Raw genomic sequence first — 111,133 nt, 5'->3', positions numbered from 1 at the left:
GCCATGAAAACCTGATACTTCCTAATTGGCGAGTGCTGCCAAAGGTTGCGCGAGGTTTACGAATTCTTCACGAACGCACGACCGAGAAATCCTTCGCGCTCGCAACCAAGCCATCGCATCGACGTTGACAGGCGGCGACCCGAACCTCCGGGTCACAAGAGTTTCGTATGGCGGTCGCCGCGTGCGCATCGCCCCGAGCGATTTTGAGGAGAACGAGATGTTTCGCGACAAGCCTACGGCCTATGGGCGTCTGACCGACGCCATCAGCGATATCGGCGATCGGATCGCAGAACTGGAGTCGCAGGTCGTTGCGCGTATCAATCCGCGGCCCTCGAAGGCCGAGCGCCTGCGCCGGGCCGTCGAGCACGAGGTCAACCGCCTCTACGGCGCGACCGACAGCGGTTATTCGCGCTACCTCCCGAGCTTCCTGACCGGCCTGTCGCTTCCGAGCGCCGATGACGCCAAGGCTTCGCTCTACGACGCCAAGTCCTCCCTCTCGAAGGCCGGCCACTCGCTCGGCGACCGCGCCAGCGACCTGCGCGACCACCTGCCGGCCCTTTCGTCGTTCTCGTTCCCCGCGTTCGGCCACCGCAGCAGCTTCAAGGGCGGGCGCGGCTATCAGCGTAGCGTCGACTACCTGCGCGAGCGCCCGAACGTCTCGACCGCGCTGATCGCAGGCGGCGCGATTCTCGCGATCGGTACGGCGTTCTACGTCACCAAGAAGATCGCCGATCACGCCGAGGAGCCGGAATACGACGTCGTTCGCCGCGACGGCGAGATCGAGATCCGCGACTATGACGCGATGATCGTCGCCGAGACGGTGAAGACCGGCTACCACGAGAAGGCTCGCCGTCGTGGCTTCGAGACCCTTTACGACTTCATCGCCGCCAACAATCGGTCCGGCAAGAAGATCGCGATGACGGTCCCGGTGCTGCAGCAGCTTTCCGAGAGCGAAGGCCGCACGAAGGGTTGGGCGATCCGCTTCGTCATGCCGAAGAAGTTCACGAAGGCCAGCCTGCCGACGCCGAACTCGAACGATGTGGCGATCCGCGAAGTCTCGGCCAAGCGCCTCGTTGCGATCCGCTTCAGCGGCAACTTCTCGGCTTCGCTTGCCTCGAAGAAGCTGATGGCGCTCTACAACTACGTCGCCGACGAGAACCTGAAGCAGAAGGGTGATCCGATCTATGCGTTCTACAACGCGCCATGGACGCCCGGCTTCATGCGCCGCAACGAGATCCTGATCGAGGTCGAGCGCTGAGCCTCGCCTGAACTCAGATTGAACGAAGCGCCCGCCCTTCCGGCGGGCGTTTTCGTCTCCGCCGTCGGTTGCCTCATGGCGGCGACAACGGCAAAAGTCGAGACATGGACCTTCCGACCCGCTCTCTCGCTGCGCTCCCGCCGAGCTTCGTTCTCGCGCCGGATGGGCGCTCGTTCCGCCTCGACCCACGCGATCCCGTCTTCTTCGCCGATCCCTACCCCGTCTACGCATATCTGCGCGCCCATGCGCCGGTCGCCCGCTGGGATGATGCCAGTTGCCTGGCGATCGCCGCCCATGGCGACGTCTCGCGCATTCTGAAAAGTCGCGACTTCGGGCGCGTCGTCTCGCCGGACGGATCGGGCCGCCCGGCGGCGTCTGACGTTCCTTCGCACCTTCGCCATTTCGCGGCTCTCGAAGCGCATTCGCTGCTGGATCTCGAAGCGCCGACGCATACGCGCCTGCGCTCGCTACTGACGCGCGCGTTCGTCTCCCGCCGGATCGAGGCGCTGGCACCGGAGATCGAGCACGTCGCACAGGAACTCGTGGCCGCGTTCGCGGAGGACGGACTGGTCGAACTGGTCTCACAGTTCGCCGAGCCGCTCCCCGTCGCTGTCATCGCCGGCCTGATCGGCGTACCCCGCGAGGACGCGCACCTCCTGCTGCGCTGGTCGCATGCGATGGTGGCCATGTACCAGTTCGGCCGCGACCGCACGGTGGAAGTTCGCGCCGATGCCGCGTCTCGCGATTTCGCCGACTATCTGCGGTCGCTCCTCGCGATCAAGCGGGCGAAGCCGGGTGACGATCTCCTCTCGGCCCTTCTCGTCGCGCAGACCGAGGGCGGCCGCCTCAGCGAGCCCGAACTCGTCTCGCTCGTGGTGCTGTTGCTGAATGCCGGTCACGAGGCGACCGTCCACCAGATCGGCAACGGCCTCGCCGCGGCCCTCGACGCTGGCGTCGATCTGGCAGCGGCGACATGCGACGAGGGATCGACCGCCTCGCTCGTTGAGGAGGCCCTGCGCTTCGACACGCCGCTGCATCTGTTCCGCCGCTTTGCCCTCGTCGATACGCATGTGGGATCGCAGCCACTGCGGCGCGGCGAAGAGGTGGCGCTGCTCCTGGCCTCCGCCAACCACGACGAACGCGTCTTCACCGACGCCGACCGGTTCGATCCCGCGCGATGCGGCAACCCGCATCTCGCCTTCGGCGGCGGCATTCACTTCTGCATCGGCGCGCCGTTGGCGCGCCTTGAGCTCGGACTGGCGTTTCGCGCCCTGGCCGGGCTCGGAGCCCTTCGCCCGAAGGAGCCGCCGCGCTTTCGCGACAGCTATCATTTCCGCGGCGTCGAACGCCTCGATCTCACCTTCGAGGCGCGACGCCTCAGAGCTTGATGACGTAACGCTTGCGCGTCGTTTCCTCGACCCGCCACGTTCCCTGAAAGCCGCGACGGATCGCGAAGGCGTCGCCGGCAACATATCGTCGGCTCTCGCCTTCCTCGTCGGTCAGCACCGAAACGCCCGAGAGGATCTCGCAGTACTCCCACTCGGCGTAGGCGACTCGCCACTCGCCGGGCGTCGATTCCCAAACGCCGGCATAGAGCCCGTCGCCGTCGTCCTCGCAGTTCCAGGTCCGGTGGATGGGGTCGCCCGCGATCACCTTGTCCGGTGCCGGGCGGCTGACCTCCGGCTCGAGCCCGTCGGTGGAGATGGAGAGCAACAGCGTCATTGCGAAGTCCTGTTGTTGGGCATCGAAGGCGGATGGGTTAGCAGGAAACACGGGGAATGCCATCGTGTGGACGATCCTCGTAGGGAGACAAGGAACCGCCGATGCAGCTGGCCATGACCTTCGACGCAGTCGCCGATTTTCTCGATCGCGAGTTTCCGCAGGCAGGGGTCGCCGGCATGGGCGCGCGTCTGGACGCGCTGGCGCCGGGCCGCCTGACGCTCGCGCTCGACGCGGGCGAGCGGCACCTGCGGCCGGGCGGCACCGTGTCGGGCCCGAGCCTCTTCGCCCTCGCCGACGTCGCGGCCTATCTCTGCATCCTCGCCCATATCGGGCCGGTGATGCATGTCGTCACCACGAACATGTCGATCAACTTCCTGACCAAGCCGTCGCCCGGCCTGTTGCGGGCGGAAGCCAGCCTCCTGAAGCTCGGCCGCAGGCTTGCGGTGGTCGAGATCGCCATCCGCGGCGCTGCGGACGAACTGCCTGCGGCTCATGCGGTCGGGACGTACTCCATTCCGCCGAAGCAACCGACTCCATCGCGGATTGTTGCGGTATCCTGATACCATACATGACAAGACATTGTTTTTGTTCGGGTTCGATCAAAATGCGACGAGTGAAATGCGAGCGGATACGCTTGCATTCCCCCGCTGACCTCCGTATGGAAGGCGCATCAAGTGCGGCGTCTGCCGCCTTTTTCGTATGGCCGGGGGTTTCGTCCGCGGTCGACGCACGAGTGACCCAAGGATTCCCGTATGAAGACCTTCTCGCAGAAGACCGAGACGGTGGTGAAGAAGTGGATCGTCATCGATGCCGAAGGGCTCGTTGTCGGCCGTCTCGCCTCCCTCGTCGCGCTTCGCCTCCGTGGCAAGCACAAGCCGACCTTCACGCCCCATGTCGATGACGGCGACAACGTCATCATCGTGAACGCCGACAAGGTCGTCTTCACGGGCAAGAAGTTCCAGGACAAGACCTACTACTGGCACACCGGCTATGCCGGCGGCATCAAGCAGCGCAAGGCGCGCGAGATCCTCGAAGGCCGCTTCCCCGAGCGCGTCGTCGAGAAGGCCGTCGAGCGCATGCTCCCCGAGGGCCCGCTCGGCCGTCGCCAGCTCAAGAATCTTCGCGTCTATGCCGGCGCCGCGCATCCGCACGAGGCCCAGGCTCCCGAGACGTTCGACGTCAAGGCGCTGAACTCCAAGAACGCGAGGGCTGCATAATGGCCGACATGAACTCCCTGCAGAGCCTGGCGTCCGTGAACGCGACGGAAACCGTCGCCGCTCCGGTCCACGTCCAGAAGCTCGACGCTCAGGGTCGCGCCTATGCGACCGGCAAGCGCAAGGACGCGGTCGCCCGCGTCTGGATCAAGCCCGGCTCGGGCAAGATCGTCGTCAACGAGAAGGACTTCGCCGAATATTTCGCGCGTCCCGTTCTCCAGATGGTGCTCCGCCAGCCGATCGTCGCGGCCTCGCGCTCCGACCAGTTCGACATCATGGTGACGGTCGCCGGCGGCGGTCTCTCCGGTCAGGCCGGCGCCGTTCGTCACGGCATCTCGCGCGCTCTCACCTACTACGAGCCGGGCCTTCGCGCCGTGCTCAAGAAGGGCGGCTTCCTGACGCGCGATTCGCGTACGGTCGAGCGCAAGAAGTACGGCCGCGCCAAGGCTCGTCGTTCGTTCCAGTTCTCGAAGCGCTAAGCTTCGAAGCCATTCGGTTTCATCCATCGAGGGCCGCGGCATATGCCGCGGCCTTTTTCGTTTCGGCGTTGCCGGTGCGGCGAATCGCGGTACAGCTTGGGAGTGCGTCTTTGCTGGCGTACCGCTTGGGGAACACGATGCCGGATCCGTTGGGTTCACCTCTGCCGAACGAACCGGGCCGGCGGCCCATCGCCAGCCGCTCGTCGCGCGTCATGATCGCGCTGGCGTCGAAGCTCGCCGCCGGCCGCGTGACGCCGAACCAGATCTCGACCCTATCGATCCTTTTCGCCGGCCTCGGGGCGCTGGCGCTGGTTCGATGGAACCATCCCATCACCTTCCTCGTCGCGGCGCTCGCGATCCAGCTGCGCCTGCTCTGCAATCTTCTCGACGGCATGGTGGCGATCGAGGGCGGCAAGAAATCGCTCGTCGGCGCGCTCTACAACGAATTCCCGGACCGGGTCGCCGATACGTTTCTGCTCGCCGCCGCCGGCTATGCGGCAGGCTGGCCCGATCTCGGATGGGCTGCGGCGCTTCTGGCTGCCCTTACCGCCTATGTCCGCGTCTTCGGCGGCGCACTCGGCCTGCCGCAGGATTTTTCCGGCATCATGGCCAAGCAGCGACGGATGGCGCTCCTGACCGCGGGCCTGCTCGCGCAGTTCGTCTGGCGCCTCGCGGTCGGACCCGGCTGGGACGTTCTCGTGTGGACGCTCGCGCTGATCGCGCTCGGCAGCCTCCTCACCTGCATCACGCGCACCCGCACGATCGCCCGGATGCTCGGCGCATGATCCCCCTCGTCCGTGCCCTTCTGATGGGTCTCGTGCGTCTCCTCATCGGCGCGCGCGGCGCCTATGCGGCGTGCGAGCCCTCGTTGCGCCAGACCATCTACTTCGCCAACCATGCCAGCCATTTCGACACGCTGGCGGTTCTGGCCGCGATGCCGCCCGCGATCCGGGCGCAGACCCATCCCGTCGCCGCGCGCGACTATTGGGGCCGCACGCCGCTGCGCCGCTTCGTCTCGCAAGCGTGCCTGCGCTCGGTGCTGATCGACCGGACGCGCAGCGCGCAAGGCGATCCGCTGGCGCCGGTTCATGCCTGCCTGGCCGACGGCGGATCGGTGCTGATCTTTCCCGAGGGCACGCGCGCCGACGAGAACGGCATCGCTCCGTTCAAGAGCGGGCTCTTCCATCTGGCTCAGGCCTTTCCCGCCGTCGATCTCGTGCCCGTCCACCTCGACAACCTCGCCCGCGTCATGCCGAAGGGCAGCTACCTCATCGTGCCGATCACCTGCACCGCCCGCTTCGGCCCGGCGCTGACCGTGGTCCCCGGCGAAGAGAAGGCCGCGTTTCTCGCCCGCGCGCGCGCCGCCGTCGAAACCCTGGGAGAGCGCGCCCGATGACCACGGCTCTCGGATGGGTCTTCGCCGGCGTTCTTCTGGTTCTGTCCGCGGGCTCCCTCGCGGGCGCTATCCTGGCGCGACGCGCGACCACCGAGGAGGGCCGCCGCACCATCGACAATCTGAACGCGCGCACCCGGTCCTGGTGGATCATGGCGATCGTCTTCGGCGGCGCGCTGATCGTCGGCGACACGGCGACGGCGCTGCTCTTCGCCTTCCTGTCCTTCGTGGCGCTGCGCGAATTCTGGACCCTGACGCCCTCGCGCCGGGGCGATCACCGCGCACTGTTCCTGTCGTTCTTCGCGCTGCTGCCGCTGCAATACGTGCTGCTGTGGACGCAATGGTACGGTCTCTTCTCAGTGTTGATTCCCGTCTACGCCTTCCTGGGTCTTGCGGCCGTCGCGACGCTGACGGGCGACACGCGGGACTTCCTCACGCGCAGCGCGCGGGTGCAGTGGGGCTTGATGCTCTGCGTCTACTGCATCAGCCATGCGCCGGCTCTCACCATGCTCGACACCGGCGCGGACCCGGTGCTGCTCCTCGTCTATCTCGTGCTCGTGGTGCAGCTCAGCGACGTCCTGCAATATGTCGTCGGCAAGCTCATCGGCCGCCGCCGCTTCTCCCCCAACATCAGCCCCTCGAAGACGCTGGAGGGTCTCGTCGGCGGCGGTCTGCTGGCGATCGGCATCGGCACGCTCCTCTATCCGCTGACACCCTTCACGCCGCTACAGTCGGCCGGCATGTCCGCGGTGATCGTCGTCGCCGGCTTCTTCGGCGGCTTCGTCCTATCGGCGGTGAAGCGCGATCTCGCCGCGAAGGATTGGGGGACGTTGATCGAGGGACATGGCGGCGTCCTCGACCGGCTGGATTCGATCACCTTTTCCGCCCCGCTCCTCTTCCACATGACGCGCTATTGGTTCACGCCCTGATAGTGGCCGGCCTACCGGCGGCCGATGAAGCGCCTCGCTAGGCAGGCGACGAGACAAGGGAGTTCCCAATGGCCGGCCAGTCGATCGATCACGCCTTCACGGCGACGCAGGCGCTCGGCGCAGCGTCGGACCCGACCTACGCGGGCGCGCCCTCCTTCATGCGGCGGCGCTTCACGAAGGACCCGGCGGGCTCGGACGTGACGGTCTGGGGCATTCCGTTCGACGCGTCCGTCTCCAACCGGCCGGGCACCCGCTTCGGGCCGCAGGCGCTGCGCCGGGCGTCGATGATCTTCGACAACGATCCGCAATATCCCTTCCATGCCGATCTCTTCGAAGCCTTGAGCGTCGTGGACTACGGCGACTGCCTGCTCGACTACCGCCTGCCGGAAACCGCGCACGAGACGATGCGCGTGGAAGCCGCTGGCCTTCTGGCGCGTACCGGCTTTCTCCTGACCCTCGGCGGCGATCATTCGATCACCTATCCGCTGCTGCAGGCGCATGCGGAGCGCCACGGGCCGCTCGCTCTCGTCCATTTCGACGCGCACCAGGACACTTGGCCTCTGGCCACCGCGCCGGACGGCCGCACCCGCGTCGATCACGGGTCCTTCGTCACGGCAGCGGTCAGGGACGGGCTGATCGATCCCGCGACCTCGATCCAGGTCGGCATCCGCACGCATGCGCCGGAGACTTGCGGCATCGAGATCCTGCACGGCAACGAGGTGGAGGATCTGACCTCCGCCGAGATCGCCCAACGCATCTTCTCGCGAACCGACGGTGCGAACTGCTATCTCAGCTTCGACATCGACTGCCTCGACGTCGCCTTCGCGCCGGGCACCGGCACGCCGGTCGCGGGCGGCCCGTCGAGCGCCAAGATGCTGGCGGTGCTGCACCACCTGAAGACCCTTCCGATCGTCGGCGCGGACGTGGTGGAGGTCTCCCCGCCCTACGACCATTCCGACATCACGGCGATCGCCGGGTCGACGGTGGCGATGTATGTGCTGGGGATCCTCGCCGAGCGGAAAGCGACGCGTGCCAGGTCGTAGCCGCCCCCATGGTTGAATGCGACGGCGGCTCCGTGCGAAGGAAGCCGCCGAGAGGACGATTTCCCGCTCCTCCTCGCACGGGTGACGCTTCATGAAACCGCGTATCTTCATCGACGGCGAACACGGCACCACCGGCCTGCAGATCCGCAGCCGGATGGCGGGCCGCGCCGATGTCGACCTCCTGTCGATCCCCGAAGCGGAGCGCCGCAACGCCGCGATGCGCGAGGATCTCCTCAACGAGGCGGATATCGCGATCCTCTGCCTGCCGGACGACGCCTCGCGCGAGGCCGTCGCCTTCCTGGCCGGCAACGGTTCGACGCGCATCATCGACACCAGCACCGCGCACCGCGTCGATCCCGCCTGGGCCTACGGCTTCGCCGAGATGGACGAGGCGCAGGGCGCCAAGATCGCGGGCGCGCGGCTCGTCGCCAATCCCGGTTGCTATCCGACCGGCGCCATCGCGCTGCTGCGCCCTTTGCGCATGGCTGGGCTTCTGTCCGAAGATTATCCGGTCACCGTCAACGCGGTGTCCGGCTATACGGGCGGCGGCAAGCAGATGATCGCGCAGATGGAGGACGCGTCGCGCGAGGATCACATCGCCTCGCCGCATTTCCTCTACGGCCTCGACCTCGCGCACAAGCACCTGCCGGAAATGCGCACCTTCGGACTCCTCGGCGACGATCCGATCTTCGCGCCCTCGGTCGGAAAGTTCGCGCAGGGCATGATCGTGCAGGTGCCGCTGCATCTGCCGAGCGGCGTCTCGCCCGCCGATCTACACGGTGCCCTTGAGGCGCACTATGCGGGGCAGAATGTCGTCACGGTGGCATCGACGGCCGAGACGGCCGCGCTGAAGCGCATCGATCCGACGGAGCTCGCCGGCACCGATGCGATGAAGCTTTTCGTCTTCGGCTCGAAGGATGGCGGCCGGGCCAATCTCGTGGCCCTCCTCGACAATCTCGGCAAGGGCGCCTCCGGCGCCGCCGTCCAGAACATGGACCTGATGCTGCGCGGTTGAGCGCGACTGCCGACGCCGCAGGTCGGCGGCGTCGGCAATCTTATCAGATCGCGATGGCGGGCGCGGGATAGGCGCCCGTGAGGCCCCGCGCATGGATTACCGCGCCGGCCAGCACGACGAGCGCGCCGGCCTGATGCAGCAGCGCCCAGCTGATGGGAACATGCAGGAGCAGCGTGGTGATACCGAGCATGGCCTGCACGGTGACGAGCCCCGCCAGGAGCAGTGCGCCGGTCGCATGCCGGGTACCGGCCGCGATGCGCCATGCGGCGATCGCATGGACGACCACCACCGTGAACAGGAGATAGGCTCCGCAGCGGTGCACGAACTGCACGGTCATCACGTTCTCGAAGAAGTTACGCCAAGCCGGCGTCATCACGAGGAGATTGCCGGGAACGAGGCTGCCGTCCATGAGCGGCCAGGTGTTGAAGGCAAGGCCCGCATTCAGGCCCGCGACGAGACCGCCGAAATAGATCTGCAGGAGCGACAGGAAGACGATCAGCCCACCGACGATGATCGAATGGCGCGTCGGAGGCGCTTCGCGCTCGCGCGTTACGAGTCCCCTTGCGATCCAGAGCGTCGCGGCGAAGATGACGCAGGCGGTCGTCAGATGGATGGCGAGCCGGTACTGGCTGACATCGGTGCGCACGCTGAGGCCGGATGCCACCATCCACCAGCCGATGCCGCCCTGCACGCCGCCGAGCGCCAGCAACCCGACGAGGCGGGGCTTGAGCCAGCCCTCGACGCGCCCGCTGATCCAGAAGAAGGCCAGCGGCACCGCGAAGGCGAAGCCGACGGCGCGGGCCAGAAAGCGATGCGCCCATTCCCACCAGAAGATGGTCTTGAACTCACCGAGCGACATGCCGCGGTTGAGCTCCTGATACTGCGGAATGCGCTGGTAGAGCTGGAATTCCTCGATCCACTCGGCTTCCGACAGGGGCGGCACGATGCCGTGGATCGGCTTCCACTCGGTGATCGACAGGCCGGATTCGGTGAGACGCGTGGCCCCGCCAACCACGACGAGCGCCAGGATCAGACCTGCGATGGCGTAGAGCCAGAAGCGGATCGCGGCGCGGTCGGCGAGGATCTTGCGCGGCAGCGCCCTCGCATCGGTTCGGTCGGCGAGAGAGATCGTGTTCATCGGCATCTTCGGCGGCGCCGCCTGTCGGCAGGCCCTCCGATCCTTGTGTCCTATCGGGCCTCGGGAGACCACGATCACGTCCGAAGACCGGGCGGGCGTCGCCTCGGCCGTAGATGGTCGGTTTGAAGCCCCACGACCGCCTTGGCAAGAGCGTCGGGGCCGCCGGGCGCTCTCGTCGCAGGTTGATCTCGAAGGACGGCGGCGTCATACCCGGTCGGCGGCGCCCATGCCGTGTTGATCGAAGGCGCGACCCCATGCCCGTCAGACTGAAGAAGCTCCTCGGCGTCGTGATCCTTCTGGCGCTCGTCATCGTCTACGCAGTCTTCGCGACGGCCTACGCCTCGCTTTATCTCGGCGACGCACCGGGTTACGTGCATCTCCTCTACTTCCTGGTGACCGGCCTTCTCTGGATCGTCCCTGCGATGTTCGTCATCCGGTGGATGGAACGCGAACCCCGCCGTCGCTGACGGGAAGGCCGATCAGGCGGGCACCGAGCGTGTGTCGCCAACGAGGATGACATCGTCGAGCCCCGCCTCGCGGAGATCACGAACCGCCGCCGTCACCTCGTCCGCACTCGCACCCTGAACTGCCATGAGCAAAGCCGCATCGGTGTCGCTCAACGCCTTCACGCCGGCCGGGGACATGCGGCCGCAATCGATGAGCAGTGTCTCGTAACTGCGCTCGATGAAATCGAGGACATTGCGACGCTCGGCGATTGTGTCCAGCTTCGAGGTCGGCGGATGGCGGCCGCCGGGCACGATATCGGCGCGCGTCGCGAAATCCCGCCGGGCGATCCCAGCGAAGGTCGCATCGCCCTCGATGAGGTCGGTGATTCCAGGCGCGTCGTCGCCGGCACCCATCGCGCGCGCGGCGGTCTGGTCTTCTGATAGATCGACGATGGCGGCGGACTGGCCCCGCAGGGCGAGACGCCGGACGATATCGACACCGACAGGGCGCGGCGATGCCATGGGCACCATCAGCAGCGCCCGCGAGATCCCGCTGGTGATGAGCGCGTCGATCACGTCGTCCACCGTCGCGATGTCGAGGCCCGCGGTGTCGCCGGGTTCGCCCGCCACCGTCTTCGGCACGGGTCGCCGGAGCGGCAGGGGCTCAACTACGGGATCGGCCGCACCGAGGGGCGGACGGGTCCCACGGCGCAGGCCGGTTGCCGCCACGCCGAGCAGCGCGAGCGCCAGCCCGGCCAAGGCCGACCCCGCCACTGTCGGCCAGCGCGAGGGATGCAAGGTCTCCATCGGCAGCAGCGTCCGGGTCAGCTCGACGGCGGGCGCCGCACGGGCAAGCTCGGGCTCCGGCGGAGCGATCGCTGCAGGGGTCGGCAGCGGTTCCGGCGCAGCGTCCGTCGGTTCCGAGGCGGCAAGGGCCGCTTCCAGCTTGCCCGCCACGTCGGCATCGAGCGTCATCTGGCGTTCGAGGGCGGCGCGGCGAAGCGCGATATCGGCCAGTTCATTGCGGCGCGCCCGCAAGCGGTCAGCCTCGCGGTCGGCCGTGGCGGCCTGATCAGCGCGTGCATCGGCCCCCTCGTCCAGCGTGCGGGCGACGGCAGTGCCGGTCGTGCGCAGGGAGCCGTCGAGATCGGCGAGGCGCAGGCGCGCCATGGCCATGCGGGGATGGCCGTCGAGCAGCGTGCGGCCGAGTTCGTCGACGCTGGCGCCGAGATCGCGGCGCTGACGTGCCAGCCGTTCGAGATCGGCCCAACCGGCCACGGCCTCGACCGGAGGTCCCGCATCGGGCTGGACTGACCCCGTCCGCGCCTCACGCGCCGCTGCGCGCAACCGCAGGCCCTCGGTGCGCAGTCGCTCGCTGCGGGCCTGCGCGTCGGACAACCGCTCCCCGATCGCAGCGTCGCCGTCCTGCATCCCGTTGGCGGGATCGGCAAGGAACGCGTCGAGAGCGGCCATCGAGGCAGCGGCGGCCGTTCGGGCGCCCCGCGCCTGCTCCTGCACCGCACTCCAGGCTGGCAAGGCGGCGGGAACTGCCGCCACCGGCTCGATCACCGGAAGGGGGGTGGGCTCGATGTCCGGTGCCGGTGCCGCGGCCGGCCCCGGCGCCATAGCCTCCGACCGGGCGACGAGATCCGCGATCGCATCGGCCTGTTCGCCAGCCGCGCGGGCGGACCCGGCCTCGACCCAAACGACGATCCGGTCGGGCGCTTCGGTTCGGATCCCACGATCGGTGGTGGAGACGATCTGCGACAGGGTCGCATCGCCATCGATCCAGTCGGACACCTGCCGAAGGGCGGACAGATTGGGCCGCGCCCCCGCCGATCCCGTTCCCTCGTCCTGCATCGAGGCCGGCGCATCCGCCTGCCAGCGTTCGGCGAGCCCGGCGTCGCCCCGAAGCTCGATCGACACGCGGTAGACGGGGGGCACGAGCGAGACGGCAAAGAAGGCCGCCAGCGCAAAGGTGGCGGGCACTGCGAGGACCAGCCGCCCATGGCGGCGCAACGCCTGCCGGATGGTGGATCCTGTGCGGTCGTCCGCCTTCGGTGGCTTCATGCTCTTGCCCTTCGCGACAAGACGTTCCGGGACCTCATGCTTGCCCGAGTCCATCCTCTGTCAGGATAAAGACTGCGGACCGGGCAGCAAGAAGGCGGACGATTTACGGAGGATTAACCTTAACCCACGATAACCATGACGTCGAAGCCCCACCTTCCCGTGGGGAACCGCCGGAACACGGAGAACGTCATGCGCGCGAGCATGCTCACCTTTGCGAGCTTCTGCATCGCGGCCCTTTCGGGTTGCGTGAGCGCGCCGCCCCCCTCGCCCGCCTTCCACGCCGCTCTCAACCAGCCCTATCGCCTCGATGCCGGCGACCGGGTTCGCATCACCGTGTTCGAGCAGGACAGCCTCACCAACGTCTATGCGGTGGACAAGGCCGGCTATCTCGCCCTCCCCCTCGTCGGATCCGTTCCCGCCCGGGGCAAGACCACCGAGGCCGTGCAGACCGCCATCGCGGCGGCGCTCAGCAACGGCTACCTGCGCAACCCCGACGTTTCCGTGCAGGTCGATCAATACCGGCCGTTCTTCATCATGGGCGAGGTCACCACGGGCGGCCAGTATTCCTACGTTCCGGGCATGACCGCGCAGAACGCGGTGGCCATCGCCGGCGGCTTCACGCCGCGTGCCGATCACCGCACGGTCGACATCACCCGGCAGGTCAACGGGCAGGTCATCACGGGCAGGGTCCTCGTTTCCGACCCGGTTCTGCCCGGCGACACCGTCAGCGTGCGCGAGCGCCTTTTCTAAGGACGCCTTGCAACATCAGTCGTTCGCGCCGCATCGTTCAAATACCGCACGTCGCCCTCAGCATGTTTTAGCCTTTCTTCGGTATCGCTCGAAGCCGGGACCGAGCCGGCGCGCGCAGCGCCGGCCAGCGGCCAGGCGACAGGATCGGCGATGGCGACGACACAGCAGGATTTGGCCCTCTTCGGGCGGGAAGCCGTTCGCACCTTCCAGCACGACGGGGGGCCGCGGCCGCAGTCGCCGATCGTCCTCGGGGCGCATGCGCAGCGGGCGGCCGAGCAGCTGTCGCACGAAGCCCTCTCGCCGCGCCTCGTCTCGAGTCTCTACCGCATCGCCGAGTTCGCTCTCCTGACGGGCGCCGGCCTCGCGACACTGCTCTGGGCCGATCACCTGCAGGGCCGGCTGTCCGTCGCGCTTGCGCTCGCCGCGGTGGTCGCCGGGCTCTGCATCATCTCGATCGAGCTGTTCCAGGGCTACGATCTCGTGCAGCTTCGTTCGCGGCGCACCCAGATCGCGCGCATGGCGACGGGGCTCCTCCTGACGGCCAGCGTCTTCGCCGGCGGCGCCCTGTCGATCGGCGCACCGCTCGACCTCACCGCGCGATGGGCAGCGATCTGGCTTGGCCTTTCCGCCGGCGTTCTCGCCCTCGCGCGCACGGTCCTCGGACAGCGCATCCGCGTCTGGGCCCGCAACGGCGTGATGGAGCGGCGCGCCGTGCTCGTCGGTGGCGGCACGGCGGCGGAAGCCTTCATTCGCAGCCTCGAAAAGCAGGCCGACAGCGACATCCGCATCTGCGGCATCTTCGACGACCGCGACGACGACCGCTCGCCGCCGATCGTCGCCGGTTATCCCAAGCTCGGCAGCGTCGCCGAACTGACCGAGTTCGCCCGCCTTGCCCGAATCGAGATGCTGATCGTCACGCTGCCGCTCTCGGCCGAAAAGCGCATCCTGGCGATCCTGAAAGAACTCTGGGTTCTGCCGCTCGACATCCGCGTCTCCGCGCTGTCGGCGAACCTCCGCTTCCGCCCCCGCTCCTACAGCTATGTCGGCTCGGTGCCGCTCGTCGACGTGTTCGACCGGCCGCTGGCCGACTGGGACCTGATCGCCAAGCGCGTCCTCGACGTGACCGTCGGCAGCGTCGCGCTGCTTCTTCTGTCGCCGATCATGCTGGCGACCGCGCTGGCGATCAAGGTGGATACGCCCGGCCCGGTCTTCTTCCGGCAGAAGCGGCACGGCTTCAACAATCAGGTCATCAACGTCTGGAAGTTCCGCTCGCTGCGCCACGACATGGCCGACCCGACCGCGCGCAAGCTGGTGACGAAGGACGATCCGCGCGTGACGAAGGTGGGGCGGTTCATCCGCCGCACGTCGATCGACGAGCTGCCGCAGCTGTTCAACGTCATCACCGGCGAACTGGCGCTGGTCGGCCCCCGCCCCCACGCGGTCCACGCGCGCTCCAGCGCCGACGCCACCTTCACGGAAATCGTCGACGGCTATTTCGGCCGTCACAAGGTGAAGCCCGGCATCACCGGGTGGGCGCAGATCAAGGGCTGGCGCGGCGAGATCGACAACGACCTGAAGCTGCAGAAGCGGTTCGAACACGATCTCTACTACATCGAGAACTGGTCGATCCTCATGGACGTCGCGATCCTCGCGAAGACGCCGATGAGCCTCCTGAAAAGCGACGGCGCCTACTGACGACGCCCTATCGGCATCGACGGAACGAGGGTGCGGATCCGGTCGGGTCCGCACCCTCGTTCCGTTTCAGATGCGAACGAGCGTGCCGTCCTGCGCGCTCTTCGTCGCGGCATCGGCCAGAATGCCCGCGCGAAGACCGTCCTCGCCGCTCGGCTGCATCGCGTTGCCCCTGGCCAGACAGTCGATGAAGTGGTTCAGCTCGTGCTCGTAGGCGCGAGCGTAGCGCTCGAGGAAGAAGTTCTGGACGGGATCGGCGGAAACGCCGGCCTCGCTGGCGAAGACCACGGTCGTCTGCGGCACGTTCTCGGCCTTCAGCAGACCCTTGGACCCGTGGACCTCGATGCGCTGGTCGTAGCCGTAAGTCGCGCGGCGCGAGCACGAGATCTGGCAGATCTTGCCGCTCGCGGTCTTCAGGAGAACCGCCGCCGTGTCGACGTCGCCCGCCGTGCCGATGGCGGGATCGACGAGCGCCGAACCGGTGGCCTGCACCTCGGTGAACTCCTCGCCGACGAGGAAGCGCGCCATGTCGAAGTCATGGATCATCATGTCGCGGAACAGACCGCCCGAGCGCTCGATGTAGGAGACCGGCGGCGGCGACGGATCGCGCGACAGGATCGTCACCAGCTCGACCTCGCCGACCACGCCGTCCTGGATGCGATGGCGCAGCGAGGCGAAGTTGGGGTCGAAGCGGCGGTTGAAGCCGATCATCAGAGGCGCATCGCCGATCTTGCCGAGCGTGGCGCGGATGCGATCGGACGAGAGATCCACCGGCTTCTCGCAGAACACCGCCTTGCCGGCCGCCACGGCCCGCTCGATCAGCTCGGCATGCGTATCGGTGGGCGTGCAGATGATCACGGCGTCGACTTCGTCGGAGGCGACGACCTCGTCCAGCCCCGCGATGCGCGCGTGGGTCGCCGATGCCAGACGCTGAGCGGCTTCCCCCATCGGATCGGAGACGAAGACCAGTTGCGCGGCCTGCGAGGCCGCGATGTTGCGTCCGTGAATCTGGCCGATGCGTCCCGCACCCAAGAGCCCAAATCTGATCATCGCCATCTCCCTCGTTCCAGCGTCCCAGATCCGTAGCCGCGATGTTTGGAACATTCAATCCGCTGGCGCGGACGGAACCGTTTTCATTTCATTCGTACGAACCGCACGGGGCCGGTGGGCGAGGCGGCGCATGGCGGAGTATAAACGCAGGATCGGGCCGACTCGGTGGGGAGAACACGCCGACCGCCCAGAGGGAGGAACAGAGCGATGACGAATGTGAGCGGGTTCGGGGTCCACACGGCGATGTGGGCGATGGAGTGGAACAGGGAGGCGGCCGAGTTCGCCATTCCCGAAGCCGTCAAATACGACATCGACTTCCTCGAGATCACCATGCTCGACCCCGAAGGCGTGGATGCCGCGCACACCCGCGCCCTTCTGGAAGCGAACGAAGTGGAGTGCGTCTGCTCGCTCGGACTGCCGCTCGACAAGCTGCCGACCGACAACCCGGACGGGGCGCTGGAATTTCTCAAGATGGCGCTCGACAAGTCGCACGCGATCGGTGCGAAGGCCATGAGCGGCGTCATCTACGGCGCGATCGGCCAGCGGACCGGCGTTGCGCCGACCGAGGCGGAGATTTCATCCACCGCCCGCGTCGTCGAGAAGGCGGCAGCCTACGCCAGGACGCTCGGCATGGATTACGGGCTGGAAGCGGTGAACCGCTACGAGAACCATATCCTCAACACGGCGCGCCAAGCCGTGGACATGGTGGAGCGCGTCGGCGCGTCGAACGTCTTCGTCCACCTCGACACCTATCACATGAACATCGAGGAAAAGGGCATCGCCAACGGCATTCTGACCGCACGCGAGCACCTGAAGTACATCCACCTCTCGGCCAGCGATCGAGGCACGCCAGGGGCCGACACGGTGGCCTGGGACGAGGTATTCTCTGCGCTCGCGGCCATCGGCTTTAAGGGCGGCATGGCGATGGAAAGCTTCATCACCGTCCCGCCGCAGATCGCGGCGGCTCTCTCCGTCTGGCGCCCCGTGGCGCCGGCACGCGAGGAGGTCCTCGGCGAAGGACTGCCCTTCCTGCGCAACAAGGCCAAGCAATACGGCCTGATCTGAGCGAACTGGGCTGAACGGCCTGCGCCCGACCGAGAGTCGAGCGCAGGCCAAAGACCGGTCTGAAATCAGACGGCGGCGATCACGATGATCTCGACGAGATACTCCGGCCCGGCCAGCTTCGATTCGCCGGTAGCGCGGGCCGGAGGGTTGGCCGGATCGACCCAGGAATCCCACACCGCGTTCATCGCGCCGAAGTCCTTCATGTCGGCGAGCCAGATGGTCGCCTGAAGGAGCTTGGACTTGTCGGTTCCCGCTTCCGCCAGAAGCCGGTCGATATGGGCAAGAACCGTCTTCGTCTGAGCCGAGACATCGTCGCCGGGTTCGCCGACCTGACCGGCGAGATAGGCGGTCCCGCCATGGACGACGGCGGCGCTCATGCGGCGGCCCGGCTCGATGCGGCGAATGCTCATGGATGACTCCTCGAATGCTGAACACGGTTCAATTGCCGTGCTGTCATACGAGGATGCCATCCATGCGTCGAGATACGGCGACCGCTCAAGCGTGTTGCACGAGCGCGCCGACAAGCGATTGGGTTTGCGACCAAAAAGAGTCAGCGCTTCGGCTGACCTGAGCGTCGGGCCTACTTCAGCCCACGTCCCACATGCATGAAGGAATCGCCTCTCGACCACTGGCGAGCATTGGCGGCACGCTCGTAGAGCGCATCGACCGTGTCGACCTGCGCCTGCTCCAAGGCCTCGTAAGCCGTGATCAGCCCATTTTCGAGAGCTTTTACGATATCCGACGCGTTCATCTGGGTCCCCGCTCATCATCGGTCGCGAGCGGGGTAAACATCTTCGATTCATTGAGGTTCCAGAAACTTTTAAGGTTCCATGAACTTTTCAACGACGGACGATGAGGACCTTGGATGCTGGACAGGTTGCGGTTTGGCCAGCGCGCTCCAGTTTCGTCGCTGGAAACTTGAGTGTTCGGCGGGGTTTCATGGGGAAGCATCCGCGGCATGAAAACAGAGCGGAGTGACCTCGTGCGACCCATCCTGATTGCGGCGGCCTGCGTCGCTGCCCTCGCCTCCACGTCCGCCCTCGCAGCTCCGGTGGTCGTCTCGTCGAAAATCGACACGGAAGGCGGCGTCCTCGGCAACGTCATCCTGCTGGCGCTGCAGAATGCCGGCATCGAGACCACCGACCGCATCCAGCTCGGCGGCACGCCGGTGGTCCGCAAGGCCATCACGGCCGGCGAGATCGACATCTATCCCGAGTACACCGGCAACGCGGCCTTCTTCTTCAACAAGGCCGAGGATCCGCTCTGGAAGGATGCGGCCAAGGCCTACGAGGCCGCCAAATCGCTGGACATGGAAGCCAACAAGATCGTCTGGCTGACGCCTTCGCCCGCCAACAATACGTGGGGCATCGCGGTGCGCAAGGATGCGGCCGATGCGGGAAAACTCGCGACGCTGTCCGACTTCGGCCAGTGGGTCGCCAAGGGCGGTGACGTGAAGCTTGCGGCCTCGTCGGAGTTCGTCAACTCGGCTTCCGCCCTGCCCTCGTTCCAAAGCACCTACGGCTTCACGCTCAAGCCGGAGCAGCTGCTGACGCTCTCGGGCGGCGACACGGCGGCGACGATCGCCGCGGCGGCGCAGAACACCAACGGCGTAAACGCGGCCATGGTCTACGGCACTGATGGCGGCATCGCGCCGTCCGGCCTCGTCGTCATGGACGACGACAAGGGCGTGCAGCCGGTCTATCAGCCGGCACCGATCATCCGCGAGGCGGTGCTGACCGAGAACCCGAAGATCGCGGAGGTCCTCAAGCCGATCTTCGAGTCCTTCGATCTCGAGACGCTGCAGACGCTCAACGGGCGTGTGCAGCTCGGCGGCGAGCCGGCCAAGGCGGTCGCCGAGGACTATCTGAAGTCGAAGTCCTTCATCAAGTAGCGCTTGAGGCGGCGGCCGGAGCCGAGCCGGCCGCCGCCGCTCTCAAAAGCGAGCTGCAAGCGTCACCGGAGGGCGGCGACGGCACCCGTTGCAAATGCATCTGGAAGGGGTGGCGCTCACAGGCGGGCGGTGAGTAGAAGAGAGGATCGGTCGTGCCGGAGACTTGCCGACACGCCGCCTCTCGGGGCTTCAAGCCCAGCCGTTTCCGGAAGGACCAGACGCATGTCGGCGCTCCCGAACTCCATCCAGGCGCGTGACGTGCGCTATCTCCTCCACCCCGCCACGAATGCCCGCAAGCACGAGACCGCCGGCCCGATCGTGATCGATCGCGGCGAGGGAATCCGGGTCTTCGACACCGACGGCAAGGAATACATCGAGGCGATGGCGGGCCTCTGGAGCGTCGCGGTCGGTTTCGGCGAGCCGCGACTGGCCGATGCCGCGCACCGGCAGATGTCCAAGCTGCCCTACTACCACTCGTTTTCGTCCAAATCGAACGAGCCGGCGATCGAACTGGCGGAACGCCTCGTGCAGATGAGTCCCGAGCGTCTGCAGCGGGTCTTCTTCACCAACTCGGGGTCGGAAGCCAACGACACCGTCGTCAAGATGGTCTGGTATCGCAACAACGCGCGCGGCAAGCCCGAGAAGAAGACCTTCCTCGCCCGGCAGGGCGGCTATCACGGCATCACCATCGCATCCGGCTCGCTGACGGGCCTCGCGACCAATCACCGCGACTTCGACCTCCCGGCCATTCCGGTCAAGCACCTGACCTGCCCGCACTACTGGCGGCAGGGCCTTGAGGGCGAGAGCGAGGCGGCCTTCGTCGACCGGCTGGTGCAGGAACTGGAAGACACGATCGAGGCCGCTGGTGCCGACACGATCGCCGCCTTCATCGGCGAGCCGCTGATGGGGGCTGGCGGTGTGATGCCGCCGCCGGAGGGCTACTGGGCGCGCGTGCAGGAGGTCTGCCGCCGCCATGACATCCTCATCGTCGCCGACGAGGTGATCAACGGCTTCGGACGCCTCGGCACCACCTTCGCCTGCGACTACTACGGCATCGATCCCGACGTCATGGTGGTCTCCAAGCAAATCACCTCGTCCTACCAGCCGCTGGCCGCGATCCTCTTCTCGGATGCGATCTACCAGGATATCGCCGACAACACGGCGAAGATCGGCACGTTCGGCCACGGGTTCACGGCATCGGGACACCCGGTCGCCTGCGCCGTCGGCAACGAGAACCTCGCCATCATCGAGGAGCGCGGTCTCGTGGCGAATGCCAAGGCGTCGGGCGAAGTCCTCCAGCGCGAGCTCGCCCGCTTTCGCGACCACCCGCTCGTCGGCGAAGTGCGCGGCGTCGGCCTGATCGCGGCGGTGGAGCTGGTGGCCGACAAGGCGACGAAGGCGCGCTTCGATCCCGTCGGCAAGGCGGGCGCCGCGCTGTTCGGCTTCGGACACGAGCACGGCGTCATCCTGCGCGCGATCGGCGACCAGATCGCCTTCTGCCCGCCGCTGATCATCACGCCGGAAGAGGTCGTCGAGACCGTCGCGCGCTTCGAGCGTGCGCTGGCCGATACGCAGGCCTATCTCGCCGCGAACTGAGACCGCGCCTTTCCTGCAAACGAAGAAGGCCGGCGTCCGCGAGGGCGCCGGCCTTCTATCTGGATGGTGGCGCGGGCGAGCCGCGAACGCCGTGCTACTGCTTCGGCGCCGTCTTTTCGGCCTGCGCCTCGCAGACCTCGACATGCGTCTTCAACGCCTCGGTCGAGAGGATCGACGCGATGCTGCGGATGTTGCGCCCCTGCATCTGGGGCATGCTCTGCACGTGCTGAAGGCGCACGAGGAGTTCGGCTCGGCTCATGGCTTGTCTCCTGTTTCCATAAGCTCGGCGGCTTGGCGCATAGGCGAAGCAGCCGAGGCAGTCGTCAGTGGGCGGTTGCCAGTCCCGCCGTCTGCGGCAGCTCGATATCGACTTCGAGCGTCGAGATCTGTTCGCCGCGCCCCATCTTCACCTTCACCTTGTCCCGGTTGATGGGAACGTGGCGCGCGATGACGGCGAGGATCTCCTCACGCAGCACGGCGACGAGATCGGACTGGCCGATCTCCGCCCGCTCGTGGGCGAGAAGGATCTGCAGGCGCTCGCGGGCCGCGGGCGCCGTGTTCGGCGGTCGCTTGTTGAAGAAGTTGAAAAGGCTCATGCCGCCCTCCGGCCGAAGAACTTGCCGAGGAGACCCTTCTTGTCGGTCGGCACGGACATCGGCACGGTCTGGCCCATGAGCCGGCGTGCCGCATCCGCATAAGCGCGGGCGGGCGCGCTCTGCGCGTCGCTCAAGGTTACCGGAGTTCCGAGGTTCGAGGCCCGCAGCACTTCCGGGCTTTCCGGCACGATGCCGAGAAGCGGGATCGAGAGGATCTCGAGAACGTCCTCGACCTTCAGCATGTCGCCGCGCTCGGCGCGGGCGACGTCGTAGCGGGTGAGCAGCAGATGCTTCTCGATGCGCCCGCCGTTCTCGGCGCGAAGTGTCTTGGAATCCAGAAGGCCGATGATCCGGTCGCTGTCGCGAACGGACGAGACTTCCGGGTTGGTCACGACCACCGCGAGGTCGGCGTGGCGCATGGCGAGCGTGGCGCCGCGCTCGATGCCGGCCGGGCTGTCGCAGATGACCCAGTCGAACATCTCGCGCAGCTGGTCCATCACCCGGTCGACGCCGGCCTCGGTGAGGTTGTCCTTGTCGCGGGTCTGGGAGGCCGGCAGCAGGCAGAGCGTGTCCACCCGCTTGTCGCGGATCAGCGCCTGATTCAGGTTGGCGTCGCCCTGCACCACGTTGATGAGGTCGTAGACCACGCGGCGCTCGGCGCCCATCACCAGGTCGAGATTGCGCAGTCCGACGTCGAAATCGACGACCACGACCTTCTGGCCGGCCTGGGCCAGCGCAGCCCCGAGGGCGGCCGTCGACGTCGTCTTGCCGACGCCTCCCTTGCCCGATGTCACGACCATCACCTCAGCCATGTGCGGCCTTCCTCTCTCGTTGCAATCATTGCGCCCGCGCGTCCCGTCGTCATGACGGGATCAGGATGCGAGGACGACGGTCCTTAGTACGGTATCGTCGAGCCAGACGTGGACCGGTTGGCCCCGCATCTTGGGATCGAGATCCTCGGCGGTCTTGTAGAGACCGTCGATGGCGATGAGTTCCGCCTCGAGCTTGCGGCAGAAGATGCGGGCGTTGGCATTGCCTGCCGACCCCGCGAGCGCCCGGCCGCGCAAAGCGCCGTAGACGTGGATGGAGCCGCCGGCGATGACCTCGGCGCCGGAGGAGACCGAGCCGAGGACGGTGACGTCCCCTTCCGGGAAGATGATCGACTGGCCCGAACGCACCGGCGTGTCGATGAGCAGCGACGGCGTGACCGCCGGCGCCACGAAGCGCGGCGCGGCCGGCGCGGTGGTCGCGGTCGGCGCCTCGCCGGGCTTCGGCGCGTCCGCAGTGTCGGGTGCCTCGATGTCGGCGGCGTTGCGCCCCCCGCGCATCTCCGGCGGCATGCCGGGCGACATGATCGACGGCAGCGCGCCCTCGATGCCCATCACCCGCACGTTGCGCTTGCCCAGTTCCGCCAGAAGGTCGGCGAGCTGCTCGCGGGTGATCGGCAGCCCCGCGACGTCGAGCACGATCGGCCGGCCGAGGAAGAAGCCGGTGGACCGCTTCGCTAGGTCGTCGAGCTGCTTCAGCCAGTCGCCGAAGGGAAGTTCGGGCGACAGGACGAGAGCGAGAAAGGATCGGCCGCGCAGACGGACCGCTTTGCGAATGGGTAAGGTCTCGGTCATCTTCGTTAATGCTTCGTTTCAAATTGATCTAAGACCCTCAGGCTTAACCGAGGGTTAATTCTTCGTTCGACGGATGGAACTGATACGCGAAGTCGGCCGCAACGCCACCGAAGCGGGCGAATTTTTCGAGGCGACGATGGTCGACGCGCGCGGCTCTCGCCTGTCAGGCGGACTGGCGCATGATCAGCTGGGCCGGCAGGATGACGTTGCCGACGGGCTGGCGGATACGGTCCGGATGCTCGTCGCCGATCATGCCGAGCAGCATGGAGACGCTGCGCTCGGCCATGCCGTCGAGATCCTGCGCCATGGTGGTCAGCGGCGGACAGGTGTAGCGGGCCAGAGGCTGGTCGTCATGGCCGGCGATGCGCAACGTGTTACCCTTGCGGCGCCCGACTGAGACGCGCCGCTTGAACGCGGCCGCCAGGACGCCCATCGCCGTCCGGTCGTTGTTGCAGAGGATCGTCTGGTACGGAAGGCTGCTCGCGTCGAGTGCCGCGAGCATGGCCTCGTAGGCGCTCTGCTCGAGGTCCCAGTCGTTCAGGCGGACCGCGCCGATGAACCGGGGCTCCTCCCCGAAGCGCTCCATGGCGTCGATATAGGCGGCGCGGCGCTCGCGCGAATTGCTGTTGACGTCGGGAACCTCAAAATAGGCGGGTGGCGCGCCGGTGCGGCAGAGATAGTCCACCATCACGTCGATGCTCTGGACGTTGTCGGTGCGCACGACCGGATGCTCGTCGTCCGCGGCCACATCGCAATAGACGATCGGAATGTCTCCGCGCAGCCCAGCGACGATCTCGCCCAGACGACCGTGGCCGAGCGGCGCCAGGATGAGACCCGCCGCCTTCGCCGACTGGAGCAGCGCCATCGCCCGCTCCTCCGATTCGGGCGAACCGTGCGAGGAGATGACGATTGGCCAGTAGCCCTCTGCCGCGCACTGGCGTTCCAGGCGGGCTACGAGCGCGGCATAGAACGGGTCGGTCATGTGCGGAACGAGGATACCGATGTTGCGTGTGCGCTTGCGGTTGAGGTTCCGGGCGTAGACGTTCGGCTGGTAGTCCGACAATTCGAGCGCGGCCTCGATCCGCTGCCGCGTGGAGACCCGCACGCTGCGCGGATCCTCGAAATACTTGGAGAGCGTCGGACGAGAAATGCCACTGGCCTTGGCCAGTTCCTCCATCGTGCGATGACGTAGTCGGTCCATGTCTCACTTTCGACCGCTCAGGCTCTGAACGATCGTTCGACGACGCGCTACTCAGAGCGTCGAGAAGTTCAGGAGACCGTTGAAACCGGCTGTGCCGCGTGCGAAGCCGAATCGAATGCCTGCTTTGTGACAAGACGTTACCACGGAATGCTGACGTGGTCGCGGCGGTCGTTCGGCTGACTTAGCGAGACGGCAAAGAAGCGCGAGAGGGCCACGAGAGTGACCGCTTTCCGCCCGAAACGACCAAGTTCGAAGACGCTGGAGAGCTGCGTTGGATGGCCGTTCAATCGGCACGGCGATGTCGAGCGCTCGGGTCAGCCGAGGGCATCGGATACCGAAAGCCCTACTTTCAGCGATCGAGACGGTTCGGCGCCACTGCGCGCATCGGACGACACCAAGGCCAGCCGGGCTCGACCGGCGCTTGGCCGTCTGTGCCCCGCAAGGCGGCTCGGACGTTGGGGCTTGGGCCGCCAAGGCTTGCGGCGAAGACAGCGGGCCGAGCTTTGACAGCCATCGCCGGCCGCAGGCGAGCGCGGCCGGTGCGACGCCTGTCCAATGGTCATCAATCGCGGAAGGTGACCGTCTTGTGCTCGTTCAGGAGGACGCGGTTGTCGAGATGCCAGGCGATGGCACGCGACAGGACGCGGCGCTCGATGTCGCGGCCCTTGCGCACGAGATCGTCCGGGCTGTCCTGATGCGAGATGCGCTCGACGTCCTGCTCGATGATCGGCCCCTCGTCGAGGTCGGCGGTCACGTAATGCGCGGTGGCGCCGATCAGCTTCACGCCGCGCTTGTGAGCCTGATGATAGGGCTTGGCGCCCTTGAAGCCGGGCAGGAAGGAATGGTGGATGTTGATGCAGCGGCCCGACAGCGACGTCGACATCTCGTCGGACAGGATCTGCATGTAGCGGGCGAGCACCACGAGATCGGTGCCGGTCTCCTCGACGATCGAGAGAATTTGCCCCTCCTGCTCGCGCTTCGTCTCCTTCGTCACCGGCAGGTAGTGGAAGGGGATGCCGTCGAGATCGTGATGGGCGTAGGTCTCGCGTGGATAGTTCGCGACGATGCCGACGATGTCCATGCGCAGTTCGCCGATCCGCCAGCGGTAGAGGAGATCGGCGAGACAATGGTCGAAGCGCGAGACGAGGATCAGCACCTTCTGGCGCCCAGCGGTGCCGAGGATGCGCCAGTCCATCGAGAAGCGCTCGGCGATGGTGCCGAAGCCCGCCGTCAGGCTACCGATCGTCACCACTGTCTCGACGATGGCGAACCGCACCCGCATGAAGAACTTGCCGGTCTCGGGATCGTCGAACTGATGCGCTTCGCGAATGTCCGCGCCGTTGTCGAAGAGATGGCGCGAGACGGCGGCGACGATGCCCGGGCGGTTCGGGCAGGACAGCGACAGGATGAACTCTTCGGCGGGCACGATTCGCATCTCCGGCAGGACGGGTCGGCCGAGCGAATAGCCGATACGGCATCCTGCCGATAGCGACGCAAGCGACGCGAACGAGGGCGCACGCGACGCTCTCTCGTTCGCGTTACCCGATACGCTCAGATCGAGCCGGCTTCGACCATGTAGTTGTTCGCCGTGCACATCGCCGCGTCGTCCGAGGCGAGGAACAGGACCATGCGGGCGAGATAGACCGGCTCCAGCGGCACCGGAATGCACTGGCGCTCGAGATTGGCATTCAGCGCCTCCTCGGTGACCCAGAGTTCCTTCTGGCGCTCCGTCATCACCCAGCCGGGCACCACCGTGTTGACGCGGATCCGGTGCTTGCCGAGGTCGCGCGCGAAGGAGCGCGTCATGCCGTGAACCGCGGACTTCGCGGTCGTATACACCGGCATGTTGCCGGTCGCCTGCCACCAGGAGTTGGAGCCGAAATTGATGATCGAGCCGCCGCCGGCCGCGATCATGCCGGGCGCGACGGCCTGGGTCGCAAAGAACATGTGGCGAAGGTTCGTGGCGATGCGCTCGTCGTAATAGTCCGGCGTCACGTCTTCCCAGCCATGGCGGTCGTCGCGCGCCGCGTTGTTGACGAGCACCTCGGCCGGGCCGACCGCCGCTTCCAGCCGGTGGAAGGCCGCCTTCAGCGCATCAATATCCTTGAGGTCGCAGGCCTCGAAGGCGACCTCGCCCTCGCTGCCCTTCAACTCGGCGGCGAGAGATGCACCGCGGGCCCCGTCGACGTCGACGAAGCCGACCTTCGACCCCTGCGCCGCGAAGGCTCGCACGACGTCGGCGCCGATGCCGGATGCTCCGCCGGTCACGAAGACGGGCTTGCCGCGAAGGCTCGGATAGGTGGCAAAGTTCATCGAAACAGTCCCATGTCAGGCGCGGACCTCGCCGCTTCGCATCGGCGATTGGCCCGAGGCGCGCCGGTCCGTCAAGCCGGACAGCGTCATTCCTCCGACAATTGATCGCTTAGGCGAAGACGCCTCGGCCGCGATTGAGGTTCCAGACCGAGAGGTTGAGGGCCGAAGCGATCGTGACCCAGAGGAGATAGGGCACGAGCAGGAACGCCGCCGTCGGGCTGGTCGGCCAAAACGCGACGATGGTCACCGCGATCGCCAGCCAGAGGAGAACGATGTCGATGAAAGCGAGATCGGGTCGTCGCCAGCCGAAGAAGAACATCGACCAAAGAAAATTCAGGATCATCTGGATGGCGAAGATCGAGAAGGGAATGAGCGTCAAGCCGGCCTCGCGCCAGACCAGCCAGCCGCTGACGGCCATCAGCACGTAGAGCACGCTCCAGACGATCGGGAACGCGAGATTGGGCGGCGTCCAGCCGGGCTTGCGCAAGCCCTCGTACCACGCGCCGGGCTTGAACAGGATGCCGCTCGTGGCGACGAGCAGCGAGAGAAGCAGGAAGCCGCCGAGGGCGACGAGCGAGGATCCGGTCATGGCATCTCCTCCCTTGAATTCGTTGGGGCTCGCCACCCGTCGGGCGCCGCGATCCGGAATGGCTGCCGGCGCCGGCAGCCATTCCGTCAAGTTGCTACGCCACCCCGGCCCATCCCGCCAGACCGCGAATGGACAAGGCGCCGTTGCGTCGCATCGACCACGACAATCGTCCGTGCGCCGCCAACCTGCCGGCCGCGAGGCACCGCGCCCTTTCACTGAGCGTAGCGACGGGCTAATCGCTGGGGATCGCTTCCAGCGCCTCGGTCCCCTTGTCCAAACTTGCCTTCATCGTCACCGAAGACTGGTTCTTCGCATCGCACTTCCTGCCGATGGCCCGCGCCGCCGTGGCGATGGGGCTCGATGTCGTGGTGATTGCTCGCGTGCGCGAGCATGCCGCACCGATCCTGGCGACCGGCGCGCGGCTCGAGCCGCTCGAAGCCGAGCGACGCAGCCTCAATCCCCTGGCGGCCGCCGGCACGGTGACGCGGCTGGCCGCGATCCTGCGTCGCGAAAAGCCCGACATCGTCCACTGCATTTCCCTGAAGCCCATCCTCGTCGGCGGCGCAGCCTCTGCGCTCGCCCGCATTCCGCGCCGAATCTACGCGCTGACCGGCCTCGGCTTCCTCGGCGCGCGGCAGGACGGCGGCGCGCGGCGCGCGCGCGCGCTCATCAGCCACCTTCTGCGTGGGCCCTTGCGCACGTCCCGGACCCGCTTCGTCTTCGAGAACCGCGACGATCCCGTGCTGCTCGGGCTGGACCCGGAGGGATCGGACGTCCTCATCCTCGGCGGTGCCGGCATCGACCCCCTCGCCTATCCTTCGATGCCCCTGCCGGACGGCGCCACGTTGCGGGTCGCCGTGATCGCGCGGATGCTGTGGTCGAAGGGCGTCGACGTCATCGTGGAGGCCGTCGATCAGGCGCGGCGCGGCGGCGCCGACGTGACGTTGTCGCTCTACGGCGAGCCCGACCCGTCGAACCCCAAGGCCATCCCGCCCGAGACGCTGGAGGCGTGGTCGCGCCGCCCGGGCATCCGCTGGCACGGGCGCACCGACGACGCGGCGGGCGTCTGGCGCGATCACCACGTCGCCGGCCTCGCCTCACGCGGCGGCGAGGGCCTGCCGCGCACGCTCCTCGAATCGGCGGCGAGCGGGCGCCTGTCGCTGACGACGGACGTTCCCGGCTGCCGCAGCTTCGTGCGTGAGGGCATCGACGGGCTCATCCTGCCGGTGGACGACGTGCCGGCCTTCGCGCGCGCTCTGGTGGCGCTGGCGGGCGATCGCGCCCGCGTCGCCCGGATGGGGGCCGCCGCAGCCGAGCGGGTCCGCGACGGCTACACGGAGGACAACGTGCAGGCGGCCGTCACCGGGCTCTATCGCTCGATGCTCGCCAGCTGATCTGCCGGCTCCAAGACCCGCGCAGGGATCACGATGCTGCGGGCGCGAGCGCCAAACGTGATGCTGCGATGACGGCGCAGGGGTTTGAATCCAAGGCCGGAAACCGGTAGCCGTTCGAAAAACGGGGACCACGCCGCCGCCCACACGAGGATGGCGCCTCCCTTGCCAAGGATCCATGCCATGACCCAGCCGATTGCGTTCATCGATCTCGCCACGCAGCGCGACCGCATCCGCTCGCGGGTCGAGGCGCGGCTCGGCCGCATCATGGACCAGGGTTCCTTCATCATGGGGCCTGACGTCGCCGAGCTGGAAGCCGGGCTCTCCGCTTTCGGCGGCATGAGCGAAACCATCACCTGCGGCTCGGGTACAGATGCCCTGCTGATGCCACTCATGGCCTGGGGCGTCGGTGCGGGCGACGCGGTGTTCTGCCCGAGCTTCACGTTCGCCGCCACGGCCGAGGTCGTGGGTCTGGCCGGTGCGACGCCGGTCTTCGTCGAGGTACTGCCCGGCACGTTCAATATCGACCCCGCCCATCTGCGCCGCACCGTCGCCGAAACGATCGCGCAAGGGCGATTCACGCCGCGCGCGATCATCGCCGTCGATCTCTTTGGCCAGATCGCCGACTATCCGGCGATCCGCGCGGTCGCCGACGAGTTCGGCCTGAAGATCATCTCGGATGCCGCGCAAGGCTTTGGCTCGACGCTCGGCGGCAAGATGGCCGGCGAATGGGCGGACGTCGTCGCAACAAGCTTCTACCCGGCCAAGCCCCTGGGCTGTTACGGCGACGGCGGCGCGATCCAGACGAACGATAGCGAGCTTGCCGCGATCCTGCGCTCGATCCGCATCCACGGCATGGGCTCCGACAAGTACGACAACGTGCGCCTCGGCCTCACCGCCCGGCTCGACACGTTCCAGGCGGCCGTGCTCGTCGAGAAACTCGCGATCTTCCCCGAGGAGATCGAGGCCCGCATGCGCGTCGCCCGTCGCTACGGCGAACGCCTCGCAGGCACGGTCGCGCCGCAGACGATTGCCGACGACGTGGTCTCGACCTGGGCGCAGTACACGATCCGCGTTTCCGGCGGGCGGCGCGACGCCTTCATGGCGCAGATGAAGGAACGCGGCGTTCCCACCGTGATCTATTACGGAAAAGGCCTTCACCAGCAGACCGCCTACCGCCACTGGCCCGTCGGCGGCAACGGCTTGCCCGTCACCGACCAGCTGTGCACCGAGGTCGTCAGCCTGCCGATGCACGCCTATCTCGACGAGACCACGCAGGACCGCATCATCGCGGCGGTCGAGGAGTCGCTGAAGGCGCTCGGCCGCATGGCGGTCTGAGCCTCGCTACCGGTCGACCGTGAACCGCTTCAGGAGGCTGCGGGCCAGCTTCCAGACGGGCTTCGGCGCGTAGTTGTAGGCGTGATGGGCCACGACGAGCGCGTGGCGGTGCTGGCGCCAGAACTTCGCCATCGGCAGGATGAACGGGTTGCGCGCCTCGTTCATCGCCGCGTCCGAGATGGCCGCAAGCTGCGCGCGCTCCACCGGCCCGGCGTCCAGCACCGCCAGGATCGGGCCGACCGCCTCGGTCGCCGTCGCCAGCGTTCCCTCGAGTTCGGCCACGGCCGCAAACAGCCGCTCGGCGCCATGCGCAGCCGTGCCGTCCAGCTGTCCGCGCTCGGCCTTGAAGAATTTCGGCAGGTCGGGGTTGGCGAAGGGCATCACCGCCTCGCGCCGGAACCAGAACATCGAGCCCGCGGTGAAGCGTCGCGTCTCGAGATCGTCGAGTGTGAGCGGCAGCCGCATCGTGGCGATCATCTTGCGGGTGATCCGGCCGTTCAGCACGATCCGCCCGGCCAGCGGCAGGAGATGGGCATGCGGCGCCACAAGTCCGATCCGCGGCTCGCGCTCCATGAGATCGAGCGCCTCCGGTCCCGTCCCGGATCCGCGGCGCAGCAGCGATTGCGTCAGATACCGCCGCCAGTCCTCGCCGTCGTCGCGGTGCATCGAGCGCTTGGTGTGGAGCTTCAGGCCAAAGGCGAAGGATGGGCCGAGATCGCGCAGGGCCGCCATGAAGGGCAGAACGTCACGTCCCCGGTTCTCGACCGTCAGCCGGCGCGTGAAAGTCAGATGCGGGCTCTTCACCTCGGCAAGATCCATCGAAGCGTCCCGGCAGGTCAGCACGAGGCCAAAGGGGCGATCGAAGGCGGCCGCGATGTCCCCGGCCATTTCGGCCCACACATCGGGATAGTGGACATGGACGAAGACGACGGGAACGGTCGGGCTCATGCTGCGGCGTTCGCCCTCAGGGCCGCGAGGCAGCGCTCGACGCCGGACTGCCACGTCGGCAACTCATGGCCGAAGGCCCGTCGAAACCGCGCGGTGTCGAGGCGCGAGTTGGCGGGCCGCCTGGCGGGGGTCGGATACTCGGCCGTCGTGATCGGCTCGACGAGCGCGCTCGGGCCGCCGTCGAGGGCGGAGTGCGCGAAGATCTCGGCGGCGAACCCCGCCCAGGTCGTCTCGCCGCCGGCGACCATGTGGAACACGCCGTGCGACGCCGCCTCGTCCGGCCCTGCGACCATCCGCTCCGCAACCGCCACGATGCCCGCGGCGATGTCGGGCGCATAGGTCGGCGTGCCCTGCTGGTCTCCGACCACCTTCAACACATCTCGCGTCTCGGCGAGGCGCAGCATCGTCTTGAGGAAATTGTTGCCATAGGGCCCGAAGACCCAGGCCGTGCGCAGGATCGCATGGCGTGGATTGGCCGCCGCGACCGCCGCCTCGCCCGCAAGCTTCGACCGGCCGTAAACGCCCTGGGGCCCCGTCGCATCGTCTTCAAGATAAGCCTGGGGCTTTTCGCCGGAAAAGACGTAATCGGTGGAGACGTGAATCACCGGCAGGCCTGCCGCCGCGGCCGCGGCCGCGACATGACCCGCGCCGTCGCGGTTGGCCGCGAACGCGGCGGCCTCGTCGCTCTCCGCCTTGTCCACCGCCGTGTAGGCGGCGGCGCTCACCACGACGTCGGGCCGATGCTCGGCGATGGCGCGGTCGATCGAGGCGCGGTCGGTGATGTCGAGCACCGGGCGGCCGAGCGCGACGACCTCGAGACCGGCCGACGCCAGACCCAGAAGGGCCTGTGCGACCTGGCCCTTGCGGCCGGTGACGAGAAGGCGCATCGCGTCAGCCCTTCACGGCCGCGCCGAGGCGCTCGCCGGAATAGCGACCCTCGCGAATCGGCTGCCACCAGTCGCGATTGTCGAGATACCAGCGGATGGTCTTCTCCAGCCCCGTCTCGAATGTCTCCTCAGCCTGCCAGCCGAGTTCGATCTCGATCCGCGTTGCGTCGATGGCATAGCGCAGGTCGTGGCCCGGCCGGTCGGTGACGAACGAGATAAGGTCGCGCCGCGAGGAACCGTCCGGCATCGGTGCCAGACGATCGAGCGTGTCGCAGATCGTCTCGACGACCGCGAGGTTCGAGCGTTCGTTTCGCCCGCCGATATTGTAGGAGCGCCCCGCCTCGCCCGTCGTCGCCACCAGCGCCAGGGCCCGTGCGTGATCGTCGACATAGAGCCAGTCGCGCACGTTCTCGCCGCGCCCGTAGACGGGCAGCTTCTTGCCCTCAAGCCCGTTGAGGATCATCAGCGGGATGAGCTTTTCCGGGAAGTGGTAGGGGCCGTAATTGTTCGAGCAGTTCGAAAGCACCACCGGCATGTGGTAAGTGTGGTGCCACGCCATCACGAGATGGTCGGACGCCGCCTTCGAGGCCGAATAGGGCGAGGACGGCGCGTAGGGCGTCTCTTCGGTGAAGAGGCTGTCGTCGAGCGGCAGGTCGCCATAGACCTCGTCGGTCGAGATATGATGGAAGCGGAACCCGCTCTTCTTCTCGCCCGTCAGGCCCGACCAGTAGGTGCGCGCGGCCTCCAGGAGTTCGTACGTGCCGACGATGTTGGTCTGGATGAAGTCGCCGGGCCCGTCGATCGAGCGGTCCACGTGACTTTCCGCCGCCAGATGCATGATCGCGTCTGGCTGCTCGGCCTTCAACAGGTCGGCGACGAAGGCGCGATCGAGAATGTCGCCCTGCACGAAGCGGTAGCGGGGGTCGGCTTCGATCGAGGCGACCGAGCCGAGGCTCGCAGCATAGGTCAGCTTGTCGAGATTGACGACCGAATGGTCGGTGTCGTTGATCAGGTGACGGCAAACCGCCGAACCGATGAAGCCGGCGCCGCCGGTGACCAGGATCTTCACTGCGAGGCGTCCTTTAATACGAATGGGTTCTGAACCTCGGCGAGACGCGGCGCGGCTTCATCCTTGGCGGAGAGAATGGGCGTACGGCCGCCGAGCGTCCAGTCGATGGCCAGCGCCGGATCGTCGTAGCGGATCGAGCGGTCATGAGCGCCGCTGTAGGGCGCCGAAACCTTGTAGAAGACCTCGGTGTCGGGAACGAGCGTCAGGAAGCCGTGCGCGAAGCCGGCGGGCACGAGGATCTGGTTGAAGTCCTCGGCCGACACTTCGAGCGAGACCCAACGGCCGAAGGTCGGCGAGCCCGTCCGGATGTCCACGGCGACGTCGAGGATCCGCCCGCGCAGCACGCGCACCAGCTTGTCCTGCGCGAAGGGTGGTTCCTGGTAGTGCAAGCCCCGCAGCGTGAACGCCTCGGCCGAATAGGACTGGTTGTCCTGCATCCAGTCCGCCGCGACGCCGCCGGCCTTCAGCCGGTCCCGCTGGAAGGTTTCTGAAAAGAAGCCGCGATCGTCGCCGAACTTCCTCGGCTTGATCTCCAGCACGTCCTGGATATCCAAGGGTCGGATATCGAGCATGGCGTTCGCTTTCTCTCGCATTGTGTCGGCGTGCGTTTTGCGACAAACCCCGGCCAGCCGCAAGGAAAAGCGGCATCGAACGCGCTCGAACGTCGCCGGACTGGCCAGCGCCAGACGAGACCGCTAAGACGCGCGAAGCCAAGACGATTGTATGACGAGAGCGGAGGAACGGACATGAAGGGGATTATTCTGGCCGGCGGCAGCGGCACACGGCTCCACCCGATGACCCTGACCGCCTCGAAGCAGCTCCTGCCGGTCTACGACAAGCCGATGATCTACTATCCGCTGTCGACCCTGATGCTGACCGGCATCCGCGACATCCTGATCATCTCGACGCCGCACGACCTGCCCCGCTTCCGCGCACTTCTGGGCACGGGCGAGCGCTGGGGCGTCAAGTTCACCTATGCCGAGCAGCCGAGCCCGGACGGTCTGGCGCAGGCCTACCTGATCGGTGAGGAGTTCGTCGCCGGCGAGAAGTCGGCGCTCGTGCTGGGCGACAACCTGTTCTACGGCCACGGCCTGCCCGAGCTTCTCGGCAGCGCCATGCGGCGCGACCATGGCGCCAGCGTCTTCGCCTACCACGTCAACGATCCCGAGCGGTACGGCGTCGTCTCCTTCGGCGCCGACGGTCGCGCCACGACGATCGAGGAAAAGCCGGCCAATCCCGCCTCCAACTGGGCGGTGACGGGTCTCTACTTCTACGACGGGCGCGCTTCCGAACTGGCGCGCACGCTCAAGCCCTCGCCGCGCGGCGAATTGGAGATCACCGATCTCAACCGGCTCTATCTGGAAGAGGGCACGCTCAGCGTCGAGAGCATGGGCCGCGGCTTCGCCTGGCTCGATACGGGTACGCCGGACTCGCTGCTCGAGGCCGCCGAATTCGTGCGCACCCTAGAGCACCGCCAAGGCTTCAAGATCTCCTGCCCCGAGGAGATCGCCTTCAATCTGGGCTTCATCGACGCCGACCATCTGATGACGCTCGGCAAAGAACTCGGCAAGAGCCAGTACGGGCTCTACCTTCAGCGGCTGGCGCGACAGCCACGCTGACGCGAGCGGCAGGCTCCCGCCGCCTTGTGCCGCCGGGGGGCCTGCGCTATCCACCGCCGACGAGGACGCGGCTTGCGGCAAACGGGACTGCCGGCCCCATCCGTCTGTGCGACCGCAGGGTCAGCCGGTTCGCGAGGCGGACCCGGGCCGGAGGACACGAATGAGCGCGACCCTCGAAACGAGTGGCCACGAATGGGCGTCGGACGGGGCAAAGAGCCATGCGACGCGCCGCCGCGAGGCGATGGAGGACTTCCGCCAGGGGTTCGCGATGCGCGAACTCTGGCTCTTCCTCGGCTGGCGCGACGTGCGCAAGCATTACAGTCGATCGGTGCTCGGACCGTTCTGGCTCACGCTGTCGATGGGCGTGATGGTCGGCGGCCTGGGCGTCCTCTACTCCGAGATCTTCGGGCAGGACATCCACGAGTACCTCCCGTTCCTGGCGATCGGCTTCATCATGTGGGGTCTGATCGGCACCACCATCACCGGAAGCTGCGACGTGTTCTCGGGAGCCGCCAGCTCCGTGCGGCAGGTCCGCATGCCGCTCAGCGTCTACATCTTCCAGTTCATGTGGAAGCAGTTGATCACCTTCGGGCATAACTTCGTCATCTACATCCTCGTCGCAGCGATCTTCGGCATTTGGCCCGGCATCAACGGGCTTCTCTTCGTGCCGGCGCTGGCGCTGATCACGCTGAACGGCATCTTCATCACGATGATCCTCGGGCCGCTCTGCGCGCGTTTCCGCGACATTCCGATGATCGTCGCCAGCGTCATCCAGGTCGTGTTCTTCATGACGCCGATCCTCTGGAGCGCGGCCATGGTTCCGAACCGGGCCTTCTTCCTCGGCGTCAATCCCTTCTACCACTTCATCGAAATCACCCGCGACCCGCTGCTCGGTCAGACGGCGCTGCTCTCGAACTGGCTCGCCTGCATCGGCATGACGATCGTCATGGGCCTCTGCGGCTTCCTGTTCTTCGCGCGCTATCGCAGCCGCATCGCCTACTGGGCCTGACGCGACATGGCATCCATCCGCTTCGACGACGTGTCGGTCGAGATCCCCATCTTCAACGCCAGCAACCGCTCGCTGAAGAACAACGTCATTTCGGCGGCGACCGGCGGCCAGATTCGCCCACGCGACAGCGGACGACTCTCGGTTCGCGCCATCGACGGGCTGTCGCTGCATCTGGAGCACGGGGCGCGGGTCGGGCTGATCGGCCATAACGGCGCCGGCAAGTCGACGATCCTGCGCGTCATGGCGGGAATCTACGCGCCGACGGCCGGGCGCGTCGCCGTCAGTGGTGATGTCGCTTCGATGTTCGATCTTTCCTTCGGCATGGATCCCGACGCGACGGGCTGGGACAACATCGTTCTACGCGGCATGCTGCTCGGCTACTCGAAACGCGAGATCTCGGCCAAGCTGGACGAGATCGGGGCGATCAGCGAGCTCGGCGAGTTCCTCGACATGCCGATGCGCACCTATTCCTCGGGCATGGCGACCCGCCTCGCCTTCGCGGTCTCGACCTCGATCCGGCCGGAAATCCTGCTCATCGACGAGGGCATCGGCGCCGGCGACGCAGCCTTCCTGCAGCAGGCGAAGGAGCGCATGCGCACGTTTATCGGCGAGGCCGGCCTCCTCGTCCTCGCCTCCCATTCCGACGACCTGATCCGGCAATGGTGCACGTCGGCGATCTGGATGGAGCACGGGCGCATGCGCCTGCAGGGCGGGGTGGAAGAGGTTCTGGCCGCCTATCACGGCTCGCTCGCGGCCTGATCCGCCATAGGGCTCGGCGATGGCGGCGCCTGGGATTCGGCGATCATTGCCGATCCCGGGCGTCGTTGGTCGTCGCTAGCGCGAGATGCGTCCGGCGATGCGGCGCGCCGTGCGCAGGACCGTCAGGATGCCGATCGAACGCAGGAAACGGGCGCGCCTGTACGAGCTCATCATCGTCATCCAGACGTTGTTGAAGACCCCGCCTCGACGCGGCATGTAGGGCAGGACCAACCGCGCATCGCGAACGGATTGTTCGTAGAGCGGCGGGCTCTGGATCTGCTCCGCGCGGTACATCTCGCCGCGCATCAGTCCGAAGAAGCGGGGTGCGATCAGCGTCGCGACGGGATCGTAGGACCAGTTCTCGGAATAGGCGAAGCTCTCGCGCAGCTTCTCGAAATAGATCATCCGCGACTTGGCCATGCGCGGCGAGAACGAGGTCGAGCCCGGATAGATGCACCAGTAGGACAGCGCCTTGTCGAGAAAGACGTTGTCGTAGCCGGCATGGAACAGTCGAACGAAGAGATCGTCGTCCTCGTAGCCGCTAAGCCGGTCGTCGAAGCCGCCCACGGACTCGAACGCCTGCCTCGAAATCAGTGATGCGGAGGGCAGGATGAACATGTCGTCGGCCAAGCACTTCGAGAGCTGCGTCTTGGGATGCTCCTGCCGCATCAGCCGGAGAATGCGGCGATTGCGCATACGTGCGAACCGATCGCATTCGTCGAGGTTGCTGTAGACCCAGCCGAGACGAAAGTGCGCGCCGGCCGCGAACGGCTTCACGAGTTCGGCGAGATGGTCGGGGTACCAGCCGTCGTCCTGATCGAGCAGCGCGATGAGTGCACTCTTCGAATGCGCGACGGCAAAGTTGCGGGCCGAGGACTGGCCGCCGTTCTCCTTGGACAGAAGCTGGATCAAGGGGTGATCCACCATCAGCGAACGGACGATGTCGGGGCCGTTGTCGGTGGAACCGTCGTCGACGACGAAGAACTCGTCGGGCTGCCGCGTCTGCGCCAGGACCGTGCGGATCGATCGCTCGATGAATTCGGCGCCGTTGTAGAGAGGAATGATGGCGACGATCGAGAGGTCGGTCTCAGGATCGGAATGCGGACGTTCGTTCAAAGATCAGACTTCCATTCACAGCTGCCGGCCTGCCCAACCGGCTGGATTGACCGGGGATTTCTCATGTTTCCCGGCGGAATGGAATGGCTACAACACCGTGGCGCGAAGACGACCGACGAGATCGGCGGTCGCGGACGAGGAATCATAGGGGCGTTCTCGGCCGACCTATACGCTGGCCAGGCCGAACGAAGGATGCGTCGGCCGCTCAAGCCCCGGGTCTGACGCCCGAGACGTCAGACCTTCAAACCGTTCTGGTCGAAATGGTGCAGGCGCCCTGTCTCCGGAGTGAGCCAGACGGGATCACCATGGGCGACGCGGAAGTCGCCGGGCGACCGGGCGGTGACCTGCTCGCCATTGTCCAGCTTGACGTGGACGAACGTGTCGGACCCCAGATGCTCGGAGACGCCGGCGACGCCGCGCAGGGTGCCGCCGATGGTCGAGAGTTCGGTGTGCTCGGGACGGAACCCAACCGTGGTCGCGCCGCTGCGGCTGGCAAACTCGCCCTTCAGGAAGTTCATCTTCGGCGAGCCGATGAACCCGGCGACGAAGAGATTGCGCGGATTGGCGTAGAGATCGAGCGGCGAGCCGACCTGCTCGATGTTGCCGCGGTTGAGCACGACGATCTTGTCGGCCATCGTCATCGCCTCGACCTGGTCGTGCGTGACGTAGATCATCGTGGTCTTCAGCTGCTGGTGCAGCTCGGACAGCTCGAGCCGCATGTTGACGCGCAGCGCGGCGTCGAGATTGGACAGCGGCTCGTCGAACAGGAAGCCCTTCGGCTCGCGAACGATGGCACGCCCGATCGCGACACGCTGACGCTGGCCACCCGACAACTCGCGCGGCTTGCGGTGGAGATAGTCGGTGAGGTTGAGCGTTGCCGCCGCGCCCTTCACCTTGGCATCGATCTGGTCCTTCGACATGCCCGCCATCTTCAGCGGGAAGCCGATATTGGCGGCGACGCTCATGTGCGGGTAGAGCGCGTAGGACTGGAACACCATGGCCAGTTCGCGCTTGGCCGGCGGGGCGTCGGTGACGTCGCGCCCGTCGATGACCACCTTGCCACCCGACGTATCTTCCAGCCCGGCGATGAGGCGGAGCAGCGTCGACTTGCCGCAGCCCGAGGGGCCGACGAAGACGACGAACTCGCCGTCGTCGATCTGCAGGTCGAGCCCGGGAATGATGACCGCGTCGCCGAAGCGCTTGCTGACGTTCTGAAGCGTGATCGCACTCATGCGGGGATCCTTTGGAAGACGGTGGTCACTTCACGGCGCCGAAGGTCAGGCCGCGCACGAGCTGCTTCTGCGAGAACCATCCGATGATGAGGATGGGCGCGATGGCGAGTGTCGAGGCTGCCGACAGCTTGGCGTAGAAGTTGCCCTGCGGGCTGGAGAAGGAAGCGATGAAGGCGGTAAGCGGCGCGGCGTTGGTGGTGGTGAGAAGCAGGGTCCAGAACGCCTCGTTCCAGGCGAGGATCACGGTGAGAAGGATCGTCGAGGCGATGCCGGGCACGGCCATCGGGGCCAGAACCTGGAACAGTTCCTGGCGCAAGCTGGCGCCGTCCATCCGCGACGCTTCGAGGATCTCGCCGGGGATTTCCTTGAAGTAGGTATAGAGCATCCAGACCATGATCGGCAGATTGATTAGAAAGAGGATGACGATCAGGCCGAACCGGCTGTCGAGAAGGCCGAGGTTGCGGAACAGGATCGTGACCGGCACGAGCGCGCCGACCGCCGGCATCATCTTGGTCGAGAGCATCCACAACAGCACGCTCTTGGTGCGCGGCGTCGGCGAGAAGGCCATGGCCCAGGCGGCGGGAATGGCGAAGACGAGACCGAGCAGCGTTGATCCCAGCGAGAGATAGATCGAGTTCAAAAGGAAGGCGAAGTAGTTCCGCTGCTCTTGGATCGCGACGTAGTTCTCGGTGGTCCAGTTGAAGAAGAGGAACTTCGGCGGGATGGCGATGGCGTCGAGCTCGGTCTTGAACGAGGTCAGGATCGTCCAGAGGATCGGGAAGAAGATCAGGAAGCCCACGAACCAGGCCAGGATCGTCATGAGGGACTTCCGGCGGGTGGAGATGCGTCGCGCCATGGATCAGGCCTCCAGATTCTTGCCGACGAGACGGACAAGGAAGATCGACACGATATTGGCGACCACCACGGCGACGATGCCGCCGGCCGACGCCGTGCCGACATCACCCTCCAGCGAGATGATCGAAGCAATGAGGAACGGCAGGTTCGACGAGGCCACGCCGCCGCCCGTGGTGACGAAGATCTCGGCATAGACCGACAGGAGGAAGATCGTCTGGATCAGGATCACGACCGTGATCGCCCGCTTCATGTGCGGCAGCGTGATGTAGAAGAAGATCGACAGCACCCCCGCCCCGTCCATCTCGGCCGCCTCCTTCTGGTCCTCGGCCAGAGACTGCAGCGAGGTCAAGAAGATGAGCGTCGCGAAGGGCAGCCACATCCAGGCGACAATGATGATGATCGAGAAGAGCGGGTAGTCGGTCAGCCAGTTGATCGGTTGCAGACCCACCGATTGCAGTAGCCATCCGATGACGCCGTAGACCGGGTTCATCATCATGTTCTTCCAGACCAGCGCCGCGACGGTGGGCATGACGAAGAACGGCGCCAGCACGAGCAGACGGACCTGCGACTGGCCGAAGAACTCCTGATCCAGCAGCAACGCCACTAGCGTGCCGCCGATGACGGTGATGGCGAGGACGCCGGCGACGAGGATCAGCGTGTTCTGGAAGGCGCTGATGAAGCGTGGGTCGGTGAGGAAGTAGGTGTAGTTCTCGATGCCGATGAACGGGGTCGACGGATCGTAGAACGTGTAGCGCAGGGTCGAGAACCAAAGCGTCAGCACCAGCGGCACGATCATCCAGATGAACAGCACGATCACCGACGGCGCCATCATCCATCGGGCGGTCGATTGGGTATTCGTTGTCGCCATGGCTCGATCCGATCGGGGATTGCGCGCCCCGACCGGGTCGCAGGCAAGGAAAACATCAGCGGACAGGAACATGGCTCGGGCGCCGGTTGGCACGAGCCGTAATGCGTCTGCGTGTCCCGCCCTTACCGGTCCAGAGGGCGAGAACGGCCCCGGCCCCCAAGGGCCGAGGCACAGATCCGGCCGGCTCCAGCCGACCGGACTTCGAACCGTCTCGACTACTTGATGTAGCCGGCCCGGGTCAGTTCACGCGTTGCCTGGGCCTGCGCGGCGGCCAGAGCCTGCTCGACCGTCGAGGAGCCCGAAAGCGCCGCGGCCATCTGCTGGCCGACCGCCGTGCCGAGACCCTGGAACTCCGGGATCGCCGCGAACTGCAGGCCGACATAGGGCTTGTCGGCACCCATGGACGGATCGGCGCGATTGATCGCGGCGAGCGTCTGCTCGGCGAACGGAGCAGCCTTTTGGTACTCGGGGTTCGCGTAGAGCGAGGTACGGGTGCCCGGAGGAACGTTGGCCCAGCCTTCCTTCGACGCCACGAGATCGGCATAGGCCTTCGAGGTCGCCCAACCGATGAAGGTCTCGGCGGCTTCGGTCTTCTGCGAGCCGGCCGGGATCGCGAGCGACCACGCCCAGAGCCAGTTGGCTCCCTGGTTCGGGCAGTTGTCGACGCCGCATGGCGCCGGTGCGAAGCCGACCTTGTCGGCGACCTGGCTCTGCTTGGGATCGGTCACGAAGGAGGCCGCGACGGTTGCGTCCATCCACATGCCGCACTTGCCCTGGCCGAACAGCGACAGCGTCTCGTTGAAGCCGTTGGACGCGCCGCCCGGAGGACCCGACTTGGTCATCATGTCGACGTAGAGCGTGACGGCCTTCTTCCACCCTTCGCTCTCGAACTGCGGCTTCCAGTTGGCGTCAAAATAGTTCGAACCGAAGTCACGTGCCATGTTGCCGAGGAAGGCCATGTTCTCGCCCCAGCCCGGCTTGCCGCGCAGGCAGATGCCGTAGACGCCGGCGCTCTTGTCCGTGATCTTGGCGGCCGCGTCGGCGATGAAGTCCCAGGTGGGCTTTTCCGGCATGGTGATGCCGGCCTTCTCGAACAGGTCCTTTCGGTAGAGCGTCATCGTGCTCTCCGCGTAGAAGGGCGCCGCGAACAGCGTACCGTCGGTCGACAGCGCCTGGCGGATTGGCGGCAGCAGGTCATCGACATTGTAGTCGGCGCCGAGGTTCTTCAGCGGAACGAGCCACTGGTTCTTCGACCAGATCGGAACCTCGTAGGTGCCGATGGTCATGACGTCGAACTGGCCGCCCTTCGTGGCAATGTCGGTCGTGACGCGCTGGCGGAGGATGTTCTCCTCAAGCGTCACCCAGTTGAGCGCGATGTCGGGATGAGCCTTGGTGAACTCCGCGGTCAGACCCTGCATGCGGATCATGTCGCTGTTGTTCACGGTGCCGATGGTCAGCGTCGTCTGGGCGAGAGCCGTTCCGGACGAAAGGGCGGCGAACGAAATCGCTCCCGCGAGACATGCGCGGTAGTTCATGGCAGATCCTCCCGATGCCCATTGTTGGGCAAAAATTCAATACTTGGGCAAAATCCCATCGAACCGGAAGCGTGTCAAACGATTCTCATGCCGCGCTGCACACGTCCGACGGGCGTTTCGTCGCGCACGATCATGCGCCCATCATCCGCGCTGGGGAAGCCCCTGAACGCCCGTTCAACTCGATCTGGAGAAGCGCCGTCGCCGTCTCCTCGTCGGTGATCAACCCGTTGATCAGGCGACCGCGAATGGCGGCATGGATTGCATGGCGCTTGGCCTGCCCCATGGCGACGCCGATGACGTGCGCGCCGGGCGTCGCCGGGATCGGCGGGCTGACCACGCGTCGGTTGAAATCGCAGTCGAGAAGCACGCCGTCCTCGTCGAACACCCAGCCGATGATCTCGCCCACGGCGCCCGAGGCGACGAGATCCTCGCGCTCGGGCGTCGAGATGAAGCGGTCCTGGACGAGCGGCGCGAGGGGGCTGACCTCGCCGACGCCGACGAAGGCGATGTCGGCTTCCGACGCCAGGCGGAGCGAGATCTGCACGACCTTCTGCTCGTGCAGCATCGCGCGCTCTTCCGCCGACGAGGCCACCACGGGCAGCGGCATCGGGTAATGCGGCGCCTCCACCTTGTCGGCGAGCGAGAAGATGACGTTGAAGACGGAGGCGGACCCGTCCGGCGCGATGTTTCCGGTCAGCGAAACGATCCGGTGCTGGGGGCATGACAGCGCCGGAAGCCGCTCGACGGCTGCGCGCAGGGTTCGCCCGGTGCCGATGCCGAGGATGCGGGGCCGGGCCGTCATGAGTTCGCGCTGGAGGCGGTCGGCACAGGCATCGGCGACGCCGAGCGTCGTCGAGGTCGAACTGGGATCGGACGGCACCACCTCGGCATCCACCAGACCGAACGTCTCTTCCAGCCGGCGCGCGAGTTCGAGGCAGGCGCCGATCGGATGCTCGATGCGGACCCGCACCAATCCGGCGGAGACCGAGAGCGACACGAGACGTTGGGCCGCCTGGCGCGAGATGCCGAGGCGCGCGGCGATCTCCTCCTGCGTCTTGCCGGCGACGTAGTAGAGCCAGCCGGCCCGCGCGGCATCGTCCAGCCGGCTGACCGGTTCCTCCCTCGTCTTCCGCATTCCCATCCTCCCAGACGCGCACGGGGCTTTCAGCCCCGTCAGCGATCATGTCAGCCGGCGTTGCGGCCGGCCACCCTGCCCGCCCGCGCGCCGTTCGTTGCCCATATCTTTGGCAGGCCGCTCGGGAATGCACGAATCTCGCATATCCGACCCGACGAGACTTGGAATTCCGCCGGTTTCGCGCATTGTATGACCGCAGGCAATCACAGGGGCATGGCTTGGGCGGATTCGACGAGATGTTGGCAGGCGAAGGCGGTGTGCGTCACCCCTATCGCCGGTTCCATTCCTGGTACGAGCAGCAGGTTCCGCAGACGCTGGCCGCCAAGGCGGGCGAGGCCGAAGGGTTCTTCCGGCGCACCGGCATCACGTTCAACGTCTACGGTCAGGAGGAAGCGGCCGAGCGCCTCATCCCCTTCGACCTCGTGCCCCGCATCATCTCCGGCTCGGAGTGGAACGCACTCGCCGAAGGCATCGAGCAGCGCGTGCGCGGTCTCAACGCCTTCCTCGACGACATCTACCACGACCAGGAAATCGTGAAGGCCGGCATCGTGCCGAAGCGCCTGATCGAGGGCAACGAGGCCTTCATTCCGCAGATGGTCGGCTTCCGCCCACCCGGCGGGGTCTACACCCACATCATCGGCGTCGACATCGTGCGCACGGCCGAAAACCAGTTCTACGTTCTCGAAGACAATGCCCGCACGCCGTCCGGCGTCTCGTACATGATCGAGAACCGCGAAACGATGATGCAGATGTTTCCCGAGCTGTTCGCGCAGAACCGCGTGCGCCCGGTCGAGACCTATCCGCGCCATCTGCGACGTTCGCTCCAGGCTGTGGCGCCGCCGGCCTGCAAGGGTACGCCGCGCCTCGCCATCCTCACGCCCGGCATCCACAATTCCGCCTATTACGAACATGCCTTCCTCGCCGACCAGATGGGCGTCGAACTGGTGGAGGGTTCGGATCTCAAGCTGATCGACGATCGCATCGCGATGCGCACGACCGAGGGCTACCTGCCGATCGACGTGCTCTACCGACGCGTAGATGACGCCTATCTCGATCCGCTGAGCTTCCGACCGGATTCGGTGCTCGGCGTTCCCGGCATCATGGACGTCTATCGCAACGGCGGCATCACCATCGCCAACGCGCCGGGCACCGGGATTTCCGACGACAAGGCGATCTACTCCTACATGCCGGCGATCGTCGAGTTCTACACCGGCAGGAAGGCGCTCCTCGAGAACGTGCCGACCTGGCGCTGCGCAGAGGCCGACAGTCTCGCCTACGTACTCGAACACATCGAGGAACTGGTCGTGAAGGAAGTGCACGGCTCGGGCGGCTACGGCATGCTCGTCGGCCCTGCCGCCTCGAAGGCCGAGTGCGAGGCCTTCTGCGCCAAGCTGCGCGCGCGGCCCGGCAACTACATCGCCCAGCCGACCCTCGCGCTCTCGACCGTGCCGATCCTGACGGAAAAGGGCTTGGCTCCACGTCATGTCGATCTGCGACCGTTCGTGCTTGTGTCCGATACCGTGAAGATCATTCCCGGCGGCCTGACGCGCGTCGCGCTGAAGGAGGGGTCGCTCGTCGTCAATTCCAGCCAGGGGGGCGGAACGAAGGATACCTGGGTTCTCGAAGACTGACGCGGCTGCACGGACCGCGGCACGTCGCGATCCAAGCAGCCCTCGCGGCGCCTCGCCCGTCAGCCTCTCCTCGCCCGCCCTCAGGCGTCCGCGAGCCTCACCAATCCGGAACAGGACGAACGCGACCTCCCATGCCGCTACTCGGACGCACAGCCAACGGTCTCTTCTGGATGCAGCGCTATATCGAGCGGGCCGAGAACATGGCCCGACTTCTCGATGCGGGCCTTCGCCTGTCGCTGACCAATCTCTCCGCCGAGCCCGACGAGTGGCAGTCGGTGCTCGTCTCGGCCGGCGTCGAAAACGGCTATCTCGAGAAATACGCGGCCTTCGAGCCCAGCCAGATCATCGATTACCTCCTGCGCGACCTCGACAATTCCTCCAGCGTCCTCTCGTCGATGGGCGTTGCGCGCGCCAACGGGCGCATGGTGCGCACCGCCCTCACCCGCGAGACGTGGGAGGCGCTGAACGAAAGCTGGATGATCCTCGGCCAGCGCATGTCGCGCCCGATCGAGGACCTGCCGGCGGTGCTCGATCTCGTGAAGTCGCGCACGGCCCTGATCCGCGGCTCGTTCTACGGCACGATGCTGCGCAACGAGATCTTCGACTTCTGCAATCTCGGCACTTTCGTGGAACGCGCCGACAACACCGCGCGCATTCTCGACGTGAAATACTGGGTGCTGATGCCCACGCATTCCTCGGTCGGCTCCTCGCTCGACAACTACCAGTGGGGCTCGATCCTGCGCTCGGTCTCGGCGTTGCGGTCCTACGCCTGGGAATACGACGCCGACCTGCGGGCGACCGACATCATCGACTTCCTGATGCTGAACCGACGCATGCCGCGGTCCCTTGCCTATTCCTATCGCTGTATCGGCGACAGCCTGGACTATCTCGCCAAGACCTACGGCGTCGATCATGCGTGCCACGAGACGGCGCGTGCGATCGCGCATCGCCTGGAAACGCAGACGGTGAAGGAGATCATCGACGGCGGGCTGCACGAGTTTCTCGAGACCTTCATCGTCGACAACAACCGGCTGTCGAACGAGATCGCCAAGAGCTACAGCTTCTACTCGTAGCGCTGCAACGCCGGGTCGCGGGATCGCCTGCCTGCCGGCGTGAAAGCTAGCGGGAACCGGTCGAAAGCATCGATTAGAGGTGGTCGCGACCGCATTCACGCTTGCCTTCCGGCGATGGCGCGGCGATATCTGCGCCCCGTTGCGGCTACGGTCGCGACCGAGGGTGTTTTGAAGGGAAATGGCGATGACCTACTGCGTGGGTCTCCTGCTCCAGCGGGGCCTCGTGTTCATGTCGGACACGCGGACCAACGCCGGCATCGACAACATTTCCGTGGTGACGAAGCTGCGCACCTGGAACGTTCCGGGCGACCGCTTCCTCTGCCTGTTGTCGGCTGGCAATCTCGCGACGACGCAGTCCACGGTGTCGCTCCTCGAAGAGCGCGGTCTGGCGCCCTCGCAGCGCAAGCCGACCCTCCTCACCCAGCCGTCGATGTTCCAGACCGCCAAGGTCATCGGCGAGACGCTGAAGGAGGTCATTTCCTTTACGGCCGAGTCCGGCCAGGAAGGCAGCAGCCGCTTCTCGGGGAGCTTCATTCTCGGCGGTCAGATCAAGGGCGGACGTCCGCGCCTGTTCATGATCTATCCGGAGGGCAACTTCATCGAGGCCGGGCCCGACAACCCGTTCTTCCAGATCGGCGAGCACAAGTACGGCAGGCCGATCCTGGTGCGCACCTACGAGCCGCAGATGAGCCTCGAGGACGCGGTGAAGCTGCTACTCGTGTCGTTCGATTCGACGATCAAGTCCAACCTCTCCGTCGGCCTGCCGATCGACGTGCAGGTCTACGAGACCGGCAAGCTGGAAGCAGGCTACCGGCAGCGCTTCGATCACCGCGATCCCTACTACCGGCAGATCTCCGAGGGCTGGTCGGACTCGCTGAAGACCGCCTTCGACCGCTTGCCGCCGTTCATCCCGGCGAACGCGGCGTCGTCCTGATCCCACGCTGCGGGCACGCCGCAGCGCCGACACGGCTTCAGCGCCTGATGCCCTTGGCCTCGAGCTCGGCCAGATGCGCCTGCCAGAGCGTATCGCGTTCGCGGCCGAGGCGGGCCAGGAACGTCCAGGTGTAGAGACCGGAATCGTGCCCGTCGTCGAAGACGATACGCACGGCATAGTGTCCGATGGGGCGAAGGTCCGCGACCTTGACGTCGCGCTTGCCGCCGAGCGTCTGGCGCTGCGCCGGCGAGTGGCCCTGCACTTCCGCCGAGGGCGACAGGACCCGCAGCATCTCGGCGGGCAGTTCGTCGAGGCTTCCGTCGCTCCAACGCAGCGTCAGAGTGCGCCGGTCGGGCGAGACCCGGATCTCCGTCGGCGGCAGTTTGGCGGCGTCGGACATGGCATCACTTTCAAGGCTCGGGACCGGATCGACTTGACCCGGTGGCGTACCCCTTCCACATTCGCTCTTAACGCGAAAGAAAGGAGGGCGGTCTCGCATCCGCCCGGACATGAACCTCTTCGACTCCATCCAGCTGCCCGCCGCAACCGGCCCCGAACTCGTCGACCCGTTCGGCCGCTCGATCACTTACCTGCGAGTGTCCGTCACCGACCGCTGCGATTTCCGCTGCGTCTACTGCATGTCCGAGGAGATGCAGTTCCTGCCTAAGCGCGACCTGCTGACGCTCGAGGAACTCGACCGGCTGGCGAGCGCCTTCATCGATCGCGGCGTGCGGCGTCTTCGGCTGACCGGCGGCGAGCCGCTGGTCCGCAAGAACATCATGCATCTCGTTCGCTCGCTCTCGCGGCATCTGAAGACCGGCGCGCTGGAGGAGCTGACGCTGACGACGAACGGCTCGCAACTGGCCCGCCACGCGGCCGAACTCGCCGATTGCGGCGTGCGCCGGCTGAACGTCTCGCTCGACACGCTGGATGGCGACAAGTTTCGCGAGATCACGCGCTGGGGCGATCTTGCCCGCGTCCTCGAAGGCATTCGCGCGGCGCAGGCGGCGGGGATCAAGATCAAGATCAACGCCGTCGCGCTGAAGAGCTTCAACGAGGCCGAGCTCTCGGACATGCTGCGCTGGGCCCATGGCGAGGGCATGGACATGACCTTCATCGAGACGATGCCGCTCGGCGAGATCGAGGAGGACCGGACCGATCGCTACCTGCCGCTCTCGACGGTCCGGGCCCGGCTGGCGGACGAATTCACGCTCCGCGACATTCCCTACAAGACCGGTGGCCCCGCCCGCTATGTCGAGGTCGCCGAGACGGGCGGTCGCCTCGGCTTCATCACGCCGATGACGCACAATTTCTGCGAAAGCTGCAACCGGGTGCGCGTCACCTGTACCGGCACGCTCTACATGTGCCTTGGGCAGGAGGATGCGGCGGACCTGCGCAGCGTGATGCGGGCGTCGGAGAGCGACGGCCTGTTGCACGCCGCGATCGACGAGGCCATCCGCCGCAAGCCCAAGGGGCACGACTTCATCATCGATCGCGCAACCCGGCGACCGGCCGTGGCCCGTCACATGAGCGTCACCGGCGGGTAGCGCCGGGAACCGCCCCGTGCCCACAACGTTAGATGGCGAGAATGGGACGCGTATGGAAAGGTCCACGATGACGCCGCTTATCAAATCTTCATTGGCACTCGGTGCCGTTCTTCTCGCCACGGCTGGTTGCACGACGTCGGAGCGCACGGTCGGCGGCGCCGCGATCGGCGGCGTCGGTGGCGCGGTGGTCGGCAATGCTGTCGGCGGCTCCGGCGGTGCGCTGATCGGCGGCCTGGCAGGTGGAACGGCAGGCGCCGTCATCGGCAACCAGTCCGGTCGTCGCGGCTACTACTGATCCGCGGACACGTCTGGGGCACGCAGAAAGGGGTGGTCGGCGTTGGGCGCCGGCCACCCCTTTCTGGTCTGAACGATGTGGCGAAGAGCGGTTACTCCCCCATTTCGGCATAGGCCGCAGCGGCGGCCACCCGGTTCGTGGAACCGGTGGACGTTTCGATCGAACGCACGAGAAAAAGCGGCATGCTGAAGGACACGGTCCGCGCCGCATCGGCAGCCTGCGCCGGTGTCACGTCGAAAGCCGATGTCCGGCCCTCAACGCTGGTGGTCGACCGGGCGATTACGGGCGACCAGTTCTTGCGCCATGCGGAGAGGTCGGACTGCCGCTTGGCGTCCTGCGAGATCGTTTGATAGTCGGTCGACATGAGGTGCCGCCTTTCCGTGGGCGCTCTTCCATCAACATGTCTAGCGGCGTGCCGATTGCGCAACTCTTTCCCAAAATGCTCAAATTCTCACGACCACGATTTTGGGGTGGAAACCCTAGCCCGATCGATCAGGGAACCGTAGGAAGGGGCCTGACCCCGCCCACTCCCGTCGCTGAAGTCCCACGCCGTGTCCGCCCTTTCGCTTCGCTTTTCCACCTTGTCCGACAACGTTCGCGCCGCCTTGCTGATGTCCGGGGCCATGGCGTCGTTTGCGGTCAACGACATGCTGGTGAAACTGGCGACGGCGTCGATCGAACCGGCGCAGGTCATGGCTCTGCGCAGCGGGTTGACCGCGATCCTCCTGCTTCTGGTCGCCCGGTGGCGGGGCGCCCTGCGGCCGCCCCGCGCCGTTCTGGCACCGACCGTTCTCCTGCGAACCGGCGCGGATATCGGCACCACCCTCGCCTACATCTCGGCGCTCCAGCACCTGCCGCTGGCCAACGCCTCGGCGATCTTCCAGGCCTTGCCGCTGACGATCACGCTGGCCGCCGCCCTGTTCCTGGGGGAACGGGTGGGCTGGCGCCGCTGGCTGGCTATTCTCGTCGGCTTCATCGGCGTCCTCGTGATCCTTCGACCGACCTCGGACGGCTTCAACATCTATGCGGTCTGGGTGCTGATCTCCGTCGGCTTCGCGGCGATGCGCGACCTCGTGACCCGTCGGATGCCCGCCACGCTGCCCTCGCTCTTCGTTGCCAGCGTGACCTCGATCGCGGTCTCGGCGGTGGGGTTCGGCCTGCTGCCCGTGGTCGGGTGGGAGCCGATGACGGGTTGGCTCTGGCTGATCCTGTCGGTGGCTTCTGTCGCCGTTGGCCTTGGATACGTGATGATCGTCGCCTCGATGCGCACCGGCGACATGGGCTTCGTGGCGCCGTTTCGCTACACGGTGCTGCTCTTCGCCTTCGTCTTCGGAATCGCCTTCCTCGGCGAGCGGCCGGACGCAGCCGAGCTTCTGGGATCGGCGATCGTCGTGGGAAGCGGCGCCTACATGATCCATCGCGAGTCGCGTCGCGGGATCCTGCAGGCGCCCAAAGCGCAGGTTCATTGAGCATGGTGGCCCACAAGCGGACGACGAGCGACGCGCGCATGTCGGCCAGGGCGACCGTTGCCGTGATCCTGGCCGGCGGGCGAGGCTCGCGCATGGGTGGCACGGTCCCGAAAATGCTGCTCGATCTCGGCGGTCGTCCACTTCTCGCCCACGCGATCGAGCGGCTGCGCCTACAAGCCGAGGCGATCGCGATCTCGACGAACGAGCCGGCGCTGTATCGGGACTTCGATTTGCCCTGCGTCGAAGATGCCGATGCCGGGTTCCCGGGACCGCTCGCCGGTCTCGATGCCGCCGGGCGTCATTTCACGGCGGCGCTGGGTCATCGGTTCGACCTCGTCTGCGTCGCCGGCGACACGCCGTTCCTGCCGCACGACCTCGTCGCCCGGTTGGCATGCGCGCCTGGCAAGGGGCGCGTCGCCGTCGCCTCGTCCGGCGGGCGGCTGCATCCGACCATCGCGCTCTGGCCGTGCGAGTCCCTGGACGACCTTCCGCTCGATCCCCTGCTGCCCAACCGGTCGCGGTCGCTGGCCGCGGTGATGGATCGCGAGGGTCGGCGGGTCGCGCCGTTCGAGCTGCCCACAGAGGGATCGCTCGTCGATCCGTTCTTCAACATCAACACGCCGGAGGACCTGGCGACCGCCCGGACGGTGGTAAAAAGCGCGGGATAGAGCACGAGCGGGTGCGCGCCGCCTTGTCAAACCAACGGAAACCGTCAGTATCGCTATCTTTATAGGCATGCTCATTTCCCAAGCGAGCCGGCCGCCGTCGACCCCTCCGTCCCAAGGACCTTCATGCCTTCGATCAAGACGATGATTCTGGCCGCCACCGCTCTTGCCGCGATGTCGGGACTGGCGCAGGCGCAGCAGAGCGATGCCGACAAGACCTGGACCGAGGTTCGTATCGGCACCGAGGGCGCCTACCCGCCCTTCAACTTCCTCGACGCCTCGGGCAAGCTTTCGGGTTTCGACGTCGACATCGCGCAGGCGCTCTGCGACCAGATGAAGGTGACCTGCACCTTCGTGGCGCAGGACTGGGACGGCATCATCCCGGCGCTGCAGAACGAGCGCTTCGACGCGATCATCGCCTCGATGTCGATCACGCCCGAGCGTGAGAAGCAGGTGCTGTTCACCAACAAGTACTACAACACCGCCGGCGCCATGGCGGTACCGAAGGACAGCCCGCTGACCGATGTCAGCGATGCCTCGCTGAAGGGCAAGACGATCGGCGCGCAGGGTTCGACGACGCACGCGCAGGCCGCCGAGACCTTCTATCCCGATGCGGACGTGAAGATCTATCCGACCGCGGAAGAGTACAAGCTCGACGTCGCCAACGGTCGCCTCGATGCCGTGATGGACGACATCGTCGTCCTGTCACAGTGGCTGGAGAGCCCGGACGGCGCCTGCTGCAAGCTGCTCGGCACGATGAAGCCGGACGAGGCGATCTACGGCAAGGGTGCCGGCATCGCGCTGCGTCAGGGCAACGAAAAGTTGAAGACGATGTTCAACGAGGCGATCGTCGCGATCCGCGCCAACGGGGTCTACAAGACGGTTCAGGACAAGTATTTCAAGTTCGACGTCTACGGGAAGTAATCCCTCGCAACCGTTCGCCTTGCGATCGCTCCTGCGACGCGGCACCTTCCCGTCCGGCCGCCGATTCGTGTGGTCGGACCGCAAATCAGGCTCCGCGCCCATGCAAGACGCCCCTTCCGCAGACAGATTCGCATCCGCATCGGGCGGATCGGATGGGAGGGGCGTTGAGGATGGAGACCACGGCTGCATCGGTACGGACGCGTGAGTCCCTACCTCGCACTGCTCCAATTCGGCTCGACGGGCTGGGGCGACGAAATCGCCTGGGGCGTCGTGGTCACCGTGACGCTGGCGCTGTCCACCCTGCCCTTCGGCGTCGTGTTCGGCTTGGCCCTGGCCTTGGCCAAGCGAGGCGCTGACCCCGCGCTTCGCCTGTCGGCCAACATCTACACGACGATCTTCCGGGGGCTTCCCGAGCTTCTGACCCTGTTCCTCGTCTACTACGGCGGGCAGAACGTCATCAATTCGGTGAGCGCTGCGTTCGGTGGCGGGCCGCAGGAACTGTCGAGCTTCGTCTCCGGCATGGTGGCGCTCGGCTTCGTCTTCTCCGCCTATTCGAGCGAGGTCTTCCTCTCAGCCTTCAAGGCCATTCCCGTGGGCCAGTGGGAAGCCGGACGAGCCGTGGGGCTTTCGCCGCGGCGTATCATGGGCCTGGTGATCTTTCCCCAGCTCATCCGCATCAGCCTACCCGGGCTTTCGAACGTCTGGCTCAATCTCTTGAAGGACACGGCGCTCGTCTCCGTGATCGGGTTGGCGGACATTCTTCGACAGACCGGCGTGGCCGCGCGGGTGACGCGTGAGCAGTTCTTCTTCTTCGGGCTGGCCTGCGTCCTCTATCTCGGCCTCACCCTCCTGTCGTCCATCGTGATCGGCCGGATCGAAACCTGGACCCGGCGCGGCGAGGTTGTGCGATGAGCAAATCCCTCATGGCCCAGCGCGGCATCGGATGGGTCGGCCTGATCACGCTAGCCTTCTGGGCCGTCGGCGCGGTCTCGCTGGCGCTCTATCTCGTGCGGGTCTGGGATTTCGACCTCGTGGCGCGATACGGCCCCTCCTATCTCGAAGGCCTGTGGACGACATTGTCGCTGGTCGGCCTGTCCTATTCGATCGGTGCCCTGCTCTCGATCCCGCTCGCGGCCGGGCGCATGTCGGACAATCGATGGGCGCGCGGGGCGACGTTCGCCTACGTGTCGTTCTTCCGCGGCACGCCGGCAATCGCGCAGATCTTCCTCGTCTATTACGGCTTCGGCAGCTTCCGCGGTGCCTTCGAGAGCGTTGGTCTCTGGTGGTTCTTCCGTGAAGCCTGGTACTGCGCGATCTTTGCGCTGGCGCTCAACACCGCCGCCTACCAGACCGAGATCCTGCGCGGCGCCATTGAGAGCGTCGGTCGCGGCCAGTGGGAGGGAGGGCGCTCCCTCGGCCTCAGCCGCTACGTGATCGTCTCGAAGATCATCACGCCGCAGGCCCTGATGGTGGCGCTACGCCCCTACGCGAACGAGTTGATCCTGATGGTGAAGGCCTCGGCCATCGTCGCGATCATCACCGTGTTCGATCTCTTCGGCGAGACCCGGCGCGCCTTTTCGAAGACGTTCGATTTTCAGACCTATGTCTGGGCGGCGATCTTCTACCTCGTCATCGTCGAGGTCGTCCGGATCCTGACCGCAGCAGCCGAACGGCGGCTTACGCGCCACCTCGTGCGCTGACCCGCTTCGTGTCCCTGACCTCGTGTCGGCCCTCTTCCGCAGCGCGCACGCGGATGCCCTGAAGATAAAGGTCGACGGCAAGGTCGACGCGCGCAAGCCGCTGCTCCGTCATCCCCGCCTCCTCGTAGCCGAAGGCGATTCGCCGGACCTCCCGGCCGCAGACGGCCTCGATGAACTGCTCGGCCAGGAAGGCCGGATCGCGGTCGACGATGTCGCCGCGAGCGATGGCGCCCGTCAGAGCTTCCGTCAGAGCCCGCGTCATCGGCTCCACCAGTCGCTCATGGCCGATCACCTTCAGTTCGGGAAAGCGGTAGCCCTCCGCGACGAGAAGCCGGAACATGGCGATGCCCTCGGCATCCACCGCTTGCGCCAGCATGTCGTGCGCGATACGGGTCAGAAAGGCGTCGAACGTCTCGGAGCCGGGGTCGCGTTGTCCGAAGATCGCCAGACGCGCCTGCGCAAAACGCTGCATCACCTCTTCGAACAGATGAAGCTTCGAGGGAAAGCGCGCGTAGAGCGTCCGCTTCGAACTGCCGGTGCGGGCGGCGATCGCGTCCATGCTGGTGGCGCGGAACCCGTTGCTCATGAACAAGTCGGCGGCGACGTCGACAATCGCCTGCGTCAGGCTTTCGGACTGCCCCTTCTGCGGACGACCCCGCCGACGGGCGATGGTTGACGAAAGTGGTTGATTCTTGTCGGTGGCGTCCGGACGCCTTGCCCTTTCTTTTCCGTCCACCGACACTCGCTCACTCCTCGAAATCGAAGCGGCCCTTATGACTTCCCGGTGGAAATGGTAAGGCCCATCAAGGTATTTTCAAATTACGCCAAACAAAGGTGGCAGTGCTGTTTCTCATAATGCAGATCAGTCAAAAATGTTTCACCGTCAAGAATTCCGTCAGCAAGTCCAGCATCCACCGAATTCGATGCGCAGACAAAAGGCATACAATCGATGAAGACAGCATTCGTAGGACTTGGGGTTATGGGCTTCCCAATGGCCGGACATCTTCGCGAGAAGGGTGGCCATGACGTCTCGGTCTACAACCGGACGCAGGACAAGGCACGTCGGTGGGCCGATCGCTTTGGGGGAACCGCCTGCACAACCCCTGCGGCTGCGGCGGCCGAGGCCGATATCGTGTTCATGTGCGTCGGCAATGACGACGACGTCCGATCGGTCGTCTATGGCGATGATGGGATCTTCGCCGGCCTGCGCCCCGGGGCCCTGCTCGTGGATCACACGACCGCATCCGCGCAACTTGCGCGCGAGCTGGACGATGCCGCGAAGGCGGCCGGCAAACGCTTCCTCGATGCTCCCGTTTCGGGCGGGCAGGCCGGCGCCGAGAACGGGGCGTTGACGGTCATGGTCGGCGGCGACGAGGCTGACTTCGCGCAGGCGAAGCCGGTGATCGACAGCTACGCGCGGATGGTCGGCCTGATGGGGCCGGCCGGGGCGGGCCAGTTGACCAAGATGATGAACCAGATCTGCATCGCGGGCCTTGTCGAAGGCCTGTCGGAGGCCATCCACTTCGGCGAGAAGGCCGGTCTCGACATCGTGAAGGTCGTGGACGTGATCTCGAAGGGTGCCGCAGGGTCCTGGCAGATGGAGAACCGGCACAAGACAATGGCGGAAGGACGCTACGACTTCGGCTTCGCTGTCGAATGGATGCGCAAGGACCTGTCGATCTGCCTCGCCGAGGCCCGCCGCAACGGTGCAACGCTGCCCGTCACCGCGCTCGTCGACCAGTTCTACGCCGATGTCGAGGCGATGGGCGGCAAACGCTGGGACACGTCGTCGCTGCTCGCACGCCTCAAACGCTGAACACCGCTCGGGAAGGATCAGCTTTCACGCTGGTCCTTCTCGAGCAGCATATAGTCGAGCGGCAGTTCGGTCGTGTACTTGATGCGCTCCATCGCGAAGGCCGAGGAGACGTCGCGGATCTCGATGCGCGCGATGAGCCGCTTGTAGAAACCGTCATAGGCGGCGATGTCGGGCACCACGACCCGCAGGAGATAGTCGACGTCGCCGCTCATGCGATAAAACTCAACGACTTCCGGGAACTCGTTGACGACTTCCGAGAAGCGCTTCAACCATTCCGTCGTATGGGAGTTGGTTCTCACCGAGACGAAGACCGTGACGCGCGTGTTCACCTTCGCAGGATCAAGAACCGCCACCCGGCGCTGGATGACGCCCTCTTCCTCCAGCTTCTGGATCCGGCGCCAGCACGGCGTGGTGGACAGGCCGACCCGCTTGGCGACATCCGCGACGGCGAGGGTCGAGTCCTCCTGAAGCAGCTTCAGGATCTTCTTGTCCAAACGGTCCATCGCTCGAGCCTTCCTTCGTCCACAGACCTTCCTTCTACAGCAAGCTTGCGACCGGCGTCCCGTCCAATGGCCGCCATCCCCAGCGCAGCGCAACCTCCGCGCCGTTCGGAAAAGAGTAGGACGATGCCTCGGGTTCTCGTTTCCTTAAGCCAATTCCTTAAGCTTTCCGCAACATGATGCCCCTGTTCACAGGACCCGATCGTCAGGCGTTTGTGCAGAGTTCATGTCGGTTGCCGCCCCGCCCTCCTTCGACAAGTCCGCCGCGCGCGGCCGACGTGCCTCGCGCGACGTCGAACTCGCCCGCACGGTGCGCTCGGCCCGCGACCGGCTGACCTCGTCGAGCGGCCTGCCGCCGCGCATCGAGCTCGAGCTTCTGGATCGTCACGTCGAACTGCAGACGCGGTGGCTGCCCTTCTCCATCCTGCCCTTCGTCGCTGCCAGCGGCCTGCTGGCGCTCGGCTCGGTGGACGAGGCGGCGATCTTCGCAACCGTCACGCTGGTCTGCTGCGCCCTCTCCGTCTTCGTGTTCGATCGATTCGAGCGCGCGCAGCGTCGCGTCTTCGAGGTCGTGCGCTGGACGCGCACCTTCGCGGCAGCGCAGGTCGCGATCGGCATGCCCTGGGCGGTGCTCGTGCTCTGGCCGGCCTGCGAGAGCTGCGGCCCCGGCGCCTCCTATCTCGCCCGCCTTGCACCCGTCCTCGGCGCCATGGCGCTGACGGCGCTCGGCGGCTTCGCGCTCGGCCATGCCATCCCGCTGACGTTCTTGCCCCTGTGCGGCGCGCTCGTCTACCGGCTGACGATCGACGGCGACGATCCGCTGGCGCTGACCACCGACGGCATCCTGCTCGCAGCCGTGCCGTTCTTTGCGGTGGTGGCCGGGCGCCTGCGGGGGGCGCTGGTGGAACGCTGCCGCCACCGCACCGAGCGCGACCAGCTCGTGTCCGAGATCGAGACCGCCCGCATCTATTCCGACGATGCCCGCCGCCGCGCCGAAGAGGCGAGCCTCGCCAAGTCGCGGTTCCTGGCGACGATGAGCCACGAGTTGCGCACGCCGCTCAACGCGATCCTGGGCTTTTCCGAAGTCATCACCAACGAGATCCTCGGGCCCGTCGGCAATCCCACCTACAAGGAATACGTCCAGGACATCCACTCCTCCGGCCAGCACCTCCTCGATCTCATCAACGAGATCCTCGACCTCTCGCGCGTCGAAGCCGGCCGCTACACGCTGAACGAAGAGGCCGTGGATCTCGTCGGGGTGGCCAGCGGCTGCATCGCCTATGTCCAGATGAAGGCCGACGCCAAGTCCGTCACCATCGTCGAACAGTTCGAACACGGCCTGCCGCAGCTGTGGGGCGACCCGCGCTCGCTGCGGCAGGTGGTGCTGAACCTCCTGTCGAACGCCGTGAAGTTCACGCCGAACGGGGGTCGCGTCGTCCTGCGGGTCGGTTGGACCGCGGGCGGCGGCCAATACGTCTCGATCCGCGACAACGGCCCGGGCATTCCCGCCGAAGAAATCCCCACCGTTCTCTCGTCCTTCGGCCAGGGATCGAGCGCGATCAAGAGCGCCGAGCAGGGCACGGGACTGGGGCTGCCGATCGTGCAGGCGCTGGTCAAGCTGCACGACGGGGAGTTCGAGCTGCATTCGAAGCTGCGCGAAGGCACGGAAGTCCTCGCCATATTCCCACATTCGCGTGTCCTCGAAGTGATGCCGGCGCTGACCGAGTTCGGCTGATCGCCGCCTCGGCGCCGTTGCGGCCGGCACCGTTCCCGCCTATCTCGCCAGCATGACGATCGATCCCGCCCTGATCCTTCCACAAGCAGCCGTTCCCTCGCCCTGCATCTCGCTCTGCGTGCTCGATCCGGCGACGCAGTGGTGTCTTGGCTGCGGCCGCAGCATCGACGAGATCATGGCATGGGGCAGCGCCGCCGCAGCCGAGCGGCGGATCGTCCTCGAACGCCTGCCGGAACGGCTGCAATCCCTGCGCCAGCCGGCGGCCGAACGCGGCGACGCCTGACGGTGGGCCGCGCGCTCCTCCCCGCGATCCTGATCGCGATCGCCTTGACCGTCGCCCTTCTCGTGTTCGGCGGCGACACCCCGGTCGCCGGCCTCGATGCCGACCAATTCGCCTCGCTCGCCTATGCCGGCATCTGGGGCACGGTGCTGGCAAGCGGCCTCCTCGTCGCGTTTCGCGGCCGCTGGGGTGAGGCTATGCGCAGCGCGGCGATCTGGATTGCGGCCTTCGCGGTGCTGATCGGCGTCTACGCTTACGGATCCGATCTGCGCGGTGTCGGCGACCGCATGCTGGCCGTGCTGCTGCCAGGCCATGCGGTGACGCTTGGCGGGTCGGAGGGCGGTCAGGTCATGGTGGCGCGGGCTGGCGACGACCACTTCCACATCGATACCGAGGTCAATGGCACCCGCGTCCCCTTCCTCGTCGATACCGGCGCCAGCATCATCGCCATTGACCGCACGGTGGCCGAACGCATCGGCCTCGACGTCGGCAATCTCGTCTACGGGGCCCGGATCCAGACCGCCAACGGCATCGCCCGCGCCGCGCCCGTCACGATCGATCGCATCCGCGTCGGCGGCATCGAACGGCGCAACGTGCGGGGCGTCGTGACCGACGGCTCCACCCTCGGCGTCAGCCTTCTCGGCATGAGCTTTCTCGGAAGCCTCTCGTCGTTCGAATTTCGCGGCGACCGGCTGGTGCTGACGGACTGACGCCTGCCGTCTCTGTCAGGCCGCAGCGGCTTCCGTCTGCGGAAGCTGGACCTCGGCAAAGGCCTCGGCGATCAGGTCCGCGCCCGCGCCGGGCTTCACGGCGCCCTCCGACAGGACCTGCCGCCAGCGCCGGGCGCCGGGCAGGCCGGTGAACAGGCCGACCATGTGACGCGTCACCTGCGACAGCCGTCCACCGCTGGCGACGTGGGCGCGAGCGTAGTCGGTCATCGCAGCAATCAAGGCGGCATGGTCGAGGGGCGCGGGCGGCCGTCCGTGAATCGCCGAACCAACGAGCGCCAGCTGGTCGGGCGTGCCGTAGGCGCCACGCCCCATCATCACCCCGTCGACCGCGCCGAGATGGCGGGCGGCGTCGCCGACCGTCGCGAGCCCGCCGTTAAGGCCGACGAACATCGTCGGCATCCGCTGCTTCAGTCGATAGACGCGCTCGTAGTCGAGCGGCGGGATGTCGCGGTTCTCCTTGGGGCTCAGGCCCTGCAGCCAGGCCTTGCGGGCATGGACCCAGATGGCGGAGACCCCGGCCTCGGCTGCACAGTCGGCCAGCGCGTCGAGCGCCGGATCGGGATCCTGCTCGTCGACGCCGATCCGGCATTTGACGGTGACGGGAACGTCGATGGCTTCCCGCATGGCGCGCAGGCATCGCGAGACGAGGTCGGGTTCACGCATGAGGCAGGCGCCGAACGCGCCGGACTGGACGCGGTCGGACGGGCAGCCGACGTTGAGGTTGATCTCGCGATAGCCGAACTGCGCGCCGATGCGCGCCGCTTCGGCCAGCTTGGCCGGGTCCGAGCCGCCGATCTGCAGGGCGACGGGATGCTCGGCCGGGGAGAACCCCAGCAGACGTTCGCGGTCCCCATGAAGGATCGCGTCGGCGACCACCATCTCCGTATAGAGAAGAGCGTCGGGCGCCAGCAGCCGGTGGAACGTCCGGCAATGGCGATCGGTCCAGTCGATCATCGGCGCGACGGCGAAGATGGGCCCCGCCCCGTAGAGGCGGCGAGCCGCGGGGTCGCACTTCGCAGGAGCCCCGCCGTCCGCTCCGTTCGAACCTTGAATCACAGGCTTCGTCATCTCGTCTCGTCTTCGCGCTGATCGGCCCGGCCGACCGTCGGACTTCGTTCGGTCGGCGGACTATCGGGTCGCTCTGGTTTGTCGGCCCATCTCGCACGGGTTTTGAAACGCTCGGCTCCGATTGTCCATCGCTCGCGTCAGCGACGCGACCCGGCCAGCAGCGCTCGGCTCGCAACAGACCCGAACTCGCCGGCGCGATGATCGAAAACGCGACGCAGAAGACAGCGTGTGTCACGCCTGCGCAATCCATCCGGCGGGTTAGCGCGGCAATTCTCATGTCGTTTCGAATATTATTTGGCCTCGTATTGTAAAGCCTCGCCATCCCGCGCATCTTCAGGATATTGACGAGCGCCTTATTGGCTGTCTCGCAAGATCATATCGTCCGTCAACTGTGCAGAACCCGCCGCCTTATTCGACCGGGCACGGCGGACACGGCTGCGGCCGACTGACGAGACGTTCGCATGCCGTATGTCGTCTGCCCGTGACGACTGCGGCGTTTCGCAATGGCCTCGAACGACATGGAGACTTTTCGAGATCCAACGCCCGACATCGCCCCTCCTCCTTCGAAAGCAAAGATCATGTCCCGCAAGCCCTCCGCCGGTCTCGTCATCCCGGCAGCTCCCGTCATCGTCGAAGACGTGACGGTCCCGGTCTACGGCGTCTACGACACCTTCATGCAGGAAGACGCGGGGCTCCCGATCGATGCGGCGCTGATCGGGCGGGGCTATGTCTCCTATCGCACCGGCTCGTCCTACCACGAGATGTCGGCGACGATCCTGTCGAAGGCGCTTGCGAAGGGCGCTGCAGGACGCAAGATCCGCGACGAACGCTCAGCGCTCGCCCTGCTGGCCCTGCAAACGGCGGAGCCAAGAGCATGAGCGACGCCCCCACCACCCCCCGGAGCGAAGGCGGAGACGCCTTCCGGCACGGTCATCCGACGGCCTCCTGCGGCTATGCCGACGGCTCCAGCCGGAAGGTGGAATGGGTCACTGGCTGGACGGAGCAGCAGATCGAGCAGCGCTCGATCGATCTGGCCGTGGAGAGCGCCGAGGGGACCGCGCCCTGACGTGCACAGGACGCATCGGCCTCGGCTGATTTCGACTTGGCCACGGTCACCAGAACGATGGCGGCGCCGGTCGCGCGGCGGGCGATGCGCCTCCGTCCCGACATATGCCGACGTCCTGGCAGCTCCTTCCGGCGATGATCCGGCGCAAGGGCAGTGCGACGAACCCTGTTCCGGGCGCGCGATCCGCTTCGGCCCGCCGGCGCGGCGTCGGGCGTTCGAGCGTTCCGCCCTCCCCCGCGACGCTTTGCAAACTCCCCTGGATTGCCTATAGGTTCGCGGCTTGAACGCCATGACGCGCCTTGCGAGGGACCTGCCTTGTCTTCCACTTTCGACCGAGTCGCCGACATCATCGCCGAGACGAGCGAGATCGATCGGTCCCAGATCACGCCCGAAAGCCACACGATCGATGATCTCGGCATCGACTCGCTCGACTTCCTCGATATCGTGTTCGCGATCGATAAGGAGTTCGGCATCAAGATCCCGCTCGAGAAGTGGACCCAGCGGGTCAACGAGGGCGAGGCGAACACCGAGGAATACTTCGTCATGAAGAACCTCTGCGCCCGCATCGACGAGCTGCGCGCCGCCAAGGCCGCCTGATCGACGCCGGCGCGCGGACGATCCCATACGGATCAAGAGGCCAAAGCCGAGCGCGCCGCCGACCGAACAACAGCAGGATCGCCTGATACGCGCGGGGGATCCGGCTTCGAACATGGAACGCATGATGAACCGAGAGCCGCGCGATGTGCTCATCACCGGCCTCGGCCTCGTCTCGTCGCTGGGCGAAGGCGTCGACGCGCATCTCTCGCGCCTGACGACGCCGGGCTCGCAGCCGACGATCGAGGCCGAGCGTCTGGCGCCCTATTTCGTCCACCCGCTTCCCGCGATCGAATGGTCGCGCCAGATCCCCAAGAAGGGTGATCAGCGGCAGATGGAAACCTGGCAGAAGCTCGGCGTCTATGCCGCCGGCCTCGCACTGGAGGATGCCGGCGTCGCGGCCGACGAACAGACCCGCGCCGGGATCGACATGATCGTGTCGGCCGGCGGCGGCGAACGCGACCCGGAGGTCGATGCTCTGGTGATGGCGCGTGCGCGCGGGGTCGAAGATCCGCAACCGCTCATGAACGAGCTTCTGTCGAGCGAACTGCGCCCGACGCTCTTTCTCGCCCAGCTTTCGAACCTGATGGCCGGCAATATCTCCATCGTCCACAAGGTGACGGGATCGTCGCGCACCTTCATGGGCGAGGAAAGCGCCGGCATGTCCGCCGTTCAGATCGCTTCGGCGCGCATCCGCTCCGGCCAAAGCCGTATCTGTCTCGTCGGCGGTGCGTTCTCGGCCGAGCGCAAGGACCTCCTCCTGAACTACGAACTCGGCGGCTTCCTGCTGCGCGACGAATGGCGGCCAATTCCAGCGCGCGGCGGCGAGCACGCGGGCCTCGTTCCCGGTAGCCTCGGGGCCTTCCTCGTCCTGGAAGATGCCGAGCATGCGAGCGCCCGGGGCGCGACGGGCTATGGCCGGCTCTCCTTCGTGGCCGCCGACCGCGGCGGGCGCGACGACGAGCGCTTCGCCGGTCGGTTCGACCGGCTGCTGACGGAGAGCGGCGCGGTGGACGAGGACCTGCTGGTCCTGTCGGGTGCGACCGGCCTCGACCGAGAGACCCGCGTCGAGCACGATGTCGTCTCCCGGCGTTTTCCGCATGCGGCGCAGCGCGCCTACGGCACGATGACGGGCCATGCATTCGAGGCGCAGTTCCCAGCCGGCGTGGCGCTGGGCGCGGCCCTCCTCTCCGCGGGTGTCCTGCCGGCATCGACCGGCGGCGGCGAGGAGCGGCCCGCCGATTTTGCGCCCCGGCAGGTGCTCGTCACCGGCGTCGGCCACATGCGCGGCGAAGGCGTCTGCCTCATCGAGGCGACGCGGCCGCAATAGACCCCGCATGGTTCCGGCATCGGCCGGGCGGGAACGGACTGGCGCGGGGGTTTGACCCGAGCCGCAGCACGGGTATGAATGAGCATGGCTGCAAGCGATCGCGATTTTCTGGGCCGGCCGGTCGTGGCGATCACCGGCATCGGCGTCGTCTCGTCGCTCGGCCGCGGCGTGGATGAAAACTGGGCGGCGCTGGCTGCCGGCCGCTCGGGCATTCACACGATCACCCGCTTCTCGACCGAGAACCTGCGCACGACGATGGCCGGGACCGTCGATTTCATGGACGTCTCGCCATGGAGCGGGATCGACCTCTCCTACGCTCTCGCGGAAGCGGCCGGGACCGAGGCGATCGAGCGCGCCGGGCTCGATCCGACGGCCTTCGACGCGCCGCTTTTCCTCGCTGCGCCGCCGATCGAGCTCGAATGGTCGCAGCGCCTGGCGCTCGACAAGCTGAGCGGTGACGCCCGCGAGGAGGCCGGCTACGACCGGCTTCTGGAACTGGCGCGCACCAACCGCTCACGCCGCATCTACGACCTCACGCTGTTCGGCGGCATCTCGGAGCGGCTGGCGGACCGGCTGGGCACGCGCGGCCTGCCCGTGACGCTGTCGACGGCCTGCGCCTCGGGCGCCAGCGCCATCCAGCTCGGTGTCGAGGCCATCCGGCGCGGCGACGCCGACCGCTGCATCGCCATCGGCACGGACGGTTCGGTCGGTGCCGAGGCGCTGATCCGCTTCTCGCTTCTCTCCGCCCTCTCGACGCAGAACGAGCGCCCCGAACAGGCCTCCAAGCCCTTCTCCAAGGACCGCGACGGCTTCGTCATGGCGGAAGGTGCCGGCGCGCTGGTGCTCGAATCGCTGGAGGCGGCGCGTGCGCGCGGCGCCGAGATCCTCGGCGTCCTTCTCGGCGTCGGCGAGCGCGCCGACGACTTCCACCGCACGCGGTCCAAGCCGGATGGCTCACCGATCATTGCCACGATCCGCGCCGGGCTCGACGATGCCGGCATCACGCCGGCCGACATCGGCTACATCAACGCTCACGGCACCTCGACGCCCGAGAACGACCGGATGGAGGCGACGGGCCTCACGGCCGTCTTCGGCGAACACATTGCGGCGACACCGATCTCCTCGAACAAGTCGATGATCGGCCACACGCTGACGGCGGCCGGCGCCATCGAGGCGGTGTTCTCGATCCTGGCCATGCGCGAGGGCACCCTGCCCCCGACGATCAACCATCACCATCCCGACCCGGCCATTCCGCTCGACCTCATTCCCAACGTCGCGCGGTCGGCCGACGTTTCGGCGGTCCTGTCCAATTCCTTCGGCTTCGGCGGCCAGAACGTGTCGCTGGTCCTCGGCCGCGAACCGCGCGCCTGAGCTCCCTTCGAGAGACGATTCATTCATGCGCGCATTGCAGCTCGTCGGCGACCGTGACCTTCGCCGCGTCGACGTCGCCGAACCCGGCGCTCCCGGCCCCGGCGAGGTCACGCTCCGCATCCAGGTCGTGGCGCTCAACCATATCGACGTCTGGGGCTGGCGCGGCATGGCCTTCGCCAAGCGCAAGCTGCCGCTGACGATTGGCGCGGAAGCCTCGGGCATCGTCGAGGCGATCGGCCCCGGCACCGCCGGTCTCGTGCCGGGGCAACTCGTCTCGATCTACGGCGCGCGCACCTGCGGCCTCTGCCGGCATTGCCGCGAGAAGCGCGACAATCTTTGCGAACACGTCGGGGGCGTCCACGGTTTCCATCTCGACGGGTTCGCGCAGGAGCGCATCAACCTGCCGGCGCGCCTCCTCGTGCCCGCTCCTCCCGGCTGCGACGCCGTGGGTGCGGCGCTGGCGCCGGTCACCTTCGGCACGGTCGAGCACATGCTGTTCGACAATGCCAAGCTGGAACCGGGCGAAACCATCCTGATCCATGCCGGCGGCTCCGGCATCGGCACGGCCGCGATCCAGCTTGCCAAGCGTCACGGCGCGACCGTCATCACGACGGTCGGCTCAGACGACAAGATCGAGGGCGCCAAGGCCCTCGGAGCCGATCATGTCATCAACTACCGGTCCGACCGGTTCGAGGGCGTTGTGCGCAAGCTGACGAAGAAGAAGGGCGTCGACGTCGTCTTCGAGCATGTCGGCAAGGACACGATGGCGGCCTCGATGTTCTGCCTCAAGCGCGGCGGCCGGCTCGTCACCTGCGGCTCGACCTCGGGCGTCTCGGCCGAGATCAATCTCATGATGCTTTTCCAGCAGCAGCTTCGCCTCATCGGTTCCTTCGGCTGCCGGATGGAGAACATGGCCGACGCCATGCAGAAGATGGCGCGCGGGCTGGTGAAGCCGGTGATCGACACCGAGATCGGCATGGACGACATCGCCGTCGCCCTGGAGCGCATGGAAGGCCGCAAAGTCTTCGGCAAGATCGTGCTGCACATGGACCGCGAGACGATGTCCGCCGCCGCATGAACCCGCAGATTGCCAAGGCCTGGAAGATCCAAAAGAAGCTTCGCGACTTCGTCGCCGCAAAGGCGCTCTTCGCGATCCTGCGCGTGCTTCGCCGCTTCCCGGCCGACCGGGGCCTGCGGATCGCGGATGCGCTGTCGCGCGCCATCGGACCCTGGACGCCCCGGCACCGGCTGGCGATCGAGAACCTGCAGCTCGCCTATCCCGAGAAGGATGCCGCCTGGGTCGAGGCGATCGCGCGTGCCAACTGGGGCCAGATGGGCCGCATCGCCGCGGAATACGTATTCCTCGACGAGATCTTCGACTTCGACCCCGAGCGCCCGGCCGGCGAGGGCCTGATCGAGGTGGACGGGCTGGAGCGTTTCGTCGAGCTGCGCGACAATCCGCGTCCGGTGATCTTCTTCACCGGGCATCTCGGCAGTTTCGAACTCCTGCCGATCTGCGCCGCGACGTTCGGGCTGGAGGTCACCGCCCTCTTCCGCCAGCCCAACAACCGCTACGTCGCGCGCGAGGTTCTGGCGGCGCGCCGCACCCGCGGCGGCCATCTCGTGCCCTCGAAGGCCGGCGCGGCCTGGGCCTTGGCTGGGAAGCTGCAGAGCGGCGGCAATGTCGGCATGCTCGTCGACCAGAAATTCGGCAAAGGCGAGACGACGACCTTCTTCGGCCGCCCCTGCCGTACCAATCCGCTGCTGCCGAAACTGGCGCGCCAGTTCGACGCCGAGATCTACCCGGCGCGGTCGATCCGCCTGCCCGGCGGGCGGTACCGTCTCGTGCTGGAGCCGAGGCTCGATCTGCCGCGCACGGCCACCGGCGAGATCGACGTGAAGGCCAGCTGTCAGGCCCTCAACGACGTCGTGGAGCGTTGGGTTCGCGAACATCCCGAACAGTGGATGTGGTTCCACCGGCGCTGGCAAGTCTGAGGCTGGCGTCGCCGTCGTGAGGTGCGCTCGGCCCTACACGCCGCAGGACACGGGTTCCGTGCAAAGCATGCATTTTTAAGGTTCTCGCGCCTATCGTCGCGCCAAGGGAACCGCGACGATGATCTTGAGACTGGTCCGAAAATACATGCTCACCGCCATCGGCGCCACGATCGTGGTGGCGACGATCGCGAGTGCGGGCGCGTATCTCGGCGCCCGGACGATCGACCAGCTCGTCTCGATCAGCATGAAGCGCCGGGGAGAATCGTTTGCCCGCTTCCTCGTCGAGAACGACAGCGCGCTCTATCCGATGCTGACCGGGATCTCCCGCGACACGGACGCCGAGGCCAAGGTGCGCTCGATCGCGACGGCGTCGGGCATCGACAGTTTCTCGATCTTCGATGTCGAGGGCCGCGAGGTCTTCACGCTGAGCTCGCAGCGGCACTCCTGGCTCATGCGGGAGCGTCCGGGCGGCACGGTCACGGGCGACCGGCTGTCGGAGACCTACGTTCGGCGGACCGGGCCCTGGATCGAGGTCGAAGGCCTCTCGACCGACACGCCGGCGGTTGTCGTGCCTCTCGAACGCGAAGGGCGGCGCGTCGGCTTCCTCACCAGCCTCAGCAACGGCACGGCGATCCGCGCGACGTTCACACAGGTGCTAACCCATTCGGCCAGCCTCTTCGTCTTCGTCACCATCCTGGCCACCGGCATTCCCGGCCTCATCTACCTGCGGCGCAAGCGGCGGATCGAGCAGGCCGACGAACACATCCAGTTCCTCGCCAATTTCGACACGTTGACGCATCTCTACAATCGCCGCCGGATGCAGGACGAGTGCGAGCGCATCCTGGCGACGTCGCGCGCCACACGCGAACGCCTCGCCTTCTGGAGCCTCGATATCGAGCGCATGGGCGACATCACCAACGGCTTCGGACAGGCCGTCGGCGACGAAGTGCTTCGGACCGTCGCCAAACGGCTCTCGATCGCGCTCGACAAGAACGACCTCGTGGGACGCCTCGGCGCCGACGACTTCGTGCTCCTGCAACGCAACGCGTTGAGCATCGACGCGGTCGAGGCCCTTGCCAAACGGATCCGCCGCAGCGTCGAGACGCCGATGGAGGTCGAGGGCCACACGATCGTGCCGCGCCTGTGCATCGGCGTCGCGATGATTCCCGATCACGGGCGCGTCTATAACGAGGTCGCCCGTCACGCCGACCTTGCGCTCCTCGTGCACAAGAGCAGCAAGCTCGGCGACTTCATCGCCTACGATCCGTCGATGGACGAGGAGGCCGTGCGTCGTCGCTCGATCGAAGCGCGTGTGCGCGAGGCCATCACGTCGGACGGGTTCGAGCTGTTCTATCAGCCGATCGTCTGCGGCTCGACGCACGAGCCGCTCGGCTTCGAGGCGTTGATTCGACTGCCGACCGGCGACGGCCAGTTCATCTCGCCCGCCGACTTCATCCCGATCGCGGAAGCGCGAGGCTACATCAAGGAAATCGGTAGCTGGGTCATCCGGCAGGCGACGCGTCAGCTCGCGCTCTGGCCGGACCATCTCTTCATCTCGGTCAATCTGTCGGCCGTTCAGTTCCGCGACGGCGATCTCGTCGACATCGTCGCGCAGGCGCTTCGCGACTCCGGGATCGCCGGACATCGTCTCGAGATCGAAGTCGTGGAGTCGTTGCTTCTCGATCGCTCCGACCTGATCCTCGACCAGTTGTCGGCGCTCAAGCGCCTCGGCGTCTCGATCGCCATGGACGATTTCGGCACCGGCTATTCCTCGCTCGGCTATCTCTGGCGGTTCCCCTTCGACAAGCTGAAGATCGACCAGTCCTTCATGCTCGCCTTCGGTGAGGGCGAGGCCAACGTCTCGCAGATCATCGAGACGATCGTGTCGCTCGGCCATCACATGGGCATGAAGGTAACGACCGAGGGCGTCGAAACCGCCGATCAGGTCGCCGCTCTCTCCGCGATGGGCTGCGACCAGTTGCAGGGCTACCACTTCGGCCGGCCCCAGCCGGTCGACCGCATCGCATCCGAGATGCTGAAACAGACCAGCGCACGCGGCGCGGCATTCCACGCTGCACCCGTTATCCTCGAAGAGGCCGTCGCGGTCGCCTGAACCAGGGTCAGAGCGCATGGGCGTCAATGGATCGATGCGTTACCGGTCCATCGAATGGCATCGCCAACATCACGTTTCGCCGCCAACCTTATAACTAATACTTCGTAAATAAAACGAGCAAAATATACTTCAAGAGGAAGCGAACAATTTAGGCGTTCTGCCGTTGTAGGAGAGGCGGCGAATGGAGGATGCGATGCGGGTTCTGATCGTCGAGGATGAGGCTCTCATCGCCATGGATCTCGAAGACATCGTGACCGACAGCATGGCCGCGGAATGCCTCTGGGCGAGAACGCTTGCGGATGGGCTGGCCAAGGCCGGTGCAGAGGTCGACTTCGCTCTACTCGACGTCGATCTCAACGGCCACACGTCGATCCCCGTCGCCGAACGACTGACCGAGCGTCGCATCCCGTTCTGCTTCGTATCCGGCAGCTTGGCCGATCTGCCGACGCGGTTTCGATCCGTCCCCTGCATCGCCAAACCCTTTCACTCGGACCAGATCCGAGCGCTTCTGCCCCGATTTTGGCGGACAACTTCCGTCGGTCCCCAGCGGGCCGTCATCCTCGATGGTCGATGCTTCGACCGCGTGGCCCTGACGGAGCGGGGCATGTCGCTCTGAACGGTTGCCGTCTTGTGCCGGCACGAGACCGTCCTAAGCGATGGTGCGACAACGCGTTCGCATTGTCGGATGCAGCCGGTGCATGAGCATACTGTGATGGGAAAACTCCGATTGTGTAGCGCAGAACGGACCCCCCCTTGCGGTTGACGTGACAAACAAAAAAAGGCCGGGACGAACCCGGCCTCGTTCAAGCGGAAGAAATTCGAGTTCAGCGAGCGACGTCGTTCACAGCGGCGCCCGTTGCGTCCACGGTGTTTCCGACGTCACGTCCGACGCCTCGGACGGTGTTGGCACAACCCGAAAGCGCCATCACGGCGGCGAGCGCAACGGTTACAGCAGAGATACGACGCGTCATGACCAATTCCTCAAGCAGAGACTATGGCGACTTAACGGCGCATTTGCCGCGCGGTTCCGCCGCACCGGTGTCTCCCTCATATTTTTTATGACGCGATGAAGTCGGGGACCCGTGACCATTTCGTCGCGGTTGGCTCCGTATGGTCACGCCCATCGATCATGCCCTGTACTTTTGCCGGGATCGGCTCCCATCTTAAGAGCGCGGGCGATCCTATCGCCCTGCCTTTCGAAAGACAGATGATGAGCGACAACAAGACGGCGACCGAGATCGCGAGCCTGATGACCTTGTCGCCCTGGGTGATCGGAGCACGGCTCGGCCAGATGTGGATGAGCAGCGCGCATCCGACGGCCGGTGATCGGCGCGAGATGGATCGCATGGTCACCGAGAAGTTGCAGGCCGTCGGTGAGAGCTTCATCGCCATGAACGTCGCGATGGCGACGGCAATGACGTCGGCGACGCTGGCGCTCGCCACCGGTTCACCGAGGGCCGTTAACGATCTCGATGCGATCGTCTCGGCGGGACTCATGCCGTTCTCCAGCCGCGTGCGCGCCAACCGCAAGCGGCTCTCTCGCTGAGGACCGGCCGACGCGGCGGATACGACGGGCGCACCTGCCGCCGCGATGGCGTCGAGTTGCCGATCGCACGCCGGCATTCGCCCGCTCACGCACAATCGACCGATTCGGCGAGGCTTTTGCACGGCGCTTTCTTCCCCTTGTTATCGACAAAGCCTATGTCTCGACACGTCGGACACAGGCTTTGCGTGCAGGGGCTAGAGATCGGCTGCCAAGGCATTCGGGCCGGGAAGGACGTTGAATGAAGCTGAAAGACGCCGTCTGGCCGGCGATCGGTCTCGTGGCCGTGATCTTCTCCTGCTGGCTGCTATATCGGGAGGTCCAGGGGCTGTCGCTGGACGACATATGGGCGAGCTTTACGGCGATCAGCGCGCCGCAATGGACGGGCTCGATCGCATCCGCGATCCTCGCCTACGTCATGCTGGCCTACTACGATCGTCTCGCCCTGCGCCATGTCGGGCGTCACGTGTCGTTTCCGTTCGTCGCCGCCACGTCCTTCGCCACCTACGCCCTCTCGCACAATATCGGCGCCTCGGTGTTTTCCGGCGCGGTCGTGCGCTACCGGGCCTACAGCTCGCGGGGGCTGACGGGGCCGGAGATCGCGCTTCTCATCGCCTTCTGCTCGTTCACGTTCGGGCTCGGCGTGCTCCTTGTGAGCGCGGTGACGCTGCTTCTGCACCCGACGACCGTGCAACGCTATTTCGACATCGATCCCATCATTCCCGTGGTGATCTCGCTCGTCATTCTGGCGGGGATCGCGCTCTACGTCTTCGGAAGCCTCAAGGGCCTGAAGCCGATGAAGATCGGCAGCTTCCTCCTGCAGTATCCGCGCCGCGACGTCGTGGTGCGGCAGCTGATCGCGGCGCCGCTGGAAATCATCGCGGCCGCCGGAATCATCTATTTCGCGCTGCCGGAGGCCAGCAATCCCGGCTTCGTCGTGGTGCTCGCGATCTTCGTGGTGTCCTTCTCGCTGGCGCTCGTCTCCCATGCACCGGGAGGGCTCGGCGTCCTCGAGGTGACGTTTCTCGCGGGCCTGTCGGATGTGCCGGAGACGGACGTCCTCGCCGCTCTCCTCGTCTTCCGCATCCTCTATCTTCTGCTGCCCTTCGCCGTGGCGATCGTCTTCGTCCTGCTGTTCGAGCAAAGCGCGATGTGGAAGCGGCGCGAACTCGACCCCGGTTCGCGCAAGTCGAGTTGAAGCGCAGGTTCGATGGACCGTCGCGGCGCTGGCCCGTTCAGTTCGGTGCCCAGCGATCCTGCCGTTGCTGCCACATGCGCTCGCCCGCGAGGCAATCCGCTCGCGTCGCCGTAGCGGCAAGCAATGCGACCGGCGGCTGGCCGACCGGCGCGCGCTTCGGCCAGAGCCCGGCCAGTTCGAGGACGAGCTTTCGGCGCACCGCCTCCGGGAATTGGGCCCATTCGTTGACGGGAATCATGAAGGCGCCGGGGCCGCCTATGACGCAGTCGGCATAGTACCGGTCGAGGTCGGCGATGGAGCCCCAGCTTCCCACCTCGCCGCCCGTCGTCATCAAAGGCAGGCCGTTGATGGTGATGCCTCGCGCGATGGCGGCATTTCGCGCGTCGGCGACGGACCGGCCCTGGTTGTTCGGCCCGTCGCCGGAGACGTCGATGACGCGGCGATCTCCGGCAAAGCCGTTGCCATCGAACATCGGCGCGACGAAGTCGATGGCGGCGGCGATCGAGGTGCGGCGGAGCCGATCGGGCTCGGCGGCGGCCAGCCGATAGGCGAAGCTCTCCGCGGCGGCCTTCGAGTCCACCAGCGTCCAGGGGATCACCACCGACTGCGAAAGCTCGCCCGCCCACTCGACATAGGAGATCGCGACGCGCCCGTAGGCCCCGTGCAGGATGGCCTCCTGCACCTCGGCGCTGCGCAGGGCCGCGATATAGCCGTCGCGCTGGATCTCCTGCTCGGCCCGGTCCATCGACCAGGACACGTCTACGGCGAGAACGAGTTCGACATCGACCGGAAGGTCTGCGACGGCAGCCGGCTGGGCCCGCACCGGAAGCGTCGTCGAGGCCAGACATGCTGCGAGCAATGCAAGGGCGATCCGCATGGTCGGATGGTCCGCCTCGCCGCGGCGATGCGCAAGACACAAAATCGTAACGAAGCTTGGCGGCTCGCCAGCCCCGTTCAACCTCCGATCTGTAGGACGGAGCGGTCGCGCGGGAGTTGGGATACCGGGGAATGAGCGAGATCGTGCAGCGCGGACGCGCAGTCGACGCATCAGGGCCACTCTCGCCGACGCAGCGCCTGGGAACCGGCGCGCTGGCCGCTGCCGTGGTCGCCGTCTGCATCCTGCTTCTCTGCCTGCCGCTCAAGCTTCCGGTCGGGCCGATGTACTGGGATCTCGTCGTCTATCTGGACGGCGCGCAGCGGGTCCTCTCCGGCCAGATCCCGTCAGTCGATTTCTTCGCCCCCGTCGGCCCGCTCGGCTACTGGCTCTTCGCCGCGGGCGAAACCCTGTTCCCGCGCGCGCAGCCGCTGCTGCTGGTGCAGTGGACCTTCCTCGCCATCACGCTGCCGCCCCTCCTGCCGGTGCTGGCGGGCGTCGAGCGCCAATCGAGGCTGCGCGCCCTCGCGCTCTTCGTGCCCTTCCTCGTCTTCCAGCTCGCGCCGATGAACGTCGAGCAGTATTCGAGCTTCCCGGGCGTCGACGGATACGGGATCTACAACCGGCAGGCCACCGAGCTTCTCTTCGTCCTCACCGCCGCGCTCGTTTTCGAGCGGCGGCAGAGGGTGATGCTCTTCGTCATCGCCTGGTGCTGCATCGCGCTGTTCCTGTCGAAGATCACCGGGTTCGCGGCGGGCGGCATGCTGTGTGCCTTCGCCTTCCTCGCCGGCCGCGTGTCGCTGCGCACGGCCTTGGCCTCCCTCGCCGCGTTCGGGCTGGCGCTTGTGGCGCTCGATGCCGGCACCGGTCTCGTTCGCGCCTATCTCGGCGACATCCTGCTTCTCGTGTCGATGAACGAGGGCGTGCTGCTATCGCGCTTCCTGCAGGCGGGGTCGGTCCACTTCGGCATCTTCGGATCCGGCGTCCTGCTCCTCGTCGCCCTTGTCGCGATCGACAGACGCTCGATTGCTTCGGCGGCCGGCGCCCTGCTCCGGCATCCTTCGCCGGGGCGCTGTGCGGCACTGTTCGATCGCGACGCGGCATGGGTCGCGGCCGCCCTCTTCACCGGGCTGTTCTTCGAGACGCAGAACACCGGCGGGCAAGCCTTCATTTTCCTCTGGCCGATCCTTCTCGCCATCGTCGTGGCCGCGCCCCGGTTGGCCACGGTGCCGATGATCGCGGTGCTGACGCTGACGGCCGCGACCTATCTCCCGCCGCTCGTTGATGTCGTCCACCGCACGATCCGCGCCATCGGCGGCGAGGCCAAGACGGTGGCGATCCCCGGCCCGCACCTGAAGAGCCTCGGCGCCGTCACGCAAAAGCCCGAGATCGTCGCGAGCGCGCGCAATCTCATCGCCAACTACCAGCGCTTCCCAGAGGCTTATCAGGCCTTTGCCGATGCGCGGCAGTTGCCCAGCTATTTCATGTATTCCGACGTCGAGTTCCAGGTCGCCTGGCTCTTGGCGACGGAAGATGCGGTTTCGTCGATCCTCGCCTACGAGGCGCGAACCGGCGAACGCTTCCAAACGATCATGAGCCTGAACTTCGTCAATCCGTATCCCTATCTCCTGGATCGGCAGGCACCGCGCCGCATCGCCATCGGCGCCGATCCGTTCCGCGCCGTACCGCCGCCGGATGCCGAGACGCTGGCCACCGTGGCGGCGACCGATCTCGTCCTCTACCCGACCTGCCCGGTGACCGCCGCCAATGTCCGGCTGCGCGAAATCTACGCGCCAGCGCTTACCGGGCACCGGGAGGTCCGGCTTTCCCCCTGCTGGATCGGCCTGCTGCGGCAGCCCGCTTCCTGAGGAGGCTCGCAGGCGCCGGCATGAAGAAGGGCCGGGCGTCGCCACCCGGCCCTCAACCACGATCGCAGGACGACGAGCGCTCAGCCGACCTGCGAGCGCACGAAGCTGGTGACGATCGAGACGATGCCGCGGCCGAGCAGTTCGTCCAGCGCGTCGCAGAACTGGTCCACGTTGTCGTGCGAGCAGATGAGCGGCGGCTCGAGGCGAATGACGTTGCGATTGTACTCGGTGAAGGCGACGAGGCAGTCATAGTCCTTCAGGAGCAGCGCCCCGACGAAACCCGACAGCGAGCCCTTCAGCTTTTCGTCGAGCAGCGCCACCATCGGACGCACCGCGAAGGGCAGCGTCTTCGAGAAGTCATGGAACTCGAGCCCGACCATCAGGCCGCGTCCGCGCACGTCCTTGACGATCGAGGGGTACTTCTCTTGGATCGTCCGCAGGCGCTCCAGCAGATACTCGCCGACCACCGCGGCATTGCCGATCAGGTCCTCGTCATAAAGCGTGTTCAGCGCCTCGATCGAGGTTGCGCAGCCCTCGCCGATGCCGCCGAACGTGGCATGGGCGTGGATCATCGCGGTCTTCGGCGTGCCGTAGGCCTTCATGTAGACGTCGCGCCGCGCGACCATCGCCGCCATCGCCGCCTTGCCGCCGCCGAAGCTCTTGGCCAGCGCCGTCACGTCGGGCACCACGCCGTGGTGTTCGAACGCGTAGAACTTGCCGGACCGGCCGTAGCCGCACTGAACCTCGTCGGCGACCCAGATCACCTTGTGCTGGTCGCACAGCGCGCGCACGCCCTGCCAGTATTCCGTCGGAGCCTCGATGATGCCGCCGCCGCCCTGGATCGTCTCGAGCACGACGACGCCCACATCGGGATCCGAGCGGACCACGGCCGTCAGCGCGGCGAGATCGCCGAAAGGCACCTTGTAGGTGTTCTCGACCAGCTTGAACTCGCCCTGATAGAGCGTCGAGTCCGTGATCGAAAGAACGCCCTTCGTCTTGCCGTGGAAGGAGTTTTCGGCATGCACGATCTTGCAGTTCTTGCGGCCCGAGGCACGCTCGGCCACCTTGATTGCGGCCTCCATCGCTTCCGAGCCCGACGAGCCGAGGAACACCATGTCGAGATCGCCCGGCGAACAGGCCGCGACGTTCTTGGCCAGCGCTGCCGCATATTGAGACAGGAAGGCGATCGCGATCTCGTGGCGCTTCTCGTCCTGGAACTGCTTGCGGGCGTTCAGGATGCGCGGATGGTTATGGCCGAAGGCAAGCGAGCCGAAGCCGCCGAAGAAGTCGAGGATCTTGCGGCCGTTCTGGTCGATGTAGAACATGCCCTCGGCGCGCTCGACCTTGACCTTGTGAAAGCCGAGCAGCTTCATGAAATGGAACTGGCCGGGGTTGATGTGCTCCTTGAACACGTCCGCCATGGTGCCGACGTCCATGGCCTTGGCCTGTTCGAGCGTCAGCATGTTCGGCTTCGGCGGCCCCTGGCGGAGCGGCGCGTCGAGCGAGGGGGCGGCGGTGATCGGGCGATCCAGCATGTCGGCGGTCCTCACTCGGCGGGTTGGGCGAAGGCGGCGGAGGACGCGGCGCGGCCTTCCTTCTTCGCCCGGTATTCGGAATAGGCGGCGATCAGCATGTCCTCGTCGCGGTACTGCGGCACCCAGCCGAGCTGGCGCTTGCCCTTCGACACATCCAGCACGCATTCCTCGTCGGCGATGAGATACTGCTCGGGATCCATGAGCGGCCGGTTCATCGCGTCGAGGAGGTCGAGGGTCTTCTTCACCGCCCAGCCCGGCGTCGGCACGAGGATCGACTTCGAGCCCGCATGCTTGACGAGGTCGCCGAGGAGCTTGCGCACCGGCGGCGGGTTGAGCGAGCCGAGATTGTAGGCCTCGTTCGGCACGCCCGCCTTCCACGCCAGTCGCGCGGCCTCGGCACAGTCGAAGACCGAGATGAACTGGTAGGGGTTGCGACCCGATCCGATCATCGGCACCGGCAGGTTGGCGTCGATCAGCTTGAACAGCTTCTCCAGGATGCCGAGCCGGCCGGGGCCGATGATGAGCCGCGGGCGGAAAAGCGAGATGTTCATGCCGCGTCGGCGCCAATCGCCGGCGAGTTCCTCGGTCTTCAGCTTCGACCGCCCGTATTCGCCGAGTGGCGCGACCGGATGGTCCTCCGTCATCGGCGTCTTGACCGTGTGGCCGTAGATCATGTCGGTGGTGAAGTGGACGAGGTCCTTGGCCCCCGCCCGGTCCATCGCCTCGATGATGTTGACCGTGCCGTGATAGTTCACCGGGAAGAAGAACTCGTGCCGCTTGGCCCGCACCTGCAGCGGCGAGAGCATCTTGGCCGACAGGTTGTAGACCATGTCGCCGGCGGCGATCGGCACGCGGCGCACAGCCGCGGGGTCGGTCACGTCGACGCTCATATGGGCGGCACGCGCATAATGCGGCAATTCGCTGCGGGCGATGTCGGCGACCACAACCTCCTCGCCATCGGCAACGAGCTTCTGCGCGAGATGGCGGCCGACGAAACCGTCGCCGCCGAAGAGGACATGCTTCATCGGGTGGCTCCTTCAGAGGTCTGGATGGCGGCGACCGGCGTCTCCTCGCCGTGGATCGTCGATCCGCCCTTGGCGATGAAGAACGTGCCGAGGCAGATCAGCGCGATGCCGCCGATGCGCGAGGGGTTCAGTTCCTCGCCGAACAGGGCCCACGCGGCCACGGCCACCGCGACATAGGCGAGCGAGAGGAAGGGATAGGCGTATGACAACTCGACCTTCGACAGCACGAAGAGGTGCGAAGCCATCGAGATCACGAAGGTCGCGAGCCCGAGGAAGACGAAGGGGCTGAAGACGATCTGCAGGATCTTCACCACCGGGTTGACCCCGGCGAACGACAGCGGCCCGAGCTGCATCATTCCGTATTTCAGCATCATCTGCGCCGCGGCGTTGGTGAACACCGTGAAGAGGATGAAGGGTATGTACCGGCTCATCGGCCGCTCCGTATCGAGGGGTGCGTCTGGCCCGCGACGATAGTGCGTGCGCGCCGACATCGAGTTAAGGCGGCGGGCTTGCAGGCGGGCGCGCGGCTCTTTCCTTCCGCAGCGTCAACAAAGCCTTGCGGCCGAGGTCGTCAGGCCGCCGCCGAGGTCACGCTTTTCGACGGCCGGAGCTGCCCGGCGGTGCGGCGCCAGAAGTCGGACATGAGGGCGGGATCGCGCAGCCGCTCCAGCCGCTCCCAGTTCGGGAACGAGGCCGCGAAGGTCTCGGGCGACATCCGGGCGTCCTTGTAGGGGTTCACCGCCCCGCCCGCGGCCACGGTGATGCGGTCGAGTTCGGCGAGAAGCCGCAACGTGCGCTCGCCGCGATGGGGAAAGTCGAGCGTCAGCGTGTAGCCAGGCCTGGGAAAACTGAGGAGACCCGGGCTTTCCAGCGCGCCGAAGCGCTTGAGCACCGTCAGGAACGAGCCCTGCTTATGGGAGCGGGCGCATTCCATGAGAGCCCGCACCGCCTGCGGCGCGACCTCGGCCGGCACCACGCTCTGGTGCTGGTGAAGCCCGCTCGGCCCGTAGAGCCGGTTCCACGCGCCGATACGATCAAGCGGGTAGAAGAAACCGTCGAACGGCACGTCGCGCCGGGTCGTTCCTGCTCGTGCCTTGCGAAAGTACATTTCGTTAAAGGCACGAAGAGCCAGCCCCTTGAGCGGGCTGATCGGCGGCGTGAACGGGACGCTCGCCAGCGCGGGCCGGGCAATGCCGCTCCGGTCTCCGTCCGGCGCATGATCGCCGGCGATGAGATGCCCCCGGCCGAAAGCATCGCCACTTGCAAGGGAGTCGATCCAGGCGACCGCATACTCATGGCGTGAATCGGCTTCTTCCGCGGCATCGAAATAGTCGGCCAGGCGGTCGAAGCGAAGCGTGGTCTCGCGGATCGTCAGCGACGAGACCGGCATCAGACGCAACGTGATCCGACCGACGAGACCGGTCAGTCCGAGGCCGCCGATCGTCGCCGCAAAGAAGTCGGCGTTCGTCGTCCGCGAGCAGCGAAGCGGTTCCGCCCGGTCCGAGCGATGCAGGGTGAAACTCTCGATCGCGCGTCCAAGTGTGCCACGGCGATGGTGATTCTTGCCGTGGACGTCGTTGGCCAGTGCGCCGCCCATCGTGACGAACTGCGTCCCTGGCGTGACCGGCAGGAACCAGCCCTGCGGCGCGGCAATGCGGACGATCTCCGGCAGGAGAACGCCGGCATCGACCTCGACAAGGCCGGTCAGAGGATCGAAGCGATGGATGGCGGCTCCGGCGCGCCGATCGATCAGGAGCCCGGCGTCGTTCAGGCCACTGTCGCCGTAGGAGCGGCCATTTCCGCGCGGCAAAAGGCCGTTCGGGCTGCGCACCGCCGCAAAACCGTCGCCTGCCTCGGTTCGAAGGGTCGCGCGGGTGACGTTGGTGGGCGCCGTCCGGCCCCAGCTGGCGTCGGAGTTAGACATAAGCCGCCCCCAGGAAGAGGAGGCCGCCGAGGCCGATCATGATCTGCGAGCGCCAGTCGTTGAGGATGAAGACGACGGGGTCCTCGTTCATCTGGTTACGCCGGGCGAGCACCCAGATCCGTACGACGATGTAGAGGACGAGCGGGCAGAGCGGCCACATCAGGTAGGGATGGTCGTAAAGCTGGCGGACCTCGGCGCTGTCGACATAGAGCGCGAGGACGAGGACCGAGGCGAAGCCGGACGCCATGCCCGCCTGCCCGATCGTCTCCAGATCGAGCCCGACATAACCGCGCCCCGAAGACGAGCGCGTGACGCCCTCGCCGAAATCCGCCACCTCGACGAAGCGCTTCACCAACGCCAGGGACAGGAAGAAGAAGATCGAGAAGGCCAGCAGCCAGAAGGATTCCATCGAATGCGCCGCCGCGGCCCCCGCGATGATACGCAGCGTGTAGAGCCCCGCCAGCGTGAGGACGTCGATGAGAAGCATGCGCTTGAGGACGAACGAATAGGCCGTGGTCGCCACCATGTAGACCGCAAGAACGGCGGTGAACTCGATCGGCAGCAAGGCCGAGAGCAGGAACGAGGTGACGAGGAGCAGGCCGGCCAGGGCTAGCCCCAGCGGGATGGGCACCGCGCCGCTGGCGAAGGGCCGGTTGCGCTTGGTCTTGTGGCGCCGGTCGGCCGGCAGATCGAGCAGATCGTTGAGGAGGTAGACCGACGAGGCCGCGAGCGAAAAGGCCAGGAAGCCGACGATCCCCGAGAGGACCAGGGCGGTGTCGAAGAAGTCCTGGTTGAGCGCCAGCGGCACGAAGACGAGGAGGTTCTTCGTCCACTGGTGCGGCCGCATCGCCTTGAGGATGCTGCGGGCGAGATGTCCTCGATCGGCGATCAACCGCGAGCCGCGATCGGAGGCGCGGTGCCAGGCGCGGGCGGACCGGTCGGGCTGGACCACCGTCACGGTGTCGGCGGCGTCGAAGAGGCAGATGTCGTCGCGCGAGTTGCCGACATAGTCGAAACCCCTGCCGAAGCACTGCGAGCGGATGCGCTCGAGCTTGCGGTCGGCCGACAGATTGGTCTCGCGATCACTTGCGATGACGTCGTCGAAGAGGCCGAGATGCCGTGCGACGGCCTGCGCCGTGCGTTCGTTGGAAGCGGTGGCGAGAACGATGTGCCGTCCGGCCTCGCGCTCCGCCTGGAGGCTCGCGACCACCTCTTCTCGGTAGGGCAGCGTCGCGACGTCGATCTCGGTGCGCGCGGCGAGTTCCGCCTTCAGCACGGACTTACCCGACAGCGCCCAGCCGAACACTCGCCAGAACTGCAGCGGATGGGCCCGTGCGAACAGGAAGAGGCTTTCCCACAGGATGTCGCTTCGGATCAGCGTCCCGTCGAGATCGACGTAGAGGGGACGTTCCGTTCTTGCGATGAGCGTATCCATGCGCCGCTTCCCATTCGCCGTTCCGGCCGTTTCATGAGAAGGGATATTGGGGTGCGCGCGCCTTTCCGCTGGGTAAAGACGGCCGTGATCGCGTGAATACCGGGAGACATGATGAACGCACCACGAACGAAGTTCGGCTTATCTTCATCAATGACTTGCGAGTGCGAAGGCGACCTTACCAGCCCCGGCTGCCCGGCACCCCCTTGAACGGACCGGCGAGATCTCCGGTGATCCAGCCGCCGTAGAAGCCTCCGCCCTGCGGCACGACGTTTTCGCCGTCCACCGTGCAGGTGTCGAAGACGCCGGCATAGAAGGCGAAGCATCCGGTCAGCATGGCGAAAGCCGGATCGGGATTCGGATAGCACCAGGCGGCATCCCGCAGCACCTCGTCGTCGATGTCGACGTCGAAATAGCGCGCTTGCCCTTTCCATTCGCATTGCGTCCGCTGGTGCGACTCGCCGAGCAGCATCGTGGCGACGTGCTCGGGCGGAAAATAGTAGGACGGCGGATGGCTGGTCTCGAGCGTTCGGAACCCCGAACGCGTCTCGGCCAGCGTGAAACCGCGATGGACGATCTTCAGGTGTCGATCGGTGCGCTCGGCCACAGCCGGGCGCGGATAGGACCAGACGCTTTCCTGCCCGGGCCGGACCGGGTCGGGCGATACGGGATGTGTGAGGAAGGAACTGAGGGAGAAAGACATCGGAAAACCTCCGGCCCGCATTCAGGCACGCTCGTCTGACGGTCGTCCTCTACGCGGACAGGTTCACGCGGCACAGGCAGGAGTCGAATCGTGACAGCCCGACAACTGGGGGTCAAGAACGAAGATCGACGCAACCGGAGGACGAGCGCCGATCGGGGCCGCGATCGGTCCGTCAGACGATGCCGTGAAGGTCCCGCGCGATCAGGCATTCGGGATCACCCGGTTGGCATTCGCGACAGACGACGGGACGGATGGCGTAGATCGTGCAGGCGGTCCCCTGCCCCACCGTGCCCGCAAGCGCCAGGCAACGATCGTTCTCGCAGCGCATGCCGCTGAGATCGAGGGAGACGAGCGCTTCCGGGATCAGATCGAGCGCCTCGTCGGGCTCGGTCGAGAATCGCGGCCAATCCGCGGAGGTCGAGCAACAGGCGCCGCAGCTCTGGCAGTCGAACGACTCGGGCATCGTCGCGACGACTGTTGAAGCGGATGGAAGGGTCGAAGCCAAGGTGGAGCGAGTCCAGACTTATCGTGCCGTGGTGGAGATCAGATCGATCCGAAGCAGTAAGCCGAAAGAAGAGTGGTGGGTGATGTAGGGTTCGAACCTACGACCCGCTGATTAAGAGTCAGCTGCTCTACCAACTGAGCTAATCACCCGATGCGCTTTGCGGCGCTGCAGAAGCACTCGTCGTCTGCGAAGCGGTGTATAGCCAAAGCCTTTCTGGCTGTCCAGCACCGATTGGGTGCCCCTGTGCAAAAAACTTGCCGTCGTCAGGCGATCCAGGGAAAGCGCGACACGAGGCCGTGCGGCAGCTCGCGCGCCACGATGCGCAGCGTCGCGGCAGCCGACGTCTCGCCGAGTGCCACCTGCCGCTCCTCCTCGCGCGAAGGGGATGGCTCACTCTCCTGCGGAACGTCGAGGAAGTGGATGCCGGCGAAGAGTTCGCGGCGATAGACGAGTTTCGCCGGCCGAAGCGCCTCATCGTCGCCGATCTTGATCTCGAAGACCTTCGGCAGCGGCGCTGCGGGATCGATGGTGAGGAGTGCGCCGGTCGCGGAGATGTTGCGCACGATGCAGTCGAACGTCGAGAAGCGGTTGTTGAACAGGATCTTGGCGCGCTTCAGGGTGCGCGTGCGCGGTGCGACGCGGCGCTCGTCGTCGGTGGTCGCGGGCTGGTTCACGGCAGCCATGGGCCAACCCTCTCTTCAGTCGATCTTCACCGACCAGACTGCACCCGGAAGGTTTCAAAGACCTGAATCCTCCGGAGCGAGGAGATGTTCGAAACGGAGAAGGGCGGGCTTGGCGCCCGCCCTTCTCTTTTCTCGCGTATACTTGCTCGCCTTAGTTGCGCGCCTTGTCGACGAGGGCGTTCGACTTGATCCACGGCATCATGCCGCGCAGTTTCTCGCCGACTTCCTCGATCTGGTGACGATCGTTCATGCGGCGGATGCCCTTGAAGCGAGCGGCGCCCGAACGGTACTCCTGCATCCAGTCGGACGTGAACTTGCCGCTCTGGATGTCCTTCAGCACGCGCTTCATCTCGGCCTTGGTCTCGTCCGTGATGATGCGCGGTCCCGTGACGTACTCGCCCCACTCGGCAGTGTTCGAGATCGAGTAGTTCATGTTGGCGATGCCGCCCTCGTAGATGAGATCGACGATGAGCTTCACCTCGTGCAGGCACTCGAAATAGGCCATCTCGGGCGCGTAGCCGCCCTCGACCAGCGTCTCGAAGCCGGCGCGGATGAGTTCGACCAGACCGCCGCAGAGCACGACCTGCTCGCCGAAGAGATCGGTCTCGCACTCTTCCTTGAAGTTGGTCTCGATGATGCCCGAACGACCGCCGCCGACGCCGCAGGCGTAGGAGAGCGCCAGCTCCAGCGCGTTGCCGCTGGCGTCCTGGTGGACCGCCACGAGGCAAGGCACGCCGCCGCCCTTCTGGTATTCGCCGCGAACCGTGTGGCCCGGGCCCTTCGGCGCGATCATGACGACGTCGAGCGACTTCTTGGGCTCGATCAGGCCGAAATGGACGTTGAGGCCGTGGGCGAATGCGATCGCCGCGCCGTCGCGGATGTTGCCCTCGATGTCGGCCTTGTAGATGTCGGCCTGGAGCTCGTCGGGCGTCGCCATCATCAGGAGGTCCGCCCACTTGGCGGCGTCCGCGACGTTCATGACCTTGAAGCCATCGGCCTCGGCCTTCTGGCGCGTCGCCGAGCCTTCCTTCAGGGCGATCGCCACGTCGGTCGCGCCGGAATCCTTCAGGTTCAAAGCATGGGCGCGGCCCTGGCTGCCGTAGCCGACGATCACGACCTTCTTCGACTTGACGAGGTTCAGATCGGCATCGCGATCGTAGTAAACGCGCATGGGTTCGTTTCCTTCCAAGGTTACCCGGCTCTTCGGCCGGAGGTGTCAGCGGCTTGTGTCGGCCGCCATCTCGCTCGTCCCGAACAGGACGAAGAACTGCCGCGTCGCTTCCCTGGCGTCGCGGTCGATTTCGGTAGGGGTCGGCGCGGTCCTCTCGCCGAGCAGCAGGCGGATCTGTACGTCGCGCACGACGAGGCCGAAGAACGTGCCGAAGACGGCGCCGGTCTCCTCGAAGCGCAGCAGCCCCGCGGTCCGACCCGCCTCGAGCATCGCGCCGAGCCGCCGACGCATGGCGAACGGGCCATTCTCCAGGACGATGGCGCCGAGGTCGCGCTTCTCAGACCCGGCATGGCCGACCGCCAGCCGGTTGAGCGCAACCGACGTTTCGCCAGACAGAACCGTCAGCCAGTCCACAGCGAACTCTTCCAGAGCATGCGCCAGTCGCTCGCGATCCAGCGTCTCGGGGTCCACCGGCGCGGCGCGAACCTTGGCCGCCTGCCACTGAACGGTGGCGGTGAGCAGCCCGTCGCGGTCGCCGAACCACTTGTAGAGGGTTTCCTTCGAGCAGCTCGCGCGCCGGGCGACGGCCGTCATGGTCAAGGTCTCGTCCGTCGCCACGAGCAGCGACAGCGCGGCGTCGAGCACCTCGCGCTGGCGGTCCGTCGGCGTCACGCCGTCGATCTCCGCTGCTGCCTCCAACGCCCGCCGCTCCCCTGGCCCTGACGATACGCCGAGGCCGACCGGCCGATTGCGTACCGTACGTTACGGTACGTGGCATCTACAGAGCACGCGGCAGCTTGGCAAGGGAAAAGCGCCCTTCCCCACCGTTGTTACGCGGCAGCCACCCGCACGCGATGCGGCCCCGGTGGGTGGACTATGCGCACCTCACTTGACGATGGTCAGGGTCTCGGCGGCGCGGGTGATGGCCGTGTAGAGCCAGCGCTCGCGGGTGTCCTTGAAGGCCCAGCTTTCGTCGAACAGCATCACGTTGTTCCACTGCGAACCCTGCGCCTTGTGGACCGTCAGCGCATAACCGTAGTCGAAATCGTCGTAGCGCTTCTTCACGGCCCAGGCGATCTCGGCGCCGGGATCCTCGAAGGCCGCCTTGAGCAGTTTGATCTTGGCCATGCCCTTATCGATGTCATCGTCGTCCGGCTTCACGATCAGGTTCGTGCCCGGCTTCACCGTCTCGGGCGAAGCGGTCATCACCTGCCAGAGCGACCCGTTGAGAAGGCCCTTGGCGGGATCGTTGCGCAGGCAGACGAGCTTGTCGCCCGACTGCGGCAGGGCACCGGTGAAGCCCTTCAACTCGCGCAGGCGATTGTTATAGAGTCGCCGCGTCCGGTTGGTGCCGACGAGAACCTGATCGGCCGCCAGCACCTCGTCGCGATCGACGTCGCGCTTCGAGATGACCTTGGCCGACCCGTGGTCGCCAAGCTTGATCTCGCGGCCCTCGCGCGCGTCGAGCGCCAGCGCCAGGATCGGGTTGTCGCGAGCCTGCCGGTGGATTTCGGTGAGGAGAAAGTCCGGCTCGGCCTCAGTAAAGAAGCCGCCGCCCGAGATCGGCGGCAGCTGGCCGGGATCGCCGAGCACCAGGATCGGCGTGCCGAAGCTCATGAGGTCGCGCCCGAGCGCTTCGTCCACCATCGAGCATTCGTCGACCACGATCAGCTTGGCCTTGGCGACCGGGCTCTGCCGGTTGAGCGAAAAGGTCGGCGAGACCCGCGCGGTGCCGGTGCTGTCGTCCTCGGCGGTCTCCTCGCCGCGCGGGCGATAGATCAGCGAATGCAGCGTCTTGGCGGACTTGGCGCCCTTCGTCCGTAGCACTTGCGCGGCCTTGCCGGTGAAGGCCGCGAACTGGACACCGCCCTCCACCCCTTCGGCGAAGTGACGCGCGAGCGTCGTCTTGCCGGTGCCGGCATAACCGAACAGGCGGAAGATCGGCTGGTCGGCGCGCGCGAGCCATTCGGCGACTCGCGTCAGCGCCTCGTCCTGCTGGGGGGAGAACTTCATGCCCCTCGCGTCGCAGAAATCGCCCCGTGCGGCAAGCCCGTCAGCGCAGCATGGGCCAGAGCGTCGCGACGAGGGCGAGGCCCATCGCGACGTTGAAGATGCGAAGTCGCCTGGGGTCGGAGAGGAATTGGCGAAGGCCGATGCCGAAGCCCGTCCAGAGCGTCGCGGTGGGAATGCCGACCGCGAGAAACGCGGCGGTCACGGCGAGGATGGAAAGGGTCGGCGCCTCGGCGCTGACATAGGCCCCCATGGCGACCAACGCCATCGCCCATGCCTTGGGGTTGACCCACTGAAACAGCGCCGCCTGCAAAAAGGTGATGGGCCTTTCGCCAGCCGACGCAGCTCCGCCGGCCGCCTTCGAGAAAGCGATCTTCCAGGCCAGCCAGAGGAGATAGGCGGCGCTCGCCACCTTCATGGCGAGTTGCAGCCCAGGGACGGCATGGACCAGAGCACCCAGCCCCACGCCGACCGCCAGAAGCAGCATGCCGAAGCCCAGCTCGATGCCGAGCATATGGGGGATGGTGCGACGGAAACCGAAATTCACCCCCGACGTCATCAGCATGATGTTGTTGGGTCCCGGCGTCACCGACGACACGAAGGCGAAGATCATCAGCGCGAGGAGAAGATCGGCGGTCATCGTCGGGCACCGGGTGCAACGAAAAGGGTTGAAGCTCGCCCGGCCGATGCTGCTCCGGGCGAGACGATACGGAAGACGGGACGGCGACGACCGAGGCGGTCAGCCCTCGAACATCGGATCCTTGCCGCGGCTCATCGCGGCGACGCCGGTGCGGCACACCTCGACCAGCCCGAGCGGCGCGACGATCTGGATGAACTTCTCGATCTTCGAGGTCTTGCCGGTGATCTCGAAGACGAAGTGATCGGTGGTCGAATCCACCACCTTGGCGCGGAACACGTCGGCGAGGCGCAGCGCCTCGACGCGGTCGTCGCCCTGCCCCGCCACCTTGACGAGCGCCAGCTCCCGTTCGATCGGGCCGTCCTCGCCGAGGCCCACGGCCGTCTGCGTCAGATCGACGACGCGGTGCACCGGCACGATCCGGTCGAGCTGGCTCTTCAGCTGCTCGATGACAGGCTTGGCGCCCTTCGTGACGATGGTGATGCGCGACAGGTGCTTGGTGTGGTCGGTCTCGGAAACCGTCAGGCTCTCGATATTGTAGCCGCGCCCCGAGAACAGGCCGATCACGCGCGCCAGGACGCCCGGCTCGTTGTCGACCACGATCGACAGCGTGCGAGACTCGATCGAAGGCTTTTCGTCGGTGATGAAATAGGCGGAGGCGGGCGGCTGAATGGCGCGGTTCATGAGGACACTCGGCAGGGTTTGAGCGAAGACGGTCGGGATCCCGCGCCGGCGACCTTGCGGGCCGACCGGGCGGACGAAACGGGGACGGCTCGCACCGCCCCCGCCGTGTCGGATGGCCGGTGCTACACCAGCGCCTTGCCCTTGGCGTCGATGGCGTTGGCGACCGCGTCGTCGCTGGCCTCGTCGGGCAGCAGGATCTCGTTATGCGCCTTGCCGGACGGGATCATCGGGAAGCAGTTGGCGAGGTTGGCGACGCAGCAATCGACGATCACCGGACGATCGATCGCGATCATCTCTTCGATGCCGGCATCGAGATCGCCGGCCTTCTCGATGCGGATGCCCGCGCCGCCATAGGCCTCGGCGAGCTTGACGAAGTCGGGCAGCGCCTCGGAATAGGAGTTGGACAGCCGATTGCCGTGCAGGAGCTGCTGCCACTGGCGGACCATGCCCATGTACTGGTTGTTGAGGATGAAGACCTTCACCGGCGCGCCATGCTGGACGGCGGTGGACATTTCCTGCGTCATCATCTGGATCGAGGCGTCGCCGGCAATGTCGATGACGAGCGCGTCGGGATGCGCGATCTGGACGCCGACCGCCGCCGGCAGGCCGTAGCCCATGGTGCCGAGGCCACCGGAGGTCATCCAGCGGTTGGGCTCCTCGAAGCCGTAGAACTGCGCCGCCCACATCTGATGCTGGCCGACTTCCGTCGTGATGTAGGTCTTGCGGTGCTTCGTCAGCTCGTAGAGGCGCTTCACCGCATGCTGCGGCATGATGATATCGCCTTCCTGCTTGTAGGCCAGGCAGTTGCGCGCCTGCCAATGGGCGATGCGACCCTTCCACTCGGCGAGCGCCGTGGCGTCGACCGAGGCGCCCGTCTCGCGCCAGCACGCGATCATCGCCTCGAGGACATGAGCGACGTCGCCGATGATCGGCAGGTCGACGCGCACGTTCTTGTTGATCGACGAGGGGTCGATGTCGATGTGGATCTTCTTCGAGTTCGGCGAGAAGGCGTCGAGCCGCCCGGTGATCCGGTCGTCGAAGCGCGCGCCGACGCAAATCATGACGTCGCAGTCATGCATCGCGAGGTTGGCCTCGTAGGTCCCGTGCATGCCGAGCATGCCGAGCCAGTTCTCGCCGGACGCCGGATAGGCGCCGAGGCCCATCAGCGTCGAGGTGATCGGGAAACCGGTCATCGCGACGAACTCACGCAGCAGGCGCGAGGCCTCCGGGCCGGAATTGATGACCCCGCCGCCGGTATAGAGGATCGGCTTCTTGGCCGACTTGATCAGTTCGACCGCCGCGGCGATACGACCCCGGTCGGCATCGAGCCGGGGCTGGTAGCGCTGCGTGGCGCGCGAGAGCGCCGGCGGCGTGTAGGTGCCGGTGGCGAACTGAACGTCCTTCGGAATGTCGACGACGACCGGGCCGGGCCGCCCCGAAGTCGCGACGTGAAAGGCCTCGTGCAGGATCTCGGCGAGATCCTCGACGCTCTTCACCAGCCAGTTGTGCTTCGTGCAGGGGCGCGTGATGCCGACCGTGTCACATTCCTGGAAGGCGTCCGAGCCGATCAGCGTGGTCGGGACCTGCCCGGTGATGCAGACGAGCGGGATCGAGTCCATCAGCGCGTCCTGCAGCGGCGTCACCGCGTTGGTCGCGCCGGGGCCGGAGGTGACGAGCATGACGCCGACCTTGTTGGTCGAGCGCGCGTAGCCCTCCGCCGCGTGGCCGGCGCCCTGTTCGTGGCGGACGAGGATGTGCTTGACATCGCTCTGCTGGAACAGCGCGTCGTAGATCGGAAGAACGGCGCCGCCGGGATAGCCGAACAGGTGCTCGACGCCATGATCCTTCATGGCCTGAACCACCATCTGGGCGCCCGTCATCTTGCGGATCCCGGTGTCGATCGTCATCTCGTTCATCGTTCGGCCTGTCGAGTTGGTGCGCCGGTCTTGCTGTCGGCTCGTTCGTTTCCAGAAATTTCGGCAATAAAAAAGGCCCTTCGAGGGGCCTTTGTCTTGCGCACACGTGGCATCAGCCGGACGGTCGTCAGACCGTCTCGCGTGTGCGCCTTCCTACGAGAATAAGCTTCTTCGTGTACATGGGATCGAACACTAGTCTTCGCCCCGCAGCCCGTCAATCACCATTCGGCAGAGATCGGATCTGTCAAACGTCAAGCCTTCATCTCCTTCAGGGCGTCCGTCGGATCGAGATCAGGCGAGCGGATGTGGCCATAGCGGGCGAGAATCAGCGCATAGGCGCCGAACGCGATCAGGCCTGCCCCTGTCGCCGAAAGAAGAATCCAGCCGTAGGGCCACGATCCGATCTCCGACAAGGCATCCTCAAGGCCCGGCATATGCTGGATGTCCCAGCGCGAGGCGCTGGTGAAGAACAGGACGGAGATGGCCGCGAAGACGACGCCGCGGGCCGCGATGCCGAAGCGGCAGACGGCGGTCATCCAGCGCGCATGGGCCGGCGGCAGCGCGAGGAACCGCAGGAAGTCGCCACTGTAGGACTTCTTGGCCTGTGAGACCGCGACGCCTGCCATGACGATGCCGGCGGGAACCGTGAACCAAGGTCCGAAAGCCGGCGCCCATTTATCCAGCATGGTCGCCCCGCCCTCGCCGCCGCCCGTCGAGACGCCGAAGAGAAGAGAGCCCGCATAGACGGCCAGGAAGAGGTAGGCGAGCCCGGAGACGAACCGTCCGATGCGCGTCGCGATGCCCTTGGCGCCGGTGCCGTAACCGTCGGCGTCGAAGATCGCCTGGACGAAGCGCCAGAGCGAAAAGGCCGGCAGGGCGACGACGAGAAGCACCAGCATGAGGCTGCCGACCGGCGATCCCACGATCTCCGCGATGGCTTCCTTCTCGCTGAGGGTCTGACCCGATGTGTAGGCCGTCTTGAAGGCGAAGTAGCCGATGACGATGAACACCGCGGCGCGGGCAAGATAGCCAAGCCGTGCGCCCTTCTCGATGGCGTCGCGATGGTCGTCGATCCCGATCGGGCTGGTGGTCATGTCGCTCCCCTCAACCGCGGCTCAACGGGACCGCCGCGACATCGGTTCCGAAGCCCAGCATATCAATCGAAGGCCGCGAGGGCGTCGTCCGCGCTCTCGAAGCGGTGCCAGCCGTTGTCGAACTGGTTGCGGAACCACGTCTCCTGCCGCTTGGCGTATTGCCGCGTGCGCGTCACCGCCAGCATCTTCGCCGCGTCGATCGCCAACGCGCCGTCTTCCACCTGCCAGAGTTCGGTCAGCCCGATCGCCTGACCGGCCGCCGTGCGCAACGGACCGAACCGGCGGCGAAACGCGCTCGCCTCCGCCATCGCGCCGGCGTCCAGCATCCGGTTGAAGCGGATCCCGATCCAGTCGCGCAGTTGCGGTCGAGGCGGCGCAAGCACGATCCGTCTTGTGCGGCCAGGCGTGACCAGACCGTCGCCCGATCCGCGCTGGAGCGCATCGAGCGGTCCGGCCGTCGCCTCGCCGAGTTCGAGGGCGCGCAGGATCCGCTGCGAATCGCTCGGCCGGATGCGCGCGGCCGCCGCAGGGTCGCTCATCGCAAGGACGGCATGCAGCGCGGCGGGTCCCTCCTCCGCCATCCGCGCCCGCCAGCGCTCGCGGATCGGCATGGGCACATCCGGCAACGCATCGAACCCGCCGAGCAGCGCCTTGAAGTAGAGGCCGGTGCCGCCGCAGATCACGGGCACCCGGCCCCGCTCGCGAAGCTCCGCCAGAAGCGGGACCATGTCGCGCTGCCACTCGCCGGCGGAATAGACCCGGTCTCCCGGCACGTGTCCGTAGAGCCGATGCTCGATGCCACCCATCTCGTCCTCGGCCGGGCGAGCGCTGAGGATGCGCAGGTCCACATAGACCTGCATCGAGTCGGCATTCACGACGACGCCGCCGAACCGCTCGGCCAGTCGCACCGCCAGCGCCGACTTGCCGCTCGCGGTCGGCCCCGCTATCAGGATCGCCTCCGGTTTCTCCATCGTCAGGCCGCCCAGACCATGTTCGTCGTCACTCTCCTGTCGGCCCGCCGGGATCCACGCGTCACCCGCACCCTTGCCGAGGAGGCCGCCGGCGAGATCGGCGAGGCCGAGACCCTCTGGCTGGAACAGGGTGTCGCCTGCGACCTCGTCACGAGCACGAAGCCCGACGGCGAGACGATGGGACGCCTGCGCCGGCTCGCCTCGGCCGAGGCGGTAGACTGCGTGGTGCAGGAGCTTCACGGACGGCGCAAGCGGATTCTCCTCGCCGACATGGACTCCACGATGATCGCGCAGGAATGCATCGACGAGCTCGCCGCAGCGGTCGGCATCAAGGACGCCGTGGCCTCGATCACCGCCCGGGCGATGAACGGCGAGATCGCCTTCGAGCCTGCGCTGCGCGAGCGCGTCGCGCTTCTAAAGGGCCTGAAGGTCACGGTGATCGCCGACGTCATCGCCGGTCACATCACATTGGCTGAAGGCGGTCCCGAGCTGGTTCGCACGATGAACCGCGCCGGCGCGCACACCGCCCTCGTGTCCGGCGGGTTCACGGCCTTCACCTCGGTCATCGGCGCACGCCTCGGCTTCACCGAGAACCGCGCCAACATTCTCGACGTCGACGGCGATCAGCTGGCCGGGACCGTGACCGAGCCGATCCTCGGCGCCGAGGCCAAGCTCGCGGCGCTGCGCGAGATCGCCGCCCTGCACCACCTCTCGTCGGCCGACGTCATCGCCGTCGGCGACGGTGCGAACGACCTGCCGATGATCCTGGAAGCGGGCACCGGCGTCGCGATCCACGCCAAGCCGACCGTTGCCGCTCGGGCTCCGCACCGGATCGACCACGGCGACCTGACCGCACTTCTCTTCCTCCAGGGCTATAAGGCCAGCGAGTTCGCATCCTGAGCGCGATCGCTTCCGAGCGCCTGCGACTTCGCCCCTTCGCGCCGGACGATCTCGCAAACCTCCAGGCGCTGCACGACGACCCCGCCGTACTCCGTTTCTTTGCGGCGCGGAGCCCGGAGGAAACGGCGACGATCCTTCGCGGCTTCGCCGAACGGCGCATACGGGACGGGGTGGCGCCAGAGGCGCTGGTGCATAACGCGGACGGGCGTTTCCTCGGCCTCGCTGGTCTCGCGGGCTTGCCGGCCGGAATGCCCTTCTCGGCTCCGGCCCAGGTTCTGTGGTCGCTGTTGAGCGAAGCCCAGGGTTTCGGCTACGCGACCGAGATCGGACGCGCGAGCCTTCGCCACGGCTTCGAGGTCCTCGATCACCCCGAAATCGCAGCCTATTGCGTCGCGACCAACGCCGCCTCCGAGGCAGTGATCAAGCGGCTGGGCTTTCGCCGAGACGTCGAGTTCCACCATCCTATGGTCGATGCCGCGACCCACCCTCACCTCGTGCGGCACCGGCTCCACCGACTGGCCCGCGAAGACTGGCGCCGCGCGGGCGGCGCCTGATCCTTCAGTCTATCGGCACCACGACGAAGCGCAGGTCGCCGTTCTTTTCGGCCACGAGCAGCAGCGCGTTCTTGCGCCCGTCGCTCTGCAGCTTGGCGAGCTTGGTACGCGCGTCGGCGGCGTCCTTCACCTTCTCCTGCGCGATCTCCTTGATGACCGCACCGGCCTCGATGCCCTTTTCGGCCGCCGCCGAGTTCGGCGTGACCTCGGTCACCACGACGCCGTCGAGATCGGCGGCGAGATCGTAGCGGGTTTTCAACTCGTCGCTCATGTCCGACATCTGAAGGCCGAGCACCGGGCTGGGCGTGGCGGCTTCGGCCTTCGGCTTGTCGGCCTCGCCCTTGGCGGCGTTGACCTCGGCCATCTGCTCCTCGCCGTCCTCCAGCCGCCCGAGGGTGATCTGCACCTCCACAGGCCTGGGCGCCGCATCCACCGCGTCCTTGCGCAGGATGCTCAGCGTGACGCTCTTGCCGACTGGCGTCTCGGCGACGATCCGGGGCAGATCGCGCGAGGTCGCGACCTCGCGTCCGTCGAAGCGGGTGATGACGTCGCCGATCTCGATCTGTCCGGTGTCGGACGGGCCGTTCGGCACGACGCCCATCACGATCGCGCCCCGGGCATTCGGCAGGCCGAGGCCCTCGGCGATTTCGTCTGTCACCTCCTGCAGGCGGATGCCGAGCCAGCCGCGACGCATCTCGCCGAACTCGCGGAGCTGGCCGACGACATTTTCGGCCAGAAGCGAGGGGATCGAGAAGCCGAGGCCGATCGAGCCGCCGGTCGGCGAGATGATCGCCGTGTTGATGCCGATAACGTTGCCGTACATGTCGAAGAGCGGACCACCGGAATTACCGCGATTGATGGCGGCATCGGTCTGGATGAAGTTGTCGTAGGGGCCGGCATTGATGTTGCGCCCGCGCGCCGAGACGATGCCGACCGTGACCGAGCCGCCGAGGCCGAACGGGTTGCCGATCGCCATCACCCAGTCGCCGATGCGCACCTGCTCGCTGTCGCCGAAGCGCACCGCGACGAGCGGCGACTTCGGCTCGACTTTGAGCACCGCCAGATCGGTCTTGGGGTCGATGCCGACGACGGTGGCATCGAGCTGTGTGCCGTCGGCGAAGTTGATGGTGATCTCGTCGGCGTCGGCGATCACGTGGTTGTTCGTCACCACGATGCCCGATGGGTCGATGACGAAGCCCGAGCCCAGCGACTGCACGCGCTTGGAGCCATCGTCCTCGTCGCCGTTCAGCAGCCCGTCGAAGAACTCCTGAAGCGGCGAGCCGTCGGGAGCGTCGAGCTTGGGCACGACCGGATCGGGATCGGGCGTCGCCTCGCCCTCGCCGCCTTCGACCTTCTGCGACGTCGAGATATTGACGACGGCGCCGAGCAGGCGGTCGGCGAGATCGGCGACGGAGGCGGGCCCTTCCATGCGCGGCTGGGCCGAACCCGGCGCCGGCGCGGGAACGCCGGCCGCGTTCGGGTTGATCGTGTCGGTCATCGGGGGCTGAGGCGCGATGGGCTGGTTGCCAGTGGGCGGCGCGATGACGCCCTGCGCAAGGGCGGGGGTCGCCGCGAGAAGGAGCGATGCCGCGAGGACGCGGCGCAGCGGTCGCGACGAACGGGTTCGGCGGGTCTCGGTCATCGGCACTCCTGATCGGTCCTGTTGCGCGGTCGCCTTGCAAGCGGCCGATCCGGCACGACTCGCGCCCTCGATGGAGGCCGACCCTGCGACGCAATCCGATAAAAGCGACCGAATCAAGAGGCCCGTGGAGCCGCGCGCGGAAGGGTGATCGCAGCGCGGCCTTATGTCGTGCCCACGAAAAAGCCCGCCCGGACCTGTCGGGGTCGGGGCGGGCTCGAAGATCAGGCGATGCCGATCAGTTTGCGGGAGCGGGCTGTGCCACCGGCGCCGGGTTGGCAGCCGGCGGAGCGGCCGGCGCTTGGGGCGGAGCCGGGACACCGGCCGCCGGAGCCTGCGCTGCCGTCGCCGGAGACGCTGCCGGACCTGCCGCCGCGGGCAGCGGCGTCCTGCTGCGGTCGCCCTCGAAGTAGCGGAAGAACTCCGAGTTCGGCGAGAGCAGCATCGTGGTGCCGCCGTTCTCCATCGAGGTCCGGTAGGCCTGCATGGAGCGATAGAACTCGAAGAACTCCGGATCCTGCTGGTAGGCCGTGGCGAAGATCGCGTTGCGCTCGGCCTCGCCCTCGCCCTGCAGGATCTCGGAATCGCGCCGTGCCCCCGCCACCGTCTCCGACACCTCGCGATCGGCAGCGGCGCGGATCTCGCGCGCCGACACCCGGCCGCGAGCCCGAACGCGTTCGGCTTCGGCGAGACGCTCGGCCCGCATGCGGGCATAGGTCTGCTGGGAAACCTCCTGCGTCAGGTCGGTGCGGCGGATACGCACGTCTTCGAGCGACAGGCCGAGGGACGCCGCGTCGGGACGGATCTGGTCGCGAACCTCGACCATCATCTGCCCGCGCTCTTCAGACAGCGCCGACTCGAAGTTGCGCAGGCCGTAGACTCGGCGGATCGCCGCGTCGAAGCGCGTGCGCAGGCGCTGCTCTGCCTGCGTCACCGAGCCCGAAACCGTCTGCCGGAAGCGGGCCGCATCGGTGATGCGATAGACGAGGAACGCGTCGACCTCATAGAACGCACCGCCCGAAACCTGGACGCGGATGTTGTCGAGATCGAGCCGCAGCAGGCGATCGGGCAGCGTCTGGATGTTGTCGGCCCCTGCGAAGTTGAAGGGAAGCTTGAAGTAGAGCCCGGGCTCGTTCACCACGCGCTGGATTTCGCCGAAGCGGGTCACGACGGCCTGGTCGCCCTCGCGCACGATGAACAGTGAGTTCCAGAGAACGAAGAGCGCGAGTGCGACGACGACGAGCGCGCCATAGATGCGGTTGCCCATCAGTTCGCTCCCCCGCCGATCGTGGTCGAGGCGCTCTGTCCGGGCGCGGCGCCGTTCGAGGTTCCGCTCGACGGCATGATGCTACGCGACGAGACGGCGGGCGCCGACGTCGGCACGTTCGTGCCGGTCCGACCGAGTTCGTTCAGCGGCAGATAGGGCACGACGCCCTGTCCGCCGGCCGCGGCGGGATCCATGATGACCTTGTTCGATCCGCGCAGCACCTGCTCCATCGTCTCGAGATACAGCCGCTGGCGTGTGATCTCGGGCGCCTTGTCGTACTCGTTCAGAATTGCGGTGAAACGCTGCGACTCGCCCTGCGCCTCCTGCACGACCCGGTTCTTGTAGGCTGCGGCGTCCTGGCGGATCTGCACGGCCTCGCCCTGCGAGCGGCCGAGCTGCTCGTTCTGGTAGAGGCGAGCCTCTTCGATGAACTGCGACTCGTTCTGCTCGGCGCGCTGCACCTCCTCGAACGCGTCGGCCACCTCCGGCGGGGGGGCGGCGTCCTCGATCGTGATGGCGTTGACCACCAGCCCTGCGTTGTAGCTGTTCAGCGTGTCCTGCGTGATCTGCCGAACCGCCTCGGCGATGCCGGCGCGGTCGTTGCGGAACACGTCCTCGACCGGACGGCGCCCGACCACCTCGCGCACGGCGCTCTCGGCGACCTGCCGCAGCAGCGCCGGCGGGTCCTGGACGTTGAAGAGGAAGGCCTTGGGATCCTCGACCGAATAGAGGACGGCGAACTGCACGTCGACGATGTTCTGGTCGCCCGACAGCATCAGGCCGGATCCGTCGCCGCGCTGGCCGCTGCCGATCGTCACCTGGTTTTCCACCACCGGCACGGTCTCGACCGTCTCGAAGGGCCACATGACGAAGTGAAGGCCGGGCTGCGACAGCTCTTCGCGCGGCTTGCCGAACAGCATCTCGACGCCGACCTCGTCCGGCTGGACGGTGTAGACGGCGTTCAGCAACCAGACGACGGCGAGACCCGCGATCGCGATGCCGCCGAGTGCCAGCCCGCCGGCCGCCCCTCCGCCGCCGCGACCACCACCGCCGCCGCCGGGAATGGCGCGGCGCAGGCGATCCTGGCCGCGCCGGAGGATGTCCTCGAGATCAGGGGAATTGTTGTTCCCGCCGGGGCGTGGTCCCTGCGGACCCTGTCCCCAAGGGCCGCCGCTTCCGCCGCCCTTTCCCGTCTGATTGCTCCAGGGCATGAATGTCCTTCCGGTGAGAGAGCCTGCCGCCGAGAAGGCGCGCCGCCCGCAATTCGCTGTCAAACACCTTATAGGAACTCGAAAAATGCGTTTCAACGCGCCTGCGGCCTTTTCGGCCTGGGGCTTTGGACCCATGGTGAACGGGATGGGACTGTCGGCCTGCCGACCCCGCCTGCACCGGCACGAAGCGTCAGCCGCCGTGGCGCTCCCACATCTCGAAGCGGCAATCGGCACTGTCGGACGGGCCTTTGGGCACGGGAGCACTGGAAACGCACGAAAAACCCGAGCCGGCGATCTCGGGAAACAGTGTATCCCCCAGCGGTTCGGCCTCGACGACTGTCATCGCGATCCGGTCGGTAACCGCCAAAAACTGCCGGTAGATCTCGGCGCCGCCGGCAATCACGATTTCGTTCGAACCGCGAGCTTTCGCCGCTTCCGCAGCGAGTTGGAGCGCTTCCTCGACGCTGCCCGCCAGAATCGCCCCGTCGAAGGGCAACGAGGCGGCGCGGGTCAGGACGATCGTATCGCGGCCGTCGAGCACGCGGCCGATCGCCTCCAGTGTCTTGCGCCCCATGATCATCGGCCGGCCCATCGTCAGCTGGCGATAGCGCTTGAGGTCCGACGGCAGATGCCAGGGCATCGCACCGTCCAGTCCGATCACCCGGTTGCGGGCCGCCGCGACCACCGCGACGACGGGAAGCCCGATCTCCATGCTCAAACTGCCACCTGCGCCTTGATATGCTCGTGTGCCTCGTAACCCTCGATCGCGATGTCGTCGTAGGTGAAGGCAAAGAGGTCGGTCACGGCCGGATTCAGTTTCAGCCTCGGCAGCGACAGCGGCTCGCGCGTCAACTGCAGGCGCGCCTGCTCGAAATGGTTGGCGTAGAGATGGGCATCGCCGAGCGTATGGACGAAATCGCCGGGCTCCAGCCCCGTCGCCTGCGCCACCATCACTGTGAGCAGCGCGTAGGACGCGATGTTGAAGGGAACGCCGAGGAAGATGTCGCCGGAGCGCTGGTAGAGCTGGCAAGAGAGCCGCCCGTTCGCGACGTAGAACTGGAAGAGGCAGTGGCACGGCGGCAGCGCCATCTCGTCCACGAGCGCGGGGTTCCATGCCGAGACGACGAGACGGCGCGAGTTGGGATTGGTGCGGATGGCGTCGACCACGTTGGCGATCTGGTCGATGTGCCCGCCCACATAGTCGGGCCAGGAGCGCCACTGCGACCCGTAGACCGGCCCCAGATCGCCGTTCGCATCGGCCCACTCGTCCCAGATCCGCACGCCGTTCATCTTCAGGTAGGCGATGTTGGTGTCGCCGCGCAGGAACCACAGAAGTTCGTGGACGATCGCCCGCGTGAACAGCCGCTTGGTGGTCAGCAGGGGAAAACCCTCGCGCAGGTCGAACCGCATCTGATGGCCGAAGATGGAGCGGGTGCCCGTACCGGTCCGGTCACCCCGGTCGGTACCATGGTCGAGGACCCGTTCGAGAAGGTCGAGATAGGGACGCATGACGGCTCCGGGTCGGCAACGGGTGGCAGGGCATTCGCAGCACGAGGCGGCGTCGAACCGGCGCGATAGATTCCTGACGCGGATGGCGCTGTCGAGTCCCGAACGGGTGCTCCCCTTTCGCCAAGCTGGCAGGAGCCGGAAAAGACGAGCGATTCGGCCTTTCCCCGGCGAACCCAAGTGCCTATATTCCGCATGTCGGGGTTCGCCTCGACTATGGCAATAAACTGCCGGTGCAATAAACCTTTCGGACCCGGGGGCGGTACCCGGCGCCTCCACCTGAGCCCACCGTCGATGGGTTGAGGCGGGGGCGAAATAGGATCGACGAGGGCGTAAAGATCGGACTTTTGCTCGGCATGGTACCACCGTCATCGGGCTGTTAAAGTAGTTGCAAACGACAACTATGCGGAAGTCCGTCTCGCCGCGTAAGCGGTGCGATAACTTCGAATCAAGCCCTGAGGGTTCGCACTCTTAGGCGGGGCCCGGAGGCGCCTGGCAACAGAAGCCTCCACCAGTTTTGTTCGGGCATGACGCCCGCCGCAGTCGCCGCGAATTCAGGACACCCGATGGGTCAGGATCTTATCCGTTACGATGTTCTGGCGCAGGATGCGCTGAGAGGGGTGATCCGCAAGGTTCTGAGCGAAGTCGTCAAGACGGGCCTCCCTGGCGATCACCACTTCTTCATCACCTTCCTGACCTCCGCACCCGGCGTGCGCCTGTCATCGCGCCTGCGCGAAAAGTATCCGGAGCTGATGACGATCGTCATCCAGCACCAGTACTGGGACCTGTCGGTGAACGACACGGTCTTCGAGGTCGGCCTCTCCTTCTCCGACATTCCCGAGCGGTTGCTGATCCCGTTCGCGGCCATCCGCGGCTTCTACGATCCGGCTGTGAATTTCGAGTTGGAGTTCGACGTGCGCGACATGGACGCCGCGAACTCGCAGGACGAAGATGCCCTGGCACCGACGGCCCTGACCTCGGTTCCCAGCGTGCCCGCACCTGTGGCGACCAAGCCTGCCGTGGCCAAGGCGTCGCCGAAGGCCGGTGCCGCCAAGGCGGCGAAAGAAAGCAAGGACACCAAGGTCGCCGCTGAAGAGCCGGCGGACGAGAAGGCGACCGCCGAGAAGAGTTCGGCCGACGTCGTTTCGCTCGACGCCTTCCGCAAGAAGACCTGACGCCGGCCTCGGGCGATGGCGGATGTCGTGAATCTTCGACAGGCTCGAAAGCGCATGCGTCGGAGCGAAGCCGAGGCTCAGGCAGCCAATAACCGCGTGACGCATGGTCGGTCGAAGCCCGATGTCGCATCCGCCAAGGCAGAGACGGCAGAGCGGGACCGCCTGCTCGATGGCGCGTATCGGTCGTCACCGCCTCTGTCGGACGATCCGCAATCGCGATGACCGTCAAGCGGTCGCTTTCCATTCAGGGCCATCGAACCTCGATCAGCGTCGAGGACGAGTTCTGGACGGGGCTGAAGGCGATCGCCGAGCGCCGAGACCAGCCTTTACCGGCCATCGTCGCCGAGATCGACGCCGGGCGTTCGGCTGACACAAACCTCTCCTCGGCGATCCGCCTCGCGGTGCTCCGCGATGTCAGCCGGCAGCAGGAGCCACCTGCACTCGCGCCGACAGCGCGCCACGCCTCCCCCCTGTTCTCGCACGTTTATCTCGGAACATCGGACTTTTCGGCCGCCTTCGCGTTCTGGTCGCCGCTCCTGGATGCCCTCGGCCACACGCCCCGCTTTCACGACGCCGACGCGGCGTGGGCGGGTTGGCAGCCTGTCGGCGCGGACCGCCCGCTCTTCCTCATCGGGCGACCCCATGACCGGGCACCGGCCATCGCGGGCAACGGCGTCATGGTGGCCTTCCTCGCAGCCGGTAGGCCGAGCGTCGATCGCGTCCACGCCATGGCGCTGGCGTCGGGCGGCGTCTGTGAGGGGCCGCCGGGACTACGACCGCATTACCATCCGCATTTCTACGGCGCCTATTTCCGCGATCTCGACGGCAACAAGGTCTGCGTCTGCTGTCACGACGCGCCCGCGGAAACTCGACCCGACGAACTGTCGTTGTGAACGACCTTGGAAACCGTCATCCACTTCGCGTCATCGATTGCCCGCGAGAAATCGGCCGTACCGGGCTCGGCGCCGAGGCAAACGCTCAGAATGCGTTGGGGTTGATCACGCCCGGCAGGCCGCCGAAGCCGGCCTTCGGCGGGGGCACGGCCGGGCTTGGAGATGCCGGACGGTCGAAGTCGAGCGAGCGATCAGCCGCCGCGGGCCGCTGGATGGGGGACGGCGTTTCGACGGCCGGCAAAGGTCCAGTCGTCCCCGATGACGGAGCCGGGTCAGGCAAGGTCCGCTGCATGATCACCATCGCCGCCTCTTCTGCCGCCTTGGCCTCCGCCGCAGCCTTTGCTGCGGCTGCGGCCTTCTCCAGTCGAACGCGCTCCGCCTCGATGGCGGCGAGGCGTTCGCGCTCGCCCGCTTCGCGCGCAGCCGTCTCGCGCGCGGCCGCCTCTCGTGCCGCGTCGGCTTCGCGCGCTTCTCGCTCCAAACGCAGCGTCTCGCGGACCTGCGAGCGCTCGCGATAGAGGCGTGCCTCGCGCCGCAGTCGGACGGTCTCGCGCAAATCCTCCTCCAGCGCTTCGACCCGCGCCTGTTCCCGCTGATAGGCGCGGGCCGCCAGATAGCTGGCGAGCGGCTCCGTGTTGGCGACCAGCGCGGGTGCCGCAAGCGTCCCCTCCAGGGCGTAGCCGATGGCGGGCGTCGGCGGATCGACCGTGTCGTCATTGGCCGGAAGGGCAAGATCCAGGCGCAGCGCGCCGGACAGTGTGCGGTCCGTCAGCCGCATCTGCGGCTCGCCCGTCAGCCGGGCGAGCCGCAAGTCGAGCGAAAGCGGCGCCAGCCTCAGCGTTCCCGCTCCGATCGTGAAGGGGGCGTCGACCGGCGGCAGGATCGCGACCGCATCGGCAGTGGTCTGAGCGACCCGCGATGCGACATCGGCGGGATCGATCCGGGCGCCGTCCTGATCCAACGCCGCAAGGATCGGGGCGAGGAGATCGGGACGCACACCGCGCAACCGGCCGTCCGCCAGTGTGAGCGTTCCGGTGCCGTCGAGCGAGGCCAGCAGGTCCGGTACGCTCTGCCCGCCGGCACGAAGCTGCGCCGTCGCGTTCGCCGTGCCGGCCAGGAGCGGAGCCGCCTCGTCGCCGAGCGCCACCGCGATCCCCTCGACCGTCGGCTTGGCGTCGAGACTGACGAAGCCGGCGACATTGCGGAACTCGCCACTGCCGGCGATGCGCCCGGACGAGAGCCGCCCTTCGAACCCGTCGATCCGCAAACTGTCGGGCGCGCCGGTCAGGTCGGCGCGCAGACCGGAGATCGGCAGGCCCCAGCCGTCGAACCGATCGGCGGCGAAGGCCAGACGGAACGGCCGGTCCGGCAGCAGTGCCGAGCGAAACGCGGGCGGCGTCTCCGCCGATCCGCCCTCGCTGTCGACGCCGGTCAGCAGCATCTCCAGCCATCGCGAGGAGAGGTCCGTGACATGCAGCGTCCCGCCCAACCGACCCTCGGTGCTCGCCGCGAGGTCGGCGAGGATCCGCGCGTCGGCGACGCTGCCCGCCAGCCCCGTCATCGACCACTGCCCCGGCCGCCATGCAAGGTCGCCCGCGACGGCAAGGGGCAGGCGCGAGAGATCCTGCCCGGCGGCGATCGACAGGGCGGTCATCCAGGGCGCGGCATCGTCGGACGTGACATCCAGACGCCCTTCGAAGGAGCCGAGCCCCTCGGCGCCGACACTCGCTCGCCCGGTCGCCGTGGCGGTGGAGCCCGGCGCTCCCGCCCGCAGCGAAACCGACATCGCTTCGCTCGGCGCCCCCGAGGCCGCGAGCGTCACGGTCAACGGTCCCGGAAGGTCGAAAGGCAGGACGGTCAGCCCGAACTGATCGAGCAGCACCGCAGGCGTCGCGGTCGCCAGCGTCACGTCGAGGCCGAAGCGGCCGTCGATCGACGCGGCGGCGAGCCCGTTCTCGACGGAAAGACGCAGGCCGAGGTCGGTACCGGCCGCGGTTCCCGCCAGATCGACCGCCAGCACGGGAACGCCGGCCCGGGTTTCGGAGGCCGCCGTGCCCCGCAGCGCGAGCGGACCCAGCGTCTGGGCGGTGCGCCGGAGCGAGGCGACAAGCGGACTGCCGGGGAGCTTGCCCTGCAGGAAGTCGATGAAGCGCTCCGGGTCCTCCGCCGCGATGTCGAGGCTGAGATCGGGGGTCGGCACCGCTCCGATGCCGGCAATGGTGCCTTCGAGATGGATGTCGGCGCCGGCAAACCCGGCGGCATCGAGGCTGCTGATGTCGAGCAGCCCGTCCGCCAAAGTGAAGTCGGTGGCCAGATGGGCGGCCTCGAAGCCGTCGTAGGTGAACGGATTGGCCTCGAACTGGACGTCCAGCCGCTCCCCCTCCGGCAGGGAGGCCGAGCCCGGCAGCAAAGCATGGGCGAGCGCCACGAAGGGATCGAGCGCCACGGCGTCGCCATGCAGGTCCACCGCCGTCACGCGGTCTTCCGGCCTCAGCGTCCGCACGACCGAGCCGTTGAGGATCCGGCCGCCGAGGTCGAGTTCGAGCGCGCGGAAGGCCTGCGTATCCGCACTCAGTTCCACCTCGGCCGAGAAGCCCGCCCGGTCGAGGCGGCCCAGCACCGGATCGACGCTCGCGCCTGCCCAGCGCAGGAGGGCCGCCGGCTGGCGGGCGGCCACGAGCAGCGTCCCCTTGAAGCCGGGCTCGCCGCGAACCGTGGCGATGCCCGACGCCTCAATGAGCGTGCGACCGGGAAGCTCGGCCGAAAGCCGCTCGATCGACCAGCCGGTCTGCGAGGGCGAGCCGGCGAAGCGAAGTTCGCGCAGCGTCGTGCCGCCCACCGTCGCCAGGGGCAGCGAGAGACTGACCCGGCCGGGAATGTAGATCGTTGGAATGCGGGCGAGCGCCGTTCGAACGCCCTCGATGCGCGCAGCCAGCGTTGCGGACGCACTGTCGTCGGCCTGCGAGGCGGAGGGCGCCACGGTGTCGAGATCAATTTCCTGCCCGTCCAGTCGCAGGTCGAAATGCGGAATGGTGCCCCAGTCGAGCGAGGCCGCGCCCGTCGCCAGATAGGGCGTGGTGCCCTCCCCGATCGCGGCGCGAAGGTCGCTCGCCTCGACCGTCGTGGAACTGATGCGCAACGCGCTTTCCAGCCGGAACGGCGGCAGGAGACGGGCAGGACCGGGCGCATCACTCTTCTCCGCGGCGGTTTCCAGCGGGCTGGTGACCAGCAGCTTGCCGTCGAGACTCGCGCCGCCCGGTCCCGCCTTCGCGAGGACCTCGACGGCGACGGCGATATCGGCACGCTCCGATTCGAGGCCGAGGCGCACCGGCCAGGCGCCGTCCGGCGTGCCGACGCCCGAGGACAGCGTGAAGCTCAACGGCTCGCCGTTGGCGAAGAGCGTTCCGGCACCATTGAAGGGTCCGCGCAGCGAGTTGGCCGAGACGTCCGCATCGATGTCGGTGAGCGTGATGCGCCGACCCGACCGGCGATCCTCCAGAACCGCGCTGCCGTTGCTGACCTCGATCTTTTCCAGGACAACCGCGGCATCGGGCGACTGGGCGCCAGCGCCGAGCGGCGAGCGCACGGTTCCGTCCGAGGCGATGGCGACGTTGAGACGCGGTGCGTCGATCTGCATGTCGAAGATGCGGATCTCGCCGGACAGATAGGGCGCGAGTTCCGCATCCATGCGAAAGCCCCGCATCGTCAGGACGGGATCGGCGGGATCGTCCCCCACCACGACATCGCCGAACGTGACGGAGGGAAACGGCAGGAGGCGAAGCGACGCGCGCCCGTTCACCACGACCTTCTGGCCGAGGATGCGGCCGGCCTCGGCTTCGAAGCTCGAGCGGTAGGCGGTCCAGTCGACGAAACGCGGCCCGACGAGCAGCGTCAGCAGGGCGAGCACGAGGAGGGAGCCGAGCGCGATGAAGATCTTCATGTCCTGCGGCCTCCTTTCCTCGGGTTCGATGGGCCGGGCGGGCGTCGAGCGTGCGGCCAGCCTCCAACCCCGGAATTGACCGGAGCGGGCCTCCCCTGTCGAGGGCGTTTCGCACGCAGGAAACGAAGTCTTGAGAATTGGTTAGCGCTCGGGTGGTCCGCCGGTGCCCCCGCGCCACATGACGGGCGGTATGCGGAGCCCGGACCGATCGCCTCGGCCGTCCTCCGCGTTCCCCTAGTGTTCTCCGCCGAATTCATTAAGTAGACGCTCATGAGCGATTCCAACGACCAGCCGCCCGCCGCAACGCCCCGGCCGAAGGGCGCCGGCATCGCCGCGCGCGCCCTCGCGGCGCGCGGCGGGCCGGTGGCGCAAGCCGATCCCGACTACCTGTCGGGTCTCAATCCCGAGCAGCGCGCCGCTGTCGAGACCACCGAGGGCCCGGTGCTCGTGCTGGCGGGCGCCGGCACCGGCAAGACGCGGGTTCTCACCACCCGCATCGCTCACATCCTCGCCACCCGTCGCGCCTACGCCTCGCAGATCCTAGCCGTGACCTTCACGAACAAGGCCGCGCGCGAGATGCGCAACCGCATCGGCCTTCTCGTCGGCGGCGAGGTCGAGGGCATGCCCTGGCTCGGTACGTTCCATTCGATCGGCGTGAAGATCCTGCGCCGTCACGCCGAACTCGTCGGCCTCAAGTCGAACTTCACGATCCTCGACACCGACGACCAGATCCGCCTCATCAAGCAGCTGATCCAGGCCGAGAACCTCGACGACAAACGCTGGCCGGCGCGCACCTTCGCCAACCTGATGGACGGATGGAAGAACCGTGGGCTGACGCCCGAACACATCCCAGAGGGCGACGCGCGCGCCTTCGCCAACGGCAAGGGTCGCGAGCTCTACCGCGCCTATCAGGCGCGGCTCATGAGCCTCAACGCCGCCGATTTCGGCGATCTGCTGCTGCATCCGATCGCGATCTTCCAGAACCACCCGGACATCCTCGCCGACTACCATCGCCGGTTTCGCTACATTCTCGTCGACGAGTATCAGGACACGAACGTCGCGCAGTATCTCTGGCTGCGGCTGCTGGCGCAGAAGTCGGCGGCGCGCGTGGCCGAGGGCATCGAGACGGTGAACGTCTGCTGCGTCGGCGACGACGACCAGTCGATCTACGGCTGGCGCGGCGCCGAAGTCGACAACATCCTGCGCTTCGACAAGGACTTCCCCGGCGCGACCGTCATTCGCCTGGAGCGGAACTACCGCTCGACGGCCCACATTCTGGGCGCTGCCGCCAACCTCATCGCCCACAACGAGGACCGCCTCGGCAAGACGCTCTTCACCGACTTCCACGACCCGGAGCACGAGAAGGTCACGGTCAATGCCGGGTGGGACTCGGAGGAGGAAGCGCGCGCCATCGGCGAGGAGATCGAGCAGCTTCAGCGCAAGAGCCACAAGCTCAACGACATGGCGATTCTCGTGCGCGCCTCGTTCCAGATGCGCGAGTTCGAAGACCGCTTCGTCACGCTCGGACTGAACTACCGCGTCATCGGCGGCCCTCGCTTCTACGAGCGGCAGGAGATCCGCGACGCCCTCGCCTATTTCCGCTGCGTCTGCCAGCCCGCCGACGATCTCGCTTTCGAGCGCATCGTCAACACGCCGAAGCGGGGCCTTGGCGACGCCGCGCTGAAGCTGCTGCACGAGTACGCCCGCGCCAAGGCGATGCCGCTGATCGAGGCCGCAGGCGATCTCGTTCAAGGCGACGAACTGAAGCCGCGCCCGCGCGCCGCGCTGGCCGAGGTCGTTCGCAACTTCGCGCGCTGGTCGAGCCTTCTGGCGACCATGCGGCATACCGATCTCGGGGAGATGATCCTCGACGAGTCCGGCTACACCGAGATGTGGCAGGCCGACCGGTCGGCCGAGGCGCCCGGCCGTCTCGAAAACCTCAAGGAACTCATCCGCTCGATGGACGACTACGAGAGCCTTCCCGGCTTTCTCGAGCACATCGCCCTCGTGATGGACGCCGAACAGAACGCCGAGACGGACGCCGTGTCGATCATGACGCTGCATTCGGCCAAGGGTCTGGAGTTCGAGACCGTGTTCCTGCCGGGCTGGGAGGAAGGGTTGTTTCCGCACCAGCGTTCGCTCGACGAAGGCGGTCGGTCCGGTCTCGAGGAGGAGCGCCGCTTGGCCTATGTCGGCATCACCCGCGGCAAGAAGCGCGTGAAGATCTGGTTCGTCTCGAACCGCCGCATCCACGGCATGTGGCAGTCGACCATCCCGTCCCGTTTCCTCGACGAGCTGCCGGAAGACCATGTCGACGTGATGGAGCCTTCGACCTCCTACGGCGGCTATGGCGCCGGTGGCATGGGCGGATACGGCGCGTCGCGCTGGGACCAGAACGCCTTCTCGGCCTCGTCCTACCAGACGCCGGGCTGGCGCCGGGCGCAGGCGGCGGGCGGCGGCGGCTCGACCTATGCCGGTGGGCGCGGGCAGAAGATCAGCTACGGCGAGGGCGGCGCGACCGCCGAGGATCCCAAGACCCGCACGGCGTCGAAGGCCGACAAGTACATATCGCGCGATGGCGCCCCCGTGGATCACGGCGGGGTCGAGGAGCCGGCTGCGGTGTTCGATCGCTCGGGCTTTGCGGGCCGCTTGACCGACCCGCTCTCGGCCAATCGCTCACGCGGCTCGAACGCGCCGGCGCGCAAAGGCGGCGGGCTCTACTCGTCGGCCCGGGCCGGCGGTCCGCGCGACATTGAGGGAACGCTCGTCGCCAAGTCGGTCGCCGAGGAGGAAAGCCGCTTTTCCGTTGGGGACCGGGTCTTTCACCTGAAATTCGGCAACGGCACGGTCGCCTCGATCGAGGGCAACAAGCTGACCGTCGATTTCGACCGGGCTGGTCAGAAGCGGGTCCTCGACGGGTTCGTCGACGCCATCTGACATCGACGGTCGAAGGACGGAGCGGCCTCGATGAGGCCGCTCAGCCGACGGTGGAGAGCAACTCGTGGACACGGCGCAGATAGGCCTCCAACTGACGGCCCTTCGTTTCCGCCTCGACCGCGCGCTGTTCGGCGCGCTTCTCTCGCATGTTGGCCTCCCACTCGTGATACTCGGCATCGCGCATCGCGGACTCGGCCGTGGTGATCCGCTCTTCGGATTGCTTCAGACGATCTTCCAGCGACTGGATGTGGGCCCGCAGCCGCTGCTGGTCTTCCCCGGCGCGATCCGAAAGCGCCCGCGTCTGCTTCTCGAGTTGAACGAAGCGCTTCTCGTACGCCTTGATGGTGGCGGCGGCCCGCTCGACCATTGTCAGCGTCTTGGTCCAGTCGGCACTGCCGACCTCCGCCGGCAGTCCCGGCATCGGCGAGAGCGCGACGGGTCGGTTCTCCTGCTCGTCCATCTCGACGTCCTCGTGGACGCTGCGCATCGAGGTCAGGCTTTCGCCGCCGCGAAACATCTCGCCGAGTTCCGCGAGCGACCCTTCGAAGAGCGAAGGGCGTTGCGCCATGGAGTCGCCGTCGTCCGTCGGTTGGAGATCGTGATCGTGATCGTGCCGCAGGGCGCTCATGCAGGCTCCTCGCTCAGTCCTCCGTTGGCGAAGGCGGCACGCAGTTCGGCTTCGGCGCTGTCCTCACCGGCGAGAACGCGGCTGAAATTGCCGACGATTGCGTCGTGCATCTTGGCAAGCCAGACTTCGGCCTCGGCCGCGCGGGACTCGGCGGCGCGTGCCCGCGCTTCGGTCTCGGCCAGGCGCAGCTCGGTCTCGTCCAGCTGTTCCTGAAGCGTACGGATGTCCTCGCTGGCCCGCTCGGCGTCGAGGCGGTGCTCGATCTCCATCTCCGTCGCGCGCTCGTCGCGGATGCGGATCGCTTCGCTGGCCTCGCGTACGAGTTCAAGCGCGGCAGACCAGTCCCGCTTGGCGGTTTCCACGGGCGCCACCATCACGAAGCCGGGTTCCGCGCGGCTGCTGTTGGCCGGATGATCCACCACGCTCTGGCGCAGACCCATCCCGATCTCCTCGCTCGCACCATTCGCCATTCTGCTCATTCCTTACGCCGCCTTTCGAGAGACCATGCCGCCGCAGCTCTCAGTCGTTCTTGTCGGGAGCCGCAAACGGCCTGACATTGGAAGCGCGCTCTTCGCGCACCGTCTCGTAATCCGCCTCGCCGTGCGAGGGGGCATCTCCGTGGCGCGAGCGCGTCGCACGCTTCAGCGTCTCGTTCTGCCGCTGCAGCGCCGCCCGGCTCTCGCGGGCGATGTCGAGGGCGCCCTGAGCAAGAGTGCGCTCGGCCTTCTCGTTCTGCAACTCCTCGATGAGGCGGCGGTTGGTCGCCTCGAGCGCCAGGCGATCCTGCTCGAAGCGCAGCGTCAGCGCCTCGACGCGGTCGGACAGGTTGTTGGCCCGCGTCGTCACGCTTTCCAGTGACGCATCCTTGGCGGCCAGCGCCTTGACCAGCATGTCGCAGCGGCTTTCGAGATCGCCGCGCCCCTTCTGCGATTCCTGCAGATGCGCCGCGAGCCGCGCGGTTTCCGTCTTCATGCTCTCGATACGACGTTCGAAGGTCGAGCGTTCCGCGATGGCTTCCTTGTTCGCACGTTCGGCCGACCGCATGGTCTCCTCGCGCTCGCGAAGCTGGTTGCGGACCTGCGCGAGAATCTGGTCCGTCGCCGCCAGACGCGCCGTCAGCGCCTCGACCCGCATCACCGAACTCGACCGCTCGGTCTTGAGGGCGCCGAGATCGATCTCGTGCTGGGCCACGGCCTTCTGGCGGGCTGACTGCTCGTGGGCGACCTGCGCCTCCAGCGTCGCGATCGTCTGCAGGTGGATGTCCACCTGCTGATCGAGATCCTCGGACCGCGCCGACAGGGCGACGATCTCCGCCGAGTGCTCCTCGGCCATCGCCTGAAGGCGGCGATTCTCGCCGTCGAGCAGATGGCGCTGCTCGCCGATCTCGCCCAGCATGCGCTCGGCCTCGCTCAGCGCCTGGTCGGAGATCTGCGCTTCCGCCCGCAGGGTCTTCACCTCGAGCGCGAGCGACTGGTTCTGCTCGACTTCGGCCAAGAGCTGGCGTTCGAGGGCATTGGCGTGCGTGGACTTCTCGCGCAGCGTCAGGCGCTGCTCGTCGAAGGCGGTCTCCTGCTCGCGCATCAGGGTCTCGAGGCGAGCGGTCCGGGCGGTCGAGGTCGAAAGATCGCTCGCCGCCGCCGAGTAACGTCCGAGCAGGCTGTCCACCTCGCGGCGCAGCGCCTGTCCGGTGTCCATCTCCTGCGCTAGAATGGCTTCGAGTTCGAGGATGCGCCCCTTGGCTTTCGGCAACTCTTCGGCGATCGCCTCGATGGGATCGATCAGCATCGAGAAGTCGTCGGTCAGGGTCCGCAGCTCACCCAGGCGCTCGGACATCTCGGTGATGCGCACGCGCAGCATCTCGTTGCGCTGGCCGATGCCGTCGAGGGGGGCGTTGCGGCCCGGTCTCGGTTGCGCCGGCGTCTCGACCGGAACGGCGGACGTCAATTCGCGCTCGCCGGTCGGAGGCGTCACGCGGCCCTGCTCGCGCCTGAAAAAGAACGACAACGGCGAGCTCATGGATGCCCCGACCCTTCGACAAACAATGACTCCGACCCTCGTCTTGCCGCCGATCGAAGACCACTGCAACACAGTTTACCCAATTTAAACCAAGTTTTCGGAAAGGCGACTTTTCGGATACAGGATTTGATTCGGAAACGGCGTGTCTCAGCCGCCAGAAAGCATGGCGAGATCAATAGCCGCGACGCCGTCTGCACGGCTTCGTGATCGGTATTCGTCAGCTTCCCTTGCTGCTTATCCTTCCGTTCAGGAACCGTTCATCCGCTGGAAGGCTTTCTGCAGCGAGAGAAGTTTTCATCGGAGAATGCAGATGCGTATTCCCAAGATCATCGGCGGCAAGCTGGTCGTGATCGCCTTGGCGCTCACCATGCTGCCGGCAGCCTTGCCGACGACCACGCCGCTCGTCGGCGTCTCCAGCGCCAAGGCCGATCCGTTCTACCGGGGGGGCGGTGGTCACTACGGCGGTGGCTATGGCCCACGCTCCTATGGACGGGGCCATTACGGCGGGCACCGCTACTATGGTGGCCCGCGTTACTACGGCGGTGGCCGCGACTATTACCGCCATCGCGGCAACCGCGGTGGGTCGGCTCTGGCCGGTGCGATCGTCGGTCTCGGCGTCGGCGCCGCCATCGCCAGCGCGGCGCAGCCTCGCTACTACGACGCCCCACGCTATGCGCCGCGTTATGCGGCTCCCGCTTATGCCGCCCGCCCCTGGACCCGCGATTGGTATCGCTACTGCGCCGCCCGCTACCGGTCGTTCGATCCAGGCTCCGGAACGTTTCAGCCGTACAACGGCCCGCGCCAGCTCTGCCGCTGAGCCAGTCTCGTTAACGCAAAGGCCACGCCATCCGGCGTGGCCTTTGCCATGAGAGGAACCGAACGAACGATTTCCTCTTTCTCCTTCGAACCATTTGCGAAGGGGAAGGCAATGCACGATCGCCGGAAGAAACTGGGGCTGGCGACGGTCGCCTTCTGCCTGACCGCCATCGGTTTCCAGCAAACAGCCTCAGCCGGTGAGTATATCGGCCTCGATCCCTACAACCGGCCGATTTTCGCCGATCCCGGCCCCTTCCCGGTCGTCCCCAGTCGCGTCACCGGCCCTCACTACCGGCGTACGGTCGGGCAGTTCGGCGGCCCTGGCGTCGCCGGTCCGCTCTACTATGCCGAACCCGCGCCGCCGGTTTCCGGCTTCTATCGCCCCGATCCGCATGTCGCCGCCGGCGCGATCCTCGCCTTCGACAGCGACAGCGCGTTCGCCAAGGCCGAACGGGCTGAGGATAGGATCGCCAAGGGCTGGTCGCGCCCGGCCCCGTTCTCGGGTGAATGGTATCGCGACTGCGCAGCCCGCTATCGGTCCTTCGACCACGACAGCGGCACGTTCCAGCCGAACAACGGACCGCGTCGGCTCTGCCGCTAGCCCCAATCGGGGTTTGGATCCGTCAGAGGCGTTCCGTCGCCGCTTCGAGCCAGCCGCGGTCGTCCTCGTCGAGACGCGGCCCGATCTTGTCGCGAACGGACGCGTGATAGGCGTCGATCCACTCGATCTCCTCTGGCGAGAGGAGATCGACATCGATCAGGCGCCGATCGATCGGCGCGAAGGTTAGCGTCTCAAAGGCGTGCATCGGCAGATTGCCGCCATCGACCGCAACGGCATCCAGCGTCAGCAGCAGATTCTCGATACGGATGCCGAAGCGCCCTTCGGCATAGTATCCCGGCTCGTTCGACAGAATCATGCCGCTCTCCAGCACCGCCATGCCGCGGCGCGAGATCGACTGCGGCCCCTCATGGACGGCGAGAAAGGACCCGACGCCGTGCCCGGTGCCGTGGGCATAGTCGCAGCCTGCTTTCCAGAGCGCGATCCGGGCTAGCGGGTCGAGATCGAGGCCGCGCGTGCCCTTCGGGAAGCGTGCCGTCGAGATCGCGATCATGCCCTTCAGCACGAGGGTGAACTTGCGGCGCATCTCCGGCGAGGCGATGCCGATCGCGACCGTGCGGGTGATGTCGGTGGTGCCGTCCTCATACTGGCCGCCGGAGTCGATGAGGAACAACTCGCCCCCATTGAGAGTGCGGTTCGACTGGCGGTTCACCCGGTAGTGCGGCAGCGCCGCGTTCGGCCCCGATCCGGAGATCGTGTCGAAGGAGATATCACGCAGTGGCATGCCGTCCGCTTCGCCGACGCGAATGCGGATCGCCTCGAGCGTCTCGGCCGCATCGATCTCCGTGATCGTGCCGGGCGCCTGCCGGTCGAGCCAGGCCAGGAACGACGCGATCGCCGCACCGTCGCGCAAGTGTGCCCGGCGGCTGCCTTCGATCTCGGTCTCGTTCTTGCGGGCGCGCGGAAGCCGGGCGGGATCGCCCTTCTCGACGACGCTTCCGCCCGCCTCGATCACGATCTCGCGGAGACGATCGGCTGCCAGCACGGGGTCGAGCATGATCCTGGCATTTCGGGCGAGTCCGGCCAACGCCGGCTCGAAGCGATCGGGCGATTCCAGATCGGCGATGGAGCGCAAGGTCGCCTCCGTCTCTTCGTCCAGCTTATCCGGATCGATGAACAGCCGGGGACGCGCGGCGGCCGGCAGGATTGCGAAGGAGAGTGGCAGCGGCGTGTGCGGCACGTCGGAGCCGCGGATGTTGAAGACCCAGGCGATCGACGAGGGGTCCGTGAGCACCACGGCATCCGCGCCGGCTTCCAGCAGGCCGGCCTGCAGGTCGGCGATCTTCTCGGCCGCCGCCCGTCCGGCGACGGCGGCGGGATGGGCGCGCACCGCGCCCTTCGGCGGCAAGGGGCGATCCTGCCAGACGCGATCGAGCGGATTGGCCTTGAGCGGCACGAGTTCGCCGCCGATCTCCGCCATCGCCTTGCCAAGCGAGGCGACCTCGCCGATCGTATGCAGCCAAGGATCGATGCCGATCCGCAGGCCCTTGGCATGGGTCTTCAGGTAGTCGGCGAGCGGCGTGTCGATCGAGCTTTCGGGCACGAAGGCCACAGCGTCGACCTGCTCGCGCACCTGCACCGTGTAGCGC

General features: G+C 66.6%; 111 protein-coding genes, 1 tRNA gene and 1 other RNA gene. 56 read left to right on the top strand and 57 right to left on the bottom strand.

Annotation, left to right across the window (positions count from 1 at the left end):
• Positions 1-217: 217 nt before the first annotated feature.
• On the top strand, positions 218-1,258 hold the full coding sequence (locus AUL33_RS17385; protein WP_062211136.1) for a heme-binding protein: 1,041 nt from the start codon (positions 218-220) through the stop codon (positions 1,256-1,258).
• Between the two features lie 104 nt (positions 1,259-1,362).
• A complete protein-coding gene (locus AUL33_RS17380) occupies positions 1,363-2,646 on the top strand; it encodes a cytochrome P450 (protein WP_082652696.1) in 1,284 nt (427 codons plus the stop codon).
• On the opposite strand, the gene AUL33_RS17375 is transcribed toward AUL33_RS17380, so the two are convergent.
• Entirely contained in the window at positions 2,636-2,980 is a 345-nt protein-coding gene (locus tag AUL33_RS17375) for a cupin domain-containing protein (protein ID WP_062211133.1), read from the bottom strand. The genes AUL33_RS17380 and AUL33_RS17375 overlap by 11 nt on opposite strands.
• 101 nt (positions 2,981-3,081) lie before the next feature.
• On the opposite strand from AUL33_RS17375, the gene AUL33_RS17370 reads away from it, so the two are divergent.
• The 8 genes from AUL33_RS17370 to argC all read left to right on the top strand — a co-directional run bounded on the left by AUL33_RS17370 (position 3,082) and on the right by argC (position 9,053).
• Positions 3,082-3,540: a PaaI family thioesterase gene (locus tag AUL33_RS17370; protein ID WP_062211130.1), complete on the top strand. Its 459-nt coding sequence runs from the start codon at positions 3,082-3,084 to the stop codon at positions 3,538-3,540.
• A 192-nt stretch (positions 3,541-3,732) separates the two neighbouring features.
• A complete protein-coding gene (gene rplM / locus AUL33_RS17365; RefSeq protein ID WP_062211127.1) occupies positions 3,733-4,197 on the top strand; it encodes a 50S ribosomal protein L13 in 465 nt (154 codons plus the stop codon).
• Entirely contained in the window at positions 4,197-4,673 is a 477-nt protein-coding gene (gene rpsI, locus AUL33_RS17360; protein ID WP_062211122.1) for a 30S ribosomal protein S9, read from the top strand. The genes rplM and rpsI overlap by 1 nt, the downstream gene beginning before the upstream one ends.
• Positions 4,674-4,810: 137 nt before the next feature.
• Positions 4,811-5,458: a CDP-alcohol phosphatidyltransferase family protein gene (locus AUL33_RS17355; RefSeq protein WP_062211120.1), complete on the top strand. Its 648-nt coding sequence runs from the start codon at positions 4,811-4,813 to the stop codon at positions 5,456-5,458.
• Positions 5,455-6,069 carry a lysophospholipid acyltransferase family protein gene (locus AUL33_RS17350; protein ID WP_062211117.1) on the top strand — a complete coding sequence of 205 codons (615 nt, stop codon included), beginning with the start codon at positions 5,455-5,457 and terminating at the stop codon, positions 6,067-6,069. The genes AUL33_RS17355 and AUL33_RS17350 overlap by 4 nt, the downstream gene beginning before the upstream one ends.
• Positions 6,066-6,995 carry a phosphatidate cytidylyltransferase gene (locus AUL33_RS17345; RefSeq protein WP_062211114.1) on the top strand — a complete coding sequence of 310 codons (930 nt, stop codon included), beginning with the start codon at positions 6,066-6,068 and terminating at the stop codon, positions 6,993-6,995. The genes AUL33_RS17350 and AUL33_RS17345 overlap by 4 nt, the downstream gene beginning before the upstream one ends.
• 68 nt (positions 6,996-7,063) lie before the next feature.
• The gene (gene speB, locus AUL33_RS17340) at positions 7,064-8,038 is read left to right on the top strand and encodes an agmatinase (RefSeq protein WP_062211112.1); all 975 of its coding nucleotides are present in this window, start codon (positions 7,064-7,066) and stop codon (positions 8,036-8,038) included.
• Positions 8,039-8,129: 91 nt separating this feature from the next.
• Positions 8,130-9,053, top strand: a complete 924-nt coding sequence (gene argC / locus AUL33_RS17335; protein ID WP_062211110.1) for an N-acetyl-gamma-glutamyl-phosphate reductase — start codon at positions 8,130-8,132, stop codon at positions 9,051-9,053.
• Between the two features lie 43 nt (positions 9,054-9,096).
• Here argC and AUL33_RS17330 read toward each other — a convergent pair whose 3' ends face one another.
• Positions 9,097-10,191, bottom strand: coding sequence for a COX15/CtaA family protein (locus AUL33_RS17330; protein WP_062211107.1), 1,095 nt, complete (start codon positions 10,189-10,191; stop codon positions 9,097-9,099).
• A 254-nt stretch (positions 10,192-10,445) separates the two neighbouring features.
• On the opposite strand from AUL33_RS17330, the gene AUL33_RS17325 reads away from it, so the two are divergent.
• On the top strand, positions 10,446-10,658 hold the full coding sequence (locus tag AUL33_RS17325) for a DUF2842 domain-containing protein (protein ID WP_062211104.1): 213 nt from the start codon (positions 10,446-10,448) through the stop codon (positions 10,656-10,658).
• A gap of 12 nt (positions 10,659-10,670) precedes the next feature.
• Here AUL33_RS17325 and AUL33_RS22840 read toward each other — a convergent pair whose 3' ends face one another.
• Complete coding sequence (locus AUL33_RS22840; protein WP_244492315.1) at positions 10,671-12,707, bottom strand: hypothetical protein; 2,037 nt, start codon at positions 12,705-12,707, stop codon at positions 10,671-10,673.
• A gap of 189 nt (positions 12,708-12,896) precedes the next feature.
• Here AUL33_RS22840 and AUL33_RS17315 point away from each other — a divergent pair, with 189 nt between their 5' ends.
• Positions 12,897-13,457 (top strand): polysaccharide biosynthesis/export family protein, encoded by a 561-nt coding sequence (locus AUL33_RS17315; RefSeq protein ID WP_062211097.1) that lies wholly within the window; start codon positions 12,897-12,899, stop codon positions 13,455-13,457.
• 150 nt (positions 13,458-13,607) lie between these two features.
• The gene (locus tag AUL33_RS17310) at positions 13,608-15,152 is read left to right on the top strand and encodes an undecaprenyl-phosphate glucose phosphotransferase (protein ID WP_062211094.1); all 1,545 of its coding nucleotides are present in this window, start codon (positions 13,608-13,610) and stop codon (positions 15,150-15,152) included.
• A gap of 66 nt (positions 15,153-15,218) precedes the next feature.
• Here AUL33_RS17310 and iolG read toward each other — a convergent pair whose 3' ends face one another.
• A complete protein-coding gene (iolG, locus tag AUL33_RS17305; RefSeq protein WP_062211444.1) occupies positions 15,219-16,199 on the bottom strand; it encodes an inositol 2-dehydrogenase in 981 nt (326 codons plus the stop codon).
• Positions 16,200-16,415: 216 nt separating this feature from the next.
• Here iolG and AUL33_RS17300 point away from each other — a divergent pair, with 216 nt between their 5' ends.
• Positions 16,416-17,264, top strand: a complete 849-nt coding sequence (locus AUL33_RS17300) for a sugar phosphate isomerase/epimerase (RefSeq protein ID WP_062211441.1) — start codon at positions 16,416-16,418, stop codon at positions 17,262-17,264.
• A 65-nt stretch (positions 17,265-17,329) separates the two neighbouring features.
• Here AUL33_RS17300 and AUL33_RS17295 read toward each other — a convergent pair whose 3' ends face one another.
• Both AUL33_RS17295 and AUL33_RS22295 read right to left on the bottom strand, forming a co-directional pair.
• Positions 17,330-17,674, bottom strand: coding sequence for a RidA family protein (locus AUL33_RS17295; RefSeq protein ID WP_062211091.1), 345 nt, complete (start codon positions 17,672-17,674; stop codon positions 17,330-17,332).
• Between the two features lie 170 nt (positions 17,675-17,844).
• Entirely contained in the window at positions 17,845-18,015 is a 171-nt protein-coding gene (locus AUL33_RS22295; RefSeq protein WP_156419467.1) for a hypothetical protein, read from the bottom strand.
• Positions 18,016-18,255: 240 nt separating this feature from the next.
• Here AUL33_RS22295 and AUL33_RS17290 point away from each other — a divergent pair, with 240 nt between their 5' ends.
• Positions 18,256-19,155, top strand: a complete 900-nt coding sequence (locus AUL33_RS17290) for an ABC transporter substrate-binding protein (protein ID WP_244492332.1) — start codon at positions 18,256-18,258, stop codon at positions 19,153-19,155.
• 222 nt (positions 19,156-19,377) lie between these two features.
• Positions 19,378-20,751, top strand: a complete 1,374-nt coding sequence (locus AUL33_RS17285; protein ID WP_062211084.1) for an aspartate aminotransferase family protein — start codon at positions 19,378-19,380, stop codon at positions 20,749-20,751.
• Positions 20,752-20,845: 94 nt separating this feature from the next.
• Here AUL33_RS17285 and AUL33_RS22290 read toward each other — a convergent pair whose 3' ends face one another.
• From AUL33_RS22290 to AUL33_RS17250, 8 genes are all read right to left on the bottom strand, one after another.
• Positions 20,846-21,010 (bottom strand): hypothetical protein, encoded by a 165-nt coding sequence (locus AUL33_RS22290; protein ID WP_156419466.1) that lies wholly within the window; start codon positions 21,008-21,010, stop codon positions 20,846-20,848.
• A gap of 64 nt (positions 21,011-21,074) precedes the next feature.
• The gene (minE, locus tag AUL33_RS17280; protein ID WP_062211081.1) at positions 21,075-21,347 is read right to left on the bottom strand and encodes a cell division topological specificity factor MinE; all 273 of its coding nucleotides are present in this window, start codon (positions 21,345-21,347) and stop codon (positions 21,075-21,077) included.
• On the bottom strand, positions 21,344-22,159 hold the full coding sequence (gene minD, locus AUL33_RS17275; protein WP_062211078.1) for a septum site-determining protein MinD: 816 nt from the start codon (positions 22,157-22,159) through the stop codon (positions 21,344-21,346). Before minD ends, minE begins: the two co-directional genes overlap by 4 nt.
• A 60-nt stretch (positions 22,160-22,219) precedes the next feature.
• Entirely contained in the window at positions 22,220-22,969 is a 750-nt protein-coding gene (gene minC / locus AUL33_RS17270) for a septum site-determining protein MinC (protein ID WP_062211075.1), read from the bottom strand.
• Positions 22,970-23,132: 163 nt separating this feature from the next.
• Entirely contained in the window at positions 23,133-24,170 is a 1,038-nt protein-coding gene (locus AUL33_RS17265; protein ID WP_062211073.1) for a LacI family DNA-binding transcriptional regulator, read from the bottom strand.
• Positions 24,171-24,732: 562 nt separating this feature from the next.
• The gene (gene purU / locus AUL33_RS17260) at positions 24,733-25,596 is read right to left on the bottom strand and encodes a formyltetrahydrofolate deformylase (protein WP_062211438.1); all 864 of its coding nucleotides are present in this window, start codon (positions 25,594-25,596) and stop codon (positions 24,733-24,735) included.
• A 125-nt stretch (positions 25,597-25,721) separates the two neighbouring features.
• A complete protein-coding gene (locus AUL33_RS17255) occupies positions 25,722-26,483 on the bottom strand; it encodes an SDR family NAD(P)-dependent oxidoreductase (protein WP_062211070.1) in 762 nt (253 codons plus the stop codon).
• Between the two features lie 109 nt (positions 26,484-26,592).
• On the bottom strand, positions 26,593-27,072 hold the full coding sequence (locus tag AUL33_RS17250) for a TspO/MBR family protein (protein WP_062211066.1): 480 nt from the start codon (positions 27,070-27,072) through the stop codon (positions 26,593-26,595).
• Between the two features lie 269 nt (positions 27,073-27,341).
• Here AUL33_RS17250 and AUL33_RS17245 point away from each other — a divergent pair, with 269 nt between their 5' ends.
• Positions 27,342-28,466 carry a glycosyltransferase family 4 protein gene (locus AUL33_RS17245; protein ID WP_082652694.1) on the top strand — a complete coding sequence of 375 codons (1,125 nt, stop codon included), beginning with the start codon at positions 27,342-27,344 and terminating at the stop codon, positions 28,464-28,466.
• Between the two features lie 180 nt (positions 28,467-28,646).
• Positions 28,647-29,801 carry a DegT/DnrJ/EryC1/StrS aminotransferase family protein gene (locus AUL33_RS17240; protein ID WP_062211060.1) on the top strand — a complete coding sequence of 385 codons (1,155 nt, stop codon included), beginning with the start codon at positions 28,647-28,649 and terminating at the stop codon, positions 29,799-29,801.
• Positions 29,802-29,807: 6 nt separating this feature from the next.
• On the opposite strand, the gene AUL33_RS17235 is transcribed toward AUL33_RS17240, so the two are convergent.
• Genes AUL33_RS17235 through rfbC form a run of 4 tightly spaced genes read right to left on the bottom strand, consistent with a single transcriptional unit; the run spans position 29,808 to position 33,277 of the window.
• Positions 29,808-30,749 (bottom strand): rhamnan synthesis F family protein, encoded by a 942-nt coding sequence (locus tag AUL33_RS17235; RefSeq protein WP_062211056.1) that lies wholly within the window; start codon positions 30,747-30,749, stop codon positions 29,808-29,810.
• A complete protein-coding gene (rfbD, locus tag AUL33_RS17230) occupies positions 30,746-31,636 on the bottom strand; it encodes a dTDP-4-dehydrorhamnose reductase (RefSeq protein WP_062211053.1) in 891 nt (296 codons plus the stop codon). Before rfbD ends, AUL33_RS17235 begins: the two co-directional genes overlap by 4 nt.
• A gap of 4 nt (positions 31,637-31,640) precedes the next feature.
• Positions 31,641-32,705, bottom strand: a complete 1,065-nt coding sequence (gene rfbB, locus AUL33_RS17225; RefSeq protein WP_062211050.1) for a dTDP-glucose 4,6-dehydratase — start codon at positions 32,703-32,705, stop codon at positions 31,641-31,643.
• Complete coding sequence (rfbC, locus tag AUL33_RS17220; RefSeq protein ID WP_062211047.1) at positions 32,702-33,277, bottom strand: dTDP-4-dehydrorhamnose 3,5-epimerase; 576 nt, start codon at positions 33,275-33,277, stop codon at positions 32,702-32,704. Before rfbC ends, rfbB begins: the two co-directional genes overlap by 4 nt.
• A 174-nt stretch (positions 33,278-33,451) precedes the next feature.
• Here rfbC and rfbA point away from each other — a divergent pair, with 174 nt between their 5' ends.
• The 3 genes from rfbA to AUL33_RS22280 all read left to right on the top strand — a co-directional run bounded on the left by rfbA (position 33,452) and on the right by AUL33_RS22280 (position 36,092).
• Complete coding sequence (gene rfbA / locus AUL33_RS17215) at positions 33,452-34,324, top strand: glucose-1-phosphate thymidylyltransferase RfbA (RefSeq protein WP_062211044.1); 873 nt, start codon at positions 33,452-33,454, stop codon at positions 34,322-34,324.
• Positions 34,325-34,484: 160 nt separating this feature from the next.
• Entirely contained in the window at positions 34,485-35,333 is an 849-nt protein-coding gene (locus AUL33_RS22285; protein ID WP_062211039.1) for an ABC transporter permease, read from the top strand.
• Positions 35,334-35,339: 6 nt separating this feature from the next.
• Positions 35,340-36,092 carry an ABC transporter ATP-binding protein gene (locus AUL33_RS22280; RefSeq protein ID WP_062211036.1) on the top strand — a complete coding sequence of 251 codons (753 nt, stop codon included), beginning with the start codon at positions 35,340-35,342 and terminating at the stop codon, positions 36,090-36,092.
• Positions 36,093-36,167: 75 nt separating this feature from the next.
• On the opposite strand, the gene AUL33_RS17200 is transcribed toward AUL33_RS22280, so the two are convergent.
• From AUL33_RS17200 to AUL33_RS17175, 6 genes are all read right to left on the bottom strand, one after another.
• A complete protein-coding gene (locus tag AUL33_RS17200) occupies positions 36,168-37,208 on the bottom strand; it encodes a glycosyltransferase family A protein (RefSeq protein ID WP_062211033.1) in 1,041 nt (346 codons plus the stop codon).
• A gap of 233 nt (positions 37,209-37,441) precedes the next feature.
• Positions 37,442-38,440: an ABC transporter ATP-binding protein gene (locus tag AUL33_RS17195; protein WP_062211030.1), complete on the bottom strand. Its 999-nt coding sequence runs from the start codon at positions 38,438-38,440 to the stop codon at positions 37,442-37,444.
• A 25-nt stretch (positions 38,441-38,465) separates the two neighbouring features.
• Positions 38,466-39,296: a carbohydrate ABC transporter permease gene (locus AUL33_RS17190; RefSeq protein WP_062211027.1), complete on the bottom strand. Its 831-nt coding sequence runs from the start codon at positions 39,294-39,296 to the stop codon at positions 38,466-38,468.
• A gap of 3 nt (positions 39,297-39,299) precedes the next feature.
• Positions 39,300-40,163, bottom strand: coding sequence for a carbohydrate ABC transporter permease (locus AUL33_RS17185; RefSeq protein WP_062211024.1), 864 nt, complete (start codon positions 40,161-40,163; stop codon positions 39,300-39,302).
• Positions 40,164-40,378: 215 nt separating this feature from the next.
• A complete protein-coding gene (locus tag AUL33_RS17180; protein WP_062211021.1) occupies positions 40,379-41,698 on the bottom strand; it encodes a sugar ABC transporter substrate-binding protein in 1,320 nt (439 codons plus the stop codon).
• A 130-nt stretch (positions 41,699-41,828) separates the two neighbouring features.
• Entirely contained in the window at positions 41,829-42,833 is a 1,005-nt protein-coding gene (locus tag AUL33_RS17175) for a sugar-binding transcriptional regulator (protein WP_062211018.1), read from the bottom strand.
• A gap of 236 nt (positions 42,834-43,069) precedes the next feature.
• On the opposite strand from AUL33_RS17175, the gene AUL33_RS17170 reads away from it, so the two are divergent.
• The 3 genes from AUL33_RS17170 (at position 43,070) to AUL33_RS17160 (ending at position 46,471) form a co-directional block, all read left to right on the top strand.
• Positions 43,070-44,464: a circularly permuted type 2 ATP-grasp protein gene (locus AUL33_RS17170; RefSeq protein WP_062211435.1), complete on the top strand. Its 1,395-nt coding sequence runs from the start codon at positions 43,070-43,072 to the stop codon at positions 44,462-44,464.
• Positions 44,465-44,595: 131 nt separating this feature from the next.
• Complete coding sequence (locus AUL33_RS17165; protein WP_062211014.1) at positions 44,596-45,537, top strand: alpha-E domain-containing protein; 942 nt, start codon at positions 44,596-44,598, stop codon at positions 45,535-45,537.
• A 184-nt stretch (positions 45,538-45,721) separates the two neighbouring features.
• Positions 45,722-46,471, top strand: coding sequence for a proteasome-type protease (locus AUL33_RS17160; RefSeq protein WP_062211432.1), 750 nt, complete (start codon positions 45,722-45,724; stop codon positions 46,469-46,471).
• A 37-nt stretch (positions 46,472-46,508) separates the two neighbouring features.
• Here AUL33_RS17160 and AUL33_RS17155 read toward each other — a convergent pair whose 3' ends face one another.
• Positions 46,509-46,871: a gamma-butyrobetaine hydroxylase-like domain-containing protein gene (locus AUL33_RS17155; RefSeq protein WP_062211011.1), complete on the bottom strand. Its 363-nt coding sequence runs from the start codon at positions 46,869-46,871 to the stop codon at positions 46,509-46,511.
• A gap of 109 nt (positions 46,872-46,980) precedes the next feature.
• Between AUL33_RS17155 and moaA the strand changes: the two genes are divergently transcribed.
• The gene (gene moaA, locus AUL33_RS17150) at positions 46,981-48,018 is read left to right on the top strand and encodes a GTP 3',8-cyclase MoaA (protein ID WP_062211008.1); all 1,038 of its coding nucleotides are present in this window, start codon (positions 46,981-46,983) and stop codon (positions 48,016-48,018) included.
• Positions 48,019-48,085: 67 nt separating this feature from the next.
• Entirely contained in the window at positions 48,086-48,313 is a 228-nt protein-coding gene (locus tag AUL33_RS17145; RefSeq protein ID WP_062211005.1) for a YMGG-like glycine zipper-containing protein, read from the top strand.
• A gap of 91 nt (positions 48,314-48,404) precedes the next feature.
• Here the strand turns inward: AUL33_RS17145 and AUL33_RS17140 are convergent, their stop codons facing one another.
• On the bottom strand, positions 48,405-48,677 hold the full coding sequence (locus AUL33_RS17140; RefSeq protein WP_062211002.1) for a hypothetical protein: 273 nt from the start codon (positions 48,675-48,677) through the stop codon (positions 48,405-48,407).
• A 187-nt stretch (positions 48,678-48,864) separates the two neighbouring features.
• Here AUL33_RS17140 and AUL33_RS17135 point away from each other — a divergent pair, with 187 nt between their 5' ends.
• The 5 genes from AUL33_RS17135 to AUL33_RS17115 all read left to right on the top strand — a co-directional run bounded on the left by AUL33_RS17135 (position 48,865) and on the right by AUL33_RS17115 (position 53,071).
• On the top strand, positions 48,865-49,782 hold the full coding sequence (locus AUL33_RS17135; protein ID WP_244492313.1) for a DMT family transporter: 918 nt from the start codon (positions 48,865-48,867) through the stop codon (positions 49,780-49,782).
• 2 nt (positions 49,783-49,784) lie between these two features.
• On the top strand, positions 49,785-50,450 hold the full coding sequence (gene mobA / locus AUL33_RS17130; protein WP_062210999.1) for a molybdenum cofactor guanylyltransferase: 666 nt from the start codon (positions 49,785-49,787) through the stop codon (positions 50,448-50,450).
• A 123-nt stretch (positions 50,451-50,573) separates the two neighbouring features.
• Complete coding sequence (locus AUL33_RS17125) at positions 50,574-51,371, top strand: ABC transporter substrate-binding protein (RefSeq protein ID WP_062210997.1); 798 nt, start codon at positions 50,574-50,576, stop codon at positions 51,369-51,371.
• 201 nt (positions 51,372-51,572) lie between these two features.
• Positions 51,573-52,283, top strand: a complete 711-nt coding sequence (locus tag AUL33_RS17120) for an ABC transporter permease (RefSeq protein ID WP_062210994.1) — start codon at positions 51,573-51,575, stop codon at positions 52,281-52,283.
• Positions 52,280-53,071 carry an ABC transporter permease gene (locus tag AUL33_RS17115; RefSeq protein ID WP_062210991.1) on the top strand — a complete coding sequence of 264 codons (792 nt, stop codon included), beginning with the start codon at positions 52,280-52,282 and terminating at the stop codon, positions 53,069-53,071. The genes AUL33_RS17120 and AUL33_RS17115 overlap by 4 nt, the downstream gene beginning before the upstream one ends.
• Here the strand turns inward: AUL33_RS17115 and AUL33_RS17110 are convergent.
• Positions 53,049-53,807: a TetR/AcrR family transcriptional regulator gene (locus AUL33_RS17110; protein ID WP_280137829.1), complete on the bottom strand. Its 759-nt coding sequence runs from the start codon at positions 53,805-53,807 to the stop codon at positions 53,049-53,051. The two genes, AUL33_RS17115 and AUL33_RS17110, sit on opposite strands and share 23 nt — an antisense overlap.
• A 204-nt stretch (positions 53,808-54,011) precedes the next feature.
• On the opposite strand from AUL33_RS17110, the gene AUL33_RS17105 reads away from it, so the two are divergent.
• On the top strand, positions 54,012-54,887 hold the full coding sequence (locus AUL33_RS17105; RefSeq protein ID WP_280137832.1) for an NAD(P)-dependent oxidoreductase: 876 nt from the start codon (positions 54,012-54,014) through the stop codon (positions 54,885-54,887).
• Positions 54,888-54,904: 17 nt separating this feature from the next.
• Here the strand turns inward: AUL33_RS17105 and AUL33_RS17100 are convergent, their stop codons facing one another.
• The gene (locus tag AUL33_RS17100; protein ID WP_062210982.1) at positions 54,905-55,390 is read right to left on the bottom strand and encodes an Lrp/AsnC family transcriptional regulator; all 486 of its coding nucleotides are present in this window, start codon (positions 55,388-55,390) and stop codon (positions 54,905-54,907) included.
• Between the two features lie 223 nt (positions 55,391-55,613).
• Here AUL33_RS17100 and AUL33_RS17095 point away from each other — a divergent pair, with 223 nt between their 5' ends.
• From AUL33_RS17095 to AUL33_RS17085, 3 genes are read left to right on the top strand one after another with little or no spacing between them, the layout of a single operon-like run.
• A complete protein-coding gene (locus AUL33_RS17095; protein WP_062210979.1) occupies positions 55,614-57,122 on the top strand; it encodes a HAMP domain-containing sensor histidine kinase in 1,509 nt (502 codons plus the stop codon).
• Positions 57,123-57,174: 52 nt separating this feature from the next.
• Entirely contained in the window at positions 57,175-57,405 is a 231-nt protein-coding gene (locus AUL33_RS17090) for a DUF1289 domain-containing protein (protein ID WP_062210976.1), read from the top strand.
• A 2-nt stretch (positions 57,406-57,407) separates the two neighbouring features.
• Complete coding sequence (locus AUL33_RS17085; RefSeq protein WP_062210973.1) at positions 57,408-58,112, top strand: TIGR02281 family clan AA aspartic protease; 705 nt, start codon at positions 57,408-57,410, stop codon at positions 58,110-58,112.
• A gap of 15 nt (positions 58,113-58,127) precedes the next feature.
• Here the strand turns inward: AUL33_RS17085 and dusA are convergent, their stop codons facing one another.
• Complete coding sequence (dusA, locus tag AUL33_RS17080) at positions 58,128-59,201, bottom strand: tRNA dihydrouridine(20/20a) synthase DusA (RefSeq protein ID WP_082652692.1); 1,074 nt, start codon at positions 59,199-59,201, stop codon at positions 58,128-58,130.
• 578 nt (positions 59,202-59,779) lie between these two features.
• Here dusA and AUL33_RS17075 point away from each other — a divergent pair.
• The 11 genes from AUL33_RS17075 (at position 59,780) to AUL33_RS17025 (ending at position 70,411) form a co-directional block, all read left to right on the top strand.
• A complete protein-coding gene (locus AUL33_RS17075; RefSeq protein WP_062210971.1) occupies positions 59,780-60,079 on the top strand; it encodes a hypothetical protein in 300 nt (99 codons plus the stop codon).
• Positions 60,076-60,267, top strand: coding sequence for a hypothetical protein (locus AUL33_RS17070; RefSeq protein WP_062210969.1), 192 nt, complete (start codon positions 60,076-60,078; stop codon positions 60,265-60,267). Before AUL33_RS17075 ends, AUL33_RS17070 begins: the two co-directional genes overlap by 4 nt.
• Before the next feature lie 315 nt (positions 60,268-60,582).
• A complete protein-coding gene (locus tag AUL33_RS17065; RefSeq protein WP_062210966.1) occupies positions 60,583-60,864 on the top strand; it encodes an acyl carrier protein in 282 nt (93 codons plus the stop codon).
• A gap of 112 nt (positions 60,865-60,976) precedes the next feature.
• Positions 60,977-62,191, top strand: coding sequence for a beta-ketoacyl-ACP synthase (locus AUL33_RS17060; RefSeq protein ID WP_244492312.1), 1,215 nt, complete (start codon positions 60,977-60,979; stop codon positions 62,189-62,191).
• Between the two features lie 84 nt (positions 62,192-62,275).
• Complete coding sequence (locus tag AUL33_RS17055) at positions 62,276-63,562, top strand: beta-ketoacyl-ACP synthase (protein ID WP_062211420.1); 1,287 nt, start codon at positions 62,276-62,278, stop codon at positions 63,560-63,562.
• 25 nt (positions 63,563-63,587) lie between these two features.
• Positions 63,588-64,640 carry a zinc-binding dehydrogenase gene (locus tag AUL33_RS17050; RefSeq protein ID WP_062210963.1) on the top strand — a complete coding sequence of 351 codons (1,053 nt, stop codon included), beginning with the start codon at positions 63,588-63,590 and terminating at the stop codon, positions 64,638-64,640.
• A complete protein-coding gene (locus AUL33_RS17045; protein ID WP_062210960.1) occupies positions 64,637-65,557 on the top strand; it encodes a lipid A biosynthesis lauroyl acyltransferase in 921 nt (306 codons plus the stop codon). The genes AUL33_RS17050 and AUL33_RS17045 overlap by 4 nt, the downstream gene beginning before the upstream one ends.
• Positions 65,558-65,675: 118 nt before the next feature.
• Positions 65,676-67,670, top strand: coding sequence for a bifunctional diguanylate cyclase/phosphodiesterase (locus AUL33_RS17040; RefSeq protein WP_244492310.1), 1,995 nt, complete (start codon positions 65,676-65,678; stop codon positions 67,668-67,670).
• A gap of 193 nt (positions 67,671-67,863) precedes the next feature.
• On the top strand, positions 67,864-68,286 hold the full coding sequence (locus AUL33_RS17035; RefSeq protein ID WP_192843209.1) for a response regulator: 423 nt from the start codon (positions 67,864-67,866) through the stop codon (positions 68,284-68,286).
• Positions 68,287-68,736: 450 nt separating this feature from the next.
• Complete coding sequence (locus AUL33_RS17030; protein WP_210171793.1) at positions 68,737-69,216, top strand: hypothetical protein; 480 nt, start codon at positions 68,737-68,739, stop codon at positions 69,214-69,216.
• Between the two features lie 238 nt (positions 69,217-69,454).
• Positions 69,455-70,411: a YbhN family protein gene (locus AUL33_RS17025; RefSeq protein ID WP_062210952.1), complete on the top strand. Its 957-nt coding sequence runs from the start codon at positions 69,455-69,457 to the stop codon at positions 70,409-70,411.
• 37 nt (positions 70,412-70,448) lie between these two features.
• Here AUL33_RS17025 and AUL33_RS17020 read toward each other — a convergent pair whose 3' ends face one another.
• On the bottom strand, positions 70,449-71,288 hold the full coding sequence (locus AUL33_RS17020) for a DUF1194 domain-containing protein (RefSeq protein WP_062211417.1): 840 nt from the start codon (positions 71,286-71,288) through the stop codon (positions 70,449-70,451).
• Between the two features lie 131 nt (positions 71,289-71,419).
• Between AUL33_RS17020 and AUL33_RS17015 the strand changes: the two genes are divergently transcribed.
• Positions 71,420-73,153: a hypothetical protein gene (locus tag AUL33_RS17015; RefSeq protein ID WP_062210949.1), complete on the top strand. Its 1,734-nt coding sequence runs from the start codon at positions 71,420-71,422 to the stop codon at positions 73,151-73,153.
• Positions 73,154-73,233: 80 nt separating this feature from the next.
• Here AUL33_RS17015 and AUL33_RS17010 read toward each other — a convergent pair whose 3' ends face one another.
• From AUL33_RS17010 to miaA, 17 genes are all read right to left on the bottom strand, one after another.
• The gene (locus AUL33_RS17010) at positions 73,234-74,688 is read right to left on the bottom strand and encodes an aminotransferase class III-fold pyridoxal phosphate-dependent enzyme (RefSeq protein WP_192843208.1); all 1,455 of its coding nucleotides are present in this window, start codon (positions 74,686-74,688) and stop codon (positions 73,234-73,236) included.
• Positions 74,689-74,699: 11 nt separating this feature from the next.
• Positions 74,700-75,713 carry an NAD(P)-dependent oxidoreductase gene (locus AUL33_RS17005; protein WP_062210945.1) on the bottom strand — a complete coding sequence of 338 codons (1,014 nt, stop codon included), beginning with the start codon at positions 75,711-75,713 and terminating at the stop codon, positions 74,700-74,702.
• Positions 75,710-76,144: an EamA family transporter gene (locus AUL33_RS17000; RefSeq protein ID WP_062210942.1), complete on the bottom strand. Its 435-nt coding sequence runs from the start codon at positions 76,142-76,144 to the stop codon at positions 75,710-75,712. The genes AUL33_RS17005 and AUL33_RS17000 overlap by 4 nt, the downstream gene beginning before the upstream one ends.
• Before the next feature lie 140 nt (positions 76,145-76,284).
• Positions 76,285-77,637 carry an FAD-binding oxidoreductase gene (locus AUL33_RS16995; RefSeq protein ID WP_082652691.1) on the bottom strand — a complete coding sequence of 451 codons (1,353 nt, stop codon included), beginning with the start codon at positions 77,635-77,637 and terminating at the stop codon, positions 76,285-76,287.
• Positions 77,630-79,072 carry a UbiA family prenyltransferase gene (locus AUL33_RS16990; protein ID WP_062210936.1) on the bottom strand — a complete coding sequence of 481 codons (1,443 nt, stop codon included), beginning with the start codon at positions 79,070-79,072 and terminating at the stop codon, positions 77,630-77,632. The genes AUL33_RS16995 and AUL33_RS16990 overlap by 8 nt, the downstream gene beginning before the upstream one ends.
• Positions 79,073-79,247: 175 nt before the next feature.
• Positions 79,248-79,772: a DUF427 domain-containing protein gene (locus AUL33_RS16985; RefSeq protein WP_062210933.1), complete on the bottom strand. Its 525-nt coding sequence runs from the start codon at positions 79,770-79,772 to the stop codon at positions 79,248-79,250.
• A gap of 172 nt (positions 79,773-79,944) precedes the next feature.
• On the bottom strand, positions 79,945-80,235 hold the full coding sequence (locus tag AUL33_RS16980; RefSeq protein ID WP_062210929.1) for a YkgJ family cysteine cluster protein: 291 nt from the start codon (positions 80,233-80,235) through the stop codon (positions 79,945-79,947).
• A 115-nt stretch (positions 80,236-80,350) separates the two neighbouring features.
• Positions 80,351-80,426 (bottom strand) — tRNA-Lys (locus tag AUL33_RS16975).
• Between the two features lie 114 nt (positions 80,427-80,540).
• Complete coding sequence (locus AUL33_RS16970; RefSeq protein ID WP_062210926.1) at positions 80,541-80,960, bottom strand: PilZ domain-containing protein; 420 nt, start codon at positions 80,958-80,960, stop codon at positions 80,541-80,543.
• 151 nt (positions 80,961-81,111) lie between these two features.
• A complete protein-coding gene (gene ilvC / locus AUL33_RS16965; RefSeq protein WP_062210923.1) occupies positions 81,112-82,131 on the bottom strand; it encodes a ketol-acid reductoisomerase in 1,020 nt (339 codons plus the stop codon).
• A 45-nt stretch (positions 82,132-82,176) separates the two neighbouring features.
• Positions 82,177-82,830, bottom strand: coding sequence for a TetR/AcrR family transcriptional regulator C-terminal domain-containing protein (locus tag AUL33_RS16960; protein ID WP_062210921.1), 654 nt, complete (start codon positions 82,828-82,830; stop codon positions 82,177-82,179).
• A gap of 186 nt (positions 82,831-83,016) precedes the next feature.
• Positions 83,017-84,144, bottom strand: a complete 1,128-nt coding sequence (locus AUL33_RS16955) for an ATP-dependent RecD-like DNA helicase (protein WP_062210918.1) — start codon at positions 84,142-84,144, stop codon at positions 83,017-83,019.
• 40 nt (positions 84,145-84,184) lie between these two features.
• Entirely contained in the window at positions 84,185-84,781 is a 597-nt protein-coding gene (locus tag AUL33_RS16950; RefSeq protein ID WP_062210915.1) for a LysE family translocator, read from the bottom strand.
• A gap of 99 nt (positions 84,782-84,880) precedes the next feature.
• On the bottom strand, positions 84,881-85,462 hold the full coding sequence (gene ilvN / locus AUL33_RS16945) for an acetolactate synthase small subunit (RefSeq protein WP_062210912.1): 582 nt from the start codon (positions 85,460-85,462) through the stop codon (positions 84,881-84,883).
• Positions 85,463-85,584: 122 nt separating this feature from the next.
• Positions 85,585-87,378 (bottom strand): acetolactate synthase 3 large subunit, encoded by a 1,794-nt coding sequence (locus tag AUL33_RS16940; RefSeq protein WP_062210909.1) that lies wholly within the window; start codon positions 87,376-87,378, stop codon positions 85,585-85,587.
• A 251-nt stretch (positions 87,379-87,629) separates the two neighbouring features.
• Entirely contained in the window at positions 87,630-88,472 is an 843-nt protein-coding gene (locus AUL33_RS16935; RefSeq protein ID WP_062210906.1) for a DUF1206 domain-containing protein, read from the bottom strand.
• Between the two features lie 62 nt (positions 88,473-88,534).
• Positions 88,535-89,443 (bottom strand): tRNA (adenosine(37)-N6)-dimethylallyltransferase MiaA, encoded by a 909-nt coding sequence (gene miaA, locus AUL33_RS16930; protein WP_062210903.1) that lies wholly within the window; start codon positions 89,441-89,443, stop codon positions 88,535-88,537.
• Between the two features lie 18 nt (positions 89,444-89,461).
• On the opposite strand from miaA, the gene serB reads away from it, so the two are divergent.
• Positions 89,462-90,343, top strand: coding sequence for a phosphoserine phosphatase SerB (serB, locus tag AUL33_RS16925; RefSeq protein WP_062210899.1), 882 nt, complete (start codon positions 89,462-89,464; stop codon positions 90,341-90,343).
• Entirely contained in the window at positions 90,337-90,897 is a 561-nt protein-coding gene (locus AUL33_RS16915) for a GNAT family N-acetyltransferase (RefSeq protein WP_082652690.1), read from the top strand. The genes serB and AUL33_RS16915 overlap by 7 nt, the downstream gene beginning before the upstream one ends.
• Before the next feature lie 4 nt (positions 90,898-90,901).
• Here AUL33_RS16915 and AUL33_RS16910 read toward each other — a convergent pair whose 3' ends face one another.
• From AUL33_RS16910 to AUL33_RS16890, 5 genes are all read right to left on the bottom strand, one after another.
• Positions 90,902-92,539 (bottom strand): Do family serine endopeptidase, encoded by a 1,638-nt coding sequence (locus AUL33_RS16910; RefSeq protein WP_062210890.1) that lies wholly within the window; start codon positions 92,537-92,539, stop codon positions 90,902-90,904.
• Between the two features lie 235 nt (positions 92,540-92,774).
• Entirely contained in the window at positions 92,775-93,803 is a 1,029-nt protein-coding gene (gene hflC, locus AUL33_RS16905) for a protease modulator HflC (RefSeq protein ID WP_062210887.1), read from the bottom strand.
• Complete coding sequence (gene hflK / locus AUL33_RS16900) at positions 93,803-95,014, bottom strand: FtsH protease activity modulator HflK (RefSeq protein WP_062210885.1); 1,212 nt, start codon at positions 95,012-95,014, stop codon at positions 93,803-93,805. Before hflK ends, hflC begins: the two co-directional genes overlap by 1 nt.
• 190 nt (positions 95,015-95,204) lie before the next feature.
• Positions 95,205-95,699 carry a dihydrofolate reductase gene (locus AUL33_RS16895; protein WP_244492308.1) on the bottom strand — a complete coding sequence of 165 codons (495 nt, stop codon included), beginning with the start codon at positions 95,697-95,699 and terminating at the stop codon, positions 95,205-95,207.
• Positions 95,700-95,728: 29 nt separating this feature from the next.
• Positions 95,729-96,523 (bottom strand): thymidylate synthase, encoded by a 795-nt coding sequence (locus AUL33_RS16890; RefSeq protein ID WP_062210878.1) that lies wholly within the window; start codon positions 96,521-96,523, stop codon positions 95,729-95,731.
• Between the two features lie 155 nt (positions 96,524-96,678).
• On the opposite strand from AUL33_RS16890, the gene ssrA reads away from it, so the two are divergent.
• The 4 genes from ssrA to AUL33_RS21720 all read left to right on the top strand — a co-directional run bounded on the left by ssrA (position 96,679) and on the right by AUL33_RS21720 (position 98,588).
• Positions 96,679-97,033, top strand: a transfer-messenger RNA (tmRNA) gene (gene ssrA / locus AUL33_RS16885).
• Between the two features lie 53 nt (positions 97,034-97,086).
• Positions 97,087-97,695, top strand: a complete 609-nt coding sequence (locus AUL33_RS16880; RefSeq protein WP_062210875.1) for an SspB family protein — start codon at positions 97,087-97,089, stop codon at positions 97,693-97,695.
• Positions 97,696-97,710: 15 nt separating this feature from the next.
• Positions 97,711-97,917, top strand: coding sequence for a DUF4169 family protein (locus AUL33_RS21725; RefSeq protein ID WP_082652689.1), 207 nt, complete (start codon positions 97,711-97,713; stop codon positions 97,915-97,917).
• Positions 97,914-98,588 (top strand): ribbon-helix-helix domain-containing protein, encoded by a 675-nt coding sequence (locus tag AUL33_RS21720; protein ID WP_082652688.1) that lies wholly within the window; start codon positions 97,914-97,916, stop codon positions 98,586-98,588. Before AUL33_RS21725 ends, AUL33_RS21720 begins: the two co-directional genes overlap by 4 nt.
• An 85-nt stretch (positions 98,589-98,673) precedes the next feature.
• On the opposite strand, the gene AUL33_RS16870 is transcribed toward AUL33_RS21720, so the two are convergent.
• Positions 98,674-102,528 (bottom strand): AsmA family protein, encoded by a 3,855-nt coding sequence (locus AUL33_RS16870; RefSeq protein ID WP_062210871.1) that lies wholly within the window; start codon positions 102,526-102,528, stop codon positions 98,674-98,676.
• A gap of 270 nt (positions 102,529-102,798) precedes the next feature.
• Between AUL33_RS16870 and AUL33_RS16865 the strand changes: the two genes are divergently transcribed.
• A complete protein-coding gene (locus tag AUL33_RS16865) occupies positions 102,799-105,465 on the top strand; it encodes an ATP-dependent helicase (RefSeq protein WP_062210868.1) in 2,667 nt (888 codons plus the stop codon).
• Between the two features lie 40 nt (positions 105,466-105,505).
• Here the strand turns inward: AUL33_RS16865 and AUL33_RS16860 are convergent, their stop codons facing one another.
• The 3 genes from AUL33_RS16860 to AUL33_RS16850 form a co-directional block, all read right to left on the bottom strand.
• Positions 105,506-106,093 carry a hypothetical protein gene (locus tag AUL33_RS16860; RefSeq protein ID WP_062210865.1) on the bottom strand — a complete coding sequence of 196 codons (588 nt, stop codon included), beginning with the start codon at positions 106,091-106,093 and terminating at the stop codon, positions 105,506-105,508.
• A complete protein-coding gene (locus AUL33_RS16855) occupies positions 106,090-106,533 on the bottom strand; it encodes a hypothetical protein (RefSeq protein ID WP_156419462.1) in 444 nt (147 codons plus the stop codon). The genes AUL33_RS16860 and AUL33_RS16855 overlap by 4 nt, the downstream gene beginning before the upstream one ends.
• 79 nt (positions 106,534-106,612) lie before the next feature.
• Entirely contained in the window at positions 106,613-108,064 is a 1,452-nt protein-coding gene (locus tag AUL33_RS16850) for a chromosome partitioning protein ParA (RefSeq protein WP_156419461.1), read from the bottom strand.
• Between the two features lie 355 nt (positions 108,065-108,419).
• Here AUL33_RS16850 and AUL33_RS16845 point away from each other — a divergent pair, with 355 nt between their 5' ends.
• Both AUL33_RS16845 and AUL33_RS16840 read left to right on the top strand, forming a co-directional pair.
• Complete coding sequence (locus AUL33_RS16845; protein WP_192843207.1) at positions 108,420-108,926, top strand: BA14K family protein; 507 nt, start codon at positions 108,420-108,422, stop codon at positions 108,924-108,926.
• A 111-nt stretch (positions 108,927-109,037) separates the two neighbouring features.
• Positions 109,038-109,526, top strand: coding sequence for a BA14K family protein (locus AUL33_RS16840; RefSeq protein ID WP_062210852.1), 489 nt, complete (start codon positions 109,038-109,040; stop codon positions 109,524-109,526).
• Between the two features lie 22 nt (positions 109,527-109,548).
• On the opposite strand, the gene AUL33_RS16835 is transcribed toward AUL33_RS16840, so the two are convergent.
• Positions 109,549-111,133, bottom strand: a 1,585-nt coding sequence (locus tag AUL33_RS16835) for an aminopeptidase family protein P (protein ID WP_062210849.1), incomplete at its 5' end; no start/stop codon positions are given.

The sequence above is a fragment of the Aureimonas sp. AU12 genome (genome assembly GCF_001463705.1).
Taxonomy (GTDB): domain Bacteria; phylum Pseudomonadota; class Alphaproteobacteria; order Rhizobiales; family Rhizobiaceae; genus Aureimonas.
Note: the sequence above shows the minus strand (reverse complement) of the source record. Positions and strands in the feature narration are given on the sequence as shown.

Bases quoted from the DNA above. Each gene is read 5' to 3' on its own strand.
- AUL33_RS17385 (WP_062211136.1), top strand. From the start codon at position 218: ATGTTTCGCGACAAGCCTACGGCCTATGGGCGTCTGACCGACGCCATC.
- AUL33_RS17380 (WP_082652696.1), top strand. From the start codon at position 1,363: ATGGACCTTCCGACCCGCTCTCTCGCTGCGCTCCCGCCGAGCTTCGTT.
- AUL33_RS17375 (WP_062211133.1), bottom strand. From the start codon at position 2,980: ATGACGCTGTTGCTCTCCATCTCCACCGACGGGCTCGAGCCGGAGGTC.
- AUL33_RS17370 (WP_062211130.1), top strand. From the start codon at position 3,082: ATGCAGCTGGCCATGACCTTCGACGCAGTCGCCGATTTTCTCGATCGC.
- rplM (WP_062211127.1), top strand. From the start codon at position 3,733: ATGAAGACCTTCTCGCAGAAGACCGAGACGGTGGTGAAGAAGTGGATC.
- rpsI (WP_062211122.1), top strand. From the start codon at position 4,197: ATGGCCGACATGAACTCCCTGCAGAGCCTGGCGTCCGTGAACGCGACG.
- AUL33_RS17355 (WP_062211120.1), top strand. From the start codon at position 4,811: ATGCCGGATCCGTTGGGTTCACCTCTGCCGAACGAACCGGGCCGGCGG.
- AUL33_RS17350 (WP_062211117.1), top strand. From the start codon at position 5,455: ATGATCCCCCTCGTCCGTGCCCTTCTGATGGGTCTCGTGCGTCTCCTC.
- AUL33_RS17345 (WP_062211114.1), top strand. From the start codon at position 6,066: ATGACCACGGCTCTCGGATGGGTCTTCGCCGGCGTTCTTCTGGTTCTG.
- speB (WP_062211112.1), top strand. From the start codon at position 7,064: ATGGCCGGCCAGTCGATCGATCACGCCTTCACGGCGACGCAGGCGCTC.
- argC (WP_062211110.1), top strand. From the start codon at position 8,130: ATGAAACCGCGTATCTTCATCGACGGCGAACACGGCACCACCGGCCTG.
- AUL33_RS17330 (WP_062211107.1), bottom strand. From the start codon at position 10,191: ATGAACACGATCTCTCTCGCCGACCGAACCGATGCGAGGGCGCTGCCG.
- AUL33_RS17325 (WP_062211104.1), top strand. From the start codon at position 10,446: ATGCCCGTCAGACTGAAGAAGCTCCTCGGCGTCGTGATCCTTCTGGCG.
- AUL33_RS22840 (WP_244492315.1), bottom strand. From the start codon at position 12,707: ATGAAGCCACCGAAGGCGGACGACCGCACAGGATCCACCATCCGGCAG.
- AUL33_RS17315 (WP_062211097.1), top strand. From the start codon at position 12,897: ATGCGCGCGAGCATGCTCACCTTTGCGAGCTTCTGCATCGCGGCCCTT.
- AUL33_RS17310 (WP_062211094.1), top strand. From the start codon at position 13,608: ATGGCGACGACACAGCAGGATTTGGCCCTCTTCGGGCGGGAAGCCGTT.
- iolG (WP_062211444.1), bottom strand. From the start codon at position 16,199: ATGATCAGATTTGGGCTCTTGGGTGCGGGACGCATCGGCCAGATTCAC.
- AUL33_RS17295 (WP_062211091.1), bottom strand. From the start codon at position 17,674: ATGAGCATTCGCCGCATCGAGCCGGGCCGCCGCATGAGCGCCGCCGTC.
- AUL33_RS22295 (WP_156419467.1), bottom strand. From the start codon at position 18,015: ATGAACGCGTCGGATATCGTAAAAGCTCTCGAAAATGGGCTGATCACG.
- AUL33_RS17285 (WP_062211084.1), top strand. From the start codon at position 19,378: ATGTCGGCGCTCCCGAACTCCATCCAGGCGCGTGACGTGCGCTATCTC.
- AUL33_RS22290 (WP_156419466.1), bottom strand. From the start codon at position 21,010: ATGAGCCGAGCCGAACTCCTCGTGCGCCTTCAGCACGTGCAGAGCATG.
- minE (WP_062211081.1), bottom strand. From the start codon at position 21,347: ATGAGCCTTTTCAACTTCTTCAACAAGCGACCGCCGAACACGGCGCCC.
- minD (WP_062211078.1), bottom strand. From the start codon at position 22,159: ATGGCTGAGGTGATGGTCGTGACATCGGGCAAGGGAGGCGTCGGCAAG.
- minC (WP_062211075.1), bottom strand. From the start codon at position 22,969: ATGACCGAGACCTTACCCATTCGCAAAGCGGTCCGTCTGCGCGGCCGA.
- AUL33_RS17265 (WP_062211073.1), bottom strand. From the start codon at position 24,170: ATGGACCGACTACGTCATCGCACGATGGAGGAACTGGCCAAGGCCAGT.
- AUL33_RS17255 (WP_062211070.1), bottom strand. From the start codon at position 26,483: ATGAACTTTGCCACCTATCCGAGCCTTCGCGGCAAGCCCGTCTTCGTG.
- AUL33_RS17250 (WP_062211066.1), bottom strand. From the start codon at position 27,072: ATGACCGGATCCTCGCTCGTCGCCCTCGGCGGCTTCCTGCTTCTCTCG.
- AUL33_RS17240 (WP_062211060.1), top strand. From the start codon at position 28,647: ATGACCCAGCCGATTGCGTTCATCGATCTCGCCACGCAGCGCGACCGC.
- AUL33_RS17235 (WP_062211056.1), bottom strand. From the start codon at position 30,749: ATGAGCCCGACCGTTCCCGTCGTCTTCGTCCATGTCCACTATCCCGAT.
- rfbD (WP_062211053.1), bottom strand. From the start codon at position 31,636: ATGCGCCTTCTCGTCACCGGCCGCAAGGGCCAGGTCGCACAGGCCCTT.
- rfbC (WP_062211047.1), bottom strand. From the start codon at position 33,277: ATGCTCGATATCCGACCCTTGGATATCCAGGACGTGCTGGAGATCAAG.
- rfbA (WP_062211044.1), top strand. From the start codon at position 33,452: ATGAAGGGGATTATTCTGGCCGGCGGCAGCGGCACACGGCTCCACCCG.
- AUL33_RS22285 (WP_062211039.1), top strand. From the start codon at position 34,485: ATGAGCGCGACCCTCGAAACGAGTGGCCACGAATGGGCGTCGGACGGG.
- AUL33_RS22280 (WP_062211036.1), top strand. From the start codon at position 35,340: ATGGCATCCATCCGCTTCGACGACGTGTCGGTCGAGATCCCCATCTTC.
- AUL33_RS17195 (WP_062211030.1), bottom strand. From the start codon at position 38,440: ATGAGTGCGATCACGCTTCAGAACGTCAGCAAGCGCTTCGGCGACGCG.
- AUL33_RS17190 (WP_062211027.1), bottom strand. From the start codon at position 39,296: ATGGCGCGACGCATCTCCACCCGCCGGAAGTCCCTCATGACGATCCTG.
- AUL33_RS17185 (WP_062211024.1), bottom strand. From the start codon at position 40,163: ATGGCGACAACGAATACCCAATCGACCGCCCGATGGATGATGGCGCCG.
- AUL33_RS17180 (WP_062211021.1), bottom strand. From the start codon at position 41,698: ATGAACTACCGCGCATGTCTCGCGGGAGCGATTTCGTTCGCCGCCCTT.
- AUL33_RS17175 (WP_062211018.1), bottom strand. From the start codon at position 42,833: ATGCGGAAGACGAGGGAGGAACCGGTCAGCCGGCTGGACGATGCCGCG.
- AUL33_RS17170 (WP_062211435.1), top strand. From the start codon at position 43,070: ATGTTGGCAGGCGAAGGCGGTGTGCGTCACCCCTATCGCCGGTTCCAT.
- AUL33_RS17165 (WP_062211014.1), top strand. From the start codon at position 44,596: ATGCCGCTACTCGGACGCACAGCCAACGGTCTCTTCTGGATGCAGCGC.
- AUL33_RS17160 (WP_062211432.1), top strand. From the start codon at position 45,722: ATGACCTACTGCGTGGGTCTCCTGCTCCAGCGGGGCCTCGTGTTCATG.
- AUL33_RS17155 (WP_062211011.1), bottom strand. From the start codon at position 46,871: ATGTCCGACGCCGCCAAACTGCCGCCGACGGAGATCCGGGTCTCGCCC.
- moaA (WP_062211008.1), top strand. From the start codon at position 46,981: ATGAACCTCTTCGACTCCATCCAGCTGCCCGCCGCAACCGGCCCCGAA.
- AUL33_RS17145 (WP_062211005.1), top strand. From the start codon at position 48,086: ATGACGCCGCTTATCAAATCTTCATTGGCACTCGGTGCCGTTCTTCTC.
- AUL33_RS17140 (WP_062211002.1), bottom strand. From the start codon at position 48,677: ATGTCGACCGACTATCAAACGATCTCGCAGGACGCCAAGCGGCAGTCC.
- mobA (WP_062210999.1), top strand. From the start codon at position 49,785: ATGGTGGCCCACAAGCGGACGACGAGCGACGCGCGCATGTCGGCCAGG.
- AUL33_RS17125 (WP_062210997.1), top strand. From the start codon at position 50,574: ATGCCTTCGATCAAGACGATGATTCTGGCCGCCACCGCTCTTGCCGCG.
- AUL33_RS17115 (WP_062210991.1), top strand. From the start codon at position 52,280: ATGAGCAAATCCCTCATGGCCCAGCGCGGCATCGGATGGGTCGGCCTG.
- AUL33_RS17100 (WP_062210982.1), bottom strand. From the start codon at position 55,390: ATGGACCGTTTGGACAAGAAGATCCTGAAGCTGCTTCAGGAGGACTCG.
- AUL33_RS17095 (WP_062210979.1), top strand. From the start codon at position 55,614: ATGTCGGTTGCCGCCCCGCCCTCCTTCGACAAGTCCGCCGCGCGCGGC.
- AUL33_RS17090 (WP_062210976.1), top strand. From the start codon at position 57,175: ATGACGATCGATCCCGCCCTGATCCTTCCACAAGCAGCCGTTCCCTCG.
- dusA (WP_082652692.1), bottom strand. From the start codon at position 59,201: ATGACGAAGCCTGTGATTCAAGGTTCGAACGGAGCGGACGGCGGGGCT.
- AUL33_RS17075 (WP_062210971.1), top strand. From the start codon at position 59,780: ATGTCCCGCAAGCCCTCCGCCGGTCTCGTCATCCCGGCAGCTCCCGTC.
- AUL33_RS17070 (WP_062210969.1), top strand. From the start codon at position 60,076: ATGAGCGACGCCCCCACCACCCCCCGGAGCGAAGGCGGAGACGCCTTC.
- AUL33_RS17060 (WP_244492312.1), top strand. From the start codon at position 60,977: ATGGAACGCATGATGAACCGAGAGCCGCGCGATGTGCTCATCACCGGC.
- AUL33_RS17055 (WP_062211420.1), top strand. From the start codon at position 62,276: ATGGCTGCAAGCGATCGCGATTTTCTGGGCCGGCCGGTCGTGGCGATC.
- AUL33_RS17050 (WP_062210963.1), top strand. From the start codon at position 63,588: ATGCGCGCATTGCAGCTCGTCGGCGACCGTGACCTTCGCCGCGTCGAC.
- AUL33_RS17045 (WP_062210960.1), top strand. From the start codon at position 64,637: ATGAACCCGCAGATTGCCAAGGCCTGGAAGATCCAAAAGAAGCTTCGC.
- AUL33_RS17040 (WP_244492310.1), top strand. From the start codon at position 65,676: ATGATCTTGAGACTGGTCCGAAAATACATGCTCACCGCCATCGGCGCC.
- AUL33_RS17035 (WP_192843209.1), top strand. From the start codon at position 67,864: ATGCGGGTTCTGATCGTCGAGGATGAGGCTCTCATCGCCATGGATCTC.
- AUL33_RS17030 (WP_210171793.1), top strand. From the start codon at position 68,737: ATGAAGTCGGGGACCCGTGACCATTTCGTCGCGGTTGGCTCCGTATGG.
- AUL33_RS17025 (WP_062210952.1), top strand. From the start codon at position 69,455: ATGAAGCTGAAAGACGCCGTCTGGCCGGCGATCGGTCTCGTGGCCGTG.
- AUL33_RS17020 (WP_062211417.1), bottom strand. From the start codon at position 71,288: ATGCGGATCGCCCTTGCATTGCTCGCAGCATGTCTGGCCTCGACGACG.
- AUL33_RS17015 (WP_062210949.1), top strand. From the start codon at position 71,420: ATGAGCGAGATCGTGCAGCGCGGACGCGCAGTCGACGCATCAGGGCCA.
- AUL33_RS17010 (WP_192843208.1), bottom strand. From the start codon at position 74,688: ATGCTGGATCGCCCGATCACCGCCGCCCCCTCGCTCGACGCGCCGCTC.
- AUL33_RS17005 (WP_062210945.1), bottom strand. From the start codon at position 75,713: ATGAAGCATGTCCTCTTCGGCGGCGACGGTTTCGTCGGCCGCCATCTC.
- AUL33_RS17000 (WP_062210942.1), bottom strand. From the start codon at position 76,144: ATGAGCCGGTACATACCCTTCATCCTCTTCACGGTGTTCACCAACGCC.
- AUL33_RS16995 (WP_082652691.1), bottom strand. From the start codon at position 77,637: ATGTCTAACTCCGACGCCAGCTGGGGCCGGACGGCGCCCACCAACGTC.
- AUL33_RS16990 (WP_062210936.1), bottom strand. From the start codon at position 79,072: ATGGATACGCTCATCGCAAGAACGGAACGTCCCCTCTACGTCGATCTC.
- AUL33_RS16985 (WP_062210933.1), bottom strand. From the start codon at position 79,772: ATGTCTTTCTCCCTCAGTTCCTTCCTCACACATCCCGTATCGCCCGAC.
- AUL33_RS16980 (WP_062210929.1), bottom strand. From the start codon at position 80,235: ATGCCCGAGTCGTTCGACTGCCAGAGCTGCGGCGCCTGTTGCTCGACC.
- AUL33_RS16970 (WP_062210926.1), bottom strand. From the start codon at position 80,960: ATGGCTGCCGTGAACCAGCCCGCGACCACCGACGACGAGCGCCGCGTC.
- ilvC (WP_062210923.1), bottom strand. From the start codon at position 82,131: ATGCGCGTTTACTACGATCGCGATGCCGATCTGAACCTCGTCAAGTCG.
- AUL33_RS16955 (WP_062210918.1), bottom strand. From the start codon at position 84,144: ATGAAGTTCTCCCCCCAGCAGGACGAGGCGCTGACGCGAGTCGCCGAA.
- AUL33_RS16950 (WP_062210915.1), bottom strand. From the start codon at position 84,781: ATGACCGCCGATCTTCTCCTCGCGCTGATGATCTTCGCCTTCGTGTCG.
- ilvN (WP_062210912.1), bottom strand. From the start codon at position 85,462: ATGAACCGCGCCATTCAGCCGCCCGCCTCCGCCTATTTCATCACCGAC.
- AUL33_RS16940 (WP_062210909.1), bottom strand. From the start codon at position 87,378: ATGAACGAGATGACGATCGACACCGGGATCCGCAAGATGACGGGCGCC.
- AUL33_RS16935 (WP_062210906.1), bottom strand. From the start codon at position 88,472: ATGACCACCAGCCCGATCGGGATCGACGACCATCGCGACGCCATCGAG.
- miaA (WP_062210903.1), bottom strand. From the start codon at position 89,443: ATGGAGAAACCGGAGGCGATCCTGATAGCGGGGCCGACCGCGAGCGGC.
- serB (WP_062210899.1), top strand. From the start codon at position 89,462: ATGTTCGTCGTCACTCTCCTGTCGGCCCGCCGGGATCCACGCGTCACC.
- AUL33_RS16910 (WP_062210890.1), bottom strand. From the start codon at position 92,539: ATGACCGAGACCCGCCGAACCCGTTCGTCGCGACCGCTGCGCCGCGTC.
- hflC (WP_062210887.1), bottom strand. From the start codon at position 93,803: ATGGGCAACCGCATCTATGGCGCGCTCGTCGTCGTCGCACTCGCGCTC.
- hflK (WP_062210885.1), bottom strand. From the start codon at position 95,014: ATGCCCTGGAGCAATCAGACGGGAAAGGGCGGCGGAAGCGGCGGCCCT.
- AUL33_RS16890 (WP_062210878.1), bottom strand. From the start codon at position 96,523: ATGCGTCCCTATCTCGACCTTCTCGAACGGGTCCTCGACCATGGTACC.
- AUL33_RS16880 (WP_062210875.1), top strand. From the start codon at position 97,087: ATGGGTCAGGATCTTATCCGTTACGATGTTCTGGCGCAGGATGCGCTG.
- AUL33_RS21725 (WP_082652689.1), top strand. From the start codon at position 97,711: ATGGCGGATGTCGTGAATCTTCGACAGGCTCGAAAGCGCATGCGTCGG.
- AUL33_RS21720 (WP_082652688.1), top strand. From the start codon at position 97,914: ATGACCGTCAAGCGGTCGCTTTCCATTCAGGGCCATCGAACCTCGATC.
- AUL33_RS16870 (WP_062210871.1), bottom strand. From the start codon at position 102,528: ATGAAGATCTTCATCGCGCTCGGCTCCCTCCTCGTGCTCGCCCTGCTG.
- AUL33_RS16865 (WP_062210868.1), top strand. From the start codon at position 102,799: ATGAGCGATTCCAACGACCAGCCGCCCGCCGCAACGCCCCGGCCGAAG.
- AUL33_RS16860 (WP_062210865.1), bottom strand. From the start codon at position 106,093: ATGAGCGCCCTGCGGCACGATCACGATCACGATCTCCAACCGACGGAC.
- AUL33_RS16855 (WP_156419462.1), bottom strand. From the start codon at position 106,533: ATGGGTCTGCGCCAGAGCGTGGTGGATCATCCGGCCAACAGCAGCCGC.
- AUL33_RS16845 (WP_192843207.1), top strand. From the start codon at position 108,420: ATGCGTATTCCCAAGATCATCGGCGGCAAGCTGGTCGTGATCGCCTTG.
- AUL33_RS16840 (WP_062210852.1), top strand. From the start codon at position 109,038: ATGCACGATCGCCGGAAGAAACTGGGGCTGGCGACGGTCGCCTTCTGC.